The 115,343-nt window shown below is 49.5% G+C and carries 104 protein-coding genes, 2 tRNA genes, 3 rRNA genes and 1 pseudogene (1 of these 110 running past the window's edge); 43 read left to right on the top strand and 67 right to left on the bottom strand.

Annotated elements, in window-relative coordinates; all coding sequences use genetic code 11:
- On the bottom strand, positions 1-449 hold the 5' end (the start) of the coding sequence (locus tag K0H59_RS00550; RefSeq protein ID WP_011715390.1) for a mechanosensitive ion channel family protein. The gene continues 820 nt to the left of window position 1, outside the view; the window shows 449 of its 1,269 coding nt (coding positions 1-449); it begins with the start codon at positions 447-449; its stop codon lies off the left edge, out of view.
- A 233-nt stretch (positions 450-682) separates the two neighbouring features.
- Positions 683-1,066 (bottom strand): DUF1090 domain-containing protein, encoded by a 384-nt coding sequence (locus K0H59_RS00545; RefSeq protein ID WP_220054355.1) that lies wholly within the window; start codon positions 1,064-1,066, stop codon positions 683-685.
- 197 nt (positions 1,067-1,263) lie between these two features.
- Between K0H59_RS00545 and K0H59_RS00540 the strand changes: the two genes are divergently transcribed.
- Together K0H59_RS00540 and K0H59_RS00535 are read left to right on the top strand one after the other, a co-directional pair.
- Positions 1,264-1,905: a DUF3157 family protein gene (locus tag K0H59_RS00540; protein ID WP_220054354.1), complete on the top strand. Its 642-nt coding sequence runs from the start codon at positions 1,264-1,266 to the stop codon at positions 1,903-1,905.
- A 124-nt stretch (positions 1,906-2,029) separates the two neighbouring features.
- A complete protein-coding gene (locus K0H59_RS00535; RefSeq protein ID WP_220054353.1) occupies positions 2,030-3,019 on the top strand; it encodes a DUF481 domain-containing protein in 990 nt (329 codons plus the stop codon).
- A 2-nt stretch (positions 3,020-3,021) separates the two neighbouring features.
- Here K0H59_RS00535 and K0H59_RS00530 read toward each other — a convergent pair whose 3' ends face one another.
- On the bottom strand, positions 3,022-3,618 hold the full coding sequence (locus tag K0H59_RS00530) for an MliC family protein (RefSeq protein ID WP_374926078.1): 597 nt from the start codon (positions 3,616-3,618) through the stop codon (positions 3,022-3,024).
- A gap of 409 nt (positions 3,619-4,027) precedes the next feature.
- On the opposite strand from K0H59_RS00530, the gene K0H59_RS00525 reads away from it, so the two are divergent.
- Both K0H59_RS00525 and K0H59_RS00520 read left to right on the top strand, forming a co-directional pair.
- Entirely contained in the window at positions 4,028-4,642 is a 615-nt protein-coding gene (locus K0H59_RS00525) for a hypothetical protein (protein ID WP_220054351.1), read from the top strand.
- A 116-nt stretch (positions 4,643-4,758) separates the two neighbouring features.
- Complete coding sequence (locus tag K0H59_RS00520; RefSeq protein ID WP_088212706.1) at positions 4,759-6,102, top strand: M48 family metallopeptidase; 1,344 nt, start codon at positions 4,759-4,761, stop codon at positions 6,100-6,102.
- Between the two features lie 45 nt (positions 6,103-6,147).
- Here K0H59_RS00520 and K0H59_RS00515 read toward each other — a convergent pair whose 3' ends face one another.
- The 5 genes from K0H59_RS00515 to fdhD all read right to left on the bottom strand — a co-directional run bounded on the left by K0H59_RS00515 (position 6,148) and on the right by fdhD (position 9,849).
- Positions 6,148-6,372, bottom strand: coding sequence for a sulfurtransferase TusA family protein (locus K0H59_RS00515; protein ID WP_086902895.1), 225 nt, complete (start codon positions 6,370-6,372; stop codon positions 6,148-6,150).
- Between the two features lie 20 nt (positions 6,373-6,392).
- Entirely contained in the window at positions 6,393-7,430 is a 1,038-nt protein-coding gene (locus K0H59_RS00510) for a YeeE/YedE family protein (RefSeq protein WP_217895751.1), read from the bottom strand.
- A gap of 10 nt (positions 7,431-7,440) precedes the next feature.
- Positions 7,441-7,674 carry a sulfurtransferase-like selenium metabolism protein YedF gene (yedF, locus tag K0H59_RS00505; protein ID WP_011070517.1) on the bottom strand — a complete coding sequence of 78 codons (234 nt, stop codon included), beginning with the start codon at positions 7,672-7,674 and terminating at the stop codon, positions 7,441-7,443.
- The gene (gene yedE / locus K0H59_RS00500; protein ID WP_011715383.1) at positions 7,674-8,888 is read right to left on the bottom strand and encodes a selenium metabolism membrane protein YedE/FdhT; all 1,215 of its coding nucleotides are present in this window, start codon (positions 8,886-8,888) and stop codon (positions 7,674-7,676) included. Before yedE ends, yedF begins: the two co-directional genes overlap by 1 nt.
- 124 nt (positions 8,889-9,012) lie before the next feature.
- On the bottom strand, positions 9,013-9,849 hold the full coding sequence (gene fdhD / locus K0H59_RS00495; protein WP_220054350.1) for a formate dehydrogenase accessory sulfurtransferase FdhD: 837 nt from the start codon (positions 9,847-9,849) through the stop codon (positions 9,013-9,015).
- A 141-nt stretch (positions 9,850-9,990) separates the two neighbouring features.
- Between fdhD and K0H59_RS00490 the strand changes: the two genes are divergently transcribed.
- A tRNA-Sec gene (locus K0H59_RS00490) sits at positions 9,991-10,085 on the top strand.
- 93 nt (positions 10,086-10,178) lie between these two features.
- Here the strand turns inward: K0H59_RS00490 and selB are convergent.
- The 9 genes and pseudogenes from selB to hutC form a co-directional block, all read right to left on the bottom strand.
- Positions 10,179-11,972: pseudogene (gene selB, locus K0H59_RS21355) on the bottom strand (selenocysteine-specific translation elongation factor); the annotation flags it as partial.
- Positions 11,973-11,974: 2 nt separating this feature from the next.
- Positions 11,975-13,396 carry an L-seryl-tRNA(Sec) selenium transferase gene (gene selA, locus K0H59_RS00480; protein ID WP_220054349.1) on the bottom strand — a complete coding sequence of 474 codons (1,422 nt, stop codon included), beginning with the start codon at positions 13,394-13,396 and terminating at the stop codon, positions 11,975-11,977.
- A 57-nt stretch (positions 13,397-13,453) separates the two neighbouring features.
- Entirely contained in the window at positions 13,454-14,362 is a 909-nt protein-coding gene (fdhE, locus tag K0H59_RS00475) for a formate dehydrogenase accessory protein FdhE (RefSeq protein ID WP_011620939.1), read from the bottom strand.
- Positions 14,362-15,003 carry a formate dehydrogenase subunit gamma gene (locus K0H59_RS00470; protein WP_220054348.1) on the bottom strand — a complete coding sequence of 214 codons (642 nt, stop codon included), beginning with the start codon at positions 15,001-15,003 and terminating at the stop codon, positions 14,362-14,364. The genes fdhE and K0H59_RS00470 overlap by 1 nt, the downstream gene beginning before the upstream one ends.
- The gene (fdxH, locus tag K0H59_RS00465) at positions 15,000-15,914 is read right to left on the bottom strand and encodes a formate dehydrogenase subunit beta (RefSeq protein WP_309304155.1); all 915 of its coding nucleotides are present in this window, start codon (positions 15,912-15,914) and stop codon (positions 15,000-15,002) included. Before fdxH ends, K0H59_RS00470 begins: the two co-directional genes overlap by 4 nt.
- Before the next feature lie 2 nt (positions 15,915-15,916).
- Positions 15,917-18,931: a formate dehydrogenase-N subunit alpha gene (gene fdnG / locus K0H59_RS00460; protein WP_220054347.1), complete on the bottom strand. Its 3,015-nt coding sequence runs from the start codon at positions 18,929-18,931 to the stop codon at positions 15,917-15,919.
- 607 nt (positions 18,932-19,538) lie between these two features.
- Positions 19,539-21,080: a histidine ammonia-lyase gene (gene hutH / locus K0H59_RS00455; protein ID WP_220054346.1), complete on the bottom strand. Its 1,542-nt coding sequence runs from the start codon at positions 21,078-21,080 to the stop codon at positions 19,539-19,541.
- A 47-nt stretch (positions 21,081-21,127) separates the two neighbouring features.
- A complete protein-coding gene (hutU, locus tag K0H59_RS00450) occupies positions 21,128-22,798 on the bottom strand; it encodes a urocanate hydratase (RefSeq protein ID WP_220054345.1) in 1,671 nt (556 codons plus the stop codon).
- 122 nt (positions 22,799-22,920) lie between these two features.
- Complete coding sequence (gene hutC / locus K0H59_RS00445; protein ID WP_220054344.1) at positions 22,921-23,628, bottom strand: histidine utilization repressor; 708 nt, start codon at positions 23,626-23,628, stop codon at positions 22,921-22,923.
- A gap of 197 nt (positions 23,629-23,825) precedes the next feature.
- On the opposite strand from hutC, the gene hutI reads away from it, so the two are divergent.
- Positions 23,826-25,052: an imidazolonepropionase gene (gene hutI / locus K0H59_RS00440; protein ID WP_220054343.1), complete on the top strand. Its 1,227-nt coding sequence runs from the start codon at positions 23,826-23,828 to the stop codon at positions 25,050-25,052.
- Between the two features lie 66 nt (positions 25,053-25,118).
- On the opposite strand, the gene K0H59_RS00435 is transcribed toward hutI, so the two are convergent.
- Both K0H59_RS00435 and K0H59_RS00430 read right to left on the bottom strand, forming a co-directional pair.
- The gene (locus K0H59_RS00435; protein ID WP_220054342.1) at positions 25,119-25,871 is read right to left on the bottom strand and encodes a siderophore-interacting protein; all 753 of its coding nucleotides are present in this window, start codon (positions 25,869-25,871) and stop codon (positions 25,119-25,121) included.
- A gap of 35 nt (positions 25,872-25,906) precedes the next feature.
- Entirely contained in the window at positions 25,907-26,335 is a 429-nt protein-coding gene (locus K0H59_RS00430; protein WP_088212717.1) for a MarR family winged helix-turn-helix transcriptional regulator, read from the bottom strand.
- A 286-nt stretch (positions 26,336-26,621) separates the two neighbouring features.
- Between K0H59_RS00430 and K0H59_RS00425 the strand changes: the two genes are divergently transcribed.
- Positions 26,622-28,517 carry a DUF885 family protein gene (locus K0H59_RS00425; protein WP_258405870.1) on the top strand — a complete coding sequence of 632 codons (1,896 nt, stop codon included), beginning with the start codon at positions 26,622-26,624 and terminating at the stop codon, positions 28,515-28,517.
- Positions 28,518-28,625: 108 nt separating this feature from the next.
- Here K0H59_RS00425 and K0H59_RS00420 read toward each other — a convergent pair whose 3' ends face one another.
- The 3 genes from K0H59_RS00420 to K0H59_RS00410 form a co-directional block, all read right to left on the bottom strand.
- Positions 28,626-29,357 (bottom strand): hypothetical protein, encoded by a 732-nt coding sequence (locus K0H59_RS00420; protein ID WP_220054340.1) that lies wholly within the window; start codon positions 29,355-29,357, stop codon positions 28,626-28,628.
- A 128-nt stretch (positions 29,358-29,485) separates the two neighbouring features.
- Positions 29,486-30,499, bottom strand: coding sequence for a DUF3137 domain-containing protein (locus tag K0H59_RS00415; protein WP_220054339.1), 1,014 nt, complete (start codon positions 30,497-30,499; stop codon positions 29,486-29,488).
- Positions 30,500-30,591: 92 nt separating this feature from the next.
- Positions 30,592-31,026, bottom strand: a complete 435-nt coding sequence (locus K0H59_RS00410) for a hypothetical protein (protein ID WP_086902907.1) — start codon at positions 31,024-31,026, stop codon at positions 30,592-30,594.
- A 363-nt stretch (positions 31,027-31,389) separates the two neighbouring features.
- Here K0H59_RS00410 and mtnC point away from each other — a divergent pair, with 363 nt between their 5' ends.
- Positions 31,390-32,070, top strand: a complete 681-nt coding sequence (gene mtnC, locus K0H59_RS00405) for an acireductone synthase (RefSeq protein ID WP_220054338.1) — start codon at positions 31,390-31,392, stop codon at positions 32,068-32,070.
- 61 nt (positions 32,071-32,131) lie between these two features.
- On the opposite strand, the gene K0H59_RS00400 is transcribed toward mtnC, so the two are convergent.
- The 3 genes from K0H59_RS00400 to K0H59_RS00390 all read right to left on the bottom strand — a co-directional run bounded on the left by K0H59_RS00400 (position 32,132) and on the right by K0H59_RS00390 (position 33,547).
- Positions 32,132-32,524, bottom strand: coding sequence for a GFA family protein (locus K0H59_RS00400; protein ID WP_220055536.1), 393 nt, complete (start codon positions 32,522-32,524; stop codon positions 32,132-32,134).
- A gap of 19 nt (positions 32,525-32,543) precedes the next feature.
- On the bottom strand, positions 32,544-33,122 hold the full coding sequence (locus tag K0H59_RS00395) for an NAD(P)H-dependent oxidoreductase (protein WP_220054337.1): 579 nt from the start codon (positions 33,120-33,122) through the stop codon (positions 32,544-32,546).
- 71 nt (positions 33,123-33,193) lie between these two features.
- Entirely contained in the window at positions 33,194-33,547 is a 354-nt protein-coding gene (locus K0H59_RS00390; RefSeq protein ID WP_220054336.1) for a MerR family transcriptional regulator, read from the bottom strand.
- A gap of 182 nt (positions 33,548-33,729) precedes the next feature.
- Here K0H59_RS00390 and K0H59_RS00385 point away from each other — a divergent pair, with 182 nt between their 5' ends.
- Both K0H59_RS00385 and K0H59_RS00380 read left to right on the top strand, forming a co-directional pair.
- Entirely contained in the window at positions 33,730-34,158 is a 429-nt protein-coding gene (locus K0H59_RS00385; RefSeq protein WP_220055535.1) for a thioesterase family protein, read from the top strand.
- 59 nt (positions 34,159-34,217) lie between these two features.
- Positions 34,218-34,481: a GNAT family N-acetyltransferase gene (locus K0H59_RS00380; protein WP_220054335.1), complete on the top strand. Its 264-nt coding sequence runs from the start codon at positions 34,218-34,220 to the stop codon at positions 34,479-34,481.
- Between the two features lie 20 nt (positions 34,482-34,501).
- On the opposite strand, the gene K0H59_RS00375 is transcribed toward K0H59_RS00380, so the two are convergent.
- The 7 genes from K0H59_RS00375 to K0H59_RS00345 form a co-directional block, all read right to left on the bottom strand.
- The gene (locus K0H59_RS00375) at positions 34,502-35,050 is read right to left on the bottom strand and encodes an HPP family protein (RefSeq protein ID WP_037416221.1); all 549 of its coding nucleotides are present in this window, start codon (positions 35,048-35,050) and stop codon (positions 34,502-34,504) included.
- A gap of 118 nt (positions 35,051-35,168) precedes the next feature.
- Positions 35,169-35,579, bottom strand: a complete 411-nt coding sequence (locus K0H59_RS00370) for a thioesterase family protein (protein ID WP_220054334.1) — start codon at positions 35,577-35,579, stop codon at positions 35,169-35,171.
- Between the two features lie 107 nt (positions 35,580-35,686).
- Positions 35,687-38,176, bottom strand: coding sequence for a toxin-antitoxin system YwqK family antitoxin (locus tag K0H59_RS00365; protein ID WP_220054333.1), 2,490 nt, complete (start codon positions 38,174-38,176; stop codon positions 35,687-35,689).
- 140 nt (positions 38,177-38,316) lie between these two features.
- Positions 38,317-40,110, bottom strand: a complete 1,794-nt coding sequence (locus K0H59_RS00360; RefSeq protein ID WP_220054332.1) for a long-chain fatty acid--CoA ligase — start codon at positions 40,108-40,110, stop codon at positions 38,317-38,319.
- A 128-nt stretch (positions 40,111-40,238) separates the two neighbouring features.
- Positions 40,239-41,549 (bottom strand): ABC transporter permease, encoded by a 1,311-nt coding sequence (locus K0H59_RS00355; RefSeq protein WP_220054331.1) that lies wholly within the window; start codon positions 41,547-41,549, stop codon positions 40,239-40,241.
- Complete coding sequence (locus tag K0H59_RS00350; protein WP_220054330.1) at positions 41,546-42,409, bottom strand: ABC transporter ATP-binding protein; 864 nt, start codon at positions 42,407-42,409, stop codon at positions 41,546-41,548. The genes K0H59_RS00355 and K0H59_RS00350 overlap by 4 nt, the downstream gene beginning before the upstream one ends.
- A gap of 46 nt (positions 42,410-42,455) precedes the next feature.
- Complete coding sequence (locus K0H59_RS00345; protein ID WP_088212733.1) at positions 42,456-42,821, bottom strand: GntR family transcriptional regulator; 366 nt, start codon at positions 42,819-42,821, stop codon at positions 42,456-42,458.
- A 146-nt stretch (positions 42,822-42,967) separates the two neighbouring features.
- Between K0H59_RS00345 and K0H59_RS00340 the strand changes: the two genes are divergently transcribed.
- The 4 genes from K0H59_RS00340 to K0H59_RS00325 all read left to right on the top strand — a co-directional run bounded on the left by K0H59_RS00340 (position 42,968) and on the right by K0H59_RS00325 (position 46,817).
- Positions 42,968-44,533: an alpha/beta hydrolase gene (locus K0H59_RS00340; RefSeq protein ID WP_408733574.1), complete on the top strand. Its 1,566-nt coding sequence runs from the start codon at positions 42,968-42,970 to the stop codon at positions 44,531-44,533.
- Positions 44,534-44,536: 3 nt separating this feature from the next.
- Positions 44,537-45,271 (top strand): ATP-binding cassette domain-containing protein, encoded by a 735-nt coding sequence (locus K0H59_RS00335; protein ID WP_023265913.1) that lies wholly within the window; start codon positions 44,537-44,539, stop codon positions 45,269-45,271.
- An 88-nt stretch (positions 45,272-45,359) separates the two neighbouring features.
- Complete coding sequence (locus tag K0H59_RS00330; protein WP_133181907.1) at positions 45,360-46,499, top strand: ABC transporter permease; 1,140 nt, start codon at positions 45,360-45,362, stop codon at positions 46,497-46,499.
- Positions 46,500-46,556: 57 nt separating this feature from the next.
- A complete protein-coding gene (locus K0H59_RS00325) occupies positions 46,557-46,817 on the top strand; it encodes a hypothetical protein (protein WP_220054328.1) in 261 nt (86 codons plus the stop codon).
- A 3-nt stretch (positions 46,818-46,820) separates the two neighbouring features.
- Here K0H59_RS00325 and K0H59_RS00320 read toward each other — a convergent pair whose 3' ends face one another.
- On the bottom strand, positions 46,821-47,864 hold the full coding sequence (locus K0H59_RS00320; protein ID WP_220054327.1) for a GlxA family transcriptional regulator: 1,044 nt from the start codon (positions 47,862-47,864) through the stop codon (positions 46,821-46,823).
- Between the two features lie 151 nt (positions 47,865-48,015).
- On the opposite strand from K0H59_RS00320, the gene K0H59_RS00315 reads away from it, so the two are divergent.
- A complete protein-coding gene (locus K0H59_RS00315) occupies positions 48,016-48,237 on the top strand; it encodes a hypothetical protein (RefSeq protein ID WP_220054326.1) in 222 nt (73 codons plus the stop codon).
- A 33-nt stretch (positions 48,238-48,270) separates the two neighbouring features.
- Here the strand turns inward: K0H59_RS00315 and mog are convergent, their stop codons facing one another.
- The 4 genes from mog to K0H59_RS00295 form a co-directional block, all read right to left on the bottom strand.
- Positions 48,271-48,804 carry a molybdopterin adenylyltransferase gene (mog, locus tag K0H59_RS00310; protein ID WP_006083754.1) on the bottom strand — a complete coding sequence of 178 codons (534 nt, stop codon included), beginning with the start codon at positions 48,802-48,804 and terminating at the stop codon, positions 48,271-48,273.
- Positions 48,805-48,937: 133 nt separating this feature from the next.
- Positions 48,938-50,422, bottom strand: a complete 1,485-nt coding sequence (locus K0H59_RS00305; protein WP_220054325.1) for an MFS transporter — start codon at positions 50,420-50,422, stop codon at positions 48,938-48,940.
- Positions 50,423-50,446: 24 nt separating this feature from the next.
- Positions 50,447-50,911, bottom strand: a complete 465-nt coding sequence (locus tag K0H59_RS00300; RefSeq protein ID WP_220054324.1) for an NlpC/P60 family protein — start codon at positions 50,909-50,911, stop codon at positions 50,447-50,449.
- A 114-nt stretch (positions 50,912-51,025) separates the two neighbouring features.
- Positions 51,026-51,763, bottom strand: coding sequence for a sulfite exporter TauE/SafE family protein (locus K0H59_RS00295; RefSeq protein ID WP_220054323.1), 738 nt, complete (start codon positions 51,761-51,763; stop codon positions 51,026-51,028).
- A 134-nt stretch (positions 51,764-51,897) separates the two neighbouring features.
- On the opposite strand from K0H59_RS00295, the gene K0H59_RS00290 reads away from it, so the two are divergent.
- The 7 genes from K0H59_RS00290 (at position 51,898) to K0H59_RS00260 (ending at position 58,976) form a co-directional block, all read left to right on the top strand.
- Positions 51,898-52,824 carry a pirin family protein gene (locus K0H59_RS00290; protein WP_220054322.1) on the top strand — a complete coding sequence of 309 codons (927 nt, stop codon included), beginning with the start codon at positions 51,898-51,900 and terminating at the stop codon, positions 52,822-52,824.
- A 241-nt stretch (positions 52,825-53,065) separates the two neighbouring features.
- Positions 53,066-54,112 carry a DUF4118 domain-containing protein gene (locus K0H59_RS00285; protein WP_220054321.1) on the top strand — a complete coding sequence of 349 codons (1,047 nt, stop codon included), beginning with the start codon at positions 53,066-53,068 and terminating at the stop codon, positions 54,110-54,112.
- Entirely contained in the window at positions 54,113-54,802 is a 690-nt protein-coding gene (locus K0H59_RS00280; RefSeq protein ID WP_220054320.1) for a response regulator transcription factor, read from the top strand.
- A 44-nt stretch (positions 54,803-54,846) separates the two neighbouring features.
- Entirely contained in the window at positions 54,847-55,545 is a 699-nt protein-coding gene (locus K0H59_RS00275) for a TrkA family potassium uptake protein (RefSeq protein WP_011624699.1), read from the top strand.
- Position 55,546: 1 nt separating this feature from the next.
- Positions 55,547-56,908 (top strand): TrkH family potassium uptake protein, encoded by a 1,362-nt coding sequence (locus K0H59_RS00270; protein WP_220054319.1) that lies wholly within the window; start codon positions 55,547-55,549, stop codon positions 56,906-56,908.
- Positions 56,909-57,289: 381 nt separating this feature from the next.
- Positions 57,290-58,477 carry a MerR family transcriptional regulator gene (locus K0H59_RS00265; protein ID WP_220054318.1) on the top strand — a complete coding sequence of 396 codons (1,188 nt, stop codon included), beginning with the start codon at positions 57,290-57,292 and terminating at the stop codon, positions 58,475-58,477.
- A complete protein-coding gene (locus K0H59_RS00260) occupies positions 58,467-58,976 on the top strand; it encodes a GNAT family N-acetyltransferase (RefSeq protein ID WP_220054317.1) in 510 nt (169 codons plus the stop codon). The genes K0H59_RS00265 and K0H59_RS00260 overlap by 11 nt, the downstream gene beginning before the upstream one ends.
- A gap of 362 nt (positions 58,977-59,338) precedes the next feature.
- Here K0H59_RS00260 and K0H59_RS00255 read toward each other — a convergent pair whose 3' ends face one another.
- The 4 genes from K0H59_RS00255 to K0H59_RS00240 all read right to left on the bottom strand — a co-directional run bounded on the left by K0H59_RS00255 (position 59,339) and on the right by K0H59_RS00240 (position 62,963).
- Positions 59,339-60,523, bottom strand: coding sequence for an NAD(P)/FAD-dependent oxidoreductase (locus K0H59_RS00255; RefSeq protein WP_220054316.1), 1,185 nt, complete (start codon positions 60,521-60,523; stop codon positions 59,339-59,341).
- A 238-nt stretch (positions 60,524-60,761) separates the two neighbouring features.
- Positions 60,762-61,778 (bottom strand): NAD(P)H-dependent glycerol-3-phosphate dehydrogenase, encoded by a 1,017-nt coding sequence (gene gpsA / locus K0H59_RS00250; RefSeq protein WP_220054315.1) that lies wholly within the window; start codon positions 61,776-61,778, stop codon positions 60,762-60,764.
- A gap of 4 nt (positions 61,779-61,782) precedes the next feature.
- Complete coding sequence (gene secB, locus K0H59_RS00245; protein ID WP_011620882.1) at positions 61,783-62,268, bottom strand: protein-export chaperone SecB; 486 nt, start codon at positions 62,266-62,268, stop codon at positions 61,783-61,785.
- A 260-nt stretch (positions 62,269-62,528) separates the two neighbouring features.
- Positions 62,529-62,963: a rhodanese-like domain-containing protein gene (locus K0H59_RS00240; protein ID WP_011620881.1), complete on the bottom strand. Its 435-nt coding sequence runs from the start codon at positions 62,961-62,963 to the stop codon at positions 62,529-62,531.
- 265 nt (positions 62,964-63,228) lie between these two features.
- On the opposite strand from K0H59_RS00240, the gene gpmM reads away from it, so the two are divergent.
- Genes gpmM through K0H59_RS00220 form a run of 4 tightly spaced genes read left to right on the top strand, consistent with a single transcriptional unit; the run spans position 63,229 to position 67,939 of the window.
- Positions 63,229-64,773, top strand: coding sequence for a 2,3-bisphosphoglycerate-independent phosphoglycerate mutase (gene gpmM / locus K0H59_RS00235; protein WP_220054314.1), 1,545 nt, complete (start codon positions 63,229-63,231; stop codon positions 64,771-64,773).
- A gap of 10 nt (positions 64,774-64,783) precedes the next feature.
- Positions 64,784-65,917: a murein hydrolase activator EnvC gene (locus K0H59_RS00230; protein WP_220054313.1), complete on the top strand. Its 1,134-nt coding sequence runs from the start codon at positions 64,784-64,786 to the stop codon at positions 65,915-65,917.
- A 48-nt stretch (positions 65,918-65,965) separates the two neighbouring features.
- Complete coding sequence (locus K0H59_RS00225; protein WP_220054312.1) at positions 65,966-67,171, top strand: S41 family peptidase; 1,206 nt, start codon at positions 65,966-65,968, stop codon at positions 67,169-67,171.
- Positions 67,172-67,183: 12 nt separating this feature from the next.
- Positions 67,184-67,939, top strand: coding sequence for a divergent polysaccharide deacetylase family protein (locus tag K0H59_RS00220; RefSeq protein WP_220054311.1), 756 nt, complete (start codon positions 67,184-67,186; stop codon positions 67,937-67,939).
- Here the strand turns inward: K0H59_RS00220 and K0H59_RS00215 are convergent.
- The 6 genes from K0H59_RS00215 to K0H59_RS00190 all read right to left on the bottom strand — a co-directional run bounded on the left by K0H59_RS00215 (position 67,914) and on the right by K0H59_RS00190 (position 74,064).
- Positions 67,914-68,369 carry an Rrf2 family transcriptional regulator gene (locus tag K0H59_RS00215; protein ID WP_011620877.1) on the bottom strand — a complete coding sequence of 152 codons (456 nt, stop codon included), beginning with the start codon at positions 68,367-68,369 and terminating at the stop codon, positions 67,914-67,916. The genes K0H59_RS00220 and K0H59_RS00215 overlap by 26 nt on opposite strands.
- A gap of 21 nt (positions 68,370-68,390) precedes the next feature.
- Complete coding sequence (locus K0H59_RS00210; protein ID WP_220054310.1) at positions 68,391-68,645, bottom strand: YkgJ family cysteine cluster protein; 255 nt, start codon at positions 68,643-68,645, stop codon at positions 68,391-68,393.
- 306 nt (positions 68,646-68,951) lie between these two features.
- Positions 68,952-69,028, bottom strand: a tRNA-Asp gene (locus K0H59_RS00205).
- Between the two features lie 45 nt (positions 69,029-69,073).
- Positions 69,074-69,189, bottom strand: a 5S ribosomal RNA gene (gene rrf / locus K0H59_RS00200).
- A gap of 130 nt (positions 69,190-69,319) precedes the next feature.
- Positions 69,320-72,212: ribosomal RNA gene (locus K0H59_RS00195) — 23S ribosomal RNA — on the bottom strand.
- A gap of 309 nt (positions 72,213-72,521) precedes the next feature.
- Positions 72,522-74,064: ribosomal RNA gene (locus K0H59_RS00190) — 16S ribosomal RNA — on the bottom strand.
- The 16S, 23S and 5S rRNA genes sit together here with 1 tRNA gene alongside, the layout of an rRNA operon.
- A 523-nt stretch (positions 74,065-74,587) precedes the next feature.
- On the opposite strand from K0H59_RS00190, the gene K0H59_RS00185 reads away from it, so the two are divergent.
- Entirely contained in the window at positions 74,588-75,136 is a 549-nt protein-coding gene (locus K0H59_RS00185; protein ID WP_088212875.1) for a gamma carbonic anhydrase family protein, read from the top strand.
- Between the two features lie 56 nt (positions 75,137-75,192).
- Here the strand turns inward: K0H59_RS00185 and K0H59_RS00180 are convergent, their stop codons facing one another.
- Together K0H59_RS00180 and aroE are read right to left on the bottom strand one after the other, a co-directional pair.
- Positions 75,193-75,468 carry a DUF1488 domain-containing protein gene (locus K0H59_RS00180; protein WP_220054309.1) on the bottom strand — a complete coding sequence of 92 codons (276 nt, stop codon included), beginning with the start codon at positions 75,466-75,468 and terminating at the stop codon, positions 75,193-75,195.
- Positions 75,469-75,488: 20 nt separating this feature from the next.
- Entirely contained in the window at positions 75,489-76,361 is an 873-nt protein-coding gene (gene aroE / locus K0H59_RS00175; RefSeq protein WP_220054308.1) for a shikimate dehydrogenase, read from the bottom strand.
- Between the two features lie 170 nt (positions 76,362-76,531).
- On the opposite strand from aroE, the gene K0H59_RS00170 reads away from it, so the two are divergent.
- On the top strand, positions 76,532-76,969 hold the full coding sequence (locus tag K0H59_RS00170) for a group II truncated hemoglobin (protein WP_023266018.1): 438 nt from the start codon (positions 76,532-76,534) through the stop codon (positions 76,967-76,969).
- A 30-nt stretch (positions 76,970-76,999) separates the two neighbouring features.
- Here the strand turns inward: K0H59_RS00170 and hemF are convergent, their stop codons facing one another.
- The 6 genes from hemF to K0H59_RS00140 form a co-directional block, all read right to left on the bottom strand.
- Positions 77,000-77,908 (bottom strand): oxygen-dependent coproporphyrinogen oxidase, encoded by a 909-nt coding sequence (gene hemF / locus K0H59_RS00165; RefSeq protein WP_220054307.1) that lies wholly within the window; start codon positions 77,906-77,908, stop codon positions 77,000-77,002.
- 29 nt (positions 77,909-77,937) lie between these two features.
- The gene (locus K0H59_RS00160; protein ID WP_220054306.1) at positions 77,938-78,504 is read right to left on the bottom strand and encodes an L-threonylcarbamoyladenylate synthase; all 567 of its coding nucleotides are present in this window, start codon (positions 78,502-78,504) and stop codon (positions 77,938-77,940) included.
- A 129-nt stretch (positions 78,505-78,633) separates the two neighbouring features.
- The gene (locus tag K0H59_RS00155; protein WP_011620869.1) at positions 78,634-79,197 is read right to left on the bottom strand and encodes a type I DNA topoisomerase; all 564 of its coding nucleotides are present in this window, start codon (positions 79,195-79,197) and stop codon (positions 78,634-78,636) included.
- 122 nt (positions 79,198-79,319) lie between these two features.
- Positions 79,320-79,796 carry a DUF494 family protein gene (locus K0H59_RS00150; protein ID WP_011715328.1) on the bottom strand — a complete coding sequence of 159 codons (477 nt, stop codon included), beginning with the start codon at positions 79,794-79,796 and terminating at the stop codon, positions 79,320-79,322.
- Between the two features lie 2 nt (positions 79,797-79,798).
- Positions 79,799-80,815: a DNA-processing protein DprA gene (gene dprA, locus K0H59_RS00145; protein ID WP_220055534.1), complete on the bottom strand. Its 1,017-nt coding sequence runs from the start codon at positions 80,813-80,815 to the stop codon at positions 79,799-79,801.
- An 83-nt stretch (positions 80,816-80,898) separates the two neighbouring features.
- Entirely contained in the window at positions 80,899-82,023 is a 1,125-nt protein-coding gene (locus K0H59_RS00140; protein WP_220054305.1) for a LysM peptidoglycan-binding domain-containing protein, read from the bottom strand.
- A gap of 125 nt (positions 82,024-82,148) precedes the next feature.
- Here K0H59_RS00140 and def point away from each other — a divergent pair, with 125 nt between their 5' ends.
- Genes def through K0H59_RS00115 form a run of 5 tightly spaced genes read left to right on the top strand, consistent with a single transcriptional unit; the run spans position 82,149 to position 87,795 of the window.
- The gene (gene def / locus K0H59_RS00135; protein WP_011620865.1) at positions 82,149-82,655 is read left to right on the top strand and encodes a peptide deformylase; all 507 of its coding nucleotides are present in this window, start codon (positions 82,149-82,151) and stop codon (positions 82,653-82,655) included.
- Positions 82,656-82,670: 15 nt separating this feature from the next.
- Positions 82,671-83,627 (top strand): methionyl-tRNA formyltransferase, encoded by a 957-nt coding sequence (gene fmt / locus K0H59_RS00130; RefSeq protein ID WP_220054304.1) that lies wholly within the window; start codon positions 82,671-82,673, stop codon positions 83,625-83,627.
- A 2-nt stretch (positions 83,628-83,629) separates the two neighbouring features.
- Positions 83,630-84,916, top strand: coding sequence for a 16S rRNA (cytosine(967)-C(5))-methyltransferase RsmB (rsmB, locus tag K0H59_RS00125; RefSeq protein WP_220055533.1), 1,287 nt, complete (start codon positions 83,630-83,632; stop codon positions 84,914-84,916).
- Between the two features lie 15 nt (positions 84,917-84,931).
- A complete protein-coding gene (gene trkA, locus K0H59_RS00120; protein WP_011620862.1) occupies positions 84,932-86,341 on the top strand; it encodes a Trk system potassium transporter TrkA in 1,410 nt (469 codons plus the stop codon).
- A gap of 11 nt (positions 86,342-86,352) precedes the next feature.
- Entirely contained in the window at positions 86,353-87,795 is a 1,443-nt protein-coding gene (locus K0H59_RS00115) for a TrkH family potassium uptake protein (protein WP_220054303.1), read from the top strand.
- A gap of 45 nt (positions 87,796-87,840) precedes the next feature.
- On the opposite strand, the gene hemG (K0H59_RS00110) is transcribed toward K0H59_RS00115, so the two are convergent.
- Complete coding sequence (hemG, locus tag K0H59_RS00110; protein WP_220054302.1) at positions 87,841-88,395, bottom strand: menaquinone-dependent protoporphyrinogen IX dehydrogenase; 555 nt, start codon at positions 88,393-88,395, stop codon at positions 87,841-87,843.
- A gap of 198 nt (positions 88,396-88,593) precedes the next feature.
- Here hemG (K0H59_RS00110) and K0H59_RS00105 point away from each other — a divergent pair, with 198 nt between their 5' ends.
- A complete protein-coding gene (locus tag K0H59_RS00105) occupies positions 88,594-88,902 on the top strand; it encodes a metalloregulator ArsR/SmtB family transcription factor (protein WP_023266030.1) in 309 nt (102 codons plus the stop codon).
- 54 nt (positions 88,903-88,956) lie between these two features.
- Here the strand turns inward: K0H59_RS00105 and hemG (K0H59_RS00100) are convergent, their stop codons facing one another.
- The 4 genes from hemG (K0H59_RS00100) to pepQ all read right to left on the bottom strand — a co-directional run bounded on the left by hemG (K0H59_RS00100) (position 88,957) and on the right by pepQ (position 92,967).
- Complete coding sequence (hemG, locus tag K0H59_RS00100) at positions 88,957-89,481, bottom strand: menaquinone-dependent protoporphyrinogen IX dehydrogenase (protein WP_088212864.1); 525 nt, start codon at positions 89,479-89,481, stop codon at positions 88,957-88,959.
- 1 nt (position 89,482) lies between these two features.
- On the bottom strand, positions 89,483-90,940 hold the full coding sequence (locus K0H59_RS00095; protein WP_011620857.1) for a TrkH family potassium uptake protein: 1,458 nt from the start codon (positions 90,938-90,940) through the stop codon (positions 89,483-89,485).
- Between the two features lie 77 nt (positions 90,941-91,017).
- Positions 91,018-91,632: a YigZ family protein gene (locus tag K0H59_RS00090; RefSeq protein WP_088212862.1), complete on the bottom strand. Its 615-nt coding sequence runs from the start codon at positions 91,630-91,632 to the stop codon at positions 91,018-91,020.
- A gap of 15 nt (positions 91,633-91,647) precedes the next feature.
- Entirely contained in the window at positions 91,648-92,967 is a 1,320-nt protein-coding gene (gene pepQ, locus K0H59_RS00085) for a Xaa-Pro dipeptidase (protein WP_088212861.1), read from the bottom strand.
- A gap of 443 nt (positions 92,968-93,410) precedes the next feature.
- Here pepQ and fadB point away from each other — a divergent pair, with 443 nt between their 5' ends.
- From fadB to K0H59_RS00055, 6 genes are all read left to right on the top strand, one after another.
- Positions 93,411-95,561, top strand: a complete 2,151-nt coding sequence (fadB, locus tag K0H59_RS00080; RefSeq protein ID WP_088212860.1) for a fatty acid oxidation complex subunit alpha FadB — start codon at positions 93,411-93,413, stop codon at positions 95,559-95,561.
- Positions 95,562-95,583: 22 nt separating this feature from the next.
- Positions 95,584-96,747, top strand: coding sequence for an acetyl-CoA C-acyltransferase FadA (gene fadA, locus K0H59_RS00075; RefSeq protein ID WP_011715316.1), 1,164 nt, complete (start codon positions 95,584-95,586; stop codon positions 96,745-96,747).
- Between the two features lie 224 nt (positions 96,748-96,971).
- The gene (locus K0H59_RS00070; RefSeq protein ID WP_220054301.1) at positions 96,972-98,183 is read left to right on the top strand and encodes a diguanylate cyclase domain-containing protein; all 1,212 of its coding nucleotides are present in this window, start codon (positions 96,972-96,974) and stop codon (positions 98,181-98,183) included.
- A 151-nt stretch (positions 98,184-98,334) separates the two neighbouring features.
- Positions 98,335-98,580, top strand: a complete 246-nt coding sequence (gene tusA, locus K0H59_RS00065) for a sulfurtransferase TusA (RefSeq protein ID WP_011715314.1) — start codon at positions 98,335-98,337, stop codon at positions 98,578-98,580.
- A gap of 35 nt (positions 98,581-98,615) precedes the next feature.
- Complete coding sequence (locus K0H59_RS00060) at positions 98,616-99,053, top strand: MOSC domain-containing protein (protein WP_220054300.1); 438 nt, start codon at positions 98,616-98,618, stop codon at positions 99,051-99,053.
- A gap of 194 nt (positions 99,054-99,247) precedes the next feature.
- Entirely contained in the window at positions 99,248-102,436 is a 3,189-nt protein-coding gene (locus tag K0H59_RS00055; RefSeq protein ID WP_220054299.1) for an amidohydrolase family protein, read from the top strand.
- Positions 102,437-102,521: 85 nt separating this feature from the next.
- Here the strand turns inward: K0H59_RS00055 and K0H59_RS00050 are convergent, their stop codons facing one another.
- Positions 102,522-103,097 carry a DNA-3-methyladenine glycosylase I gene (locus K0H59_RS00050; protein WP_220054298.1) on the bottom strand — a complete coding sequence of 192 codons (576 nt, stop codon included), beginning with the start codon at positions 103,095-103,097 and terminating at the stop codon, positions 102,522-102,524.
- Positions 103,098-103,215: 118 nt separating this feature from the next.
- On the opposite strand from K0H59_RS00050, the gene glyQ reads away from it, so the two are divergent.
- Both glyQ and glyS read left to right on the top strand, forming a co-directional pair.
- The gene (glyQ, locus tag K0H59_RS00045; RefSeq protein ID WP_011070431.1) at positions 103,216-104,121 is read left to right on the top strand and encodes a glycine--tRNA ligase subunit alpha; all 906 of its coding nucleotides are present in this window, start codon (positions 103,216-103,218) and stop codon (positions 104,119-104,121) included.
- A gap of 9 nt (positions 104,122-104,130) precedes the next feature.
- Positions 104,131-106,197: a glycine--tRNA ligase subunit beta gene (glyS, locus tag K0H59_RS00040; protein ID WP_220054297.1), complete on the top strand. Its 2,067-nt coding sequence runs from the start codon at positions 104,131-104,133 to the stop codon at positions 106,195-106,197.
- Between the two features lie 63 nt (positions 106,198-106,260).
- Here glyS and K0H59_RS00035 read toward each other — a convergent pair whose 3' ends face one another.
- Together K0H59_RS00035 and K0H59_RS00030 are read right to left on the bottom strand one after the other, a co-directional pair.
- On the bottom strand, positions 106,261-107,304 hold the full coding sequence (locus tag K0H59_RS00035) for an HDOD domain-containing protein (RefSeq protein WP_011715309.1): 1,044 nt from the start codon (positions 107,302-107,304) through the stop codon (positions 106,261-106,263).
- 158 nt (positions 107,305-107,462) lie between these two features.
- Positions 107,463-108,311, bottom strand: a complete 849-nt coding sequence (locus tag K0H59_RS00030) for a LysR family transcriptional regulator (protein WP_011715308.1) — start codon at positions 108,309-108,311, stop codon at positions 107,463-107,465.
- 126 nt (positions 108,312-108,437) lie between these two features.
- Between K0H59_RS00030 and K0H59_RS00025 the strand changes: the two genes are divergently transcribed.
- Positions 108,438-109,094, top strand: a complete 657-nt coding sequence (locus tag K0H59_RS00025; RefSeq protein ID WP_220054296.1) for a glutathione S-transferase family protein — start codon at positions 108,438-108,440, stop codon at positions 109,092-109,094.
- 67 nt (positions 109,095-109,161) lie between these two features.
- Here K0H59_RS00025 and gyrB read toward each other — a convergent pair whose 3' ends face one another.
- From gyrB to dnaA, 4 genes are all read right to left on the bottom strand, one after another.
- Positions 109,162-111,579 carry a DNA topoisomerase (ATP-hydrolyzing) subunit B gene (gene gyrB, locus K0H59_RS00020; RefSeq protein WP_086903527.1) on the bottom strand — a complete coding sequence of 806 codons (2,418 nt, stop codon included), beginning with the start codon at positions 111,577-111,579 and terminating at the stop codon, positions 109,162-109,164.
- A 16-nt stretch (positions 111,580-111,595) separates the two neighbouring features.
- Positions 111,596-112,678, bottom strand: a complete 1,083-nt coding sequence (gene recF / locus K0H59_RS00015) for a DNA replication/repair protein RecF (protein ID WP_220054295.1) — start codon at positions 112,676-112,678, stop codon at positions 111,596-111,598.
- A gap of 161 nt (positions 112,679-112,839) precedes the next feature.
- Entirely contained in the window at positions 112,840-113,940 is a 1,101-nt protein-coding gene (dnaN, locus tag K0H59_RS00010) for a DNA polymerase III subunit beta (RefSeq protein WP_023266046.1), read from the bottom strand.
- Positions 113,941-113,960: 20 nt separating this feature from the next.
- Positions 113,961-115,343, bottom strand: a complete 1,383-nt coding sequence (dnaA, locus tag K0H59_RS00005) for a chromosomal replication initiator protein DnaA (RefSeq protein ID WP_011715304.1) — start codon at positions 115,341-115,343, stop codon at positions 113,961-113,963.

Genomic DNA, 115,343 nt, shown 5'->3' with positions numbered 1-115,343 from the left:
ATCAGCTGCACAAAGCTTTTTACCGGCAAGCGGCGACTGACCAGATTGACATCGGAAATCTCATTAACCGCATCTAGCCCAGCGTAAATGGCGCGGATCATCAGGATAACCAACCAAATACTCAATAGACGGTCGACTAAACTGCTAAGCACGGGGTGCTCGGTTAAGGTAATGGGCACTAGCAGGTTAAGCACTATCGCGGGGACTAACATCGCCAGCTTTTCGAGCACTTTATAGCGCATAAACACATCGTCCCACGTCGCCTTGGAGCGCAGGATCACCATGTTAACCGCGCGGATCACCCCACGGCGCATAATAAAATAGGCAATGGCCGCCACCAGCACACAGGCAAGCAGCATAATGCTCGTTGAAATGCTGTCGGACGGTTGGCTGTCGATCCCGACACTCGATAACCAGCCCGAGATTTCAAGGCGAATTTCTTGATCCACAATCTACTCCTAGAGAAACGGCTGGGTTATCTGCCCAATTAAGCCATCCCAAGATAAAGCCATAAGGTTGCGAGAGCATGACGCGCTCACGATTGAACCTAGCAACAAATATTTCACAACCATTTATTTTTCAAACGATTTTAGCATTCGAGGCCAAGAGCTTAAAGCGCATCACGGTTGAAAATGCCAGATTGAGTCCAGCATCCATAGCGCAGCAGCTAATGGCCTAGCAGCTATTGCTCAAGTTTGGCCTGCGCCTGATCCAGTTCAGCTTGAGCCTCTGCCACCTTTTGGCGTTTTTTATTGATTTTATCCATAGACTTACCCGCAGCAATCGCGTCAGTCAGCTCATTTTGACGTTCGACGAGTTTAGCTTCTAAGGCCTCAACCTTAGCTAAGCGCTCTTGGTATAGCTTGTCATCATCACAATGGGTTAGCACAGCTTGGCGCGCCTGCTCTAAACCCTCTGCTTTTGCTTGATTACCCGCGGCTTTAGCCTCAACAAGCTGCGCCTCAATTGCTGCTAGCTTTGCAGCACAGCCTTTAGGGGGCTCATCCTGCGCCAATGCCACGCCACTGCACAACAAGGCTAGCAAGCATCCGAATCGACAAAACATAGGCTCCTCCTTTAGGTGGCAATATTTAATCCTGTTATAGACTTGATAGTGCCATAGCTTATAACCACAAGCTGTATTTGTGCTTAAGTAAAATCGACTTTCTTGGTACAAATGCGACTTAGGCAGTGACTTAATAGCAATAAATTGTTTATGTTAGGGAAAAATATTGACTCAGACGGATATCGGAGCCAGAAACCATGCCCAGTTCATTTCGCCTCAGCGCGCTCAGCTCGTTATTGCTGCTCTCTTCATCTGTGATGGCCGCCGATGTGGCAACTATCACCCTAGAGAATGGCGCTCAGGTCAGACTCAAAGATGACTTCACTTGGGAATATATCATCACAGAAACCAAAGTCGCGGCAGCGCCAGCGGTTGCCACAGTTGCAACCCCAACTACCGCGGTGACATCAACCGCAGCGGCCACAGCAGTAGCCAGCAGCACACCCGCCATTGAAGCTGCTCAACCTGTCACCACGCTAACTGCAAATGCGATAGCACGACCCGAGCTCTTAGGCTCTACCGCCAAAGATGGCATTAAAGTCACCTTCAACGAGAGCCAATGGAAGGGCGATAAACTCGGCCTGACCTTCGAGCTTGCCAGCACTAGCGGTGAGCACGTGACCTTAGTTGAAGTCGAAGCTAGCTTCTTTGCCGACGATGGCACCTTGCTCAAAACCGAAAAACTGGAAGTCTGGGAAGCCATTTTCCGCATGCCAGAAACCTACCTGCGTAAAGGCGAGCAACGTAAGAGCCCAGTGATTTGGGTCGAAGGCGTCGATAAAAACCGCTGGCAGAAACAACTGATTAATCTCAAGATCACTGAGATTAACTCGCGCTAATCCGACGAATGAGGTAAGGAATTGGAGTTAACTTTCAATTCCTTACAAACTCAAACGGGTGTTATCAGGCGAATAAGCTACAATTGCCAGCATGCCCTTATTCCCCATATGAGCCAGATGCAAGATGCCCAATAGATATTCATCTCTCGCTCTTACACTCTGGCTCTGTGGTGTTAGTCACCATGCCATTGCCGATACGGTATTTCTGAACAATGGCGATAAAATTACCGGTGAGATAAAAGCCCTAGATGAGCAAAATCTGGTAATCAAACCTAGCTACGCCCCCAAAATCACTATCGAACGCAGCGCGGTTCGCAGCTTTGAAACCCGTGAGTCACAGCACTGGAGTATCAATCGCTCAATCAAAGAGGTAACGGTTCAAGCTTCTGAATTAGATAGCTTTGTGCTGATAGACGATAAGCAGACCCCAATCAGCGAGTTAATCTATTCGGAACTCCTGAGTGACTCGGACTGGCACTACAGCGGCAGTGTAGAGGCCGCCATTGATGTCACCCATAACAGTAAAAACACTCAAAAGCTGCATGCTAAGGGAGATGTGACCGCCGAAACCTTAAACTGGCGTCATAACCTCAAGAGTGAAGTCCGCTACGAGACCGAAGACAAAACCACTAAGCGTAATACCCTCGAAGCCCATTACAGCCTCGACTATTTGATCAGTGATCATTGGTTCCTGCGGCAAGAGGATTATTATCAGGAGGATAAGCTCAACCTCGATATCCGCAGCTACTACGCCGCATTGGGTCCGGGTTATCGTTTTTGGGGTGTCAACCGCGACAAACTCGACTTTGTACTCACCTACAATCACTTCTGGCTAGATTATCAAGTGTTTACTTATGAGCTAAATGCTTGGGCGGCAACCATTAACTACAAGCAATATTGGTTCGACGGTGTGTTAGAGACCTATGCGGATTTGCAAATTGCCTTCCCCGATATTCCCACCATCGAATATATTTCTGACTCGACGTTTGGACTTAAATACCTGCTAACACAACAGATTTACCTCTCATTTAAATACGATATCAATGAGACTAAATCCGCTGTGCAGCATTCTCGGGATATTTCCTACAGCCTAGGTTTAGGGGTTAACTTCTAAATTTACTGAGGTTTTACCACGCAGGTCATTTCTGGCGCTTCGTATCCCCAGACAATTTTGGCTTCGCCATGGTGTTCCCAAAGGCTTTCGTTGCGCCCTTGATACTTAGCGCCGCTGCCACTGGGCTGCACAAACATCAAGGACGTTTGATCGCCACGCTCGGCTATCAGAGTGGCAGGCTCAGTCTTAAAGTAACTGACCACGACTTCATTCGCCGGATTACCGTCGCAGGCGTAAAATATCGGCCCGGTCATTTCCACGAGGCGATACTGCGCCTGTAGCTCTGCAATCCGCGTCTGGTAACTCGACTCAACACAGGCGCGTTTATCTTCACTCTTCCAACATTCATTACGGCCTTTGACCCAGCCCCGCTGCATGGCTTTCAGCATAGGAGGTTGTTCATTCTTTGCCTTATCAGCAGCTTGAGCGTAAACCTCTGCAAGCTGTTGGTCGAGCTTAGTCAAGCCCGCATCCTGGCACACCAGCTCTTCGATACTGCCTGCCTGAACCTTGCCACAGTCAAAGGAAGGCTTTTCCGCGGCCATAGCTGGGACACTTAAGGCCACGGCTAAAAGCCCCGCCGCTCCTGCGGTTTGCATATTGATTCTCTTGGTAAATGTCATACCCGTGATTCCCTTTATTTATTGCTTATGGCTACCTGTTACCCATAGCTAACGCCACCTTGGCTTAACCTAAGCTGACTTAAGCTCAATCCCCCTCTTGGAGCGAGCAAAAATCAGCACTTAGCCACAAATACCTGCCAATGTTAGCGCTACAAGCTAACGGCTTTGCACAAACTCGAGTAAGTGTAGTGCAGCCACAGACGTTATCCCAAGAGTGTCCACTGAACGGACAATCGCGCGGACACATTTAAAGTCATAATGCGGACACTTTAGACTCCTCACGCGGACACAATTTTTATCATGCTGATAAATAAAGAATATTTAGTTGGCACATATTCTGCCTAGTTAGTGGGTCACCACACTTATCCCTATACAAGGAAGCATTATGAACACTCACACAAAAGTATTCGGCGGTTTATTGATCCTCGCACTTATCCCCTGTGGGATTTGGGCAGCCCAACAGGTAAGCACTCGGTCATCTAGCGACACCAACATCTCGATCAATAGCCGTAACTATCCTAACTTTTCGTGGATTTATGTACGCCAAGATGGCGAGCTCACGATAGGCGCGGGTGAGAGCCAAGATTGGAATAAACTCAAACGCCAAGGCAATGCTTATCAAACCGACTATCTGTGGGTCAAAACCGCTGGAAATAGCTATGTGATTACCGATCCGGCCTTAGTCAATCAAGTAAAAGAGGCGGTGCGCCCAATGCAGATCCAAGGCGAGAAGATGCAGCGTCTGGGTGAACAAATGCAAGTTAAGGGCGATGCCATCAGCGCCGAAACCAGCAAACTCTTAATCAATCTCGCCTCAAGTGAAAAAGATGCTGAGGTTAACGCGCAAATTGAAAGCCTAGGCGCATCGATGGAAGTGATGGGTAAAGAGATGGAACAACTCGGCGAAGAGCACCAAGCATTAGTCGATGTGGCCGAGAAGCAGGTTTACGAACTGGCGCAAAACGCGATAAAAAATGGCTCCGCAGTATTAGCACCTTAAGCCATTTTTAGCACTTAAGGGTAAATTATCGGTTATTCCAGTTATAGAGATTGAATTTCCTAGTGAAATTGACTATTTTCACGCCGCTTTGTTATTTCACTAGGAAAAGGATCAACATGGAACAAGCGATTAGCACAGGGAACGACAACCCCATTCAAATGGCCGATACCGTCTATTCGAAAGAAAAGTCACTGTTTGCAATTTTAGCGATTATTTCAGGGCTAATTTGGGCCGTGCTGATCTTAGCCACCAAAGGTCTCGCCCTGATTTATGTGCTGATGTTTTTCATCATTTACCTCTTTACCCACTCGGCGTTTATCAGCTACTTAAAGGGCACGGCGGTTGAAATCAGCCCTGAGCAGTTCCCCGATTTACACAAACAATACCTCGCCTGCTGCGAGCGTTTAGAGATTAAAGAACCGCCCCGCGCCTACCTGTTAGCCGCCGATGGCATGCTAAATGCCCTTGCCACCCGCTTTCTGCGCCGTAACTACATAGTGCTGTTCTCATCGATTGTGGATGCACTCGAGTCCGATAAAGATGCCCTTAACTTCTATATCGGCCATGAGCTGGGCCATATTCGCCGTAACCATATTGGTAAAGAGCCGCTGTTAGTGTTCGCCACTTGGCTGCCGTTAGTGGGCGCAGCCTATGCCCGCGCCTGCGAGTACACCTGCGACCTGCACGGTCTGCGTTGCTGCAATAGCCTACGTTCGGCCACCAATGCGGTTGCCGTATTAGCCGCTGGGGTTGAGCAGTGGAAGCGGATGAATGTCGATCAATATATTCGCCAAACCCAAGAGTCGAGCGGATTTTGGATGTCCTTCCATGAGCTTAATAGCAGCTATCCATGGCTGACTAAACGTATGGCAAGAGTACAAGCGACCGCACAAGGCAAAATGTATGCAGCGCCTTCTCGCAGTGTATTCGCCTACCTCTTTAGCCTGTTTATGCCACGTATGGGCACCGCGGGCGGCGGGATTATCATCCTTGCGGCCATTATCGGTGTGGCCGCTGCGGTCGCGATTCCCGCATATAAGGAATACCAAGAGAAAGCGGGCGCAGCCAGCATTAACTATGATGATGCCAACTACGCCACCAGCACCCCGCAAATGGACTCTGAGCCCGCTAACGTGCCCGATGCCGCACTGGCAATCGAGCATATCGATCAGTTACATCAATCATTAGCCCCGATTACCGGGGTGCTGACTCAGTACTACCAAAACCATAAAGCTTGGCCGACCGAGTTAGAGCCGCTAGGTTTTAGCGATGAGCAGCTAACCACCTTTAACCTTTATTCCGAGGGGATTGTTGGTTTTGTTGCCGGCGAAGCCTTAGGAGATTATCAAGATTATGAGGTGTATCTGTCGCCCCAAGTTGACGAGCAAGATAATGTCACTTGGGTATGTAGCAGTAACGGTATTCCCGACGAATATCTACCAGCCGATTGCCAAGGCTAAGATCAAAAAGCGCTGCCAATGCAGCGCTTTTTATTTTAGGACAAATTAACCTTTTTGAATCGTCATTGTCCAAGCAGCATCACCCTTCTGCGCAAAGTGAATAACTTCATGCCCAGCCTCTGCGGCCCAGCGCGGAATATTTTCAGTTGCTTGGCCACAATCGTAATCCAATACCACTTTATCACCGGTCTCAAGATTGGTGATTAAACGTTGCAACTCAATTAAAGGAAAAGGGCATAACTTACCCGTTGTGTCGAGATAGTGTTCCATATACAGCTCCTTTATCGAAATTAAATCTGCGCAAGGCGCATCGGCCTCAGTAGTGCAAAATAGTTAAAGCACCAACTACCCAATAAAATAGCAGGAATAAATAGCCAGCCTTGCCACGACAAATAGGCTGTACCAACCAGCGCGTTACCCAGCATACAGCCACCAGCAAGCCCACTGCCTACTCCCATAAACAAACCACCTACAAACCCAAACAATACGACTTTATGTCCAGGATAGCGCCAGCGCTGCTCAGCACTACCTCGGGCGGCAATGAAGGCACCGGCAAATAGCCCTAAGAGGAAATATCCAGGCCAACTAAAAAACTTAGTGTTGCCTGTGGTGATAAGATCCCATAATTGCGCACTTGGACCACTGATCCCCACGCTACCAACCCGACCGCTCTCAAGGCTGGCTGGCCAAGCCAGCAGCGCTAGCAAACCAATCATTAGAGCTGTTACAAAAGGATGCCAACGCGCCTCAAACAACCAATGAGCTATCCCCGTTTTACGAGGCGCCATTAGCGCTACCGGACGTTTGCGGCGTTTGAGATAACTCAATGCCAACCATAATGTGAGTGAGACGAGAGCAAGCACGATCACCCAAGGGGAAACACCTAAAGTTTGATAGAGGGTTTGATCCTCAAGTTGATGCTGTTTCAAAGGCTTAAGAAGCCCCTTCATCTCATCAAGGCGCACAAATTTACTGGCAACAATAAAACCAAGCACCGCCATCACACTGGCTGCCAATCCTTCGGCTGCACGGTAATAGGCACCAGTAGAGCAACTTCCCGCTGCAGCCATCCCTACACCAAACAATATTCCACCCACTAAGGTGGCCAACCAGGGAAAATGCCCTTCGGGCAATTTAACCCAGCCCCACTCATAGAACAGAAACAGCCCTAAACTTTGGATGCTGATGGCAATCAAAATCGCGATCACCATGGTAAAGTCACGTTGTAGATAGGTATCGCGGATCCCTCCCGCCATACAGAATCTGCCCCTTTGCATCACAAAGCCCATAGCCAAACCAATCCCTAAGCCACTGATGATAGTTAGCATAGCCCTATCCTCAGCGCTGGATCAGATAACGGATCGTTGGCCCATTTTGCTCAATCTCTAGCACTTTATAGCCATGATTCTTGGCATCGAGTGGAATATTATTGATTGACTGCGGGCAGTCACTGATCACTTCTAATATCTCCCCCGGCTTCAGTGTCGGCATGGCCTCAAGGGTTGCCACTGCGGGATAAGGACAAGGCTCGCCCACCATATCGAGTTGATAATCTGGAATATATTGACTCATTATGCCGCCTCCGCGATCAATTGTTCATCCCGCTTCGCCTTACGGGCAAAGAAACGTTTCTCCCACAGCAACATGGCCGCAAACGACAGCGCCAGCAGCAGATAGGTCAGCAATAAACCGCCCTTATCGCCAAAGCTAGAGAGCAAGTTAACCTTGTCCCAACTTGTGGCTAATGGCTGGGCTAAATCATCCCAGTAGTAGGCCAGCAGGGTTGAACCCAGTACGTTACCTAAACCAACCCACCAGAAATGCACTTGACCTTCGACGGCGCGATACATCCAACCCGTCTCACAACCACCCGCCAGTACAATGCCAAATCCAAACAGCAGGCCGCCAATCACCGCATTCGGGCCAGCCCACATGATTTTGGGCGGCACACCTAATTGCACATAGCTATAAATCCCGATGGCACTCACCGCCATACCGAGAATAATCGCCTTAGCCATATGGGTGCGTCCGGTGATCCACATATCGCGAAATGCCGAGGTAAAGCAGATTTGTGCCCGCTCAATCAGCAGACCAAAACCCACGCCGCAGAGCATGGCGATACCCAGCTTAGGCGCATTGAACATTGTCAGTAATCCCCAGCCGATAATGGCCGCAAACACTAACATGCCGATACGAAAACGCCGTCTGGCTTGATTTTCATCCTGCTTAACCGAAGTCGCCTTATCGACTTTCTTCAATTTCACCGGAATGCGAAACATAGGCAGTAGCGTAAAACGCGCACCAAAGTAAGAACCCGCCGCCGTCGCCAGAGCAAAAAACCACGCATGTAAGGAAAACTGCGGAATCCCAGTGAAGAAGGCTGCTAAGTTACAGCCCATAGCCAAGCGCGCCCCAAAGCCAGCAATAATGCCGCCGATTAACGCCTGAGCGATGCGGATACGGCTCTGTGGCATACGCAGTTTGACGTTATTCGCCCACAGCGCCGCCGCAATACAACCACCAAACATGCCGATGATCATCATGCCGTCGATACGGTCTAAGGGAGAACCCTGTAAACCAATCACCTTGAAATAACCCCAAGTTTCAGGATTTGCACCAACCAGTTGCAGTAAGTGCCCGCCCCAACGCGTAAACTCGCCCGTAACAGCCCAAAAAGTGCCAGTTAACCCAAAATAGTAAGTAGAAAGGATACCGGCGGCGATAACCGCAGGCATAGGTGCCCAAAAACGGACTAAATATTGTTGTTTAAATTCTTGCCATGTCATGTCATTACCCTAATGAACGAGACTATAAAAAATAAGCACGAGGCTTATACCCGTTGCCACACAAGCAAGGCACAATCCCTTAAAAATAAGGTGCTAAAGAATCTTAATTGTGTGGCGACACGCTTTAGATGGCTTTCGCTAAACAACCACGATTCACTCCCGATAACCGATAGCTATGGGTGTAGAGCGTGGCTCTGCCATTACGGCAAAAACCGATAAGCGTGATGTTGCTTTTCTCTGCTAATTCCAACGCCAGTGAAGTCACGGCGGACATAGCAAACAGAATTTGGATATTGGCACTGGCTGCCTTTTGCACCATTTCGAAACTGGCGCGGCTAGTGAGCAACACGGCGACAGGTCGCTCAGCCTTACGCATTGAAAATCCACCGATTAATTTATCCAGTGCAATGTGCCGACCTATGTCCTCAAAGGCGGCGATGATTTGTCCTTCCGCATCTAAGCCCATGGCGGCGTGGGTCGCCCCCGTGAGCTTAAAGTGATGTTGATTCTCTTTGATCTGCTCTAAGGCGTGCTGCAGATGATCGATATTAAATCTGGCGTCCGAGTCCACACGGATAACGGGTTTAACCGCTTCCTCCAACTGCGCTACACCACAGAGTCCGCAGCCAGTACGGCCAGCCATATTGCGCCGTTGCTGCTTGAGTTCCATAAAGCATCTTTGGGTGATTTCCACCTGAATGAGCACGCCTTCGGGGGTGAACTCGAGATCCACACCTTTGATTTCATTCACATGGGAAACAATTCGCTCCGACAAGGTAAAGCCAATGGCGAACTCTTCGAGATTTTCTGGGCTAGCGAGCATTACAGTGTGGGCGATGCCGTTATACACCAGCGCCACTCGCACCTCGTTTGCCACATAATCGGTTAACTCGGAGGCCTGTCCCTGCTCTAAAAGGGTCACCTTTCTCTCAGTAACCACGGCGTGTGAATGATATTCCATAGCGACCCTCTAAACTCATTAATTCAAATAAAAACAATTGGTTTGCTAACAAAGTTCGACTCAAGTCACAAAGCGACTAACGAAATACGAATGCGCTTGATTCAGGTTTAAGCATTTTCTACTATCGGTTTGTCTTCTATTGGAAGAACGTCGTCTCCGGTGAGGCGTCCGGACTTCAAATCCGGGTAGGGCTGCCAGCAGTCCTGGGTAGGTTCGACTCCTATGTTCTTCCGCCAATTCTCATGGGAGTAAAACAGTTCCCCATCCCGAATCTCCCGACTGTTACTGCGATACTTCCTACGGGTAAAACCACTGCGGTCAAAAAACTCCAACAGCTGAATACTGACCTTACGGCCTAGGCCAATCAGATCCTTAAACTCTGCGGTTTCGAGCTTGCCGTGGGTTTCCACATGCGCACGCACCAGATTGGCGTAATGACACAACTGCTCGCTCAGCAGATATCTGTCCTTCACCACGGCGGTAATAAAGCCCTGTTGCACCAGTTGAAAACACAGCAATCTGAGTTTGGCGGGCTCGAGTTCGAGGTATTCCCCCATTTCAGTCACCCACACGGGCGAGGTTTGCAGTGCCAACCAAGGGGCCAAGCGTTGCCAGCACTGCTGCGCCTCGCTATCGAGGACAATTCTGTGATCTGCCAGCTGCAGCAAGGCGCCGCGCAGCACCATCAGCCCTTCTTGGCAGAGACTATCGAGCACCTTATTGGCAAGCTCGCTAGGCAATACGTTGTGGCTCATGCGTTGCAGGCGATTACGCCCCAGCCCCAATTGGTCGGGGTGCTGTTGGTGGTATTCACGTAACAGATCGATAAACTGCCGTTTTTCTTGCTCAAGTAACTGAGTCGATAGCCCATAGGCTCCGAGGCGACTCAGCCCCGCCTGCGCCAGCATGGCGGCCAGCCCTTCATCGGTTAGCTGCCAGCGCCAACGGATTTCATCGATACTGAGCGCCTCAGTCTGACCGAGTAGCGCCAGCACATTCACTGGGTTGGAGAGCTGGGCCAACTGTTGCAACTTGCTGACACGCTCCGGCGTGCGCTTCTTACGATTGGGGACTTTTAATGCCAGCACCCGCCCAGCGCCCAGCGTTTGCTTGCCACCAATATGCCTGAGCACTATCGGGTCGTCCTGACATAGCAGCAATGGCTTATCGAGCACAATTTCGGCCAGATAACGCCCCTGCTCATCGGCTTCATCCAGAAGCGATACTCGCCCTAGGGTATGGTCGGCGCCGTGGTGACAATGCACATTTTGCCAATGGGTTAAGGGTTCGAAACTGCGAATTTGCACTACGGGTCTAGCGCACAGCTCAGCCTGAGGCAAACTGCTTAACCAGTCACCGCGGGCGGGCGCCCTGTGGTTATCGACGCCAGTAAGATTCAACGCGACCCGAGTGCCACTTAAGGCTCTGTGGACTTCCATCCCTTGGCAATGAATGCCGCGCACCCGTAATTTTGCTTTTTGCCCAGAGCTGTAGAGGCTATCGCCGATACACACACTGCCGCTAATCACAGTGCCAGTGACCACACAGCCGGCACCTTTAACGCTAAAGGCGCGATCGAGCGTCATCCTAAAGCTACTGGCATCTTCCGCTTGGGGCGATTGCTGCTCGGCGATCTCTAAAATATGTTGTTTAAGAGTGTCTACCCCCGCATCGCCTGCATCATTCGCGCAGACTTCAAACACGCCACTGGCTTCGATACCGTATTCGGCAAGCAACGCCATCCCCTCTTGAGTCAACTTGGCGGCGGTTTGGTCATCGACCAAATCCCGTTTGGTCAGCACTAAGGTCAAACTGTTTAGCGGTAAAAGCGCGAGGATTTGCAGATGTTCGCGGGTTTGTGGCATCACGCCATCGTCACAGGCCAACACCAGCAGCGCGTGGCGCACGTGGCTCACGCCTACCAGCATATTATTGATAAATTTTTCATGGCCGGGCACATCGATAAAGGCTAAGCGAGTGCCATCCCGCAGTGGCATAAAGGCGTAACCGAGATCGATGGTCATGCCACGGCGTTTTTCTTCGGGGAGCCTGTCGGTGTTCATCCCCGTTAAGGCACGGATCAACGTGCTCTTGCCGTGGTCGACATGGCCAGCGGTGACCATAATCATAGCTGCACACCTAAGGTGCTGAGTTCGGCTAACAATTCGGCCTCATCATCGATACCGCGCAGATCGAGGCGAAGTTGATCTTGGGTCATTCGGCCAATCACAGGGCGCTGCGCCTGCTTAAAATGCTGCTCGAGCAACGTTAAACTGCCGCCCTCTTGCGCGTTAAAGCACAGGGCGATTGAGGGTAAAAAGGTATCGGGCTGTGAGCCACTACCGACTTGGGTTTGGCACTCCACTAATTCAATGCCATAGCTCGGGGCAAACAGCGGCGCTAAGGCGCGCTGTAACCGCTCACCGATTTGGCGCAACTCAGCTTGGCTGCGGGCAAATTTAGCCATAATCGGCAGTTCCCGATCCAAGGTTTCGGGGTTGAGATAGTGGATCAGCGTCGCCTCAAGCGCCGCGAGAATCAGCTTGTCGCAACGCAATGCACGCTTTAGTGGATGACTTTGAAGCTTATTAATTAGCGCCTGTTTGCCGACAATCAATCCTGATTGCGGGCCGCCGAGGAGTTTATCGCCGGAGAAACTGACCAGATCGACGCCATCCGCCAACATAGCTTGGGGAGTCGGCTCTTGTTTAAGGCCAAAACGGCGTAAGTCGGTGAGTGAACCACTGCCAAGATCCGAAATCAGCGCGACCCCACGCTCGCGGCAGAGTTGGCCTAATCTGGCCTCATCCACCGAAGCGGTAAAGCCACTGATATGGTAGTTGCTGGTATGCACCTTCATAATAGCGGCGGTATTTTCGGTTATCGCCTGCTCATAGTCCTTGAGGTGAGTACGGTTAGTGCTGCCGACCTCCACTAAGGTGCAGCCCGCTTGGCGCATAATGTCTGGAATGCGAAAGGCGCCGCCGATTTCCACCAGCTCGCCGCGGGAGACGATCACTTCTTTGCCCGCCGCGACCGCAGATAACATCAGCAGCACAGCGGCGGCGTTGTTATTCACCACGCAGCAGGCCTCAGCCCCTGTTAGGCGCTGGATTAACCCACTAATGGCATTATCCCTATGGCCGCGCTCACCGGCGGCTAATTCAAATTCCAGCGGCGTCGGATATCGCATCACAGACGTCACCGCCCGAATGGCCGCCTCAGACTGCTGGGCACGGCCAAGATTGGTATGCAGTATGGTTCCGGTGAGGTTCCACACGGGTTTTAGACTATGGCTATAGTCCTTAGACAATTGATCAACCAAATATCCGTTCAATAATGACGGGTTAGCACACCAAGCGGGTAAACGTCGCTCCTGAGCAATCAGCTCACGCGCCGTGCGTAACTGACTATCCAGCGCCGCTTTTACTGCTGCTTTACCATAGCGTTGCAGCAGGGGCGCCAATATCGCATCGGCGAGCAGACTGTCCATCGACGGCAGTGCGCGGTACAGGGCTTGGGGTGTATCGGGTACTTGGGTCATCATTTGTATCATCTTGATAAATATAAGGGGAAGGACTCGGTGAGCCCTTCCCAACTTTGGTTATTGCTCAGTTTCGTGGGCCAGCAGCAATGGATTGACCGTGGTCGCCCCAAAGCCCTTGGCATTTAGCTCACTGTCGAGCATCAGGGTCGCTAAGTCGTCGGCCGCCACATCCATCAGCGGTGACTTTTCAACGAACAGCATCTTGGTGTAACCATGGCATTCGTCGCAGCTCTCGATGCGCACCTGCGCCTTGGCATCATCGAATGACCAGAGCGTCGTCCCTTTATCCTGACCGCAACTAGTGCAATGGGCGCGAATGTAGTGCCATTCGCTCTCGCACAAACTGCAATGCAGATAACGCAGACCCGCTCGCGGCTGGTCGACGATCACGCTCGCCACGGGATGACACCCGCAAATCGGGCATAGGTTCTGCTGCACGACTTTGCGTTGATCGATCCGTTTAATCACCATAGGTGCCCAATGGGACCAGTAGACCCCCATCGCCGCCCAGATAAACAAACTGAAGCGCGCGGGCACTTCGCTCATATGTCCCTGACGCAATGCACTCCCCCAGGAGGTGAGTTGTTCTGGAGATTGCTGCATCAACAAACGCAGCACTCGCGCCATATCCTCATCCACCTGCGGCAGCAGATCGCTTAACAGTTGTTGTAGCAGTCCTTGCCAGTAGCTATCTGCCTCTGAACCCAAGTGGGAAAGCGGAATCGCTTCATCTTTCCCCCAAGCGAGAAGCTGACCGAAGTCAGCCTCCGCCGCCAATCTGGCCTGAATCGCAACCACACGGCGGCATAGCTCAAAGTAGTCGGCCAGCGGCGAGTCCTTGGCCAACGACAACAAACGCTGCGCCCGTCTGTGATACACAGTTTTAGGGTCCACCGCCTTTAAGGGTTTAAGCTCCAGCGGCGATTCGCTGCCGGGGACCATAGGTATCTCGGCTGTATGACTCATTAATGTTTCTCCACGTCCGAATGTTCATCCAACATCAGCGGATGATGTTTACGGCACCAAGCCTTAGAGACCTTGCCGTAAAGCATGCCTGTGATAGAACCTTCCACCCAGGTCGCCATCCAAAAGTGCACCATCACAAACATCAGCATGATCAAGGCACTAATGGCATGCAGCACGATCGCCCAGCCTACGACAGTGGCCGAGAAGTAAGGTGCAAAGTAGGGTTGCCACATGATGAATCCCGTCACGGTTAAGGTGATAGACGTCAGCACAAAGGCACGGAACAGCACTTTTTGGCCAGGGTTGTAATGGCCGATAGGCGGGATTTTGTCCTCGTTCTCGAACATCACGTCCTTGATGGCGAGCATCCAAGCCAGATCGTGTTTTTCCCATTTGTTGTGGTGGTAATAACGCACCAACATCAACATCAGCGGTAAACACATCATCAGGCCGGCAATTGGGTGAATAAACTTCGCCAATTGCGGTGTGCCCGCTATCGCACCCAACCATTGGAAGGAGGGATAGAAGAAGGAAAAGCCCGTCAGAAACGTGACTAGCCCCACGGCCACAATGAACCAATGACAGATGCGGTCGAACAGTTTGTGACGCACTACCATTTCTTGCTTGTTATGCTTGCTCATTTCTTGGCCTCCTCTTCCGCTTGCGCCTTGTCCTCTGGCGGCTGATAGCCGGGTTGGTCCTCTTCCACTATGTTGCGACCGACGGTGATCTTATGCAGGCAGGCAACAGCCGCCGTTGCAAGAAGTCCGACAGTACCTAGTGGTTTCACCCAGTCCTGCCACAGGGTGACAGACAATGGGATTTGCGGATCCTTTGGCATTTCGTAGGTTTCAGGCTGAGTGACATCGTGCAATATCATCAGCATGCCTGTGCCACCTACGCCCTCAGGGTTGTAGAGTCCCGCCTTAGCAAAACCACGTTCTTTCAGCTCGTTAACACGCTTTTCGGAGTAGAACAGCATGTCTTCGCGCGTGCCAAAACGCAGCGCACCCGTGGTACAGGACTTCACGCAGGAAGGCTCCAGCCCAACAGCCAAGCGGTCAGAACACATAGTGCACTTGTAGGCTTTGTTATCGACGGCGCTGATCTTCGGGATATCGAATGGACAAGCACTGGCACAATAACCACAGCCAATACATTTGTCCGAATCGAAATCCACAGTGCCATTGGCATGCTGAACAATCGCGCCAGAGGTAGAACAGGCCTTTAAGCAGGCGGGATCCACACAGTGCATACAAGCACTGTGGGTAAACTGCCAGCGTAATTTGCCTTGGTCTTCGATCTCGTTGTACTTCATCAGGGTCCAGCACTCTGGCGACAGAGATGCTGGGTTTTGATAAGTCCCTTGGAACGAACCCACCTCTTCACGCAGGTCATTCCATTCAGAACAAGCGACCTGACAGGCTTTACAACCATTACACTTAGTCGCGTCAAACAGCTTCGCAATTTGCTTCACGCCACCGACTCTCGCCTGTGCAGGTGGAGTCGCTTGCGAAGTGCCGGAACGTTGAATGATATCTTGAGTCGCCATTATCAGACCTCCGCCTTTTCAACATTCACGAGGAACGCTTTGTACTCAGGCACACCCGTGTTGGCATCACCCATCTCAGTGGTAAGGACGTTACAGCTATAGGCCTTACGTGTGAGCGCGTTATGGCTACCGTGACGTGGAATACCGAGTGTGTGTACCGTTTGACCATTAACCTGCAATGGGCGCATACGCTTAGTCACTAAGGCTTTGGTGAGAATGTGGCCACGTTTCGAACTCACTTTCACCCAATCGCCATTCTTAATGCCTTTTTCTGCCGCCAATTGCTCATTCATTTCCACAAAGGTCTCTGGCATGGCAATCGCCGCTAAACGGCAGTGTGTCGTCCAGAAGTTAAAGTGTTCTGTAAGTGAGTAAGTGGTACAGGCGTAGGGATATTCCTCTTTAGTACCTATGGTGTCTTTCACCCCTTCGAACCAACGCAGCACAGGGCTGTGCACCACATTGGGATGCAGAGGGTTGGTGCCGATGGGCGATTCGACAGGCTCGTAATGCTCAGGGAACGGTCCTTCTTTCAGCAGTTTGAGCGCGAAGAAACGACCCACGCCGTCAGCCTGCATAATGAAAGGATGCGCACTTTCCTGTGGATTCAACTTGGCATTGAAGTCGGGCACGTCTATCCCTTCCCACTTGCCGTCTTTCCACTCGACAATCTTACGGTGCTCATCCCAAGGTTTACCGTTCACATCGCAAGAGGCACGGTTGTAGAGGACGCGGCGGTTGAGCGGCCATGCGAAGGCCCAGCCCGGCGTGATGCCTTTACCCGATGGATCATGGTTATCGCGGCGAGCCATTTGGTTACCGGCTTCGGTCCAAGACCCCGCGTAAATCCAACAGGCACTCGCGGTACTACCATCGGCCTTCAGTTCAGCAAAGCTGCTGATCTGACGCTTAGTCGCGACATCATAACCATTCAACTCTTTCGTCAATTCGATAGAGCTTGGGTTGTGCGGATCGATATAGTTCCAGTTAATCGCTTCAATCGGCTCAGGCAGTTTGCCACCCTCTTCACGATAGAGCTGTTTCAACTCCTGCAGCAGACCAGAGACAATCTCAGAGTCCGACATCGCTTCGCCTGGAGGATTAGCCCCTTTATAGTGCCATTGCATCCAGCGGCCAGAGTTAACGATCGAACCTTCTTCCTCTGCGAACACGGTCGCAGGTAGGCGGAAGACCTCGGTTTGAATACTGGCGGTATCGACTTCGTTAAAACCGGGTTCGTTTTGCCAGAAGGTGGCGGTTTCCGATGACAAGTTATCAAGCACCACTAAGTACTTAAGGTTACTCAGCGCCTTGATGTTCTTGTTACGGTTAGGCATGGAGTTAATGGCGTTAACCCCTTGCACGATGCAACCGTTCACTTTGCCACGGTACATCATGTCCAGATGCTTACCGAAGTCATACATCTGATCCCACTTAGGTAACCACTGATAACCGAACTCGTTTTCAGGCGTCGCGTTCTCACCCCAGAAGGCTTTGAGCAGGGACACATAAAACTTCGGATAGTTTTGCCAGTAGTTGGTTTGACCAGGGCGCAATGGCTTAGGCGTATTCGCCGCCAAGTGAGCCGCTAAGGTTGGTTCTTTATCGTTTGGCAGTTTAAGGTAACCGGGTAAACTTTGGGCCAGCAGCCCCATGTCGGTTGAACCTTGCACGTTGGCGTGACCGCGCAATGCGTTAACACCACCGCCTAACTGACCAATGTTGCCCAGTAATAACTGGATCATCGCCATAGAACGGATGTTCTGCGCACCTTTACTATGGTGGGTCCAGCCCAGCGCATACATAAAGGTTGCCACACGATCTTTAGTATGAGTGCTCGCAATGGCGTCACATACCACTTGGTAGTCCGCTGTTGGCGTACCTGTGATATTACTTACCGTTGCAAAATCATAACGTTCTACGTGTTGTTTGAGTAAGTTCCACACACAACGCGGGTGCTCAAGTGTTTCATCCACTTTGGCATAGCCGTCTTCGTCGAGTTGGTAGAACCAGGATTCTTTGTTGTACTCGCCTTTTGCTTCATCAAAGCCTGAGAATAGGCCGTCATGGAAGTCAAAATCATCCCGCACCAGATAACTGGCGTTGGTATAGGCTTTCACATAATCGAAGTTAACTTGATTGGTCGAAATCAAATAGCGAATCACACCCAGAAGGAATGCTATGTCAGTTCCTGAGCGGATTGGGGCATAGTGATCTGCCAATGACGCACTGCGGTTGAAACGTGGGTCAACCACAATCAACTTAGCATTGTTATGCTGCATAGCTTCTGTAACCCAGCCGAATCCGACAGGGTGAGCTTCTGCGGCATTACCGCCCATAATAATCACTACGTTAGAATTTTTAATATCGATCCAGTGGTTGGTCATGGCACCGCGCCCAAATGTTGGAGCAAGACTTGCTACCGTTGGGGAGTGTCAGTTACGTGCAATAGTATCGATAGCCACTAGGCCTAAAGCGCGCGCAAATTTTTGGGTCGCTAAGCCACTTTCATTGGCCATACCGGATGAGGTCATCATCCCTGTGGTTAACCAACGGTTAACCGTTACGCCATCGGCGTTTTTCTCAATCAGGTTCGCATCACGGTCATCTTTCATTAAACGAGCAATACGTTTAAAGGCATCATGCCAGCTGATCCGTTCCCATCTGTTGCTGCCGGGGGCGCGATATTCTGGATACTGTAAACGGTGTGGACTGTTAACATAATCCACAAGGCCAGCACCCTTAGAGCACAATGCTCCGCGGTTTACTGGATGATCGGCATCACCCTCGATATGGAAAATAGCATGCTCAGAGTTTTTTCCCCCGCTGCCTTGGCTGTACATCAGCAGGCCACAACCGACCGAGCAATACGGACAGTTGTTACGGGTTTCTTTGGCTCCGATCAGCTTAAACTCTCGCACTGCTGCATAGGCCTTTTCGGACATCAATCCCAGCGCTGAAATCGCTGAGGTTGCCGCTCCGGCCGCACACAGTTTAAAAAACTGGCGTCTGTTCATAGCGTTCTCTCACACTTTTGTCGTTATGAGTTGGGTAATTGCAGTGGTAACGCTGCAATCGTTTGAGTGAGTCAATAAAGCCCCCACTTAATTTAAGATTATCCTTAAAGTGAAAATAGATAACAAATAATGACATGAGATCGAGATCGCAATTTACCAGCAACAGAATAAATAACTATAAATCCAGATTTAATTGAATATTTTTAGATTTTAACTTCAATAACCATGATAAAATAAAGATATAAACCCAAAAAACACTAAAAGACATTTTGTCCAACCGATAAGGCCCATTTTGTCTCACAATGGCATATTGCGGTTATATAAAGTATGAGTTTAAAGCCAAAACGAAATAAGAGATGGTTAAAAACACCTCAGATTTACTGGTTTTGGATGGATAGACAGCGCTCAAAGCTGACAATGTAAAGATTGAATAAAAAAGCACTCATCCTGCGGTGTTAAACACACCTAAAGTACAAAGTGCAAAAACAGCGAAATCGCCGCATAGATAGACAAAAGGCATAGCAAATCGCTATGCCTTTCACTTTATTGAGCGCTTACTTCGGCACTTTTCACCCGCGGATGGGATATCGGTGCCAAAGACTGCGTATTACAGACTCGGCAATACGCCTTGGGGCAAGTAAGCATTGAAGCTGGCGGTATAAAGCAGATCCGTTGCCGCATCGATATCCGGCGCAAAGTATCTGTCTTTATCATAGTAGGCAACTACTTCGCGTAGCTCGGCCTTCGCCTGCGCCACTGCTTTGCTTGGCATTAATGGCGCACGGAAATCCAACCCTTGGGCGGCAGCCAATAACTCAACCGCTAACACGCCACGGGTGTTTTCGCTCATATCCCGTAAACGGCGCGCCGCAAAGGTCGCCATAGACACATGGTCTTCTTGGTTGGCCGAGGTTGGTAAACTGTCGACCGATGCTGGATGGGCGTAGGTTTTGTTTTCAGAGGCCAATGCCGCCGCCGTCACTTGGGCAATCATAAAGCCCGAATTCACCCCGCCGTTTTTCACCAGGAAAGGAGGCAGTTTAGACAGGCTAGAATCGATGAGCAGCGCGATACGACGCTCGGCAATCGCGCCTAATTCGGCAATCGCAATCGCCAAATTATCGGCTGCCATAGCAACGGGCTCGGCGTGGAAGTTACCGCCGGAGATAATGTCGCCAGTATCTTGGAATACCAGCGGGTTATCGGTCACGCCGTTGGCTTCTGTGCCTAACACCTCAGCCGCTTGGCGGATTTGAGTTAAGCACGCACCTAATACCTGTGGTTGGCAGCGCAGTGAGTAAGGGTCTTGCACCTTCTCGCAGTTGAGGTGGCTTAAGCTGATTTCAGACTCTTCGCCCAGCAGATGACGGAATACCATGGCCGCATCGATTTGTCCTTTCTGACCACGGGCTGCATGAATGCGTGGGTCAAACGGGCTGCGGCTCCCCATGGCCGCCTCGACGCTCATGGCGCCAATCACTGAGCTTGCAGCAAACAAGTCTTCAGCGTGGAACAAGCCTTCCAGCGCCAATGCGGTAGAAGCCTGAGTACCGTTGAGCAGGGCTAAGCCTTCCTTCGCCGCTAAATCAAGTGGCTTGAGGCCGGCGATTTCTAAGCCTTCGGCGGCCGAAATAATCTGACCTTGATAGCTCATCTCGCCTTCACCCAACAGCGGCAAACACATATGGGCTAACGGCGCTAAGTCGCCAGAGGCACCCACAGAACCTTTTTCAGGCACGCAAGGATAAACCTCGGCGTTCACTAGGCTGATAAGGAAATTGATCACTTCTAAACGGATACCCGAGAAGCCACGGCTTAAAGAGTTGATCTTTAACACCATCATCAGGCGCACTGTGGCGTCCTGCATGTATTGGCCCGTGCCCGCCGCGTGGGATAACACGATAGAGCGTTGCAGTAATTGCAAATCTTCCGGGGCAATCTTAGTGTTGGCCAGCAGACCAAAACCCGTGTTAATGCCGTAAACGGTGCGACCTTCATCCAGCACCTTTTGTACGATTTGCGCGCTGGTGTTGATCTCGGTAATCGCCTCTGGCGCCAGTTCGAGTGTCAGCTTATGGCGGCTGATTTCACGCAGTTGCGCCAGACTTAAACTGCCAGGCGTTAATACTAAATGATTGACTGATTTCATTTTTACATCCGTATTCTTGTCGTTGTTTTTCACGGTTTGTTGAATAGTTAGTCTTTAAGCATGGGCAGATCTAAGCCCTGCTCTTTTGCACAGTTTTTCGCGATCTCATAACCCGCATCCGCATGGCGCATCACGCCTGTCGCAGGGTCGTTCCACAGCACGCGGCCAACACGTTTAGCGGCGGCCTCAGTACCGTCACACACGATCACCACACCCGAGTGTTGGCTAAAGCCCATGCCGACACCACCACCGTGGTGCAGCGACACCCAAGTGGCGCCGCTGGCAGTGTTCAAAAGTGCGTTCAGTAATGGCCAGTCAGAGACTGCATCTGAACCGTCCATCATAGATTCGGTTTCACGGTTAGGGCTGGCGACTGAGCCTGAGTCTAAGTGGTCACGACCAATGACGATCGGCGCCGACAGCTCGCCGCTTTTCACCATCTCGTTAAAGGCTTGAGCTAAACGTGCACGCTCCTTTAAGCCAACCCAGCAGATACGCGCTGGCAGCCCCTGGAAGGCGATACGCTCACGGGCCATATCTAACCAGTTGTGCAGGTGTGGATTGTCGGGGATCAGTTCCTTCACTTTGGCGTCGGTCTTGTAGATATCCTCAGGATCGCCAGACAGGGCCACCCAACGGAACGGGCCGATGCCTTCGCAGAAGAGTGGACGAATATATGCAGGCACAAAACCGGGGAAATCGAACGCGTTTTTAACGCCAGTTTCGAAGGCCATTTGGCGAATGTTGTTACCATAGTCTAAGGTCGCCGCGCCTGCCGCTTGCAGATCCAGCATGGCTTGCACTTGTACCGCCATCGAGGCTTTAGCCGCTTTAACAACGGCGGCTTCATCGGTTTTACGCATGTCAGCCGCTTGCGCCATGGTCCAGCCCTGTGGCAAATAGCCGTTCAGCGGATCGTGGGCAGAGGTTTGGTCGGTGACGACATCAGGAGTAATGCCACGCTTCACTAATTCGGCAAAGATATCGGCGGCGTTAGCCAGCAGGCCCACAGATACGGGTTTGCCCGAGGCATTAGCATCGTTGATCATAGCCAAGGCTTCGTCTAATGAAGTCGCCTTTTTATCTACATAACGGGTACGCAGACGAAAATCGATACGGGTTTCATCCACTTCACAGGCAAGCACAGAGAAACCAGCCATAGTACCGGCCAGCGTTTGCGCGCCGCCCATACCACCTAAACCACCGGTGAGGATCCACTTACCGGCAGCCACGCCGCCAAAGTGTTGTTTTGCCACGGCAACGAAGGTTTCGTAGGTGCCTTGGACAATGCCCTGAGTACCGATATAAATCCACGAACCCGCAGTCATCTGGCCATACATGGCCAAACCTTGCTTATCTAACTCGTTGAAGTGTTCCCAGTTTGCCCAATGTGGCACAAGGTTAGAGTTAGCAATCAGCACGCGCGGTGCATCAGCGTGGGTGCGGAATACGCCCACAGGTTTGCCCGATTGCACCATTAAGGTTTCGTCGTCTTCGAGGCGTTTTAGCACTTCGATAATCTTGTCGTAGCAGTCCCAGTCGCGGGCCGCGCGGCCGATACCGCCGTAAACCACTAAATCCTCTGGGCGCTCGGCCACATCTGGATGTAAGTTGTTCATTAACATGCGCATTGGCGCTTCGGTTAACCAGCTTTTACAGCTTAATTGGCTACCATGGGGTGCAATAATGCGGCGGCTTGGGTCGTGTCGCTTGTCCATTGAGATGTCCTCTTTCAACCTGTTGAACTCACTCGCCATTCGGCTGAGTGCTATTGTTTTTATTGTGTTTTGTCACTAAACATCGGATGAATGCCATAAGCCTTCACCTCTGTTTGCGTACGTTATTTATTGAATGTCAGGTGTCCGCCGAGCTTAAAGCGGCTACCCGGGTGTACTAATTTGGCAAAACTCACCACCCCTTGGCGTGACCAAGTGCGGCGTGAAATCTGTAAACAGGGTTCAGTCGCCGGAATGGCTAACCTCTGCTGCAATTCGCTACTGGCAATAATGGCTTCGATGGTGTGGTGCGCCTCAGTCAGCGGCGCCACCTGTGACAGGTATTCATGGGGTGTCTGCTCGCTAAAGTCCTGCGCCAGATAGTCGGGCGCAAAGGCAGGATTCACATAACGCTCCTCGACTTGGAGCGGCACGCCCTGCTCGCAATGCACTAACACCGAATGAAACACCGGACTTCCGAGCTCCAGCGCCAGTGCGATGGCGATAGGCGCGGTGGCATTCACTTGTCTCAGTGCTAACTGCTGCACACTGTAACCATGACCACGGTCTTTGATTTCGTCGGCAATGTTGCGGATCGCCAACATGGAGGATTGCGACTTTCGCCCCGCCACAAAGGTGCCCAGCCCCTGCGAACGCTCAAGCACGCCGTTGTCTGTCAGCTCAGTCAAGGCGCGACGCGCCGTCATCCGGCTACAGACAAACAGTTCGGCCAGCTGATTTTCCGAGGGGACACGGGCATTTTCTTCCCACTCACCAGACTCGATACAGCCAATGATATATTGCTTAATTTCTGCAAACTTAGGCGTCGCCAAAACACTTCCTCAAGATAAAATCTACCTAGGTTTGGGGTGGTAGGTACTCACACACCAAAACACTGAGCCACTTTCAAACGTTCAAAATTGCGGCTACAATCCTAGCTTGTATATACAAGTAAATACAAGCTAGCTCACATAACTTTCGATAATAAAGAGTTTGCGGGGCAAAAAAGCCAACGCAGCGAGGGATTACAATGTCTTGGGATCAGGTTTGGATAGACGTTAACGTAGCAACAATGGACCCTTCCATATCAGCACCTTACGGCGCAATTACCAATGCGGCTATCGCAGTTAAAGACGGTAAAATTGCCTGGTTAGGCCCACGCAGCGAGCTGCCTGCCTTCGATGTGTTGTCCATTCCTGTTTACAGGGGCAAGGGCGGTTGGATCACTCCAGGGCTGATTGATGCCCACACCCATTTAGTGTTTGCAGGTAATCGTGCCAACGAATTCGAGCTACGCCTAAAGGGCGCCACCTACGAGGAAATCGCCCGTGCTGGCGGCGGCATTATTTCCACAGTTAACGCCTGCCGTGAGGCCGACGAAGCCGAACTATTCGACCTCGGTCGCCAGCGTTTAAATGCCTTGGCGAAGGAAGGCGTTACCACGGTTGAGATTAAATCAGGCTATGGCTTAGATACCGAAACCGAACTCAAAATCCTACGCGTGGCCCGCGAACTCGGCCAACATCACCATGTGGATGTGAAGACCACTTTCCTCGGTGCCCATGCGGTGCCGCCCGAATTTAAAGACAATAGCGACGGTTATGTCGACTTAATTATCAATAAGATGCTGCCTGCGGTGATCGCAGAAAACCTCGCGGATGCGGTGGATGTATTCTGTGAAAACATCGCCTTTAACCTAGAGCAAACCGAGCGCGTATTGAGCGCCGCCAAGGCGGCTGGCCTGCAAGTTAAACTGCACGCCGAGCAATTATCCAATATGGGCGGCTCTGCATTAGCCGCACGTTTAGGGGCTAAGTCGGTTGATCATATTGAGTATTTGGATGAGGCTGGCGTTAAGGCCCTAAGTGAAAGTGGCACCTGCGCCGTGCTGTTACCGGGCGCGTTTTACTTTTTGCGAGAAACCCAAAAACCACCTATCGACTTATTGCGTCAATACGGTGTGCCTATGGTGCTCGCCAGCGACTTTAACCCCGGCTCATCGCCCATCTGCTCGACCCTGTTGATGCTAAACATGGGTTGCACCCTGTTCCGCTTAACCCCAGAGGAAGCGCTCACAGGTTTAACATTGAATGCCGCCAAGGCACTAGGGATTGAAGAGAGTGTCGGCAGCTTAGTAGTCGGCAAACAGGCGGATTTCTGTCTGTGGGATATCGCCACCCCAGCACAACTTGCCTATAGCTACGGTGTGAATCCCTGCAAGGATGTAGTTAAAAACGGTAAGTTAATTCATCAATAACTATCGGTTCAGCTAAACAAGGTCGCCATGGATACTGGCGGCCTTGTTTAGTCATCATATCTGCGGCTATTGAGCGCCATTCTCTAACTGCTCATCTTGTTGTTTTACCAGCTTATGCTCGCCTTCATTACAGCCAATTTTCCAGTAACTTGATGTATAAAAATGGCTTTTCGGTAGGTCGTATGTCTGCTTAAGTAGCTTTCTTAGGGCGCGCATACTGCTAAATTCGCAGGCGAGCCATACGGCGCCTTGCCCTTCCAGTTTTGGCAACTGGGCAATGCATTCGGCTAAGGGCTTACCTTCTGGGTCGGCTTGTGGATTAATTACCCAATGCAATTGCACATGGCTAGGATGCACTAAGGGCTGAATATCGGCTTCACTTAACACCTCAATCACAGCGTAACCCACGGCATTGCTTGGCAATTGCGCCAAGTTCACGCTGATGGCGGGCAAAGCCGTCATATCCCCTGCCAGTAAAAACCACTCGGCATCCACATTGATCAGTTTTTTCAGTCCGGGGCCACCGATTTGGATGGTATCCCCAATCTCGGTCGACTTTGCCCAACGGGATGCGGGACCATCGGTGTCGTGCAACACAAAGTCCACATCGATTTCATTCGTCCGCTGCTGACGAATGGTATAAGTGCGCATTAATGGCCGCTCATCCCCCGGCTGCGGAAACAGTAATTTGATATAGGCGCTTTCTTGATCAGCGGGAAAACCTGCAAAGCCAGCGCCGCCTATGGTGATACGTAGCATATGTGGCGTGACTTGGGTTTTACCTATCACGGTCAATTCGCGCGGAGCGGGTCTGTTCATACTAAAACTCCAAAAAGATAAATGGCACTCAATTGTTAGCTTTCCGCCACGCTATCGCTGATCTGGTTGGCAATACGGATAAACACCGCAATTTCATCCTGATCGAGTGCTTGGGTCATATGGGCAACGGTGGCTTTTTCGGCGGCAATAATTTGCGTCATCAACTGCTCGCCCTGCGCCGTCGGCCTCAACAACTGACTTCGACCATCCTTAGGATTATCGACTTTTAGGATATAACCACCCTGCTGTAGCTCATTGAGCACCCGCGTAATTTGGGCTTTATCCCGCTGCATACGCAGGGCAATAGACTGCGCCGTGGCCTCGGGATGACGGCAAATCCCCTTGAGCGCCCGAATATGGGTGACAGGTAATTCAATCTGCTGCGCGGCAATATCCGCACGCAGCTGTTTTTTGTAGGCATGCACTAATCTGTGCAAGGTTTCACCGAGGGAAGTGGCTGACATAATGGCATCTCGATATAGTTGACAGTATCAATAATATCGGCATTAGTTGATTATGTCAACTAAATGACTATTGGGTGAATGACTGATCAAGACCAACAAAAACTTACGACCATGAGTCAATCCAATTCATCCACTCAAAACGAGTAACAAAATTCTTGCGGCTTGGATGCAATAAACTGCTAGGATAACCGTTCAAATTTGAGCTTGATCACACAAAACACGGTTTAACACTTGGGGGATAGGTTCGATAACGGATTTGCCTCAATGTCTTTGTATGAGTAACCCGATGAAAAGAATAATAAATGCTTTAATGCTGGCCATGTTAGCAACGGGCTGTAGCGATCCAAACCCAACACAGACCAATCAAACTGCTGAGCAGGCCAAGGCCGAAAAGGCCATCCCAGTATTAAGCCTTAAGCAGCAACTTGCGCCAATCACCCAGCGTTATTTTGCCCTTAGACCCGAAATCGCCACCTATTATGGCGTGGCCGAGGATGAGGCGGGCAAGGATGTACTCTCTAAACTGACCGATTACAGCCCGTCGGGGGAAAATCATCGCCGTAAAGCGCTTAAGGCCATATTAACCGAACTCAATGCTATCGATGCCAGTCAGCTTAGCGCCTCGGAGCAAGTGAGTTTAGGATCAATAAAATCTGAAATCGCTGGCGCCCTGCTGCCAGCCGAAACCGTGGCCTATGGCACTATGCTCGGTGAATACGGCGTTTGGTTTTTACCTTATGTCGTCAACCACTTATCGGGACTGCATGTTGAATTTCCGGGGTATATGGAAGATAAGTTTGCGGTCACCACTCCGGAGCAAGCCAAGGCCTATCTTAACCGCTTAACCATGTACCCTGCCGCCATGGGCACAGTTATCGATAAGCTGGATCAAGATGTGCAAATGGGCGTCATCCCACCCGATTTTATTATTGATAAGACCATAGCGGGTTTGCAGCAACAGTTAGTCCACCATGCAAACGAGCATCCCTTGGTCAGCAGTTTTAAAGCCAAATTAACCGCCGCCCAAGTACCAGAGAGTGAGGCGTTGGTGAACTCTGCCGCTGACCTTGTGGAGACTAAATATTACCCTGCAACGCGTCAGTTGATTTCCGCACTGCAAGCCGTGCGCCTTAAGGCCACTCATGTGGCGGGACTCGGCCACCAACCTCAAGGCGCGAAACTTTACAAGGCGATGATTAAGCACCTCGCCAATTCGGAGATGACCCCAGATGAGATCCACCAACTGGGATTAGACGAAGTCGCCCGCATTACCGCCGAGATGGATGTGTTACTCAAACAAGTGGGTTACCGCAAAGGCACAGTTGGCGAGCGTATGCAGCGATTGCTTAAGGATCCTAAATACATCTACCCCAATACCGCCGAGGGCAAACAGCAATTAATGACGGACATTCACGGCTATCTGGCGAAAATGAATGCCAAATTACCGCTGTGGTTTGGGCTGTTACCGAATCAAGAGGTTGCGGTCGAAGCCGTGCCCGATAGTCGCGCCGCCGCAACCAGCGGTGCATTTTACGATGCGCCTTCACAAGATGGTTCACGTAAGGGCACCTTCTGGATAAGCCTGTACGATATGGCGGCGCTGCCCTCCTATTCGCTGCAAACCTTAACCTATCACGAGACCAATCCCGGCCATCATCTACAGACTCTCATCGGTCTGTCGGATACCTTGCCGCTGCTGAGTACCATTTTTTACTCTAATGCCGCGGGAGAAGGTTGGGCGCTGTACGCCGAGCGTTTAGCCGCCGAGATGGGCATGTATCAGGATAATCCAATTAACGACCTTGGCCGCTTGCAGTCTGAGTTACACCGCGCGGTGCGCTTAGTGGTCGACACGGGTATGCATGCCAAGGATTGGAGCCGTGAGCAAGCCATTGATTATGCTGTGGCGACTGAGGGAATACACCTCTCTGAAGCAACGGGCGAAATCGAGCGCTATGTGGTTTGGCCGGGGCAAGCCTTAGGTTACAAGCTGGGCGAGCTGAAAATTATCGAACTACGCACTAAGGCCAAAAAAGCCTTGGGCGATAAGTTTGATATTAAAGTCTTCCACGACAGGCTGCTCGAAAATGGTGCCTTGCCCTTAGATTTATTGGAGCAAAAGATGGATCAGTGGCTCGAATCCGCTAAGGCGGCCAATGCCGCCGCCGAGACCAAGGTGTAACTCGGGTAAAACCACTCAAATCATCTCAATATAGGGGCAGCTTAGGCGGCCCCTATGCTTTTAGGGCTCCCTTGGTTTTTACGGCTCCCTTTGTTTTCAGGATTCAGGTTAATCCGCAAAGCGACCTTGATACTTGCCGCTTAAATAGCGGATCACCACAAAACCGACAACACCTGGCAGTGTCCACGACAACAAACGCAAATTGCCATGGTCGATAAACAAACGGCTGCCGCCAAAGGCAAAAAAGGCGGTATAACAGGCGATACCCGAGCCAATCATGGCGCCTAAATGCTCAATCCACCATTCTAATTTGGTCAGAGTCGCCTTAAAGCTATAACGCAGGAATCCCGCCCCAACCGTTGTGCCTAACAGGCCAAAAATCACCGCGAGGATCAGCTTTTCTTGGTATCCCCATAGCGCCATCACAGGGCCAAGTAGCGTTAAGCTCAGCATTAATGACAAATGCAGCGGCGATTTTAATAACTGACGCTGTGCCTTATAACGCAGAACTAACACGCCATGCCTCACGGTCACTAGGGTTAATAAGCTGATATAGATGAGAAATATCCAAGCATTTTGACGATTCGCAATCTGCGCCGCTAAGGCGTCGGCACTGGCCGCAGGCTGTTTAATCACCGCGAGCGGGTCAATGAGGCCCGTCGTTGCCATCGCCACGCCCGTCGCCGCCACTGTGTACATGGCATAGACATAGTAACGGCCAAAACGACTGTGATTCGCGCTGCCCTTTTTCAGCATGGCAGGCATCCAAAATAACACTAATGCCAGTGCGCCCGCGGTGATATGCACAAATTGCGACAGGGTGAAAATCGTGTTCATCATCTTGCTCCATCAAAGTTTGAAGCTTGATAGTAACGAGCACGGGGAGACACCCATAAGTGCCAAAAGTCATGTTTTAAGCTGCCGCATAAAGCAGCCACAGTATGTGGCTGCTATTGAGGTGACTGTTGCTATAACCCGGTATGCTTATCAAGTTTTAAAGTATCGATGATCGAGAAGGTATAACCTAACTCGGTGAACATCTGCTCGATATTGAGCTTAAAATCGATGGGGCGATCTAAATCGAGTTGATTGATAAAGAAATGGTGTTTTGTCGGGATCTTAATCAGCAATTGTTTTTGATAGAAACAGGCTTCAACCTCGGCATTTAGCTCGCGACCTAAGGCCAAGAGATTCTCCATCATCAAGGGATTGAGTAAGTAGCGCGCCTCGACTTGGTCGCTGCTATACACCTCAAAACAACGCTCAAAACGCACATCCTCAAGCTTGACCCGCGACAGCTTTGTCTTAAACCCCTCAATACGATTTTTTAAACTGCCCTTATCCGTGACTAACAAGGTCGTGCCGTTGAATCGCTTAGGAATATTGCACACCAGTAGCACACCATTGAAGATGGTCTCTCGCTCAACCGAGCCATTATTGTTCGATTTAGTGTTGTAAGCATCGACCTCATAAAACTGGAACGGCACCTTGTTATAGGTTCCCTTAAGGCAATTTTGCGCATACTGTTTATCGGTTTTAGGCAGCAGCCCCAACTCCAGAAAGGTTGAGAAATCCACCTTAGGCTCCCTCGTTAACGCATAATCATTGCCGAAGTACTTGAGACTAATAGGATAGAGTTTTTCAAAGGCGGCATTATAGAGTTCATTGCTTTCCTTTCCCGAGACAATCGCCACTAACGCTATCACGGGAGTCGGCAGAAACGCGCCAATCATCAAAGGCACAAAATAATCCATAGGCACCAGCATAAACTGGACCCCGAGCAACCCGGCGAAGGCGCCCAAAATCACCGTGATGCATAGGTAGTAGATTGGGGTAGTGAACTTGGCATTTTCACGCCGCCTCTGGTTCACGCCTTCACGTTTTGCTTCAAACGGTGCGCATTTAGGGGCGATTTTTTGTTTGTAATACTTCTGAAAGGGAATACGGTGATCTTCGGGAATATCAAATTCAATCGAACTCATTGGCTCCTACTCTTACGACTCAAATCCATTTAGGCCAATGATTTTACGGATTTTATTCCAGCAAGGCCAGTTTAAGGCCAACCAATGACCGATTAAGCCCGAGCCAGCCTACGACCACGGCGCTGCAATAAGCCAAAAATAATCAGCACTCCAAAGGTGGCACTAAAGAGGGTTAAGGCTCTGGCTACGCCGTAAAAATCCGTGAGATTAAAGGAAACCCCATCCGCCCACAGCACTAAGGAACCTAAGGGTAATTGCATCGCCACCGCTGCGTACCAATCGAATGGCAATCGAGGGAAAAGCCGCTGATAGCTAAATAGCATCAGCCCAGAGAGCAGCAATAATAAGCCCGCATCATGGGCACCTAACCCCAGATAAACCGCGCTAGTGTGGCTAAGGTTATCAACGCTTCCGAGCAAGGCGTACATATAGCCCGCTGTGGCAACCAGTGCAAAACTCACAAAGCTCAATACCGCCAACAGAATACCTAAGCCAAATGCGGGTAAATATTTCATAAACAGTCTCATCAGTGCGGGGCGCGCTCGACCTCATCCCTAAAACCCTAAAGGTGAACAAATTCAGTCGAAAGATAGTAAAGCTACAATAACAGCCAAAATTTCCCTTAGCTATTAAGACCATAGTCTTATGCCGACAACAAACTGTGGGATCATAAACAGCCTAATTCTCCCTACTAAATCCAGTATTTCATCCATATCCACTAGATAAGCCTCTAAAATTCCTCATTTAATTAAGTTTCAGTCGAATAGCTGAGTGATATGGTGCACAATCTCCCACGGTCTAAGGGCGAAATCCACTAGCCAATTACCCCAATAACGCTTAGGATCGGGGTTGCATTTTTTAGCCAACATATTGTGGAGTATCAAAACATTATGGGTATCAGAGCCATAGTCGTAGACACAGCAGGCACCACGACAGACCTAACCTTTATCCAAGATGTACTATTCCCCTATTCTGTCAAAGCCTTACCAGACTTTTTAGCGCAGAACCAACACAATGTCTTGGTGGAAAACTGTATCTGCGACACCCGAGATATCGCCCTCGAACCCGATGCCGATTTAGCCCGAGTGACTGAAATTTTGCAGCAATGGGTGCATGAAGACCGCAAAGTGACCCCACTCAAAACCCTACAGGGTTTGATTTGGAAGCAAGGTTACGCCCATGGCGAATTTACAGGCCATATCTTCCCCGACTTTATCGAAGCGGTTAGCCGTTTTAGCGCGCAAAAACTGCGTATTTACAGCTTCTCTTCGGGTTCGGTTGAAGCCCAAAAACTGCTGTTCAGCCACAGTGATGGCGGCGATTTAACCGAGATGTTTAGCGGCCATTTTGATACCCGTACCGGTAACAAATTAGATAAACAAGCCTACGCTAACATACTCAACACCATCAGCCTAAGTCCTAAGCAAGTGCTGTTTGTGTCTGACGTGGTTGAAGAGCTTAAAGCCGCCGAAGCCGCAGGCATGATGACCTGCCAAATGGTGCGCGACAGCAAACAACGCACGGGTGATTTTCGCACTATCAAGAGTTTCGATGAGCTAGTGATCGAATAACACCGACACTGCACACAAAAAGCGACCCTTGGGTCGCTTTTTGTTTATCTGGCAACCAAACCTACCTGTCCGCAGGGTGATTCACCCCATCGCAAACGGGCACATCGCCTAATTCGTAAGGGTTAACGCCTTCGAGGCAACCAAGGTTATAGCCATATTCATTGGGGTTGGAGCGCCGTTGATGATGGGTATAGATACCGCACACAGAGCAGAAGTAATGTTTGGCGGTTTTGGTATAAAATTCGTAGCACTTTAATACGTTCTCGCCTTTGATAATCTTCAATCCCGCCAGCGGCACTGAGCCGACGATAGCGCCCTTGCGCCGACAGATTGAGCAATCACACCGCCTCGGCTTTTCAATGCCATTGGGCAGCGATAACTCCAACACCACGGCGCCACAATGGCAACTGGCGAGATGCTTGGCTTGGATCTGAGTATTGCCAACGTGTTTAATCGCTTAAGCTCCTTATTGATTAACGCCCCAACCTGCCATGCCGTTCAACTTGCGCTTGCCAGTTTTGCACTTGCAGCGCCTTGGCATTGATCACAGGCCCCAGCATTTGACTCTTAGCGCGCTTGAAGCCACTAAAGACTAAGGTCGTGATATCTAATTGCTTTAGGGCGGGTGCGCCTTGGAACCACTTGTAATACCAAGGCGGCGTATCCATGGTCATGATAATGCGTGAGGTTTTCCCCTTGAGCAGTCGATTGGGAAAGGTTTTCCCCTGCTGATACTGAAAGGCAAAACCGGGTAAAAATGTTCGATCAATTAATCCTTTAAACTTAGCAGGTACGCTGCCCCACCAAATTGGCACCACAATCACTACATGTTCGGCCCAGAGAATGGCCTGCTGAAAGCGTTGTAAATCCGCCTCTAATGGCTGTTGTTGATGGTACCCCTGCGCCAAATTAGGCTCAAATTCCAACTCGCTAAGTTTTAATAGGCGCACCGAATGCGACTCGCCAGCGGCCTTGGCGTAAGTGTCGGCTAAATGTTCACACAGGCTATCGGGTTTGGGATGGCCAGAAACCACCAGAATCTTTTTTGTCATAGTAAAAACCTTAAGTATTCAATATGACAACAGCTTAAGCTCTGCCCCTAGGGGTAGAGTCAAGCCCGCAATTACGCGCGGGATTCGCAGGTATCCAAACCATCAATACAGGCGTCGAGCCTGACTAATTTATCTTCTAATTCGCTAATCTGCCGTAGGAAATCGGCTTTGATATGCAATAAAAACTGCTGCACAGACTCAAGCTGCGCCGCCTGTTCCCCCTCGGTAAACAAGTCTTTAAGTTGCGAGAGTTTGATACCTAAGGTTTTAGCCTCTTTGATCAGCAATAACTGCTTTATATCGGTTGCGCTATAAGTGCGATAACGCCCCTTACGGATCGGCGCACTGATCAGTCCCCACTCCTCGTAGAGGCGAATCGCCTTGATAGACAGGCCAGTTTGCTTCGCCACAGCACCAATATACATAGTATTTAATCCATTAAAATAATTGAAAAAATCATCATAAATCTGCCGCCCTTTGCCAGCATATCACCACGCTTTAGGCTTGTCGCTCGCACTTTATACTGCTAGTCTGGCTTCTTAAACGAGCGTTTTAACTAGAGCTTTTGACTATGAGTAATGCAATGGAAAGTCCAACACTAAGTCCAATGGAAAAGTTTCTCGCACAGCACCCACTAGTGACCGAAATCCCGGTGGCGTGGGGCGAAATGGATGCGCTGCAACACGTCAACAACGTCGTCTATTTCCGTTATTTTGAAACCGCACGTATCGACTTTTTCAACCGCCTCTTTCCACTCGATGCCCTGTATAAGTCCGGTGTTGGCCCAGTGATTAGCGAAAATCAGGCCCGCTATAAACGCCCTGTAACCTTCCCCGATACCCTATTGGTCAGTGTGAGTATCAGCGATATTCAAAGTGACAGATTTACCATGCATTATCAGGCGTTTAGTAAACAGCAACAGGCAATTACGACCTTAGGTACTTCGGTCGCTGTAATGTTTAACTTTAAAACGGGTCAAAAAGCCGAGCTTCCCACGGAATTACTCACCATTCTTAAACAACACGAGCAAGCTTAAGCTACCGAGTCTATGGCGACATTGCCATAACACTTTAGGCCAAATCAGAGGGAGGCTGTATGTCAGAAAAAGCGCCAATAGAAGCCGCCGTTGAGCATCAACAGGATAAACAACGCTTTGTGATCCCAGTGGACGGGCATGAGGCCGTGCTGGAATACCGACCCAATGGCCAGCACATCGATTTTAATCGAACCTTTGTACCCGACGAGCTACGCGGCAAAGGCCTTGCCGAACGTTTAGTTCGCCATGGCCTGAAATGGGCCAAAGCCCAAGATTTTGAGATAGAAGCCAGCTGTTGGTATGTGCAGAAGTTTTTGAAATAACTGGTTTCGCAACAGGTAAGCTAAATCCAATACACTGGATAGTGGCGTTTGGGATCGGTGGAAAGGTTATTCACGACCAGCGCCACCAGCAATAGCAGTAGTGAACCGAGAAAGACTGGCATCAAGGCATAGAGAAACCCGAGTTGATGCACGTTCTCACCGCCTATCACGGCAATTAATGCCGTTGCGCCACCCGGAGGGTGCAGTGTGCGAGTTAAATACATCAATGCGATGGCAAGTGATACCGCTAACGCGCTCGCGAGCACCATATAATCGGCAAATACCTGATAAACAGCCACACCAATCAGTGCCGATAGCACACTGCCACCAATCAAGTTACGTGGCTGAGAAAACTCTGCCAGCGGCGCGCCGTAGACTAATACCGCCGACGCCCCAAATGAGCCAATCACAAACATAGTGCCGAGCAGATTATCGCCCATATAAGTGGCAAGACTGGCGACTAGATAAATGCCACAAAAGGCCCCTACCCATGACCAAACGATCTTTTTCAGGGGTTGTCGTGGCGGACAGATGTCCTTAGAACGCATTCGGGTGAAGTAAAATCTCATGCTAAATCCGGCCGGGAGGTATAAAGGCGCGGATAAGTGATCCGCATCACATTTGCGGCCGCCACGTTAACGTTTTCACCGCGCAATTGCAATTGTGCGGTGAAAGCGAAGATCAGACTTAAGCAGCTTCGCCGTTCAGGCTAGCTAAGATTTCACGGATATCTTCGGGGATGGGACGACTCTTTTCGCAGCTGTAGTCGTAGTGCACTAAGGTGGTTTTCACTTCGGCGGTTTTATTGCCAGCTTGCCAACAGCTTTGAGTCAGCTCGAAACTGCTATTGCCGATACGGCTAACATAGGTTTTCACCGTCACGCTCTTGCCGTAGTAAGTCGGCGCGATAAAGGCCACAGTAAAGCCTGCCACTATGAGATTCCACTGATGCAAATCCAACTCGGGATTAAAAATCTCGAAGATTGGCGTGCGCGCCGCCTCGCACCACACGGGGATCACGGTGTTGTTGATATGGCCTAGGCCATCGGTTTCGGTAAATCTTGGGTGAATTTCGAGGCAGTATTCGGTGACTGACATGCAAACTTCCCTTTTGTTGTTCTTATACTTTTATGCTGTAAATGGGATAAACGAGGCGCTTGCCCCGTTTATCCCCACCAAGCCTAACAGAAATAAGAAGCGCGATGCTAGAACTGGCAGCTCGCGGTCTCAGGGGTTTGCTTGCCATTGGCATCGTACTTTTTCATACAGCCAGCCTTACCCATATCATAGATTTTTTCGTATTTGAGCTTGCCACTGCTGTCGTAGGACTTAAACACGCCATGGCTTTTTGGGTTTTCTAAGTGATAGATTTTGCGTCCCTTAGTCACATGAGAAAAATCAGAGAACCCCGGTTCCTCTTGATAAATAACCCCGTTCATATAACGCTTATGCACCACATGCTGCTCATCGATACGCAGCATTTCGCTGGCTAACTTACCATTGCGGTCATAACAGACTTTATCCACGGCATAATTGCCGTCGAGATCCTCGATACAGCTCACGGCACCGTTATCAAAATATTCCCGCTGGATACCGCAGCGCGCAATGGCGTTATCCCAGAAATAGGGTTCACCATTCCAGGTTTCGCCTTCTTGCTGGCAATAGTTCCACAAGCTCTTTAACTGGCCGTTCGGGTAGAAAGTATAATGGGGGCCAGAAAGACGGTTATTGATCAGATGGCCATATTGAACGAGCGAATAGCCGCCGTCGGTGGAATAGCGGATGCTTGGGCCGTATTCCTGACCCGCTTTATAGGTCTGCAGAGACGTTAAGCGACCGTTGGAATCGAATCGATATTCTTTATCAACCGACCCATTGGTGTAATAGCTTAATTCGGATAGTTGGCCGCCGCGATACACTCGCTGCTCACCGTCTTTAATCGAGCTAGTTTCAGCATTTTTTGCGCTTAATACGCCCTCACAATCACCTGCGTAGGGCTCTTTTCGCATCATGCATTCATCCTGCGAGGGTTTCAGTGTTACGGCGTCATTAAACTTATATTGGCTCAACTCATTGAGATCGCCGTTAGGCTCGAGCCACATTTGTGCGCCATCCAACTCACCTTGACGATAGTTGGCAACATTGCTGACGATATTTGGCGCTGAATACCATAGACTTTCTCCGTGGAGACGGCCCTTATCGTAATGCTTAAGGGCGAACATAAAATTATCTTTATTGAATAATTTAGCCTCACCTTGGCGTAGACCATTCTCATAGTTGACTTCGGTCTTATAGAGATAAGTCACTGATTGCTTCGTGGTAAAAGCATCGTTCTCATCGGGCGTTCGAATATAGACCCAAGTGCCTGAACGTTTACCATCGAGGTAGCTGCCTTCACCGGTTTGAAAGCGATAATCCCCTTGGGTGACCTTTTCCACCCAAGCGCCTTGTTTCACACCCTTTTGGTATTGGCCTTTGCTGCCATCGGACTCAAGCCACTCACCATCTTTTACGCCATTGAGATAAATGCCCTTTTCGGACAACTTTTTCGCGCCTTCGGTGCTGGAATCGTAATCTGGGGTATAGATTTCACTCGGGCCATCGGGCACGCCCTTGTTGTAGTGGATAAAGCCGTAGTTATCGGCGTCATCCATAATGGACTGCAACACCCATTTGCCCTGTTTCTTACCGTCGAGGTACTCGCCTTCCCAGTAGGTTTCACGGCTGTCGGCTTCAATCCACTTACCCACTTGCTTACCCAGCTTATAGTCACCGGCATACATCACACTGCCATTGCGGGCATCGTAGGCGGCAAAGTGACCATCCAGCTCACCCTGCACATAATGGGCTTCACTGGCAACACCAGCCCAAGTACTGCCCATGCTCATATATTCATAGAAAGCGCCAGTACGAGGGATTTTTTCGCTGCCATTTTTAAGCCAATCGATGTCGTCGGCCTCGTAGCCAATGGCCACCAGCATAAAGCTACTATCTTCTTCGACATAGGCGCTGCGATCAAAGGTTGCCACCAGACTGTATTTTCGTTCACGCCCCTCGGCATCCTTATCGGTGCGAGTCACGGGATAGCGCAGCTTGTATTCCACTGCGGTTTTTACATCCGTCGCCGTGCCTTCAGAATTGCGATAGCCGATTAAGGTCGGTTTGAGTTTAGAGGTACCATCAAGAATCGCCTTAATGTCAGGATCTTGGACGCCCTCAGCCTCATAGGTCATGCGGTACTGCTGCGGCGGCAACTGGCTTAATACTTTGCGAACACCGCCGACGGTAAAGGTGCTAATGGTGGGTGCGACTTCATCGAGCACGGCTTGCAGGCGCGGCAGTTTAGTCAACTCCTCGCCCTCAAAACCATAACCCCGCAGATGCTGGCCATCGGCATCCTTGAGCATGACGATCACTTCTTTAGTGCCGCCTTTGTCGAAGTCATAGTAAAACACCGCCACGATTTCGGCGCGGCCGTAATCGTCAATGCGCACACCTGGCGCATCGCCGTAGAGCATTTCGCCCCACACCTGTTGATCTTTTTGATAAAAATTGAGCCATTGGCCATTGGGAAGATCCACGGGACCGTGAACCATTTTGTCATATTCCGCCGCAAGTGCAGCAGGAATAACCGCAAACGAAGAGAGCAACACCGCACCAACTGCGGCGCATAAACGACGAATCGAAAGTTCCATTTAACTATCCTTAACACCGACACCTTGCGCCTCGTGCGCACCAGTAAGCGGGGCGAATTTTAAGCGAAGTCCGATGCTTCAGGAAGTGGCTGACACAAAAAAGGCCGCAAAGCGGCCTTTTAGGATCAAAGCTTTAACAATCAATTATTGTACATAGCATTAATTTCATGGGCGTACTTGTGATAAATCATTTTGCGGCGCAATTTCAGCGTCGGGGTGATTAATCCCGCCTCCATCGAAAAGGCTTCTGGCAGCAAAGTAAACTTTTTGATTTGCTCAAAACCCGCCAATTCTTGCTGCAAATGCTTTAAGCGCTGCTCAAAATGCTCAACCACATGGCTGTGACGCAGCAGCTCGATAGGCGACTCGTATTTCAAGCCCTTATCCTTGGCCCAGGCTTCGAGGGATTCAAAGGCTGGCACAATTAGCGCCGTCACATAGTTACGGGCATCGGCAATCACAGCCACTTGTTCGATAAAGGGGCAACGGCCCACAGTGCCTTCAACCCGCTGCGGCGCAATGTATTTACCGTTAGAGGTTTTCATTAACTCTTTGATGCGGTCGGTAATAAATAAATTGCCATTGGCATCGAGTCGTCCCGCATCGCCGGTCTTCAACCAGCCATCTTCGAAGGCAGCTGCGGTATCTTCAGGGCGATTGTAATAACCGCGCATCACGGTATCACCACGGACTAAAATCTCATCGTCCTTACCTAGCTTCACCTCGATTTCGGGCAACACTTTACCGTTTGAACCCGCAACCCGGTTATCTAAAGTATTACAGGTCACAGTCGCGTTCGTTTCCGTCATGCCGTAACCACAAAGTACGGGAATACCAATGGCATGGAAGAAAGACGCTACGTTTAAATCGAGGGCGGCGCCACCGCAGGGCATAAACTTTAAGCGGCCACCGAGCACGGCTTGCAACTTGCTGTAAACCAGCTTGTGCGCTAAGCGCCATTGCAAGGATAACCACAAACCACCCTTAGCGCGGCCTTGGCTCACCTCAAACTGACGCTCGCCGACGCCCATGGCCCAGGCAAACAGTTTTTTACGGCCTTCGGCGGATTTAGCGACCTTATCCTGCACTGCGCTATAAACCTTTTCGAGGAAACGCGGCACCACACACAGGGTATGCGGACGCACGGCGCTGATGGCCTCTTTCACTCTTTGAGTGTTTTGCAGGTAAACGTTGTGGCCACCACGGCACAGCACGTAGAAGCTCCAACCACGCTCAAACACATGGCTTAGCGGTAGGAAAGCTAACGACACATCGCCAGTGGTAAACGGCAGGATCTGATCGTGCTGACGCACAGTCGAAGCCATATTGCGGTAATCCAACATCACGCCCTTAGGGTCGCCCGTGGTACCAGAGGTATAAATCAGGGTTAACAGATCGTCGAGATTGGCATCCTTTAAGCGCTGCTCAAGCTCAGCACTCTGGCCGTATTCTTTGGCTAATAAGCTGTCTAAATGTTGATGTTGGGCGTTGTCCTGCGCCAGCTCAACACTCGCGTCGAACACAATCACATGCTTTAGGGTCGGGCACTGTTTTTGCAACTCACAGGCCAGCGCATATTGCTTAGCGTCGTCGACAAAAATCACCTTGGCCGCCGCATCATTAATGATAAAGCTAGCTTGCTCTAGGGTGCTGGTTGGATAGATAGGTACCACAACGGCACGACTTTTCAGGGTACCTATGTCGGCACAGGTCCATTGAGGGCAATTTTGCGACAGGATCACGCAACGGTCTTGCACTTGTACGCCAAGTTCAATCAACACCTGTGCAATTTTATGGCTGATTTGATCGAATGCCTGCCAACTGACTTGATGCCAAGGCGCAGCCATTTCAAAACCTTCCAGCGCGATAGCCTCTTTTAATGACTGGCTTTGCTGCTGTAATAGTCGAATTACGTGATATTGTTCGAGAGACATGAGTGACTCACCTTTTAGCTTACAAGTGTACCGCTTTTGCGGCATTCTACCTGAAGGCAAGCCAAAAACTAAGAGTTTTTGCTCTAATCTTGTGCAAATGTCGCCCCAATCACGCCATTTCAGGGCAATTAGAGTCCGGAAATGTCGCCCTGCCAGAGCTTTTTACTGCCCCAATACAGTGCGATTTGCCCAAGGATCACCAGTAAAATATTGCCCAGCGACCAATAAAACAGGCTGCCCTCATGTTGCAGCGCTGCAAGGCTAATAGACACCCAGATTGAATGCCCCACGACCACCAGCATGGTCAGGCTCACCTGTAATACTCGGCGGCACAGGCAGCCTAGCCCTAACACTAGAGCGCAGGCCCAATAAGTGCTCATGACTAAGTGCGCTAACAAGGCCAATGTCATGTTGCCATTGAGCCAAGTGATAAACAGACTCGAGAGCAAAATGCCTATGCCGATGAAAAACAGTAATCGTTGCTGCCCACGGGCAAAGGCTTTGACTAAACCAGCACGGCCATCGAAACCCGGCAGTAATAAGAGCAATTCTGTCGCACGAGAGCGCTGTACCCGACTCCAGTGCACTAGCGAGCAGCCGATCACACTAAACTGCGCCAACAGCAGTAACACAGGGAAATTCCAATGCAGTTCATGGGATAACACCCCAATCACTATCGTCAGCACAGGGAGTAACAGCAACAACACGGTCAGCATAGGACCAATAAAAAAGTTCACCGGATGCAGGTAGCGCTCTAATCGGCTCAAGATCCGCATCGATTGGAGGCTCGGCAACCAAAACCAGCCCATCTCGAGTCCATTGAGGTACACGCTGCGCGCCTCTACTCGCCAAGGTAACACTAGGCATCGGCGCCAAATCAAGGCGGCTAATACAAACAACACGGCTAAACTCAGCCACAGCGGCACTTGCTCGGCCAAATCGCTGGAAAATGGCACTAAAATAAACAGTAAAAATGAGCTGTAAAACCACTGGGTTTGCAACAAACACAACAGAATGAAGCCTAGGCTTATCCCTTGCGCAAAGACCAGTAATGACAGGCTCGAGGTGAAGTCATACAACACACAAAGCAGCACGGCTAAGCTAAATACACCGATAAGCATCACTTCGCATTGGATAAACACATTCTGTCGATAACGGGGAATTAATATCGAACACTCATTGGCCATCAAACGAATAAGCTGCCAAGCCACGGCCGCCGAAGTCGAAACGACAGCCATGGCAACGAAGATATCGAAACTCTCTTTCTGCCCCGCCCATCCGGCCAAAATACTCAGCACTAAGCCAAATATGCCTGTACCGAGAAAACTCACACTGCCGACATCAAACAACCACAGACGCAGCATGCCGTTAAAGGGATTAATCGAATGGTGCGTCCCCAGTTTTTCAGGTACCTGCACTAAGGGTTTAGCGGCACTCATTTGTGCAGCTCCACAAAGAGTTGCTCCAAATTCAGCGCCTCGCTGCGCAGCACACCGGGGAAATTAAGCTCCATATCGCCCCTGTCCACCAGCACAGAATCACCATCGCGGCTGAGGATACGCACCTGCTCCGGCAACTCGGCGCCGTCCGCGAGCTTAACGAGTCGCACCTCTTCCCGCAAGGCATCTATCTCCTTAAACAACACTAGTTCGCCCTGTTTAATCAGGGCGACATGGCTCGCCACCCGTTCTAAATCTGAGGTGATATGGGATGAGAACAACACGGCCGAGCCGGATTCGAGGGCCAAGTCGAACAAATCGACCATAAACTTGCGCCTGACTATCGGGTCGAGGCTGGCCACGGGTTCATCGAGGATCAGCAACTCGGGACGATAGGCCATGGCCATGATCAAGGCTAAGGATTGGCGCTGACCAACGGACAGGCGTTGCACCTGTTGAGTCACATCTAATTCGAAGCGGGTGAGCCAATCCTGCTCTAACTGCATGTCCCAGTGGGGATAAAAACTGCGGTGCAAATCGAGGGCGCGCTCAACGGTAAAACCTTCATAACCAAAGGGTTGCTGCGGCACATAGCCGAGGCGTTCCTTAGCCGCCGAGGAGAGCTGCTCCGGCGTTTCGCCTAAGGTGCGGATTTCACCCGAATCCGGCGAGAGGATCCCCAGAGCGCAGCGCATTAGGGTCGATTTACCCGCACCGTTTTGTCCCAATAGACCCACCACCATACCGGCCGATAAACGTAAGGTCAGATCCTTGAGCGCACGTTTTTCGCTGGCACCTTTGCCGCGAAACACTTTGTTTACGTTAGAAAACGTTAGTATTGGGGTACAGTCTTGGTCCATCGAATTGCGTCCTTTTTATTCTCGTTTTCGCTTAGCTCGACTCAGGCTACCAGCGCTCATTAATCAATTGCAGTAACTCGGGCAGACTCACGCCCAGCTGCTTTGCCTGTGCCAGCAGCGCATCTAATTGCGGCTCGAGCAGACTCACGCCCGACTCCATCGCCTCACTGCGCGCGGCGACCCTAGTCGCCTGACCACGGCGGCGCTCAAGCCAACCTTGATCGACCAATTGCTGAATCGCACGGGACACCGTCATCGGATTGACCGCAAGATATTCAGCAATTTGGCGTACTGAGGGTAATACGTCTTCCTCTTGCAGTTGGCCGCCCACAATCAAGCGCACGATTTGCTCGTGTAATTGCTTGTAAATTGGCTCACCACTGCTGGGGTTGACATTTAAAAGTTCTAACATTAGTCTTTACACACTGTATTAATACATTGATACACCGATACACTGTATTTAAAGTAACACACTCATCCTGAAATGCAAAAAGGAAAGCGCTCATGATAGATAGCATGATCCACAGGAAGTCCCATAATGCCAGCGCTGACGTGGCAATGAAGCGCGTTGATACGCGCCAACACTCGGGCAAATTCAGCAAAAGCATCATCAGTTTGAGTGCGCTGATGCTCGCCATGGGTAGCGCCGCGACTTGGGCCAGCGACAACTCAGTTGAGCCAATTGAATCCGCCAACACCTGCTATGTTGAAGGTGTATCAGACCGCTTAAACTGCGGCTTTGTCACTGTGCCCGAAAACCCTAACAAGCCCGATGGCAAGCAGATCCAAGTGCATTATGTGGTCTTACCCGCGGTGAAAAACGTCAACCACGAAGAAGCCTTACTGGCGATCGCCGGCGGCCCGGGGCAATCGGCCATAGATAATGCAGCAGGCTTCGATAGCATGCTCAACAAAGTGCGCCAACAGCGCGACATTTTGCTTATCGATCAACGCGGAACGGGGCGCTCCAATGTGCTCAATTGTGACGCGGGCCCACAATCGCCACTGTCCTTCGACGATGATAATGTCGATACCTTGGCCGAAGCGCAAAAATGCCGCGATCAATTCCCCGATACTGATGTCACCCAATACGGCAGCCTCAATGCGGTGCAAGATTTCGAAGCAGTACGCGCCCATTTAGGCTACAAGAAGCTACACCTCTACGGCATCTCATACGGCACGCGTATGGCGCAGCTCTATATGCGCTTATATCCCGAGCACTTAGCCACAGTCACCTTAGACGGCATAGTACCCATGCAGCAGAGCGTATTGGAGATTGGCTCGGCAATTGAGCGCGGCTTTGACTTGCTGTTTAAAGACTGCCAAGAAACAGCCGCCTGCCATGCCGAGTTTCCTGAGCTCAAAGCCGAGTTTGACCAAGTGGTTGCTAAACTCAGCCAAGGACCTGTGATGGAGCCAGTGCACGACCCTGTGACGGGAGAAAAGACCCTACTCACTATGACCCGCGCGAAGTTTTACGGTGCGATCCGCATGGCACTGTATCAAACCAATGTGCGCGCCTTAGTGCCCCATGCGATTCATCAGGCCGCCAAGGGTAACTACCAACCGCTACTCGGGTTATTTGCCTTAACCACGGATGGCGCAGGCATGGCGATGGGCATGCACGCCTCAGTCGTCTGCGGTGAAGACATACATCGCATCACCCCTGCGATGCGTGAACAGGCCAAAACATCCTATGTTGGCAAAACCATGCTAGAAAGCTTAGAAGCATCGTGCTCTGTGTGGAAGGTGCCGCCAGTCGATGCCAGCTTTAGCGAGCCTATCAAGAGTGATATTCCCACGCTGTTGCTATCGGGTGAAATTGACCCAGCAACCCCACCGAGCTGGGGAGAACTGGCGATGGAAAAACTCACCAACGCCAAACACTTTGTCGCACCTTATGCGACCCATGGTGTGGCCTATCAGTCCTGCGCCAATAACTTAGTCGCCGAGTTAGTGCGAACAGGTTCGGTCAAAGATCTCGATGGTGAATGTTTGAAGAAGGATGTACGCCGTAGCTTCTATTTAAATGCCAGCTCGGTTGAGCCACTCGCGACCGAAGATGCAACCCACTCTTCCCAAGATAAGCCCAAGGATAAGCCCAGCACTGGAGCCAAGGAGTAAGTCATGATCAAAGTATCCCATCTTTCTAAGCGCATCGGCGAAGTGCAGGCCTTAAACGATTTGAGCTTCGTGGCCGAAAACGGCCAGATCACCGGCCTACTCGGCCCCAATGGTGCGGGTAAAACCACCTGTTTGCGCACGATTTTCGGTCTGTTAAAACCCGATACTGGCACGGCTGAAATTGAAGGTATCGACGTTGCCATCGACCCGATTGGCGCTAAGCAGCAATTAGGATTATTCCCCGACCCGTTCGGTCTGTATGAGCGCTTAACACCAAGGGAATATATCCGTTACTTTGCCGAACTCAGCGGTTTATCCGCGAGCGATGCCAAGGCGGCAACAGATAATGTCATCGCCAAATTACGCCTCGAAGATATCAGCGATCGCCGCTGTAAAGGCTTCTCCCAAGGGCAAAGAATGAAGACCGCCCTCGCCCAGGCCATAGTCCACAGCCCGAGCAATATTATCCTAGACGAGCCGACCCGCGGACTCGATGTGATGAGCACTCGCTTGCTGCGCGACATTCTTATCGACCTTAAGAATCAAGGGCATTGCGTGCTGTTTTCCAGCCATGTGATGCAGGAAGTCGCGGCCTTGTGCGATCAAGTGATCGTGATGGCGCAAGGCCGAGTAGTCGCTATCGGCAGCCCAGAGCAACTCTGCGCGCAAACGGGTAAGGCCTCACTCGAAGATGCCTTTATCCAGCTGATCGGTACCGATGAGGGCATTGCCGCATGATGACTCACAGCATTCACGCTCACACAAATTGCGATAACGCCTGCTTCGACCTAATGGCGAACAGACAAACTTGGGATAAGGAATAATCATGAACAAAATCATCGCAATGGTTCGCAAGGAACTGATAGACGCCGCCCGCGATAAACGCTCTGTGATGGCGGGACTCTACTACGCCATCGGCACGCCGCTGATCATGTGCGGCCTATTTATGGTGCTTATCGGCCAGCTGACCAGCCCAGACGATCTCAAAATCAGCATCACTAACCCCGACAAGGCGCCGGACTTAGTGAGATTTTTATCCAACAAAGGCATTACCCAAGGCGAAGCAGGCGCTAAGGATCTGAAAGCCATAGAGCTGATTATCAGCCCCGACTATGCCAAGCAGATGAACCAAGGCAAAGGCGCCGAGATCACTATCGTGGCCGATAACTCAGAGGAAAAACTGCAAAACTCGATTCGCCGCTTAGAGAAACAGTTGCAGGCCTATAGCGCCGAAATGGGCAGCCTGCGCTTAATCGCCCGTGGCATCGACCCTCGAGTGGTGCAGCCACTGAAAGTGAATGTGCATGACCAAGCCACAACCGACTCTAAGGGCGGGATGATCTTAGGCATCGCCATTTTCACTATGATTTACTCAGTGTTTATCTCGGGGATGAATCTGGCCATCGACACCAGCGCCGGTGAGCGTGAGCGTAACTCCTTGGCATTGTTACTCAGCCATCCGCTGACCACACGCCAATTAGTGCTCTCGAAAATCATCGCCGTCGGCCTATTTGCCCTACTTGGTTTAGTGTTGATTCTACTGGTGTCTAAGGTCGCCTATACCTTCGTACCTTGGCAGGAGCTCGGTTTTAGCGTCAGCATCACCAATGAATTTATGGCGTTAATGCTGCTGGTCGGTATTCCCGTTGCCCTGATGGCCGCCTGTCTGCAATTGTTTGTGTCCTTTATGGCGAAAACCTTTAAGGAAGCCCAGTCCTATCTAACTATGGTGCTGTTTGTGCCCTTAGCGCTATCGATGGCGGCCAGCTACAACATAGCGCCGGACATACTGCAATGGTTGCCTGTTTCGGGTCAGCAACAGGCGCTGATGGACTTTATCAAAGGTAAGGACATGAATATGCTGCAATTGCTGGTATCGACGCTGGGCACCCTAGCCATCGCCCTCGTATTAGCATTCGGCATGGAAAAATCCTTGAAGAGTGAAAAGGTAGTCTTCGGTTTATAACACTATCGACCCGCAGAGGGCGCGCCGCGCCCTCGAATAGGGTTAAAGGAGCCTGTTATGGAAAACGAATATGTGCTGATGGTGATCATGGTGACTTTTGTGGTGGGCATAAGTGCCACCGAAATGTTTAAGCATTATCTAAAAATCCGCCAATTGGGTGGCGGAAATGATCGACAGCTTGAGGATAAACTCACCCAGTTGAGCTTACAGAATCAGGTGCTTATCGAACGTGTGCAAGTGCTGGAACGCATAGTTACAGACACTGAACACAAGGCCCAGCAAAGCACTTTGGCGCAGCAGATCGACGCGCTAAAATAGCCGTTAATGCAGTTCGGCCTCGCAGCAGTTGTCGCTATCAAACTCATATTGCTGGGTATTAAAGCGTTGTCTGTAGGCCCTCGGGGTTAAGCTCGTTAGCTGAATGAATAATTTGCGAAACGAGCTGACATCCTCATACCCCACACGGGTGACCACTTCCTCTAAACCTAAACTGGTCGTTTCCAATAAGCGTTTTGCCTCATCCACCCGCAGGCGCTGCACATAACTGGCCGGGGTCTCGTTTAATGCCTTTTTAAAGCGGCGGATAAGGGTGCGCTTGCCTAGGGCAAATTTATCAGCAATATCATCCAGTAACAGCGGTTCGGTTAAATGATGCTGCATCCATTGCTGCACATTCCAAATCACCTCATCCTTATGGCTCGAGCTCATCAGCTCCATAGTCATAAAGGGTTGTTGAGATTGGCGATTAGGATCAATCAGCAGGATTTTTGCCATCTGGCTTGCTAACTGTTCACCCACCAGAATGTGCACTAAATGCAGGGCGAGGCTCATATTCGATGTCGTCGCCCCCGCGGTGTGTAGATGGCCGTCGGACACCACCAGCTTGTCCATCCGCAGGTTCACCCTGGCAAAGTGTCGCTGAAACATCTCATTCAGCCACCAAACAGTGGTCGCCTCGCGCCCGTCCAGTAGGCCGGAGGCCGCTAAAATCAAGGTGCCGGAGCAATAGGCCGCCAATGGTTTGCCGGATGCGGCAAACAGCCTTAATGGTTCGAACAAGGGCTCAAAATCATGGAGATAGGTTTGAAACTCGCTCTTATTGGTCACCATGGCCGAGGCCAAGATCACCGCATCGGAGTGCAGAATATCACTCGGGGTATTAAGCCCCACCGCAGGCACTTTAATACCTTGATTCGTTAAGATATCACCGCCGTGACTCGACACCACTTGGCACTCAAACAGGTCTTGCCCGGCCTGAGGATTGACTCGCCGCCAATAGGTATTGCAGAAACTAAATACATCGAGAAAGCCAATAATCCCGCTGGCAACCGTATTGTCCGTCGCCAAAATAGTGATCCTTTTCATCCCAATGCCCTCACCAGTCTCATCATGCATTGAGTCTAGCGCACTGGCACAAAATGTCACTACTCACCTTTAAATTGTCAATAACGACACTTCAAGCCCAGTGTGAGAGTTTCTAGACTGTGCTTAAACCTCCAGCACACAGGACGACACTATGACACAGCGCACCCTCAGCCAGCTTAAACGTCTACTGGCCTTTGGCTTACTCAGCCTCACTTGGGCACTCTTGCTCTGGTTAAACTTCAGCATTGCGCCCAATGCCTTCGCGCATTTTGTCGCTATCCCTGTGCTGTTTATCGCAACGGGCGTGTCAGCGCTGCTGATCACCAGCAAGCCGCCAAGTCCTATTAATAAGCCAATAAAAAACCCAAGCTAGGCTTGGGTTTATGTCATCTTGCTGTGCGGCGCGTTATTTTGCCTTAGGTCTAAAAGGCTTAATCACGGCCTCGTTACACTCGAGGTACGGCCCTTCCATCAGGTCGATGCAGTAAGGAATGGCGGGGAACACCGCATCTAAACATTCGCGGATAGATTTTGGCTTGCCAGGCAGGTTCACAATTAATGAATCACCGCGTAAGCCCGCAGTTTGGCGCGAGAGAATCGCCGTCGGTACAAACTTTAACGACTCGGCGCGCATCAGCTCACCAAAGCCAGGCATCATGCGATCGCACACGGCCTCGGTTGCCTCAGGCGTGACATCGCGCTTGGCTGGGCCTGTGCCGCCCGTGGTCACAATCAAGCAGCAATCCTGTTCATCGGCCATCTTGATCAGGGTCGCTTCAATAACATCCTGCTCGTCGGGGATCACTTGATAAATCGGCTCCCACTCGCTGGTGAGGTAATCATTGAGGGTGTCGATAATGGCCTTGCCCGAGATATCCTCATAAATCCCCGCACTGGCACGATCGCTTACCGTAACAATCCCGATTTTTGCTTTGCTCATATCCCACTCCAAACATCAATCTGTGACTCGACCCCTAAGCACTTTGGGATCCACTAATTTCTCTGCGGCTAAAATAGCATAAAAACAAGGCAAAATGCGCGCCGACAACTCGACTTAGCTCACGTATTAGCAGCTAGTCTGCCGAGCTGAGGGCTTTAGGGGGCGGCTCAGTATCGTGATCCTTAAGCGGCGTTGCGGGCGAGAGATAACCCACAATCGCGCAGCTAAGCGCCACCAGAGCCGCCGCGATAAAACCCCACTGGAAGGCGTGATGCACAACCTCTATGGGTAATTGCTTTATTGCCGCAATCCCCACCTGCGCCCCGTCGAGCGGTAATAAGCCATATAGCAACAGACTGAATAAAGCCGTACCAATTGCCGCGCCCATGGAACGACTCAAGGACACCATAGCAGTGATTTGGCTTAAACGCGCCTTGCCCGACACGCTCTGCACCACTAGCTGCACGCTAGGCATCACAGTCCCTAAGCCAATGCCCACCAGCACACCTAAAGCGCCGATCAAATTCGCATTCGGCGGCACTAAACCGATTAAGAGCAAGCCGATAAAGGCCAAGCCCATGCCGAAGGTCGGCAACCATTTAGGCGCCACATCCCGACTCAACAGCCTGCCAGCGATGGTGGAACCTGTGACAATGCCAAAGGTCATTGGCATCAGCAGCAAGCCCGTTTTGGCCGGATTGGTGTGCAGACCGACCTGCAAGTAAATGGGTAAAAAGAAGATCATCGCAAACAGGCAGGCGGCAAACAGCGCGGCCGTGAAGAGCGGCATAAAAATGGCTTTATTGGCGAGTAAATCCAGCGGTAAGAAAGGACTCTCACGCCGACGCTCCCACCACAAGAGCACAAGGGCACCCACACAGATAAATCCCATAAAGCCTAAGCTTGTGGCCGATAGCCAAGCAAAGTCTTGCCCCGCCACGGACAACCAATACAGCAGCGCTGTGATGATCGTGGGAAATAACAGCACGCCGAGCAAGTCAAACCGACCTTGCCGAACAGGCTTAACACTCTGTTTATGCAAGCGATTAAGTCGCCAAACCGCCAGCATGACCAAAGGAATATTCGCCCAAAATAACCAATGCCAAGAATAGGCATGCACCACAAAGCCGCCAATCACTGGGCCGCCAACACTGGCGAGGGTAAACATAGCGGCAAAATAGCCCTGAAACCGTGCACGTTGCCGTATCGGTACCAGTTCACCCACAAGGGATTGGGACAGACTCATCAGCCCGCCACCACCGAGGCCCTGGAGGATCCGCCCAGCAATCATATGATCCATAGTCCAAGCACTGGCGGAAACAACTGAACCTAACGCAAACACCACTAAGGCGATCATCAGGATTTTAGCGCGGCCAAAGTTATCTCCTAGCCAGCCGTAAATAGGCACACTCGCCGCCATCGCCAGCATATAACCGATAGTGATCCACGAGGCTTGCCTGAGGCCGCCAAGATCTTCCACTATGGCAGGGGTTGCGGTGGCGAGTAGGGTTTGATCGACCGCCGCCAGAAACATGGGTAAGAATACGGCGGAGAAAATCGCCAGAAAAACCGAGGTGGGCAGAGGCTCATGCTGGGACGAAACAGACGCTGGGCTCATAGAGTCTCCACCTGTGATTAAGGCTTAAATTCGCCTTGCATTCCAATACTTTGATGCCCAATAACTGTTTAGCAAGCTCGAAATTTTCACCCCTTGGCTCGTCGAGACATGGAGAAAATTATTCCCGCCCACATAAATGCCGACATGGTGCGTGCTCCAACCCGTTTTGAAAAATACTAAGTCGCCTTTACGCAGTTGATCCCGCGCCACGGGTTTGCCGAGGGCTTGCTGTTCTTCCACTGTGCGCGGCAGAGTCATACCCAACATCTTTTGATAAGCGACCGACACAAAAGCCGAGCAATCGATGCCTTTCTTAGTACCGCCACCTAGACGATAGGGCACGCCGCGCCATTCGGAATGGAAATCGGCAATATTGCTATCGTTCCAAACAGATACGGGTTCAACTTGCTTCACCGCAGGCTTAGGTTCTGGCGCGCTCGCACAGGCGCCAAGGCCTAAGGCTAAGATAACTATCAGTAATCGTTTCATTAGCGTAAAACTCATCGCAGGCAATTCTTGCGTAATATCGGGTGCTATCAAAGCGATAACGACAATACAGTGAAAAATCGATGGTATCAGCCGAAGCTAATCTCAAGCTTAAAACTATAACGCCGTCCACAGTAAACGAATACCCACCAGCACCATTAAAATCAAGATGATGCGTTTAAACAGCCTATCGCTGATCTTATCCTGGATCGACAACCCCAGTTTTACGCCTAACCACGCCAAAGGCGCAAGTAATAGCGAAATCAGAATGTTACCTTGGTTAATTTGCCCGAGCAGACTGTAGGGCACCAACTTAACCAGATTCACCACCGCAAAAAATACCACTGCCGTGGCTAAAAACTCTGGCTTGGCCAAGCGTAGCGGCAGCAAATAGGCATTGAGTGGCGGCCCGCCCGCATGGGCCACAAAACTGGTAAAGCCTGCGGTTAAGCCGCAGAGCCGCCCCACGAGTGGCGAAGGCGTTGCTTGGGTTTTATCCCCTAATATCAAGCCATAAAGGCCAAAACCTAAGGACACACAGCCTAAAATCGCCCGTAAGTAATCTTCGTTTAAGCGGTCGAACAGCCAATAGGCTATGCCTATGCCCACAATCGCCGCGGGTAAAAGGATCCATAATTGGCGTGAATTATGTTGGCCCCACCAGGAGCGAACACTTAAAAAATCCATATAAATCAGCAAAGGTAACATGATTGCCGCCGCGGTTGCCGGGCTTATGGCCAGCGCTAACAGGGGCACAGTCAGGCCACCGACACCGCCAGCAAAACCCGATTTAGAGATCCCAGTGATCAACACCGCAGGAATCGCCACCAGCCAAAAAAGAGGGTCTGTTAACATCCCTTATTCCCAATATTGCGTTAAAGTCATTAAGGTCGAGCACCGAGTAACAGACCTTGAGGGCGAAACATAGCCTCGCTGCACCAGCATAAATGTTAAGTCTATCCGTGTCTAAATGAAGATAAGGAGTCGATATGAGTCAAATGCAAACATCGCCATTTTACGGCGGCCCAAGGGAATGTCCCGTCGAAGATGGGCGGATCCAAATCCAGCAGATTGCCCCCAAAATCAGTGATGTGGGCGGGATACCCGTAGCGCGGGCAATTCCGCAAAAACCGCGTCGACTCATAGGACCTTGGTGCTTTCTGGATCATATAGGCCCAGTCACCGACGGCCCCTTAATGAATGTGGGCGAGCATCCCCATATCGGCCTTCAAACCTTCACTTGGATGCTGGAGGGGGAAATCATGCACAGGGATAGCCTAGGTAGCGCCCAAGTGATCCGCCCGAGGCAAGTAAACCTGATGACCGCGGGCCATGGCATCGCCCACACCGAAGAGTCCGTCGAAGGTCATCGTACTATGCATGCGGTGCAGCTATGGATTGCGTTGCCGCTGGAGCACAAAGACACAGTCCCGAGGTTCGACCATTATCCCCAGCTGCCCACTTGGCAGGAGGCGGGCGCCGAATTCACCCTATTGATTGGCTCATGGAAGGATAAACAAGCGCCCACACTACACTTTTCGCCAATCGTCGCGCTCGATATCTTCGCCGCAGAGGCCACACAACTGACGCTCAGGCTGGATCCACGATTTGAATATGGCCTAATGCCGCTCGAAGGCCGATTCGATATCGACGACGAGGCCTTTGATAACAATAACCTCGCTTACCTTGGCATGCTGCGCGAGAGCGTGACGCTCGATCTTCACCCTGGCGCACGTTTACTGCTGATAGGTGGCGCGCCCCTCACCGACACAGTCAGTATTTGGTGGAATTTTGTCGGCCACAGTAAGGAAGATATCGCCAGCGCCCAAGCCGATTGGGAGGCCAAGTCCCCACGCTTTGCCACAGTGCCGGGTTATAACGGCAAACGCTTAATGCCGCCGCCCATCCCTTGGTAATCTCGGTCATTAATCCCTGCCGTTAACGCGTTAGCGCGAGGTAATCTAGCTAGATTGCCTCGCGTAATGGCGGCATTTGCAGCCCTTATCTGATGCAAGGCGGTGAGCAAAACCGCCAGCCTGACGCTAAAGCCAAACCACACCAACACGCCAAGCTCCAGAAAATTTTACGGATTTTTTACGCGCTATCCCCACAGGCCTTTGCTAGAGTAGCCTTAACTTCAGCAACGTCTTAGCCGTTATGACTTTTGCAAACACAGCCTCAATCAACCAATACTGGCGCACGCATCCCGCGTTATTTACCGCCATGCTGTTAGTGATTGCTTTGCTCACTAGCTATTTGATTGATCACTTTTCAGGCTCGGCCATTGCCGTACTGCTTATCCTGCAATTAGCCGTGGTTGCCGTGGCCCTGCAATGCAGCGCCAACTACGCCTATTTTGTGGCCGTGTTTGGCGCCGTCAGTTTCAATTTTTTATTTACCACGCCGCGCTATTCGTTGCAGATGTTCAACGTTGAAGACATAGTCAATTTAAGCGTGTTTTTGTTGGTCGCGCTCACTAGCAGCAAGTTAGCCGAACATTACCGCCGCCAGCAGCAGGCGCTCGAACAGGCGCAGCTCAGAAACAGCATTTTGCTCTCTGTCTCCCACGATTTACGCACGCCGCTTGCGACCATTATCGGCACCCTAACCACGCTGAAGGAATACCAAGCCAAACTTAACCCGACGCAAACCGAGGAGCTTATCGACTCGGCCGCCGCCGAGAGCCATAGGCTGCACCAATATATCGAAAACCTTTTGCAGGCGACTAAGTTACAACATGGCGCGCTCAAATTTAGCCTAGATGAAGCCAATCTACGCGAAGTGTTACAGCGCACCATTGCCCGCTTTCAAACCGCGCAACCTAGGATCCAAATTCACAGTGAGCCAGAACTTCCGCCATTAATGATTTGCAGCTCACTGATTGAACAGGCGATTTTTAATGTGCTCGACAATGCCCTGCGCTACTCACCCGCAGAACAGCCTGTTACGGTAAACCTGTATCGCCACCAACAGATGCTGCACATCGATATTCAAGACTTAGGGCAAGGCATAGCACCAGCCGACGCCGAGGCCATTTTCGAGCTGTTCTATCGCCAACATCCCTCGACCGATGGCGGTGCGGGATTAGGCCTAGCGGTCGCCAAAGGCATCATTACCGCCCACAGGGGCAGCATCTGCGCCGAAAGTGTCGCCCAAGGCAGCCTGATCCGCATCGCCTTACCCATAACCACGGAGGCGGCATAAATGGCTTATAAGGTATTAGTGATGGATGATGAGCCGCAAATCCATACCTTTATGCGGATCTCACTCGAGGCGGAAGGCTTTGAATACTTAAGCGCCACCAGCATAGCCACGGCGCTCAAACAGTACCACAGCCATCATCCACACCTTATCGTGCTCGACCTCGGCCTGCCCGATGGCGATGGTATTGAGCTACTTCATGCGCTGCGCCAGCAGGATAAGACCCCTGTGCTAGTACTCACCGCCCGCGATCAGGAGGAGGAAAAAATCCGTCTTCTTGAGGCGGGTGCTAACGACTATCTGAGTAAGCCCTTTGGCATCAGGGAATTAATTGTGCGCATCAAAGTATTAGTCCGTGACCTTGTGGATACCTCAAACACCATCGATATGCTGCAATTTGGCCCGCTCACCCTGCAAAAGAGCAGCCATCAATGCTGGCTCAATCAACAGGAAGTGGCGCTTACCAAAAAGGAATTTGCCCTGCTCGCCCAACTCATGTCCCACCCTGGGCAATTACTGAAACAGAACGAACTGCTGCGCAATATCTGGGGCGAGACTCATGAGGAAGATAGCCATTATTTGCGGATTTTAGTCCGCCAACTGCGTAAAAAGCTCAACGACAGCGACGAACAACAGCTGATCAAAACCGAGCCCGGTTTAGGGTATCGACTCACCGACCTCGGCCCGCCCTAGGCCAGCTCGCCTCACTCTTTAGCTCAATCACAAAAGGATATGGAATGGCACATTTTACTGTCATCGGATTAGGCCGCTTCGGCGTTGCCGCGAGCCTCGAACTCATCCACTTAGGTCACACGGTTACTGGTGTCGATAGCGACCCAAAAATCGTTGAAAAATATGTAGAAAGTCTTACTGAGGCGGTGATTTGCGACTGCGCCGATGAGGCGTCGCTGCGGGAACTCGATCTGACCAACTGCGAGGCCGTACTGGTCGCTATCGGTGAGGATATGCAGTCCAGCCTGCTGTGCACGCTGGCACTGAAAAACCTCGGCGTGCAGACGATTTGGGTCAAGGCCAGCACCAAAGCGCACCATACCATAGTGTCGAAACTCGGCGTTGCCCGCATTATTCATCCCGAGGAAGAAATGGGGATCCGTGTCGCCCAGTCGCTTAACTACCCTATGGTGAATAACTTTCTCGCCATAGGCGACGGGCTCTATATTGTTGAAATCCATATTAAAGCTCAGTTGCATCACACCACTGTTGGCCAACTGCTCGGGAGCTTGCAGGAACACAGCGCCGATGAGCAAACCAATGTCCCACGCAATCCTAAGGGCAAGGTGGCGGCGCTAATGGTTAAGCGTGAGCACAACGTATTTAGCAAGATTGATAGCGACTTTAGCCTGCACACAGAGGATGCCCTATTCCTCTGCGGTAGCCGTGCCGAGTTAAAACAACTCGCACCAAGGTTGGTGTAACGTGGTTCAATGGCATCCTTCGCTCACCCTAGAGCACACTCCTAAAAGCGGTAAAAAACTCTTTGGCGCGCCGCCTTTTATCCTCAGTGTCAGTTTTGCCCTGTTGATCCTCGTCGGCACTTGCTTGCTTAAACTGCCTATCGCCACCGAGTCGCCTATCACTTGGCTGCAAAGCCTCTTTACCGTGACCTCGGCGGTGACGGTCACTGGGCTTGTGGTCGTCGATACTGGTAGTGTGTTCACGCCCTTTGGCCAAGTGATTATCGCGCTGCTAATTCAATGCGGTGGCCTAGGCTTGATGACCTTTGCCATAGTCACGCTGATAGCGCTGGGCGGTAAGATAGGTTTCTTGCAGCAAACGGTGGCGAAAGAAGCATTTAATCAAACCGATACCTCCACCTTAGTCTCGACCGCTAAGGCCGTGCTGGTGTTTTCGCTATTGGTTGAGGCCGTGGGAATGCTGATTTTATCCTTCTACTGGAGCGGTGAGTTGGGCTGGCAAACCAGCCTGTTTCATGGCTTCTTTTATACCATTAGCGCCTTTAATAACGCGGGTTTTGCCCTAAGCCCTGATAGCCTGATGCCCTATGTGGCAGACCCTGTCGTTAACCTCACCATCACCGGCTTATTTATTGTGGGTGGCCTTGGGTTTTCGGTGTGGATTGACCTTAAGCGCAATAAACGTTGGTCGAAACTCACCGTTTACAGCCGTATGATGATCACTGGCACCGTACTGATCAATGCCGTGGCCGTGATTGCCATTTACCTCATTGAGTACAACAACCCCAACACCCTCGCGCCCTTAAGCGAACTCGGCAAATGGTTGGCCTCTTGGTTTCAAGCCGTGACCCCGCGCACCGCAGGCTTTAACACCTTGCCCATAGACCAGCTCGAAGATGGTTCCACCTTGTTGATTTTGGTACTGATGTTTATCGGCGGCGGCTCCCTCAGTACCGCCAGCGGCATTAAGGTCGTGACCTTTATGGTGCTTATTCTCGCCACCTACGGCTATTTACGCCGCGATGAAGCTGTGTATGTGTTTAAGCGCGAAATCCCCAAAGACACCATTAGCAAGGCGCTCGCCCTGACGATGATCTCCATCGGCGTCACTTGGCTGGCAATATTCGCCCTCGTGCTCACCGAAAAAGCCCCAATTATGGATATCGCCTTCGAAGCCGTATCCGCCCTCGGCACCGTCGGACTATCCCGCGGATTAACAGGTAATTTATCCAGTGCAGGCCAAGGGATTATCATCTTTATGATGTTTATGGGACGCCTCGGCCCATTGATGTTGGCCTACTTCCTTGCCAACCCAAGGGTAAAAAAACTGCGCTATGCAGAAACCAAATTGGCGATTGGGTAAGGATTGATTGATGTGTGATACACCAAATTGACTGGCCATCAGAGATTAGTACTCTTGAGTCAGCGAAATAATCGAGTTGGCTATGAAAGCGCTGACTTATAGGCGAATCATGGCATTTGCTCGACGACGCGATGAATAGACCGCAAGTGCCGACGGTCGTCTTGCACTAATATGAACAATGCCAGCCAAAGTACAACAAGAATCCAGCTCAGAGTGGGGGCAAATAAAGGCCTATGTCATACAGATTTAGGCTGATATGGAGCCCCAACTCGCCATTCCCCCTTCTAACGCTCAAGATTATTTTCAAGTTTCTGCCAAAATGAATGTTGACCTGTCTAAAACTTCACAGTTTATAGTTCGCTCATAAATGAGAGGAACCCCATGTACCGTATTTCTGAACTAGCGCAAAAAGTTGGATTGAGCCGTTCCACTCTGCTCTATTACGAAAAACTCAGACTAATTTCTGCCAAACGGCAAAGCAATGGGTATCGCCGCTACTCAGATAAAGATGTCCAACAAGTCAAACTGTTACAACAACTACAGGCAGGAGGATTAACCTTAAAAGAATGCCAAGCATGTTTGGAGGCTCAAATTGACAGAGAATTGCTACTTCATAGGCTGAATGTATTGGATGAAGAAATCGCCCAAAAACAAAAGGCAAGAGAGCTGCTTTCCTCAATGCTTGGCATGAACTCGATGAAGGAGTGGCACCAGTCAATGGAAAAAGAAGCTCCGTCAGCACACCTAGAATGGTTGTTAAAACAGGGTTTTAGTGAAAAGCAGGCACTGAGACTCAAATGGTTGTCCAAAGATATGAATGAACATGATCAATATATGGCTGACTTTGAAGCGATTTTTCAAGGTTTAGATCGGCTGGGGCCTAGTGATGAAAGTGACTCCCTCAAAGCATTACACTCTTTACCTATTAAGTCAGGGGATGCGCTAGAAATTGGCTGTGGAAAAGGAGTCACAACCCTCTTTCTAGCAAAAAATTCTGCCTTCAATTTAACGGCACTCGATAACGATGAGTACAGCTTAAGCTGCCTTAAAGAGAAGACTAAAGAAAATGCGCTTGAACATCGAATAACATCGATTTGTGCCAGCATGACGGCGCTACCTTTTGAACAGGGGCAATTTGACCTGATCTGGTCAGAAGGCAGTGCCTATATTATGGGCATCAAGCAGGCGCTCAAAAGTTGGAAACCATTTCTTAAGCATGATGGTTATTTAGTGATTAGTGACTTGATTTGGTTGACCAATAACCCAGATGTCGAAGCCATAGAGTTTTGGCAACAAAACTATCCCGACATGGCAACTAGCGAATATCGAATCAAAGAGATGATAAAAGCGGGCTATGAGGTTATCGAAAACTTTACACAGAGTGAACAGTCGTGGCGTAACTATCTGGAACCATTGAAGCAAAAGATCACTCAGCTCGATGACAAGGATTTTACTTCGAATTCACTCAATGACTTACGCAAAGAACTCAGGATACACGAGCAATACTTAGGTCAATATGGTTACCAAGTATTTATATTAAAGAAACAAAGGTTAAAACATGAAAATTAGAGCTGAAAATCATTCCGACCTTTCAGAAATTGAACATCTTATCTATCGAGCGTTTGAGAACCATCCGCACCACGAACCGGGAGCTAAACCAACAGAACACTTGATCGTCAATAGACTACGTGATGCAAAAGTATTGTCGTTATCTCTAGTTTGTGAAGATCAAACAGGCATCGTTGGTCATATTGCCTTTTCTCCGATTCTGATAAATGGCGAAGAGTCTGCTTGGTGTGGCTTAGGCCCTGTTTCAGTAGTGCCAGAACGTCAAGGTGAAGGTATCGGTGGGGCACTTATTCGTGAAGGGTTATCACAACTTAAAGCACAAGGGATTGAAGGGGTCGTATTACTTGGCGAACCAAAATACTATGGCCGATTTGGCTTTGAGTCACAGCCAAAACTGACACTTCCAAATATTCCTTCAGAATATTTCCTAGCTTTATCACTTGCCGACGATACTCCGACGGGAGAAGTTAGCTATCACTCTGCATTTTTTGACAACTAAAAAGTAAAGAGAAATTATGAAACCAATGAGTTAGCGTCAATTCTCTAACTCATTTTTTATCTATTGCTGAAATGTGACTTTAAATAGCTATGCATAACAGCACATCTTATAAGTGTGGATATGAAGATGCCCTTTTCTGCATAGTTCCGGGAGCCTTCAAGCATCACTGAACTTCTATTTTAGTAGGGCCCTCTGGGGCAGTTCTTATTAAAATATAGGGTGGTATGTGACTGAGGTAACAATGACACATCACCCTGCACGCCTAACGACAACGTTATCAAGCTTTGGAGTTAACCAGAAGATTGGCTTTGATGAGTTCAAACCGTCAGGGCTTTAAACTCATCAGTCTTGCAAGCTAGGGATTAAACCACTCGACCTGCGGCCACGCCAGATGCCCAAGCCCATTGGAAGTTAAACCCACCTAGCCAACCGCTAACATCCATCACTTCGCCGATAAAAAACAGGCCGGGGACTTTAATGGCTTCCATGGTTTTGGAGGACAGTTCATGGGTATCCACGCCACCAAGCGTCACTTCGGCGGTGCGATAGCCTTCGGTGCCATTCATTAAGACTGTCCAGCGGTGCAGATCGTCGACTAATTTGGCGCGCTCTGCATGAACAAGCTGATTTAAGGCTTTGTTGAGTAAAGCCTCATCAAATAACACTTCCACCAGCCGCTTAGGTAACCACTGGCTTAAGGTATTACGCAGACTCTGTTTAGGATGTGCGGTCAGTTGTTGATCTAAGGCCTGTGCGGCATCCATATTGGGTAATAGATTGATTTCTATGGTTTCGCCCGCTTTCCAATAGTTGGAAATCTGCAAAATGGCGGGGCCAGATAAGCCTCTGTGGGTAAAGAGTAAGGCTTCGCTAAAGGCGGTGCCATCTTTGGCGGTAATGCGGCTCGGTACGGCAATGCCCGATAGCGGTTCGAAGCGAATTTTATCTTCGCTGTGCCAAGTAAAAGGCACCAGACCCGCGTGGGTTGGCAACACCTTAAGGCCAAACTGCTCGGCCAATTGATAGCCGTAGGGCGTGGCGCCGAGTTTTGGCATTGATAAACCACCAGTGGCGATCACTAAGGAGTCACAACTTAACTCGCCATTTGAGGTGTTTAGCTCAAAGCGGCCAGCCTCGGTTTTGCTCACCGCCAGAATATCGGTGCGAAGTTTAATGCTCACACCCGCCCACTCACATTCGGTCAGCAGCATAGTGACTATCTCTTTGGCCGAGTCATTACAGAACAGCTGGCCATGATCGCGCTCGTGGTATTCAATGCCGTGGCGCTCAACCAGTTCGATAAACTGCTGCGACGGATAACGCGCCAATGCGGATTTGACAAAGTGTGGGTTAGCACAGATAAAGTTGGCGGGTTCGACTTTCAGGTTGGTAAAATTACAACGGCCGCCACCGCTGATAAGGATTTTACGCCCAGCCTGCTTAGCATTATCGAGTACTAGTACATCACGACCTCGGTAACCCGCTGTTGCAGCACACATTAATCCTGCGGCGCCGGCTCCGATAATAATTACATCATGATGTTTCACACTTATACTCCAGTCGATAAATTAATTTGGCTATTGCCCATCATCCCAAATAGTTCAAAGACTTGGTTACGGTATTGGTCTTTGATATTGGGGTAGATATTCCGCGTTCAGCATCCAGCCTTAATGGATACAGCCAATACAGACTGCTGCCAGTACATTAAGGCGATAGCGATCGGACATAAAAAAGGGCGCTATTTTAGCACCCTTTATTTTATTCAGCATCATCACGGCTCGTGCTTTATTGCGCTGGCGTTTCTGATTTCTTTTCTCTGCTGAGCAGGTCTTTGGCGGCATCCAAGGGCGCTTTGCCTTGGTATAACACTTGGTAGATTTGCTCGGTGATCGGCATTTCGACGCCCATGCGCTTCGCTAGGGTAAACACTTCTTTAGTATTGCGATAACCTTCAACCACTTGGCCGATTTCGGCCTGGGCGGTATCCACATCGCAGCCTTTACCTAAGGCTAAACCAAAGCGGCGATTACGGGATTGGTTGTCGGTACAAGTTAACACTAGGTCGCCTAATCCAGCCATACCCATAAAGGTGGCAGTACTGGCGCCTAAGGCTTCGCCTAAGCGGGTTAACTCGACTAAACCGCGGGTAATTAACGCCGTTCTGGCATTGGCACCAAAGCCAATACCGTCGGACATCCCCGCGCCAATCGCGATAACGTTCTTCACCGCGCCGCCTAATTGCAGGCCGATAAAGTCGTCATTAGCATAAACACGTAAGCGTTTAGGGCTGTGCAGCAATTCCACTAGCTCAGCGGTAAATTTCGGACAGGTACCCGCAACCGAAATCGCCGTAGGTAACCCCATAGCTAATTCCTTCGCGAACGTCGGTCCTGACAATACCGCCAGCGGATATTGCTCGCCTAACACATCACGGGCCACATCTTGTAGCAAACGTCCGGTTTCAGGCTCGAGTCCTTTGGTCGCCCATACGATGCGAGCATCTTGGCGTAACAAAGGTTTTGCTTGGGCCAGTACCGAGCCAAACACATGGCTAGGTACCACAACCAGCACATTATTGCTGGCCGCTAAGGCTTTGGCTAAGTCGGCTTCGATATGTAAACACTCGGGGAAGGCAATACCAGGCAAGAAAGCTTGGTTGCATTTGTCCTGAGCGAGCGTTTGCATATGGGCAGGATCGTGCCCCCACAACAAGGTCTTATGACCATTGCTGGCTAAAGAGATGGCAAGGGCGGTGCCATAAGAGCCCGCCCCTAACACCGTGATATCGGCAGAGTTTTTCATGTAATTAAGCGTTAGCTTCTTCGGCTGCTGGTGCAGCTGCTGCGGCTTGACGTTGTTGCACGTATTGTGCAAACAGAGCGTCGAAGTTTACTGGTGCTAAGTTCAGTTGTGGGAAAGTACCACGACCCACTAAGCTACCTACAGCTTCACGCGCATATGGGAATAGGATGTTAGGGCAGTATGCACCTAATGAGTGAGCCAGTTGTGGCTCAGTCAGACCTGCGATTGAGAAGATACCCGCTTGTTGTACTTCACACAGGAATGCAGTTTCGCCAGCGTTTTGTGCAGTCACAGTCAAAGACAGAACCACTTCGTATACGTCGTCGGCTAATTTAGCGCTGCGAGTGTCTAAATCTAACTTAACTTCTGGATTCCATTCTTTTTGGAATACAGCTGGGCTGTTAGGTGTTTCGAAAGAAACATCTTTAGTGTAAACACGTTGGATGTTGAATTGTGGGGCTTGTTGTTCGTTGTTTGCTACTTCAGCCATAATTTCCTACCTATCCTATCAATGTTATGCCAACACTTATCTGGTTGGCTTTTTTGTCTATTTAGCTGGGCTTATGCTTTGATGCCTGAATGAGATCTCAGTACCGTCCCAACGTTCCCTTAACGGGGTACTTTTGAAGTCAATCTAAATACTTAATTTAAGCCCTTAGTGACCACAGGATTAGTATGCCAAACAATGATGACGCAACTGCTGCACAATCAATTAACTATGCAGCACAGCGCATAACTGCCGCCGACAACTTATCTTTTGCTTTTTGAAACAGGCATATTCGCTGCCTGCCATTCACCCATACCACCTTTCAAGTTATACAGGTTTTCAAAACCTTGTTTACTTAAAAGCTGAGCCGCTTGAGACGAGGTCATGCCAGCATTGCATACCAGTATAATGGGACTGCCTTTGAACTTTTCAAGGGCTGAAACCTGATTATTTTTGATATCCGCAAGCGTAACGTTAACTGCATCAACAATATGGCCCTTACGGAACTCGTCATTTGAACGCACATCCACGACTTTAGCGTCTTGTCTGTTCACCATAGTGGTGAGTTCTTGATGAGTGACATTTTTGATTTTAGAGAAGCTCGATTTGATCACACTGACCACAAGCATTACAAACAAACCCACCCAAGCCAGACTTAGCATAGTGTGAGCCTTAAAAAATTCGATATATTCTTGCATGGTTACAGCCCGTATAAATGGCGAAAAATTCGATAAGGGCACAGAGTATACCCATTGCCTTGGCAGATTGCAGCAGTTTAGTCACAGTTCTAGAACACAGCTCAGCCCTTGCGCCATCTCGCTTCTCTTGGCGCTCACAGAATCGGCTCAAATAGCGATTCGATGACCTTAATCTAGGTAAAGCGCTTTTTCGTACCCCGCTTACGTAGTAATATTTAACCAATTTCAGATTTCTTTAGCTTCCTTAAACTTTAAAGGTATCACCATGACGACAACTAAACGTCCAATCGCGTTGTTGATCCTCGATGGCTGGGGTTACCGTGAAAATACGCATATGAATGCGATTTACCACGCCAACACTCCAGTACTCGACCGTCTCAACGCCCAATATGCCCACGGTTTAATTTCAGGTTCAGGCTTAGATGTAGGCTTGCCCGATGGGCAGATGGGGAACTCTGAAGTAGGCCATATCAACTTAGGTTCTGGCCGAATCGTTTACCAAGAGCTGACTCGTATCAGCAAAGCCATTGCAGATCATGAGTTTGAACAAAATCCAGCCCTTTGTGATGCCGTCGATGCGGCAGTCAAAGCCGGTGGTGCAGTGCACATTATGGGTCTGCTCTCTCCCGGTGGCGTACACAGCCATGAAGAGCATATCGAAGCCATGTGCCGTATGGCGGTAGCGCGCGGTGCCACTAAAGTGTACTTACATGCCTTCTTAGATGGTCGCGATACCCCACCTCGTAGCGCCAAAGGCAGCCTAAGCCACTTTGATGATCTGTTTACTACATTAGGTCATGGCCGTATCGCCTCGATTATTGGCCGTTACTTTGCCATGGACCGCGATAACCGTTGGGACCGCGTGTCACAGGCTTACGAGCTGATCACTCAAGGCAAGGCGAAGTTCCAATACGATAACGCCGTGACCGCGTTAGAAGCCGCTTACGAGCGTAACGAAAACGATGAGTTTGTGTCGTCTTCTGCCATTACCGATAGCGAAGGCAAGGTTGCCAGCTTGCACGATGGCGATGCGCTGATTTTCATGAACTTCCGCGCCGACCGTGCTCGTCAAATCACCCGCAGCTTTATCAATGCCGATTTCGACGGTTTTGAACGTGCAGTGACGCCAAAGGTTAACTTTGTAACGCTGACCGAATACGCAGCCGATATCAAAGCACCTATCGCTTATCCTTCTGAAAACCTTGTGAATACCTTAGGTGAAGTGCTGCAAAATCATGGCCGTACTCAGTTACGTATCTCCGAAACTGAAAAATACGCCCACGTGACCTTCTTCTTCAACGGCGGTAAGGAAGAGCCATTTAACGGTGAAGATCGTATCCTGATCAACTCACCTAAAGTGGCAACTTACGACTTACAACCCGAGATGAGCTCAACCGAGCTGACGGATAAGTTAGTCGCGGCGATTGAATCCGCCAAATACGATGTGATTATCTGTAACTACCCGAACGGTGATATGGTGGGTCATACTGGCAACTTCGATGCGGCGGTTAAAGCCTGCGAAGCTGTCGATGCCTGTATCGGCCGTGTAGTCGATGCGCTGGCGAAAGTGGGTGGCGAATGTATTATTACCGCCGACCACGGCAACGCCGAGCAGATGACCGACGAGACCACTGGCCAAGCCCATACGGCGCATACCAGTGAACTCGTCCCCTTTGTGTTTGTTGGCCGTGACGCCACCATAGATGAAGGTGGTAAACTGAGCGATGTCGCCCCAACGATTCTGCACCTGATGGGTGAAACCATTCCTGCAGAGATGACGGGTAAGCCCTTAATCCACGTAAAAGAGTAGTTGTTACCTAGTGAGCACTCGACTCCCCGTTAAAGCCAGCATTATTGCTGGCTTTATGATGTTATCTTTCTCGGTCTACGCTTCTGATTTGGAGAAGCGTCAGTCCGAGTTGAAATCCATCCAAGCGCAAATCAACCAACAACAAAGCGCGCTCAAAAACACCAGTAAACAGCGGGAAAAGTTACTCGCTCTGCTGCGTAGCGATGAAGAAGCGATTGCGGCGGCAGCCAAAAAGGTCAATAGCACCAAGAACAGTTTGGCGCAGATTGATACTAAGCTCGCCGAACTCAAACAACGCCAAGAAGAGTTAGAAACCCTTAAGGTCAGCCAGCAAAAAACGCTCTCAAAACAACTCTCGAGCGCCTATCTTGCCGGTAACCACGATTACACTAAGATGATGCTGAATCAGCAGAGTCCCGCCACGATTGAGCGGATGTTGGCCTATTACCAATACCTCAACAAGGCACGCATGAACTCGATTAACGAGTTAAAAAAAACCATCACCGAACTAGATGAAATTAAAGTCTCGCAAACCAGCAAGCAAAAACAATTAACTAAGCTGATGGCCGAGCAACAAGTGCAATCTAAGCGCTTGAACCAAGAACAAGATCAACGCCAGCTCACCCTAAAAGAATTACAGCGCACCCTGAATACCAAGGGTGCCGAACTCGAACAGCTGCAAATTGAAGAGGCCAGCTTAAAACGAGTGGTTGAGCAAGCGCTTAAGGCGATGCGTGATAACCCCTCAATGGAAGGCTTCGATAAACAAGGCGGCAAACTCAAGTGGCCGACCAAAGGCCGCGTCAGTGCCAGCTTTGGCAGCCCGAGATCCGGCCAAGTGGTGTGGAAAGGCACTATGCTCTCAGCACCCGAAGGGCAAAATATTCGCGCGGTTTCTGGCGGTAAGGTCATCTATGCAGACTGGCTAAAAGGCTTTGGTATGGTGATGGTGATAGACCACGGTAAAGGTTATATGAGCCTCTACGGCCATGCGCAGGCCCTGTTAAAAAGCCCTGGGGACATGGTCAAAAGCGGTGACGCTATTGCTTTAGTCGGACGTTCGGGTGGACAGACTGAGCCTGGCCTATACTTTGAAATAAGGTATAAGGGGCAAGCGGTCGATCCAGCCAAGTACTGTCGTTAATCAGTACTGTTGCTAAGGTGGCCGTCCCCATCATCACAGGGGACGGCTATGAAACAACTAATCCGCAATATCGTCTGCCTTGGACTCGGCCTAAGCCTAGGCCTGTCCATTAGCCTCTCCAGCCAAGAGAATGCCAAGTCATATCAGAGTGACTTCGACTACCCGCTATTGCAGGATGTACTAGAAACGGTCGAAACCTATTACGTTAAAACAGTTTCCAAAGATGAGCTGGTGCAAGCCGCCATTAAAGGGATTTTTGAGCATTTAGATCCCTATTCCAGCTTTTTAAATCACCAAGAGTTACTCGACTTAAAAGACTCCAATCGGGGCGAATACTTCGGCTTTGGCTTTGAGGTCGCCAGCGACAAAGACCATATCAGCATTATCGCGCCCTTTGCTAATTCCCCCGCCGAACAAGCCGGTATCCAAGCGGGCGATATCATTATCAAGCTGAATAACACACCAACGACCGAAACCAATCTCGCGGATATCCTCAATCAAATCAAACAACATAGTCTGAGTAATCAGAGTATTCACCTCACCCTGAAGCATCATAATGATGACGCTCAGTTCGAGGTATCACTCAAACCTAGCACTATCACCATTCAATCTGTCACTAGCAAATTGCTGGATGGCAATATCGGCTACATTAGGCTCAGTAGCTTTCAAGAGAACTCCACCGAGGATATGGTGCGCAGTTTAAGCCAGTGGCAAAACGCGCATCTTACGGGCTTGATATTAGATTTACGCAATAATCCCGGCGGCTTACTGGATCAGGCAATAAAAATTGCTGACCTCTTTTTAGCGAAGGGCCGAATCGTCTCGACCTCTGGCCGCTTCTTCGATGCCAATTCCGACTATTACGCCTCACCGCAAACCATGCTGACCAACGTGCCTATGTTAGTGCTGATCAATAAAGGCTCGGCCTCCGCCTCCGAAGTGCTCGCCGCAGCGCTACAGGAAAATGGCCGCGCCAAACTGCTCGGTGAAACCAGCTTCGGCAAAGGCACAGTGCAAAGCCTAATCCCCATACTGAACGACGGTAATGCCATCAAGCTCACCATCGCCCAGTACAACACGCCTAGAGGGGAAAACATTCACAATATCGGCATAGTACCCGACATTAAAGTTGCGAGCGAAACTGGCTCCAATCAAAAGAATATGGCTATAATCGACGCCATCTCAGCACGAACCGATGTCAGCCAAGACAGCCTAGTGACCTCTGCTATCGCTTGGATGCGACATCATGACTAATAAGAAGAAATAGTGCGTCTATTTTACATATTGACCCTTTGGGCCCTGTGCATTGCGCCAAGCAATGCGGCTCAAATCGCCCTGATCATCGATGATATTGGCTACCGCCACACCGACGAAGCCGTGCTTTCACTCCCCAGCACCGTCACCTTGTCGGTGCTGCCACACACGCCGCTCAGCAATAAATTAGCTAAAGCCGCGCATGCCAAAGGCCATGAGATTATGCTGCACTTACCCATGCAGGCTCTCAATGGTAAAGCCTTAGGTGTTGGTGGTTTAACGAATAATATGAGCGAAGCACAGATACGTAGCAGTGTACTTGCAGCCATCGCCAGTGTGCCCTTTGCTAAAGGCGCCAACAATCATATGGGAAGCCTGCTAACGCAGCTCGATGCTCCTATGATGTGGGTGATGGAAACGCTAAAGCAGAAGCAGCTCTACTTTGTCGATAGCATGACAACCAAGTTTACTAAGGCAGGAGATAAGGCAGATTCGCTCGGCGTGCCACTGCTACGACGCCAACTCTTTCTCGATAATGACGTCAGTGCCGCAGCGCTGGAAAAACAATTTAATCTGATGATAAGTCAGGCTCACACGCAAGGCAGTCTAGTGGCTATCGCCCATCCTTACCCCGAAACAATTCACTTCTTAAAAACGAACTTAGCGCGCCTAAAGGCGGAAGGGATTGAGCTAGTGCCGACATCAAACTTGTTGCCCATCGAACTAGCCCATGAGAAAGGCGCTAATCCAACTGTAAGACAGAAATAGTCATATCTGGCAGCAGTGCCAGCAGCTCATTTCGATTGCTAACAATGTCCTGCAGGCTGTATTGATCGAGCACGTTTAAATACGCCTCAACGGCTTGGGCTAACACGCCCTTCAACTGACAGGCTGGAGTGAAACGACAGTAAGGTTTGCTGCAATCAATCGGTGCCAGAGAGTTCTCTAACGCACGGATCAGTTGCCCAAGGTTAATTTCGCTCGCTGGTTTACCTAAACGAAATCCGCCCATTTTGCCACGTATGGTTTCCAGATAACCCAACTTGCCTAAGTGGTGCACAATCTTCGAGACATGATTTGGCGACAAATCAAAGACCTCGGTAATCTCCGCGATCCTAAAAAGGGTTGTTCTATCGGGCTGAACCGCCAGATACATCAGCGTGCGAACACCAAAGTCGGTATAGCGTGTTAACTGCATAATTCACCTGTCAGCAATAAACTATTGAGATGTTTGAGATTCAAGGTTTGTGATCAACCAGAGCGCCTCTTCGTTTGAATCCCCACAGACATCTAAAGACGCTTCAAAATCACTACAAACCGCAGGACGATCAGGCGAGCCGAAAATCAAACATAAATTGTCATCACTGAGCTGCACACAGCGCTCTCCAGTCGCCTTACCATTTGGCATACCAGGGATCCCACTGCTGATTGAAGGTGCAATACAGCAAGCACCGCAACCTAGACGACAATTCATTTTATTACTCGTAAAAATTGGTAAACATTATACCGTTTAATTTATCTGAGGGCAGAAACACAGTTCAATACTGCCAAGTGGCGCACAACCACCTCACCCACAAATGAAAAACTGACCTGTCCAGCCGTAAAAACTAGCAGTCTATCATAAAGAAAACAGCTAAACCCTTTTAATAAAAAGAGTGGTTTCAGAATAACTTACATAAATGAGGCAGAGTAAAACACCGCTGAAAATGAGTCTGAGTAAATTTATCCAGCGTATAAACGAAAAAAGCCTCATCTTTCGATGAGGCTTATCTCTTTGTGTTGGCGGAGCGGACGGGACTCGAACCCGCGACCCCCGGCGTGACAGGCCGGTATTCTAACCAACTGAACTACCGCTCCAACTCTGTCTGGCGCTACTTGTTTCAAGTAGAGACCAAATTAGGCGCTTGGCGATGACCTACTCTCACATGGGGAGACCCCACACTACCATCGGCGCGATTGCGTTTCACTTCTGAGTTCGGGATGGGATCAGGTGGGACCACAATGCTATTGTCACCAAGCAAATTTGTTATTTACTACCAGTCTTATCTCATGCAGGCAGTAAATTAAATTCGGAAAGCTGGTTTGAGTTGCACTTCTTAAGTGTTTGTATTCAAGCTAAGTACTCTTAGCAAAACCCATCTGGGTTGTATGGTTAAGCCTCTCGAGTCATTAGTATCAGTTAGCTCAACGCCTCACAACGCTTACACACCTGACCTATCAACGTCCTAGTCTCGAACGGCTCTTTAGTGGACTTATAGTCCAAGGGATGACTCATCTTGGGGCTCGCTTCCCGCTTAGATGCTTTCAGCGGTTATCGATTCCGAACATAGCTACCGGGCAATGCCATTGGCATGACAACCCGAACACCAGCGGTTCGTTCACTCCGGTCCTCTCGTACTAGGAGCAACTCCCCTCAATCATCCAACGCCCACGGCAGATAGGGACCGAACTGTCTCACGACGTTCTGAACCCAGCTCGCGTACCACTTTAAATGGCGAACAGCCATACCCTTGGGACCGACTTCAGCCCCAGGATGTGATGAGCCGACATCGAGGTGCCAAACACCGCCGTCGATATGAACTCTTGGGCGGTATCAGCCTGTTATCCCCGGAGTACCTTTTATCCGTTGAGCGATGGCCCTTCCATTCAGAACCACCGGATCACTATGACCTACTTTCGTACCTGCTCGACGTGTCTGTCTCGCAGTTAAGCTGGCTTATGCCATTGCACTAACCGTACGATGTCCGACCGTACTTAGCCAACCTTCGTGCTCCTCCGTTACTCTTTGGGAGGAGACCGCCCCAGTCAAACTACCCACCAGGCACTGTCCTTAACCCCGATTAGGGGCCCAAGTTAGAACATCAACACTACAAGGGTGGTATTTCAAGGACGACTCCATCAGAACTAGCGTTCCAACTTCAAAGTCTCCCACCTATCCTACACATGTAGGGTCAATGTTCAGTGCCAAGCTATAGTAAAGGTTCACGGGGTCTTTCCGTCTAGCCGCGGGTATACGGCATCTTCACCGCAATTTCAACTTCACTGAGTCTCGGCTGGAGACAGCGTGGCCATCATTACGCCATTCGTGCAGGTCGGAACTTACCCGACAAGGAATTTCGCTACCTTAGGACCGTTATAGTTACGGCCGCCGTTTACCGGGGCTTCGATCATGAGCTTCTCTTGCGATAACCCAATCAATTAACCTTCCGGCACCGGGCAGGCGTCACACCGTATACGTCATCTTGCGATTTTGCACAGTGCTGTGTTTTTGATAAACAGTTGCAGCCACCTGGTATCTGCGACTGCCGTCAGCTTAGGGAGCAAGTCCCATCACCAACAGCAGCGTACCTTCTCCCGAAGTTACGGTACCATTTTGCCTAGTTCCTTCAGCCGAGTTCTCTCAAGCGCCTTGGTATTCTCTACCCGACCACCTGTGTCGGTTTGGGGTACGATTCCCGCTAACCTGAAGCTTAGAAGATTTTCCTGGAAGCATGGCATCAACTACTTCATCCCCTTGGGGACTCGTCATCAGCTCTCAGTGTATAGTGACCCGGATTTGCCTAAGTCACCCACCTACCACCTTAAACGCGGACTACCAACGCCGCGCTAGCCTAGCCTTCTCCGTCTCTCCATCGCAGTTAGCGGAAGTACAGAAATATTAATCTGTTTCCCATCGACTACGCCTTTCGGCCTCGCCTTAGGGGTCGACTCACCCTGCCCCGATTAACGTTGGACAGGAACCCTTGGTCTTTCGGCGAGGGGGTTTTTCACCCCCTTTATCGTTACTCATGTCAGCATTCGCACTTCTGATACCTCCAGCGTGGGTTACCCCTTCACCTTCAACGGCTTACAGAACGCTCCTCTACCGCGCAACCCTAAAGGATTGCACCCGTAGCTTCGGTGGTATGTTTAGCCCCGTTACATCTTCCGCGCAGGCCGACTCGACTAGTGAGCTATTACGCTTTCTTTAAATGATGGCTGCTTCTAAGCCAACATCCTAGCTGTCTAAGCCTTCCCACATCGTTTCCCACTTAACATACACTTTGGGACCTTAGCTGACGGTCTGGGTTGTTTCCCTTTTGACGACGGACGTTAGCACCCGCCGTCTGTCTCCCGGATAGCACTCTTTGGTATTCGGAGTTTGCAAAGGGTTGGTAAGTCGGGATGACCCCCTAGCCTTAACAGTGCTCTACCCCCAAAGGTGTTCGTCCGAGGCGCTACCTAAATAGCTTTCGAGGAGAACCAGATATCTCCCGGTTTGATTGGCCTTTCACCCCCAGCCACAAGTCATCCGCTAATTTTTCAACATTAGTCGGTTCGGTCCTCCAGTTGATGTTACTCAACCTTCAACCTGCCCATGGCTAGATCACCGGGTTTCGGGTCTACGCCTTGCAACTAAACGCGCAGTTAACACTCGGTTTCCCTACGGCTCCGCTATTCGCTTAACCTCGCTACAAAACGTAAGTCGCTGACCCATTATACAAAAGGTACGCAGTCACGGTCTCAAGAACCGCTCCCACTGCTTGTACGTATACGGTTTCAGGTTCTATTTCACTCCCCTCACAGGGGTTCTTTTCGCCTTTCCCTCACGGTACTGGTTCACTATCGGTCAGTCAGGAGTATTTAGCCTTGGAGGATGGTCCCCCCATATTCAAACAGGATATCACGTGTCCCGCCTTACTCGTTTTCATCAAAGGTTAGTTTTCGTGTACGGGGCTATCACCCTGTGCCGCTGGACTTTCCAGACCATTCCACTAACACCCCTCTGACTTAAGGGCTAATCCCCGTTCGCTCGCCGCTACTAGGGGAATCTCGGTTGATTTCTTTTCCTAAGGGTACTTAGATGTTTCAGTTCCCCTCGTTTGCCTCGCAACGCTATGTATTCACGTTACGATAACAGCTTATGCTGCTGGGTTCCCCCATTCGGACATCGTTAGCTCAAATGCTTGTTACTAGCTCGCCAACGCTTTTCGCAAGTTACTACGTCCTTCATCGCCTCTGACTGCCAAGGCATCCACCGTATACGCTTAGTCGCTTAACCATACAACCCAAATGAGTTTCACTCACCTAGGTCGTTGCGACCAGCTGGTTTTACTTGTCTCATTTCCGACCAAGGAAATGGACTCGCCTTAGACTTGAATATTCAAGACACTTAAAAAGTGTTTTAAGAACTCAATTTTTTCGTATTAACACAACGACAGACATCATTGCATTAATTACTATCAGCTTTCCAAATTGTTAAAGAACAATGCTTACCGGCAAGCGGTGCATTTCGCTCTCCCTCCTCTTTCGAGAAGTTCAACAAGCCATCTGTGTGAACACTCAACAAACATCGAGTTAGTCGTATAGGTAAGGAGGTGATCCAGCCCCAGGTTCCCCTAGGGCTACCTTGTTACGACTTCACCCCAGTCATGAACCACAAAGTGGTGAGCGCCCTCCCGAAGGTTAAGCTACCCACTTCTTTTGCAGCCCACTCCCATGGTGTGACGGGCGGTGTGTACAAGGCCCGGGAACGTATTCACCGTGGCATTCTGATCCACGATTACTAGCGATTCCGACTTCATGGAGTCGAGTTGCAGACTCCAATCCGGACTACGACGAGCTTTGTGAGATTAGCTCCACCTCGCGGCTTTGCAACCCTCTGTACTCGCCATTGTAGCACGTGTGTAGCCCTACTCGTAAGGGCCATGATGACTTGACGTCGTCCCCACCTTCCTCCGGTTTATCACCGGCAGTCTCCCTAGAGTTCCCGCCATTACGCGCTGGCAAATAAGGATAGGGGTTGCGCTCGTTGCGGGACTTAACCCAACATTTCACAACACGAGCTGACGACAGCCATGCAGCACCTGTCTCAGAGTTCCCGAAGGCACTAAGCTATCTCTAGCGAATTCTCTGGATGTCAAGAGTAGGTAAGGTTCTTCGCGTTGCATCGAATTAAACCACATGCTCCACCGCTTGTGCGGGCCCCCGTCAATTCATTTGAGTTTTAACCTTGCGGCCGTACTCCCCAGGCGGTCTACTTAATGCGTTAGCTTGAGAGCCCAGTGTTCAAGACACCAAACTCCGAGTAGACATCGTTTACGGCGTGGACTACCAGGGTATCTAATCCTGTTTGCTCCCCACGCTTTCGTGCCTGAGCGTCAGTCTTTGTCCAGGGGGCCGCCTTCGCCACCGGTATTCCTCCAGATCTCTACGCATTTCACCGCTACACCTGGAATTCTACCCCCCTCTACAAGACTCTAGTTTGCCAGTTCGAAATGCAATTCCCAGGTTGAGCCCGGGGCTTTCACATCTCGCTTAACAAACCGCCTGCGCACGCTTTACGCCCAGTAATTCCGATTAACGCTTGGACCCTCCGTATTACCGCGGCTGCTGGCACGGAGTTAGCCGGTCCTTCTTCTGTAGGTAACGTCACAGCTGCAAGGTATTAACTTACAACCTTTCCTCCCTACTGAAAGTGCTTTACAACCCGAAGGCCTTCTTCACACACGCGGCATGGCTGCATCAGGGTTTCCCCCATTGTGCAATATTCCCCACTGCTGCCTCCCGTAGGAGTCTGGGCCGTGTCTCAGTCCCAGTGTGGCTGATCATCCTCTCAGAACAGCTAGGGATCGTCGCCTTGGTGAGCCATTACCTCACCAACTAGCTAATCCCACCTAGGTTCATCCAATCGCGGAAGGCCCGAAGGTCCCCTCCTTTCCCCCGTAGGGCGTATGCGGTATTAGCAGTCGTTTCCAACTGTTATCCCCCACGACTGGGCAGATCCCTAGGCATTACTCACCCGTCCGCCGCTCGCCACCTCAGGAGTAAACTCCCTTGTGCTGCCGCTCGACTTGCATGTGTTAGGCCTGCCGCCAGCGTTCAATCTGAGCCATGATCAAACTCTTCAATTAAAAGTTTTGTGAACCCGAAGGTTCGGCTCAATGAATTCTGATTTGTCGTTTCAACTCGAAAGTCAAAACAAACTGTACATATTGCTATGAACACTCATTCATTGATTTAAATTTTGATTACTCGCCAAACGGCAGAGTAATTTCGATTAACTCAACATCTGTGAGTGTCCACACAGATTTCTTGTTTAGATTGTTAAAGAGCATTTGACCTCAGCTTTCGCGTTACCGCTCAGCGGGTCAGGGCTGCGTATTCTACGCATTTCCCCAGTCGCGTCAAGGCGTTTTTGCAAACTTCTTGATGCTTTCGAATCAACTGCACATTTTGCATTCGATTCTCACTGATACCGCATTCGCTTTCGCTGTCTGCCGTATCAGTGGATGCGCATTATAGGCAGCAGAACTTTTTGTGCAACCCCTAATTTAAAGATAATTAGCTTTTTTACACTGTTCGTTGGATATTTGACCTGACCAGTCAGTTTTTAGCCTTTATAATGCGAAAAACCACTCAATTAGGGACTTTTTTATGTCAGGGCCACTCAGAACTTACCAAGGGATTCATCCACAACTAGGCGATAATGTGTATGTAGACCCAGCTTCGTTACTCGTTGGCGATATCGCTTTAGATACAGACGCCAGCATTTGGCCTATGGTGGCGGCGCGTGGTGATGTAAACCATATTCGTATTGGTAAGCGCTCCAATGTGCAGGATGGCAGCATATTGCACGTGACCCGAAAATCCCTCTCTCGTCCTGACGGTCATCCATTGATCATTGGTGATGATGTGACGATTGGGCATAAGGCGATGCTGCATGGCTGCAAGGTTGGCAATCGTGTATTAGTGGGGATGGGTGCGATTATCCTCGACGGTGCCATATTAGAAGACGATGTGATTTTAGGTGCGGGTTCGTTAGTACCGCCAGGTAAGGTGCTGCAGAGCGGCTACTTATATGTCGGCAGCCCTGCGAAACAGGCGCGACCTTTAACCGAAGCGGAATTGAAGTTTTTACCCGAATCCGCAGATAACTATGTGCGCTTGAAAAACGAATACTTGGCAGAACCTCAGCCAGTGTAATGTGTCTATTAAATCGAGATGGCAGTATTTAAGCTGCCATCTTGCTTATATTGTGTTTAGCCTAAGTGCACTGCGCCAAACTCATCAAACTCTTCTGCTTCAATTAAGGCTTCTGCCATTTCTTCCGCATCGAATCGCACCGCATCAAATAGCGCTAACATGGCAGCCGCTTCATCGCTATTAGGTTGAGGCGAAAAATCATTTAACTGCGCCAGCTTCTGCGCGCTGATATAGCACTTAATGTTCATTCCCTGCTGCTGGGCAATAAAGCAAATGTGCTTTTGGGTTTCATCCCAATGTTGCAGTTCGGGGAATAAAATACTCTGATTCATTTTAGCTTCCTCTTGAGCCACTATTGCGCGTCGACCTGTAGTTTGTCCCTGAGCAATTTAAGCACTCCTGAGGTATCTGGCTCGACGCCACGCCAGAGTGCAAAACTCTTCGCCGCTTGACCGACAAGCATACCCAGTCCATCAATAACCTGCGCTGCGCCCTGTTGCAAAGCCCATTGATTAAATACCGTTGGTTTAGCACCATACATCATATCGTAGCAAGCCGTTTTGTTGCCTATGGTGGACTGTGGTAGTGGCGGTAACTCTCCCGCTAGACTCGCTGAGGTCGAGTTAATCACTAAATCAAACTCACCCGACAACTCTGGCATCGATACAGCCTGGAGTTTATCGCTGTAGCGCCCCTCTTGTACTTGGCTAAAAATATCCACTAAGGCCTGTGCCTTACTTTGGGTTCGGTTGGTGATAACCAGTTGACCCACTTCAGCCTTAAGCAATGGCAAGATACAGCCGCGCGCCGCACCACCAGCCCCCACCAAGAGTACCCGCTTATGCTGCAAACTGCCGAGATGGCGAGCAAGATCGGCCACCAGCCCCAAACCATCGGTGTTATCACCGTAAATAGTGCCATCGGCCAACAAGCTTAGGGTATTGACCGCCCCCGCCAGCGTCGCTTCGGCACTTAAGCTATCGCAGAGGACAAAGGCTTGCTCTTTAAAAGGCACTGTCACATTCGCGCCCTTTCCTCCCGCCTGAAAAAATGCTCGTAAACTCGCCTCAAAACCATCGATGGGCGCCAGAATCGCTTCATAACTCAAAGTCTGCTGTGTAAGAGACGCAAACTGTCCATGGATAAAGGGCGATTTACTGTGACCTATCGGATTGCCAAACACGGCATATCGTTCTGGCATAGTTACTGAGGGCATATCTGTCATCTGCGGGATTCTATTGGCTGTGAGTGGCTTGCAGTCTAACGTGCTTTTGAGCGGTAGCACAGCTTGATGGTGAGTCTAAGTTGTTGTACCTGACTTTGACCTCCTGTTTCGCAGTGGCATTCAGGCTATAATGCGCGCATCAATATTGTAGATGCAGTGCAGTTAGACCTATGAACTGGCTTAAAAAGATTTTTAGTAAACACACAAGCGTGCCGGATGACAGGGATCCGAATCAGTCTAATGCCTATGATTTAATTGGTGGCGACAAAGTGATCCGCGCAATTGCCAATAGTTTCTATCAGAAAATGGCAAGCTCGGAAGAAACACAAGCTTTATTCGCAATTCACCGTGCACCGATTGCGGAGTCGGAGCAGAAGCTCTATGAGTTTTTAAGTGGCTGGCTCGGCGGTCCGCAGTTATATCAGCAAAAATATGGACATCCCGCATTACGCGCACGCCATATGCCCTTCGCTGTAGATGAGACAATGCGGGATCAATGGCTATTTTGCATGAAGTTTGCCATTGAAAAACATATAAAAAAGCCAGAGCATCGCGCCGCTATCTATGAGGCGATTTCCACTCTGGCCGATCATATGCGTAATCAATAAAGTACGATTACGCGACCCAGGTTAGCGTGCTTATACCCAATCTCGAGGTTTGAGGTAGTTATCGTAAAGATCTGCCTCAGGGCTACCCGCCTCTGGCGTATAAGCATATTGCCAGCGTACCAATGGCGGCATTGACATCAAAATAGACTCTGTGCGACCACCGGTTTGCAGGCCGAACAGGGTACCTCTGTCGTATACCAGATTGAACTCAACATAACGGCCGCGACGATACAATTGGAACTCACGCTCACGCTCACCATAGGGAGTTTCTTTACGGCGCTCAACAATCGGCGCATAAGCGGTTAAGAAGCCATTCCCCACCGCTTGCATAAAATCGAAACTCTTATCGAAGCCAGCTTGGTTCAAGTCATCGAAAAACAATCCGCCCACGCCGCGGGTTTCATTACGATGTGGCAGGAAGAAATACTCATCACACCACTTCTTATATTTAGAATATACGTCGTCGCCAAAGGGCAGACACAGATTTTTAGCGGTTTGATGCCATTCGCGTACGTCTTCCTCGAAAGGATAGTAAGGCGTTAAGTCGAAACCACCACCAAACCACCAAACGGGATCCGCGCCGTCTTTATGGGCAATAAAGAAACGCACGTTAGCATGGGTAGTTGGAATATAAGGATTTTTAGGGTGAATCACTAAAGACACGCCCATGGCCTCAAAACTACGACCCGCCAATTCTGGGCGATGAGCCGTTGCTGATGCGGGCATGGCCGCACCTGTTACATGGGAAAAGTTCACTCCGGCTTGCTCGAATACCGCACCTTGGGTTAAGACACGACTGGTGCCGCCACCGCCTTCGGTGCGCGTCCATGAATCGGCCGCAAAGCTTGCTTGCCCATCCAACTGCTCAAGACCCGCACAAATTCGATTCTGTAGATCGAGTAAAAATGCTTTTACCACTGTCGCATCTGGCACGCTCATCTGCTTTTATCCTTTGCGTTATAAATCAGTTATTGTCCGTTACGTAATATCTTACCGCTGCGGGCATCAATAATGGTGGAGGGTTGACGCTGCTCGCCTAATACCCCCAACACTAAGGCATCAATCTTACCCTCAAAGGCATTAAGAATTTCATCGCCGCTTAGCGCAGGATCTTCGCCAGCTAAATTGGCGCTAGTTGAGACCAGTGGTTTACCTAAGGCCTGGCATAAAGCGCGCACCCCATCATGGGCGGAGACGCGCACGGCGATAGAATCAAACTCACCACATAAATAGCGCGAAACATGCGGCTTAATCGGCATCACAAAGGTAAAGGGACCAGGCCATTTAGAAAAGGCAAACTCGAGTTGCTCGGCACTCAGCTGTGACTCATCGACATAATCCACTAACTGGGAAAACTCGCTCGCCACTAAGATAAGCCCCTTCTGCCAAGGACGTTGCTTTACCGCGAGTAATTTTTGGATGGCGGTGTCATTGTCTGGATCGCAGCCCAAACCATAAACGGCTTCAGTGGGATAGGCGATAACGCCACCGTTTAGCACTATGTCTTTAATTTCAGATGGGTGCAGCTGTAACATCTTAATATCACCTTATGAATTGAATCGATTTCTACAAACACGTTTTAGCCCTTGGCCACCCCATCCGTGGTCGATGGGGGATTATACCCAAGGGTGTTTATACGACCAAATCTTTAGAGCCAGATCACACTAAAGCGCGCGTTTGTATTTACAGCTTTTTTGCGGACATTCTAAACGCATCCCCGCGGCCCCTTTGCGCTCGACTAAAATACCAAAGCCACAACTCGGGCAAGTTTCGGCAACGGGAGGATAATTCACGATGAATTTGCATTTAGGATATGCACTACAGGCATAAAAACTCTTACCAAAACGGCTGGTACGATGCTCAAGCTTGCCAGTTTTGCATTCGGGACATGCCACCTCAGGTTTATCACTCTCCTGATCAGGCCTTTCTATGTGGGTACAACTGGGATATTGAGTACAACCGATAAAGATACCAAAACGCCCCGATTTGACCGCTAACTCATGGCCACACTCAGGACATTTGGAACCTTCAATCACTTGGGTTTCAATCGATTCATGCTGCACTAAAGGACGGGTATATTGGCAAGTGGGATAGTTGTTACAACCAATAAAACTCCCATGTTTGCTATGTTTTACCGACAACTCGCTGCCACACTCTGGGCATAGCTCGAATTCTTTTTCCAGCGCGTGCTCATGAGCACTAAATAGTTGTTCATCGATCTTAGACATAATCATTACCACCAGTCATTGCGTCTAATCCGCAGATAACTCACCACACAGGTATTAACAAGCTTATGGCATCAAAAAAGGAGGGCTAGCCTCCTTTCTCATTATTCATCACATCGCAACGCTTAAGAATGTAGCCGACCTTCTTCAGGCTGCTCAAAAATTAAATCTTCCATTTGCTCATAAGCGGACTCATGGCCGGGCGCATTAAAGAGCACCATCAGAATCACCCACTTAAGATCTTCGAGGATCAAGGCAGGCTCATCGAGCTCCATGACTCTGTCGATCACCATCTCACGGGTTTCGACATTCAGGACTTTCACTTGCTCTAAAAATAGCAGGAATCCACGGCATTCCACGTCCAGCTTTTCCATTTCTTCTTTGGTGTAAATCCGAAATGAATGCTGATCATGATTGCACAGGTAAGGCTTATCGCTTTCCTGCAACTCAGCCAGACGCTCCAACCAAGTTAATGCTTTCAAAATCTCTGACTGGTGAAAACCAGCACGAGTGAGTTCCTTGGTTAACTCGTCTTCATCCACTAACAGTTCAACTTCACTGTGAACATAGTTTTCAAATAGATACATGAGGATATCAAACATGGCTAGCTCCTCTTTACTCTGACGTAACCACCGGGTACTGCAACAACCCAACCTTGCAACTCAAGTTCAAGCATTTGTTCTAACACCAGATCTATCGTTTTCCCACTATGTTCGACTACAGCATCAATTGTTGTAGTTTCATAACCTACACTAGCTAACAGCGATGAAAATGGCAAATCACAAATCTCACCTTGCTGTATATGGTGGCGAGTGTTGACTTCTTCAAGGTGAAAAGCCGTCAAACTTACCAGCTCTTCCACTATATCGGCCGCACTCTCCACAAGTTTTGCCCCATCCCGCAATAAATCATGGCAGCCTTGATGAAAGCCGCCGAGAATCGAGCCCGGAACCGCAAAGACCTCACGCCCCTGCTCCATGGCTAACCTTGCGGTGATGAGAGAACCACTCTTGCGGCAAGCCTCAACCACCAGCGAACCTAAAGAAAGACCGCTAATAATGCGGTTTCGTTTCGGGAAATTGCCCGCAAAAGGCCCGATATCCGGCCAAAACTCGCTTATTATACAGCCTTGGTGCTGAATATCCTCATAAAGCTGCTTATGTCGACGCGGATAAATAATATCAATCCCCGTACCCAGCACGGCAAGCGTTCTTCCTTCATGGTCAACACAGGCTTTATGGGCCGCACCATCGATCCCCATCGCCATGCCGCTACAAATACTAAATCCTAGCGCAGACATCTCTCGAGCCAACTGATAGGCAATCTGTAATCCACCGGGAGATGCATTACGACTCCCTACTATCGCGAGCGATGGGAGCAACAGCGCCTCAACGCAGCCTTTGATAAATAAGACGCTTGGAGGATCGGATAACTGTTTAAGTAATGGAGGATAAAGGGGATCGGTAAAACAAACGAGGTGATGCAGTTCAGACTGCTGTTGCCATTCAAGGGCGGCATCGACCCTTTGATAATCAATGACTAAGCTATGGAGTAGATTCTCAGACAAAGGGAGCGAGTGTCTCTCATGCTCCAATCTTTGCCTGAGGTCGTCCACATCCATGTGTGTTAACAATTGTTGTGTCCGAGCGGGTCCTAGCCCAGATACCGCATTAACAATTAACCAATCGACCAAATGTTCGGGGATTATTCACCTCTAAAGGCTAAGGAGTCTGGCGCAATTAATTTATCGTCGACACGAACAGAACGTTCAGTCGAGACAATCAAACCTAAGCTCGCTTTATCAAACACTTTAAAGACTAAGAGTTTGCCATGGTAAATATCGGGCATCTTGATGGCGCGATCTGACGACAGAGATGCCACCACATTGTCATAGGCGGTGCGCTCGGCCGTAGGTACGGGTTGGCCATCGTTGTTGATCACTATTTCTTCTCCATCGCGGTAAATAGAGAACACTTCACCAGGCTCAACACCATCCTGCGTGCCTTTATCTAAGTACACCACATTGAGCTTACCCGCCTCACGCATTTTCGATTCAATCGCCAGTACGGTCGCAGGTGTCTTAAGCTCTGCAGGTTTTGGCGTAAAATAGGCAGACATTAAGGCTTCATCTTCCATCGGCAACGCCCTAAAACCCGCCTTGGTTTCACGGTAGTTGCTGAGGATTTTTACCTTAGACACTTTGCCAGATTCAATCACCTGGCCAGTCGATGCCAGAATCGCTTCTTGTCCTAAGGCTTCACCCGTTTGTTTATTGAAGAAGTCACGACCGCGTTCATACATACCCAGCTTTTGGTTTAAGGGCAGTTCGCTATCGATATAAATCACATCGCCAACCACATGGTGACGTGAAGGGCTCTCACCCGCGAGCACCATAGGTTGCTGTGCAAACCAGTCTGCATCCACCACACGGTTTTGCACGAGATAATTTTGGATTAACGCTAAGTCAACCGCAGGAACCGCATTGCTCTTGGCAATCACGCGCCCTTCAGGGGTTTTGCGAATATGGGGTTTTCCCTCGTTAGCACCATTACGCACTAATCTGGGTTGACCATCGATAAAGACTAAAGTGAGCTGATCGCCGGGGTAAATTAAATGAGGGTTAGCAATCTGGGGGTTAACATCCCATAAACGTGGCCACTTCCAAGGGTCATTTAAAAAGGTTGCCGAGATATCCCACAGGGTATCGCCCTTCTTTACCACATATGACTCAGGATGCCCTGCTTTCAGCGTGAGAGTATCAGCGGAAACCAACGTGCAATTAAATGTCATTAACGCAAGTAAAATTAGCCGTTTCATGGTGCGGTCCATGTTGTTTAGCTCTTAAATCGAGCTTTTACTGTTATTGATAGGCACTAAAGATTAAAATTAGCCCATTAGCCTCAGTCAGTATAACCAACTGATTGAGATTTGACAGACTTGTTAAGAGTTTAAGTATGGCACTATTAAAAGTTTTACGCTTTCCCGATGAAAGATTGCGAACTCAAGCGACCCCGGTCACAGAGTTTACTGCTGAGTTGCAAACGCAAATCGATGATATGTTCGAGACCATGTACCAAGAAAAAGGCATTGGTCTGGCCGCGACCCAGGTCGACTATCATAAACAACTGATCGTGATGGATTTACAAGACGAGGTCGATCGTCCTAAAGTCTTTATCAATCCCGAAATTATTGCCAGTAGCGGTGATTTCTGTAACGAAGAAGGTTGTCTGTCAGTCCCAGGTATCTATGCCAAGGTCGACCGCGCCGAGTTTGTTACCGTCAAGGCGCTGGATAGACACGGTAATGAGTTCACCGTTGAAGCCGATGAGCTTTTTGCTATTTGTATTCAGCATGAAATGGATCACCTGAAAGGTAAGTTATTTGTCGATTACCTGTCGCCATTGAAGCGCCAACGGATCAAACAGAAACTTGAAAAAGCGGCCAGACAGGACGCCAAATAAGCATTAGGATCAGATTTGAAACCACTCAATATCATCTTCGCCGGAACACCGGATTTTGCCGCTCGCCATTTACAGGCGCTGATCAACTCACATCACAATGTGATTGCCGTCTACACTCAGCCGGACAGACCCGCAGGGCGCGGTAAAAAACTCACCGCCAGCCCAGTTAAAGAACTCGCAGTCAGCCACGACATTCCGGTTTATCAGCCAGGTTCACTGCGTAAAGAACCCGCACAGCAAGAACTTGCCGCCCTCAATGCCGATATTATGGTGGTGGTCGCCTACGGCTTAATCTTGCCTAAAGTAGTGCTCGACACACCGCGTTTAGGCTGCATCAATGTTCACGGTTCTATTTTGCCACGCTGGCGCGGTGCGGCGCCGATTCAACGCGCGTTGTGGGCAGGCGATAAAGAAACCGGCGTGACTATCATGCAAATGGATGTCGGCCTAGATACCGGCGACATGCTACTGAAAACCTACTTGCCGATTGAAGATGATGATACTTCAGCCACCCTTTACGAGAAGTTAGCTCTGCAAGGTCCAGATGCGCTGCTGCAAGCACTCGAAGGTTTAGCCAACGGCACCCTAACGGCTGAAAAACAAGATGAAGCCTTAGCTAACTACGCCGAAAAGCTCAGTAAAGAAGAAGCGAGACTCGATTGGAGCAAATCCGCGACCCAACTATGGCAAGAAGTCCGCGCCTTCAATCCTTGGCCTGTGAGCTATTTTGAGCACCAAGGCAATACCATCAAGGTATGGCAGACCCAAGTCAGCACCACCAGCAGCAATGCCGCACCCGGCACTATTATCAGCGCCAGTAAAAAAGGCATTGAAGTCGCCACCGGCGATGGTGTGTTAACTCTGCTCAGCATGCAATTACCCGGTAAAAAACCACTCAGCGTGGCCGACATACTCAATGCCCGCGGCGATTGGTTTACCCCAAACACTCGTCTTAATAACGAGGCGCAATAATGATGAACTTGCGTGCACTGGCGGCCAAAGCCATCTTCGAAGTCTTAGAGAAAGGCGTGTCACTTTCAGTTGCCCTGCCAGAACAACAAAAGCATCTTGCCAGTGGTAAAGATAAAGCCCTGCTCGCAGAGCTCTGCTACGGCGTGATGCGCACCTTGCCGCAGATCGAAAAACGCGTGGCCGAGTGTTTAGCCAAGCCGCTTAAAGGTAAGCAGAGGATCATCCACCAGCTATTAATTGTTGGCTGTTATCAACTTTACTTCACCCGCATTCCAAGCCACGCCGCCATCTCCGAAACCGCCGAGGCCTGCCGTCAGTTAAAATTTGAAGGCATGGTAAAGGTCGTCAATGGCGTGCTGCGTAATATTCAGCGCCAATTAACGCCACTAAGCACAGAGTCAGAAACCTTAAGCTACAACACGCCTGGCTGGTTAATTAAGCGCTTAAAAGCCGCTTATCCCGATAATTGGCAAGAGATAATCCAGCAAAGCCATGAACGTCCACCTATGTGGTTACGTAACAATCGCCTCTCCCAGAGCCGCGATGCATATCTTGCCGCCCTGAGTGAGCTAGAGATAGAAGCGAGTGCGGGCCTCAGTGATGATGCCATACTGCTGGCCCATCCAAAGGATGTGGCGACATTGCCGCGCTTCCACGAAGGTGCGGCATCGGTGCAAGATGGCGCCGCCCAATGGGCCGCAACCCTGCTGGCTCCGCAAGCCAACGAACTGGTCCTCGATGCCTGTGCAGCACCGGGCGGTAAGAGTTGCCATTTACTCGAACTTGAGCCCAGCATCCAACTGGTCGCCGTCGATTTCGATGCAAAACGACTGGAACGCGTACAACAGAACCTTGACCGCTTGTCATTAAAAGCGGAAGTTATTCATGGCGATGCGGCCAACATCGACTCATGGTGGCAGGGTGAACTGTTTGATCGTATCTTACTCGACGCACCTTGCTCGGCGACGGGCGTTATCCGCCGTCATCCCGATATCAAGTGGTTACGTAAAAACCATGACATCGAAGAACTGGCTGAGCTGCAAAGACAAATTCTCGATCACTGCTGGAAGTGGCTCAAACCCGGTGGCACACTCCTGTATGCAACTTGCTCTATTTTGCCGCAGGAAAATCGAGACCAAATTAGTGCATTTTTAGCCAGAACCGCAGATGCTAAGCTAGACACACTTGCCCAGCAGGCTTCAAGCCAAGATATAGGTTGGCAAATCACGCCGGGACAACACAACATGGATGGGTTTTATTACGCCCGTTTATTGAAAGCGACCCATTAGGAAGTAAGCAAGGCCATGAAAATTATCATATTAGGTGCGGGTCAAGTCGGGGGAACCTTGGCCGAAAATTTGGTGGGTGAAAACAACGATATCACCATAGTCGATAGTGACAAATCCAGATTACGCGCCCTGCAGGATAAATATGACCTTCGCGTCGTGGCGGGCCATGGTGCCCACCCCGATGTACTCAAAGAAGCAGGCGCCGAAGATGCCGACATGCTGATTGCTGTGACCAACAGCGATGAATGCAACATGGTTGCCTGCCAGATGGCCTACAGCCTATTTGGTACACCAACTAAAATCGCCCGTATTCGCTCTGAGCCTTATCTGGCGATGCGCGATAAATTATTTATCGACAGTGAAACCAAAAATAGCGAGGGGCGTCCTCGCGGCGGTTTTGTGATCGATGAGCTTATCGCACCTGAACAGTTAGTGACCGCTTACATCCAACGTTTGGTTGAATATCCAGGGGCGCTGCAAGTGCTCGAATTTGCCGAAGGCCGCTTAAGTTTGGTTGCGGTTCGCGCCTATTACGGCGGCCCTTTGGTCGGCAACGCCTTGGCCGCGCTACGCGAGCATATGCCGAATATTGATACCCGGGTGGCGGCGATTTTCCGCCAAGGTCGCCCTATCATGCCCCGCGGTACAACGATTATCGAAGCCGATGACGAAGTGTTTTTCGTGGCCGACAGTCGCCATATCCGCGCGGTGATGAGCGAAATGCAAAAGCTAGATAACTCCTATCGCAATATCATGATTGCGGGAGGCGGTAACATCGGCTTAGGCCTGGCTAAACGCCTCGAACGCACCCACTCAGTCAAGCTGATTGAGCATAAGTTCGAACGCGCCGAAACGCTCTCTGAACAACTTGAAAACACTACAGTATTTTGTGGTGACGCCTCAGATCAAGAGTTGCTGCTCGAAGAACATATCGACCAAACCGACGTGTTTATTGCCGTCACCAACGACGATGAAGCCAACATCATGTCCGCCCTATTAGCTAAACGCATGGGGGCGAAAAAGGTGATGGTGCTGATCCAACGCGAAGCCTATGTGGATATTGTGCAGGAAGCCAATATCGATATCGCGATTTCACCCCAGCAGGCGACGATTTCAGCCTTACTAACCCACATCCGCCAAGGCGATATCTGTAACGTATATTCCTTACGCCGCGGCGCCGCCGAAGCGATTGAAGCCATTGCCCATGGCGACTCCAGCACCTCCAAGGTTGTTGGCAAGGCGATTGGCGATATCAAGCTACCGCCGGGAACCACCATTGGCGCCATAGTGCGTAATGAAGAAGTGCTGATGGCCCACGACAAGACAGTGATAGAACAAGGGGACCACGTAATTCTGTTCCTTGTGAACAAAAAGTTTGTCGGCGAAGTCGAGAAACTGTTCCAACCTAGCGCTTTCTTCTTCTAAGCCAACATCTTATGCTGAACTTTAGACCGCTATTGTTTATTTTGGGGCTGTTTCTGTCGATGTTAACAGCCTTTATGTTAGCGCCCCTGCTCCTTGCCGTGTTCAACGGTGAGGAAACCGTGGGCGCTTTCATGCTGTCGGCTTTAGTCACTGGGATTTGCGCCAGCCTCTGTTTGCATAACGGCCAGAGCAAAACCATTAACCTCAATATTCGCGATATGTTTCTGCTCACCAGCCTCACCTGGCTGATCGTGAGCCTGTTTGCCGCCATGCCGTTTACCTTGTACCACGGCATTGGCTATACGGACGCCTTCTTCGAGACCATGTCCGGCATTACCACCACAGGTTCAACCGTGCTCTCGGGCTTAGATACTATGGACCACAGTATCTTAATCTGGCGCTCGTTGTTGCAATGGCTAGGCGGTATCGGCTTTATCGTGATGGCGGTAGCGATTCTGCCCTTCTTAAACGTCGGTGGTATGCGGCTGTTCCGCACTGAGTCATCGGATTGGAGCGATAAGGCTGTGCCGCGCACCCAAAACATGGCTAAGCACCTCTTTTTTATCTATATCTTGCTGACCGTGATGTGCTGTGTTGCCTACCATCTTGCTGGCATGACTTGGTTTCAAGCCATTAACCATGCGATGACTACACTGTCGACGGGGGGCTATTCGACCTCAGATAACTCGATGGCGGCGTTTTCGAATTCGGCCCATTGGGTTGGCGTCGTGTTTATGGCGGCGGGTGGTTTACCTCTGCTGATGTTTGTGCAGATGATCCAGCAACGAGACTTCACCGTCTGGAACGATGCACAAGTTAAAGGCTTCTTATTTTTCCTTACTTTTGTGTCTTGTTTTATTGGCTTGTGGCTGTGGCAAACGAGGGATATCGCCCTTATCGACGCGCTGCGCTTATCCAGCTTTAACGTGGTTTCCGTAGTCACCACCACGGGTTATGGTCTAACCGACTACGGCGCCTGGGGCGCGTTTGCGAATATCGCGTTTTTATTCTTAATGTTTGTCGGTAGCTGCTCTGGCTCTACCTCAGGCGGGATTAAAATCTTCCGCTTCCAAATTGCCGGCGCCATTATGCGCGAGCAGTTAAAGCAGCAATGCCATCCCAATGGCATCTTCCGGGAGCGCTATAATAACCGCCTGATCAGTGAAGATATTGTGCGCTCACTGATCACCTTTGTGCTGCTGTTTATGTTTGTGATTGTTGGATTATCTGTGATTCTGGTGCTGACGGGACTCGACCCCATGACCAGCTTTACCGGTGCTATTACCGCAGTCACCAACGTCGGCCCAGGGCTTGGCCCCATCATTGGTCCTGCGGGTAACTTCTCGACGCTGCCCGATGTAGCTAAATGGGCGCTCTCTTTGGGTATGTTGCTCGGCCGCTTAGAGATTTTAACCGTAGCCGTGCTGTTCCATCCCAGCTTTTGGAAGTACTAGTCGTATCAGTCAAAACTAAAAATGCGCTCACAGAGCGCATTTTTATTAGGCGGGTTCAGCAACCTCGGCCAGAGCCAGCAAATGGTCGGCATAGACCTTCACATCTTCCCAGTCGGTATAATCGATCACCGCCTTAGGGTCCGTTGGTCCTTTGGTGATTTTCATAATCAACTGGATCATCAATCTGTCGTACCAAGGCCACGAGGGGTAATCTACCTTACCGGCGATAATCTTCAAATCGGCGGGAGTCCAAGGTGATAAGGCAATGAATTTTTGCAGGTATTTGTTGTTCTCGGGGATGCGTTTCTCAGGGTTACGCGCCACCACGTTGACGCAGAAGAAACTGTTTGGCAACGCACTAAAGGCTGGCGCATTCTGCTCAATAAATTGGAAGACGCTCTTATCGTAGGTGCCATAGAGTACACAAGCCCCTAGCGCCACCAGTTGATAATCGGGCCAGTTAATTCTGGTGGCCGCCGCACTATTAATATCCACCAAGTCAACCTTGGCGCCACGCAGGGTTAATTGCTGCGCAATCGCATTCGCTATCTTGGCCGTATGGCCACCACGGGTAAAATAAAGCACCAGAATGCGTGTCATGGGGTATTCCCGTTCAGTAAAAGTATGTCACCATTGTGGCAATCATTGGTTAAATAAACCCCTGATAGGATCACAAATCAGCGTTGTCTCATATTCTGAAATGCAAAAATTGAGATCTGAATTGCTGAGCAGTATGATTGCGTATAGAAACACCTTCAATTAGAATTATCTAATCAAAAGCGATAAAGTGAGTACCTTATGCAAAATGATATTGATGTAAATGCAATGGTAACGAATGCGGAAAGTGCGGCTAAATGGCTCAAAGCCATAGCGAATCCTTATCGCTTAATGATTTTGTGCCTATTGCTGGATAAAGAGCTGAGTGTAACCGAGCTGAATGAGACTGTGCCCTTAAGCCAATCGGCGCTATCACAGCATTTAGCGGTGTTGCGAGCCGAAGACTTAGTCGATACCCGTAAGAGCTCGCAGATTGTGTATTACAAGCTTAAGAATGAGCAAGTCACCCAAGTGATTTCGATTCTCCACAGTCGTTACTGCGCCGTATAAATCCTGTCATGCAATAACAATAAAGCCCTAGCTGAGACTAGGGCTTTATCATTTTTACAGCTTGCTAAAGTGTGCCCCAAAGGCTTCGACTTTACCCCAGTCGGTAAACTCGAAGGTGCCCTTCAGATCGGTTGGTCCCTTGGTCATCCACATGATGAAGCGGATCATAGTGCGGTCGAATAAACCGTATTTAGGGTAATCAATCTTGCCCGCAAACACCGCCAATTGCTGTGGCTGCCACAGGGATAATTTGAGGAACTTTTGCATATAAGGATTAGTTTCTGGCGTGTTCTTTAATGGCTTGCGCGCCACCACATTCACGGTAAAAAAACCGTTGATTTTACTGTCTAGTATCGCATGGTTACGATTAACAAACTGGTAGAGATCGGGCCTATGTTTGCCATAGCGAATGCTCGCGCCAATCAACACTTTATCGAAATCGGCAAGGCTTAAGGCTTCGGCTTGTTCTAAGCTCACTAAAGACACCTGCTCACCCGCTTGTTCGGCAAGCGTTTTGATTTTGCGGCAGATTTCCAGTGTTTGGCCATCGATTGTCGAATAGATGATTAATGTCTGCATGTTAATCCCTCCAGAAAGTTGGCGTGAACAAAATCAACAAGGTAAAGACTTCGAGGCGACCAAATAACATAGCCACCACCAGCACCCATTTAGCACCATCACCAATACTGGCGTAGTTACTTGCTACTTCCCCAAGACCCGGACCTAGGTTATTTAAGCAGGCCGCCGTGGCACTAAAGGCGGTAATATCATCTAGCCCCATGGCCATCAATGCCAACATACACAGCACGAAGACTAAGGCGTAGGCGGAGAAAAATCCCCACACGGCGTCGACAACCCGGTCTGGTAATGCTTTGGAGCCGATACGAATCGAGAACATCGCCTTAGGGTGAACGAGGCGCTTAAGTTCGCGTGAACCTTGCAACAGCAGCAGGATAACCCGGATCACCTTAATCCCGCCCGCAGTTGAGCCACCACAACCACCGATAAAGCTTGAGAAGATCAACAGAATCGGCAGGAACAGCGGCCACATATGGAAGCTTTCGGTACCAAAGCCGGCAGTCGTCGCTACCGAAACCGCTTGGAATAAGGCGTGATCTAAGGTTTCTTCTGGCGAGTCATAAATCCCTGAGTGATAAAGGGTTAAGAAACAAATTGCCGTTAGCACCAGCTGAATCGCCACCAGCATCTTGAACTCAGTATCTCGAAAATAGACTCTAAAATTGATCCCGCGGCGCGAAAATGCCGCAAAGTGCACGCTAAAGTTCACCGCTGAGACAATCAAAAAGAACACGCAAATCAGGTTGATCACTGAACTGTCGAAGTATCCCATGCTGGCATCGTGGGTCGAAAAGCCCCCGATGGCGATGGTCGAAAACGAGTGACACACTGCATCGAATACGCTCATCCCCGCCAGCCAATAAGCACCCGCACAGGCAATGGTTAGCAATAGATAGATGTACCATAACGCCTTGGCCGTTTCGGCAATCCTCGGCGTCATCTTACTGTCCTTCACAGGCCCCGGAATTTCGGCGCGATACAGCTGCATGCCCCCAACGCCTAGCACTGGCAGAATCGCCACGGCTAAAACGATGATCCCCATACCGCCGAGCCATTGCAGCATATGCCGATAAAACAGAATGGCCTTAGGCAAGGAGTCCAGTCCGACAATGACTGTGGCTCCCGTGGTGGTCAGTGCGGAGAAGGATTCGAAAAAACTGTCGGTCCAGCTGAGATCGGGTTGGCTAGAGAAGATAAAAGGTAAGGCACCGATGGAGCCAAGAACGGTCCAGAACAGGACCACAATCAGAAACCCCTCGCGTGTTCGCAATTCCTCTTTGCAGCGACGATTAGGATACCAAAGCCAAAAACCGATAAATAAGCTGACAAAAAATGCCTGAATAAACGCAGTACCACCGCCATCGTTATACCAAATGGCGATTAAGGCTGGCGGCAGCATAGTGATGGAGAACAGGCCGATAAGCAGACCTATGATTCTTATTATGGTTTTGTATTGCATTCCGCTTGTTCAATTATTCCATTGGCTGCAAAGGTATTTTCAGCATTTTGCATATTTTGGCATAATTTACGCAGGCATCACAGCTCAAACTCTGCGCGCAGGCTGCCCTGACTCAAAGTTGCCAACGATTCATTCAATATGCCCTGCTGTTGTTTGCCTATTTCAAAATGGATATCAACGGCTTCGGCAAATTGCTTATCGATGATCACCGCGTCTAACTGCTGCAGTAGATGCTCAACATCCCTTAATTGGGTGTAATCACAATGTAGTTTTGCCGGATAACGTAATTGCTTCACTCGCGTCGGCAATTGCCCTAAACCTTGGCGTAATCCCGAGGTATAGGCACGCACTAAACCACCCACGCCTAACTTAGTACCGCCATAGAAACGCACCACCACGGCACCGACTTCACCGAGATCTGCACCTTGCAATACCGCGAGCATTGGACGACCTGCACTGCCCGCAGGCTCACCATCGTCACTCGAACCGATAGCAATACTGTCGTTAGGCGCTCCAGCGATAAAGGCATAGCAGTAATGGCTGGCGCCGGGATAATCTCGCTTTATGTCAGTAAGTACTAACTTCAATTGTTCTAAACTCGTGCAATGAAATAGAAAAGAGATAAAGCGGCTATGCTTTATCTCTTCTTCTATCTGCACATTTTCACTCGGTATCTGATAACTTTCGAGCACTCGCTCTCCCTAAACTCACGCTAAGCCCAGTTCGCGGGTCATATTTTCGTTTCGATCTTGATGCACAATCACATTGTCCTCGATACGAATACCACCGAAAGGTCGCAGCTCGTCAACAGTGCGCCAATTGATCTGCTGGCCACGGCTATCTTGTTTTAGATCATTGAGTAACGTGTCGATAATGTACAAACCAGGCTCCATGGTTAGCACTTGGTTTGGCGCTAAAATGCGGGTGCAACGCAGGAACGGATGAGCCTCAGGCGCCGGAATATGGGTGCCACGTTCATCGAAGGCAAAACCTCCCACATCATGCACTTGCAAGCCTAGCATATGGCCGAGTCCGTGGGGGAAGAAGGCGCTGGTAATGCCTTGGTCGACTAAACCTTGGGCATCGCCCGTGGCTAATTCAAAATCCAACAGCATTTGCGCAACTTTGCCATGGGTCGCCAAGTGTAAATCGGGATAACGCACGCCCGGGCGCATCATATCGATCAGCTCGAGCTGTGCCTTGTTCATGGCAGTGATTAATTCATCGAAACGATTCTTCTCAAACGCGTAGGTACGAGTGATATCCGACGCATAGCCAAAATAACTGGCACCCGCATCGATTAAAAAAGATAAACGCCGCGCCGGATTTTGATGCTCGAGTGCAGTGTAATGCAAAATCGCCGCATTTTGGTTTAAGGCTATGATATTACCGTAGGGCACTTCGTTCTCGCCCTGTCCCACGGCAGATAAATACTGCTGCTGAATTTCAAACTCGCTCGCACCGTTATAGAAAGCATTTTTAGCCGCTAAATGCCCTTGCACCGCGATCTGGTTCGCACGGCGCATACATTCGAGTTCATATTCGGTTTTAGTAGTACGGTGGAAATGCAGATAACTCATCACAGAGTCAGGATTGCGACTAGTGAAACCCAGCACCTCAGCCACATCTAAATGCTCACCCAAATACGCCCAGTTGGCGATATCGCTAGGCAATAGCTCGGCAACCTTATCGGCCTTAGTGAGTAATTTGATCTCAAAATGCTCGGTCCAGAACATCTCCGGCACGTCAGACACTTTATGCCAAAAATCCACAGGGTGATAAAAAATCAGTTGTGGCTTATCGCGACCGTTCACCACTAACCAGCAGTTAGGGTTATCCAACACAGGTAACCAGGCCTTGAAGTGGGGATTGGCTTTAAAAGGATAATTAATGTCGTCCAAAAACATTCGATGTGGCTGACCCGAGTGGATCACTAAACCAGATAATGCCTCACGCGATACAATTTCAGCGACTCGACGATTAAGCTCGGCGATGTGGGCATGATAGTGATGAGCCAAGTGATCCATGTGTCATATCCTGTAATGAACGATAGTTAATAAAAAAACCGCAAATCTGACTAAGCCATACAGGCTCAGTGTTTTCCTTCGCTAATGCCCTATTACTTCGCAGGTTAGCAAATTCTCGATTTAAGCCTATGCTTTTAATTCTAAAAATAAAATTATCCATTTAGCCAGCGAGTAATACCGCTAAAGTACAAATTCCCACCACGTACTCTTTGGCGTAATCTGGCACTTCTACACTTTGTGCAGTGTATCACAAAGCTGAAAATTCACTCTAGCCGACAAGAAATTAAACAGTCGTTTAAATTGGGTGTTGTAATTTATCGAATTTCGAAGCACACTGGCACACAACTGGTCAAATGATGGCCGAAGCTGCTGTGAGATAGAGAGTTGTACTAACACCAACAGATAATGGTGGGTATCACTTTTAAGCCAAAAGGAAGCAAGCAATGATCTACCAAAGTCCTACAATTCAGGTTGAGTTACTCGAGGATAATATTGCCAAGCTGTGCTTTAACGCACCCGGTTCGGTGAACAAATTCGACAGAGAAACACTCGCCTCACTCGATGCCGCATTAGACAGCATTAAACAACAATCAAACATTCAGGCCTTAGTGCTGACCTCAGGTAAAGATACCTTTATCGTGGGTGCCGACATTACTGAATTTTTAGGCTTATTCGCACAGGATGATGCGGTACTGCTCTCTTGGGTTGAACAGGCCAACGCCGTATTCAACAAACTCGAAGATTTACCTTTCCCAACCGCTTCAGCGATTAAAGGTTTCGCCTTAGGCGGCGGTTGTGAAACTATTCTGGCAACGGATTTCCGTATCGCCGACACCACAGCCAAAATCGGTCTACCCGAAACCAAGCTAGGTATTATCCCAGGCTTTGGTGGCACAGTGCGTTTACCACGTGTGATTGGTGCAGATAACGCCCTTGAGTGGATCACCACGGGTAAAGATCAGCGCCCAGAAGATGCCTTAAAAGTAGGCGCGGTTGACGCCGTTGTTGCGCCAGAGGCTTTAGAAGCCGCCGCCATTCAAATGCTAAAAGATGCAGTTGCCGAAAAGCTTGATTGGCAAGCCCGTCGCCAACGTAAGATGTCACCACTGACCTTACCAAAACTCGAAGCCATGATGTCTTTCACGACCGCTAAAGGCATGGTGTTTGCGGTTGCGGGTAAACACTACCCAGCCCCAATGGCGGCGGTCAGCGTTGTTGAACAAGCTGCGACCAAAGGCCGCAGCGACGCACTGCAAATAGAGCATCAAGCATTTATCAAGCTAGCGAAAACCGATGTAGCCAAAGCGTTGATCGGTATCTTCTTGAATGACCAGTTAGTCAAAGGCAAGGCTAAGAAAGCGGGCAAGCTCGCTAAAGAAGTGAAAAGCGCCGCCGTATTAGGTGCTGGTATCATGGGTGGCGGTATCGCTTACCAAAGCGCCAGCAAAGGCACGCCAATCGTGATGAAGGATATCGCTCAACCAGCATTAGATTTAGGTTTAGGCGAAGCCGCAAAACTGTTATCTGCGCAAGTTGCTCGCGGCCGCTCTACCCCAGAAAAAATGGCTAAAGTGCTGAACAACATCACTCCAGCCCTAGACTATGCCCCAGTAAAACATGCTGACGTGGTTGTCGAAGCCGTCGTTGAGCATCCAAAAGTGAAGGCACAAGTTCTGGCGGAAGTTGAACAATACGTGAGTGAAGATGCGATTATCGCCTCTAACACGTCAACTATTTCAATCAACCTGCTCGCGAAGAGCATGAAGAAACCTGAGCGCTTCTGCGGTATGCACTTCTTCAATCCTGTGCACAAAATGCCATTAGTTGAAGTTATCCGTGGTGAGCACAGCTCTGAAGAAACCATCGCATCTGTTGTCGCCTACGCCAGCAAAATGGGTAAAACCCCAATCGTTGTAAATGATTGCCCAGGTTTCTTCGTTAACCGCGTACTCTTCCCTTACTTTGCTGGCTTTAACGGCCTGCTCGCCGAAGGTGGCGACTTTGCCGCTATCGATAAAGTGATGGAAAAACAATTCGGCTGGCCAATGGGCCCAGCTTACCTGCTAGACGTTGTCGGCTTAGATACAGGCCACCACGCTCAAGCAGTAATGGCCGAAGGCTTCCCCGACCGTATGGGCAAATCTGGCAATGACGCGATTGACGTGATGTTCGAAAACAAGCGTCTCGGTCAGAAGAATGGTAAAGGCTTCTACGCTTACTCTGTGGATAGCCGCGGTAAGCCAAAGAAAGATGTCGACCCAACCAGCTACGAGCTGCTGAAGGCCGCTTTTGGTGAGCGAAAAGCATTCGATGCGGATGAAATCATCGCCCGCACTATGATCCCAATGATTATTGAAACCGTTCGCTGTTTAGAAGAAGGCATTGTGGCATCACCTGCCGAAGCGGATATGGGCTTGGTCTATGGTTTAGGTTTCCCGCCATTCCGTGGTGGTGTATTCCGTTACTTAGATACTATGGGCGTAGCTAACTTTGTCGCCTTAGCTGATAAATACGCTCACTTAGGTGGTTTGTATCAAGTAACCGACGCCATGCGTGCCCTTGCAGCCAACAACGGTAGCTACTACCAAGCCTAATTAGCGGGAAAGGAATTTAATTATGAAACAAGCTGTTATCGTAGATTGCATTCGTACTCCTATGGGCCGTTCTAAGGCTGGGGTGTTCCGTAATGTACGTGCAGAAACACTCTCTGCCGAATTAATGAAAGGTCTATTACTGCGTAACCCGCAATTAGATCCCAATACAATTGAAGACGTCATTTGGGGCTGCGTGCAGCAAACCCTAGAACAAGGCTTCAACATTGCCCGTAACGCATCTTTACTTGCAGGCATCCCGAAAACGGCTGGCGCTGTGACCGTGAACCGCCTATGTGGTTCTTCCATGGAAGCCATCCACCAAGCCGCTCGCGCCATTATGACTGGCATGGGCGACACCTTTATCATCGGTGGTGTTGAACACATGGGTCACGTGCCCATGAACCATGGTGTGGACTTCCACCCAGGTTTAGCCAATAACGTCGCCAAAGCATCTGGCATGATGGGCTTAACCGCCGAGATGTTAGGTAAGCTTCACGGCATCACCCGTGAGCAGCAAGATGCCTTTGCTGTGCGTTCACACCAACGCGCTCACGCAGCCACTGTTGAAGGCCGCTTTGCCAAGGAAATCTATGGCATCGAAGGCCACGATGCTAACGGCGCGCTGATTAAAGTGCTGCACGACGAAGTGATTCGCCCAGAAACCTCAATGGAATCATTAGCGGCGCTGCGCCCAGTATTCGACCCCGCAAACGGTACTGTTACTGCGGGTACCTCTTCAGCATTATCTGACGGAGCTTCGGCAATGTTAGTGATGGAAGAATCTAAAGCGCGCGCGCTAGGTCTACCAATTCGTGCCCGTATCCGCTCAATGGCGGTTGCAGGTTGTGACGCGGCAATCATGGGTTACGGTCCAGTACCTGCTACTCAAAAAGCACTGGCCCGCGCAGGCATCACAGTCAATGATTTAGATGTTATCGAGCTGAACGAAGCGTTCGCTGCTCAGTCTCTACCATGCGTTAAAGACCTAGGTCTGCTGGATGTGGTAGAAGACAAGATCAACCTCAATGGTGGCGCGATTGCGCTTGGCCATCCACTGGGTTGCTCTGGTGCGCGTATTTCGACAACGCTGATCAACCTGATGGAACACAAAGATGCGACCTTAGGTTTAGCGACTATGTGTATCGGTTTAGGCCAAGGTATTGCGACCGTTTTCGAACGCGTTTAATCCTTAACGATTCTTCTTTCAAAGCCGGACTCAGTTCCGGCTTTTTTATTTGCGATAGCGCCTTAATTATCTTCCTTTCTACTCAGCTTCAATTTGAAAATCAGGCAGTTTTCGACTTAACTTGATAAATATCCTTAATGCACTTCTCCGCATTTGACCGTCATTACGACACTGCTAAGAAGCATGGATGCGTTTCATTCTTTAGGCTACGAGAGGGATGTTCAATGCTGCAAACGGAACAAACGCTTTTCGAACAAATGCGGATCACTGAGCTTGAGATTGATTTTCGCAAGTCCTTGTTCTCTTTTACCTTAGCCGATGTCAGAGCACTGCAATCCTTCAAACCTGTGATTGAAGAGAACATAGACAAAATCGTTGATGACTTTTACGGTCTACAAACCAGTGTGTCCGAGATTGCTCTGCTGATCGGTGACTCCGATACCCTAGCTCGTTTACGTACCGCACAGCGACGCTATGTGCTCGACCTGTTTAATGGTGTGTACGATTTAGAGTACGTTAACAACCGCCTGCGGATTGGATTGGTACACAAACGAATCGGCGTCGAACCTAAACTCTACCTCTCTGCCGTTCATACCCTAAAAGAGTTGATTTATGCGGAGATTAATAACTCGGTTGCTGATGACTTGCAAAATGAACGCATTCGAGTCGCCATAGATAAACTTGTTCTCTTCGACGTCACCCTCGTCTTCGATACCTATATTCGAAGCCTAGTATCCGAAATTGAGAACGCCAAAGACAAGGCTGAACGTTACGCGCAAAGCATGGAGAGCAAAGTCAAAGAACGTACACAACAGCTCGAAGAATTATCTCAAACCGACCCGTTAACGGGGCTATTAAATGTGCGACATCTACAAGAAATTGGCACTCGGATTTTAAGAGCAGCACAGAGACGAGCCGAGCCGGTAAGCGTAATCTATTTAGATGTTGATGATTTTAAATCCTTTAATGATACCCAAGGCCACCGCTCTGGAGACGAAGTGCTTTGTGCCGTGGCGCAGGCCATCAAAGAAAGCACCCGCGTAGAGGATCATAGTTTTCGCTATGGTGGCGATGAATTCTGCATCATCATGCCCAATTGTCGAGAAGACCAAGCTAGAGACAACTTTATCGAGCGCTTTAATCAAAACATTAAGCTGCACCTAAACAACATCTCCCTCAGTTACGGTATTGTTGATACAGGCCCCTATGATTACGATGATGCCAATACCTTGATCCATAAAGCGGATCAAAAAATGTATAGCTATAAACGTGCTGCCAAGTTGCAGCAGCAAGGCTCAGTGTCGATGGCGGCAAATGATATAAAATCCGATATGCCTCAGTCCGCTTCTCAAGTAGGAACACCCCAAGCAGCAATTACGCCAAACATAGTGCATAGCATTCAACAACCTCAGGGAATAAACAAAGTTGCCGAGTAATAGAAATGTTCCACGTGAAACATTCTGCTAGCGGTAAATAAATCGGCAAGAGCATGCCTAGCCCCATCACAAATTCAACCCATCAACTTGGTTTATCCACACCACTGGAGTAACATTAGCCAATTCTGTTTAACCGTTCAGTAGAGGTCATATGAACGACGTTTTCTCAACCGCACAACACAAACTGGATGCTCTTGGTTTACGCTGCCCAGAGCCGGTAATGATGGTGCGAAAGACGGTAAGACAAATGGCACAAGGTGAAACCTTGCTAATCATCGCAGATGATCCTGCGACTACACGTGATATTCCCAGCTTTTGTGAGTTTATGGACCACACACTGGTCGCCAGTGAAACCAGCCAAACTCCCTATCAATATTTGATTAAAAAGGGACTCTGAGTCTCTATATCGACATCAGGATAAGGACATCAAACATGCCGAAACTAGTTGCTATCGCCTACAAAACAGTTAAACGCGGGCCAATGAACGAAGTGCTATGCGCGAATGTCACCCAGCACAGCGGCGTCGAAAAAGATGTATTTGGTCGCCCAGGTAAACGGCAAGTCACAGTACTGTCGCTGCAACAGTGGCAAATAGCTTGTCAGAGCATAGATGCAAATTTACCTTGGACGACTCGTCGAGCAAACCTATTGGTCGATGGCTGTAGCTTTGGGGCTGCTGATGTGGGTAAGCAGCTGCGCATTGGTGATCTCTGCCTCGAAGTGACGGGTGAAACCGATCCCTGCAAGAAGATGGAACAGGCTCATGCAGGCTTGGAATCAGCGTTAACTCCCGATTGGCGAGGTGGCGTCACCTGCCGTGTCATCAATGACGCCATGATCCACATCGGCGATCCCGTTACATTAGACTAATCATACTTCGCGGAGAGTAAGCCACATTACTCTCCCACAGTTTACCCATCCTCACTTCTCCACTCGGTCATTAATTGAAACAGTATTTCCGTTTTCCTTACTGGGTATTTGTGCGATAACTTAGCGCAGCATTAACAAAAGTTTATCTAATCCGATAACAATAAAGCCCTAGAATAACGATAACAGGACATAACATGTTGAAACCTAAGCTGACACCGCTTTATATCGCCCTGATGCTTGGCCTTAGTTCCCATACCGTACAGGCAACAGATGCCCAAAAACCCAGTTGGGACGTCAATGCGCCAGCCAATGCCCCTCTAGAAAAAGTGACCATAGATGTAACCGAAGGCACTTGGATGAACATCAGTGTCAGCCCGGATGGTAAACATTTAGTGTTTGATTTACTGGGTGATATTTATCAAATCCCAGTCACGGGTGGTGAAGCAAAACCGTTAGCCCAAGGCATCGCCTGGCAAATGCAGCCCGTGTATAGCCCGGATGGTAAGCACATTGCCTTTACCTCAGATGCGGATGGTGGCGACAATATTTGGATTATGGATGCCGATGGCAGTAATCCACGCACAGTCACGACAGAGACCTTTCGTTTACTTAACAGTCCAGCGTGGAGCCCTGATTCCCAATATTTAGTCGGTCGTAAACATTTTACCGCCAGTCGGAGCTTAGGCGCTGGTGAAGTCTGGCTCTATCATGTCGCAGGGGGCGAAGGTGTTAAACTCACCGAACGCCCTAACGATGAAAAGGATTTAGGTGAGCCAGCCTATTCACCCGATGGCCGTTACATTTACTTCAGCCAAGATGACACACCGGGCAAAACCTTCCATTATTCCAAAGACTCAGTAAACGGCATCTATAAAATCAAGCGTTACGATACCCAAACGGGTGATATTGAAATACTGATCGAAGGAACCGGTGGCGCCATTCGGCCAACACCGAGCCCAGACGGCACCAAACTGGCGTACATCAAGCGAGATGATTTCCAATCCTCCTTGTATTTGTTCGATTTAAAATCCGGCGAAACGACCAAGCTGTATGGTGATTTAGATCGCGATATGCAAGAGACTTGGGCAATCCACGGTGTCTATCCCACCATGGCTTGGACTCAAGATAACAAAGACATCTTCTTCTGGGCTAAAGGCAAAATCAATCGCTTAAATGTTGCCAATAAAACGGTCACCAACATTCCCTTCAGCGTCAAAACCCAGTTAGACGTGCAGCCTTCAGTACGCTTTAAACAAGATATTGATAAGGATGTATTCGACGTAAAAATGCTGCGAATGGCACAAGTTTCACCGGATGGCAGCAAGGTCGCCTTCGAAGCATTGGGTAAAATCTGGTTGAAGACACTTCCCGACGGCAAGATGTCACGCTTAACCGAGTTAGGTAACGACATTGAAGAGCTCTATCCCCAGTGGTCGCGTGATGGCAAAAATATTGTCTTCACAACTTGGAATGACCAAGACCAAGGCTCTGTACAAGTGATCAGTGCAAAAGGTGGTAAAGCGAAACAACTTACCACTGAGCCAGGCAAATATGTTGAGCCTACCTTCTCACCAGATGGTGAGTTGGTTGTGTATCGCAAAACCCAAGGTGGACACCTTACACCTCGTACTTGGTCGCAGGAACCCGGCCTGTACAAGGTCGATTTAAAAACCAAACAAAATAAGAAAATTAGCGCTGAGGGTTATCAAGCACAATTCGGCGCTTCGGCCGTTCGCATTTTCTTTATGAACACTGGTGATAACGACACGCCACAGCTTGCCTCAATTAACCTAGATGGGTTTGATAAACGCGTTCACTACAGCAGTAAGCATGCAACCGAATTTAGAGTATCACCCGACGGCGAACAACTGGCTTTTGCCGAACGTTTTAAAGTTTGGGTCACCCCCTTCGCTAAACATGGTGAAACCGTTGAAATTGGTCCTAACGCCAGCAATCTTCCCGTCACTCAATTAAGTGTGCGAGCTGGCGAAAGCATCAGCTGGAATAGCAAGAGTAACCAACTCTATTGGACTCTTGGCCCAGAACTGTACCAAGCTGATGTTGATTCCCAGTATCTCAAAAAGGTCGAGCAAGCCAAGCCAAGCATTATCAACTTAGGCTTTACCGAAAAGGCCGATGTTCCACGTGGAACAGTCGCCTTTGTCGGCGGCAAAGTGATCACCATGGAAAATGACCAAGTCATCGATAAGGGTGTGGTGATCGTCAAAGACAATCATATTGTGGCCGTTGGCGATGCAAATACAGCGATTCCAAAGGATACACAAGTTATCGATATTAGCGGCAAATCCATTATGCCTGGCCTGTTCGACGCGCATGCCCATGGTGCCCAGGCCGATGATGAAATCGTGCCACAACAAAACTGGGCACTCTACTCGGGCTTATCCCTAGGCGTGACAACCATCCATGATCCGTCAAACGATACCACTGAGATTTTTGCTGCCTCGGAACAGCAAAAGGCTGGTCACATCGTTGGTCCACGGATTTTCTCCACTGGAACGATTCTTTATGGCGCCAATGCTCCCGGCTACACCTCACATATAGACTCACTCGATGATGCGAAATTCCATTTAGAACGACTCAAAAAAGTCGGAGCCTTTAGCGTTAAGAGCTACAACCAACCCCGTCGTAATCAAAGGCAACAGGTTATCGCCGCCGCTCGCGAACTCGAAATGATGGTTGTGCCTGAGGGTGGCAGCTTGCTGCAACACAACCTAACCATGGTTGCCGATGGCCATACAACCGTTGAGCACTCATTGCCCGTGGCGAGTATTTATAACGATATTAAACAGTTCTGGAGCCAAACTAAGGTCGGTTATACCCCAACCTTAGTCGTCGCCTACGGCGGTATTTCGGGTGAAAACTATTGGTACGATAAGACCGATGTGTGGGCACATCCACGTTTGTCTATGTATGTGCCAAGCGATATTTTGCAGGCTCGCTCAATGCGTCGCCCCCACGCCCCAGACAGCCACTACAACCATTTTAATGTTGCGAAAGTAGCAAATGAGTTCAATAAGTTAGGTGTGCATTCCAATATTGGCGCCCACGGTCAACGGGAGGGTTTAGCCGCACATTGGGAAATGTGGATGTTCGCCCAAGGTGGCATGAGCAATATGGATGTTCTCAAAACAGCTACCATCAACCCAGCCACCACCTTCGGTCTAGAGCATCAACTTGGTTCAATTAAAACAGGTAAGCTTGCGGACTTAATCGTAATCGATGGCGACCCATTAGCTGATATTCGAGTGACAGATAAAGTCACTTACACTATGGTCAATGGTAAGTTGTTCGATGCTGAGTCGATGAACCAGCTCAATGGTAACAAGCAACAGCGTAAGCCTTTCTTCTTCGAGAAAATCTAATCTCAACAAGGTGAAATAACAAAAGGCATGTTCCACGTGGAACATGCCTTTTTATTTTGGATGTTAGATCAATAAGATAAGTGACTTATTTGCCACCGCAGCAAGCATCATAGGCGATGCAATCAACTAGATGATCGTTCACCATTCCCACTGCCTGCATAAAAGCATAACAAATCGTTGGGCCAACAAAGTTAAAGCCGAGCTTTTTTAACGCCTTGGACATGGCCTCTGACTCCGGGGTCTGTGCAGGCACCTGCGACATAGAAGTAAACTGATTCACCAAAGGCTTACCACCAACAAAGCTCCACAGAAATTCAGCAAAATCTTTACCATCCGCAGTGTAAGCTAAGTAGCCCTTAGCATTTCGAATAATCGAATGGATCTTAAGGCGATTACGCACAATGCCTGGGTTAACCATCAACTCCTCGACTTTAGCGTCGTCGAAAGTTGCAATCACTGCCGGCTCAAAATCCGCAAAGGCTTGTTCGTAATTTTGTTGTTTCTTTAAGATAGTAATCCAAGACAACCCAGCTTGTTGGCCATCTAAACAAAGCTTGGCAAATAACTCCTTCGAATCATAAACAGGGCGTCCCCACACCTTATCGTGGTACTCACGATACAAGGGATCATTGCTGACCCAATTACAGCGGATTTCTTCCATGGCCTATCTACCTTAACGTTTTAACGAAGAAGGTAAAAAATAACCTACATAAGCAGAGATCTACAAGGTATAATCGAAACCATTTTCTATTAAAGCTGACGGCAGTAGACAAGTAGACATGACGACGAAACACGACGTAAAAACATTTCAGGGTTTCATTCTAACCCTACAGGAATATTGGGCGCAGCAAGGCTGTGCAATCGTTCAACCTTTAGATATGGAAGTCGGTGCGGGTACATTCCACCCACAAACTTTCCTACGCTCTTTAGGGCCTGAGCCAATGAGCAGTGCCTATGTGCAGCCATCGCGCCGCCCTACTGACGGCCGTTACGGTGAAAACCCAAACCGTCTGCAGCACTACTACCAATTCCAAGTCGTGTTAAAACCGTCACCGGATAATATCCAAGAACTCTATTTAGGTTCTCTGCAAGCTCTTGGTATTGATACACAAATCCATGATATCCGTTTTGTAGAAGACAACTGGGAATCACCAACACTCGGCGCTTGGGGTCTAGGTTGGGAAGTCTGGTTAAACGGCATGGAAGTGACTCAGTTTACTTACTTCCAACAGGTCGGCGGCTTAGAGTGTAGCCCTGTCACGGGTGAGATCACCTACGGTTTAGAGCGTCTCGCCATGTATATCCAAGGTGTGGATAGCGTGTATGACCTAGTGTGGACCGATGGCCCAATGGGTCGCATCACCTACGGTGATGTGTTCCACCAAAACGAAGTTGAGCAATCGACCTATAACTTTGAGCACGCAGACGTCGACTTTATGTTTGCCCTGTTCGATCAATGCGAAAAGATGTGTCAGCACTTATTGTCGCTTGAAAAACCATTACCTCTGCCCGCCTATGAGCAAGTGATGAAAGCCTCGCACGCCTTCAACCTGCTCGATGCACGCCACGCCATTTCAGTGACTGAACGTCAGCGTTATATCCTGCGCGTTCGTACCATGGCTAAAGCCGTTGCTGAATCCTATTATCAGGCACGCGAAGCGCTTGGCTTCCCAATGTGTAAGTAGAGGTAACACATGAATTTTGAAAACTTACTCATCGAGTTAGGCACAGAAGAGCTGCCGCCAAAGGCGCTGCGTAAACTGGCTGAGTCTTTCTTAGCGAACTTTACCGAAGAATTAACCAAAGCCGATTTAGCTTTTAAATCAGCTGTTTGGTATGCAGCACCCCGTCGTCTAGCCATTAATGTGACAGAACTAGCGCTTGCTCAAGCGGACAAAATCGTTGAAAAACGCGGCCCAGCTGTCAGCTCAGCCTTTGATGCAGAAGGTAAACCAACGAAAGCCGCAGAAGGCTGGGCACGTGGTAACGGTATTACCGTTGACCAAGCTGAACGTTTAGTGACCGACAAAGGCGAATGGCTGATTTATAACGCCAAAGTAGAAGGCGTTGAAACCAAAAGCTTAATCGCTGCGATGGCGCAACGTGCGCTGGATAAGTTACCCATTCCTAAGCCAATGCGCTGGGGAAGCAGCAAGACACAATTCATTCGCCCTGTTCACACCGCCACTATGCTGTTAGGCAGCGAGTTAATCGAAGGTGAATTACTCGGCATTAAATCGGCACGTAATGTTCGTGGCCATCGCTTTATGGGTACAGGCTTCGAGCTTGACCATGCAGACAACTACCTGACGCTACTGAAAGAAAAAGGTAAAGTCATCGCCGATTACGAAAGCCGTAAAGCCTTAATCAAAGCCGATGCAGAAAAAGCGGCCGCTAAGATTGGTGGCACCGCCGATATCGAAGATGACCTGCTGGAAGAAGTCACCTCTTTAGTTGAATGGCCAGTCGTATTAACCGCAAGCTTTGAAGAGAAGTTCTTGAACGTGCCTTCAGAAGCCTTGGTTTATACGATGAAGGGCGATCAGAAATACTTTCCAGTGTTCGATGATGCAGGTAAGTTACTGCCAAACTTCATCTTTGTCGCTAACATAGAATCAAAAGATCCGGCACAAATTATTGCGGGTAACGAGAAGGTGGTTCGTCCACGCTTGGCCGATGCCGAGTTCTTCTTCAATACCGACAAAAAGCACACGCTGGAATCACGCTTACCGAGTCTTGAGACCGTCTTGTTCCAACAACAACTAGGTACTTTAAAAGACAAAGTCACTCGTATCTCTGCCCTAGCCGCCTTTATTGCCGAGCAAACTGGCGCTAACGCCGTTGATGCAGCCCGTGCTGGTTTATTGTCTAAAACAGACTTAATGACCAATATGGTGATGGAGTTTACCGATACTCAAGGCACTATGGGCATGCATTACGCCCGCCTAGATGGTGAAACTGAAGCCGTCGCCTTAGCCATGGAAGAGCAATACAAGCCAAAATTCTCTGGCGATACAGTTCCTACTGCAGCGGTATCTTGCGCAGTAGCCTTAGCGGATAAACTCGATACCTTAGTCGGTATCTTCGGTATTGGTCAGGCACCTAAGGGCGCTGCCGACCCATTCGCACTGCGCCGCGCCGCTATCGGTGTGCTACGCATTATCGTTGAGAACAAGTTGCCACTAGACTTAGTGACCCTGATTGCCAAGGCTCAAGAACTCCATGGCACTAACTTAAGCAACGCGAATGCAAGCGATGAAGTGCTTGAGTTCCTAATGGCGCGTTTCCGCGCTTGGTACCAAGATAAAGGTATCGAGGTTGACGTGATCCTCGCCGTATTAGCACGTCGCCCAACTCGCCCAGCTGATTTTGATAGCCGTATCAATGCGGTATCACACTTCAGAAGCTTAGAAGCCTCTAGCGCTCTGGCAGCGGCGAATAAGCGTGTGTCTAACATTCTGGCGAAAGTGGAAGGCGAATTACCCACCACGATTAACTCAGCTCTGTTAGCCGAAGCCGCAGAACAAGCATTAGCCGCTAAGCTTGCCGAACTGCAGCCTCAACTCGCTCCGCTGTTCGCTAATGCTGATTACCAACAGGCATTAACACTGCTGGCGAGCTTACGTGAAAGCGTTGACCAGTTCTTCGAAGACGTGATGGTTATGGCGGACGACGAAGCATTGAAAAACAACCGCTTAGCTCTGCTAAATAACCTACGTGAACAGTTCTTACATGTAGCGGATATTTCTCTGCTTCAGTAAGTTGCACGTTAGAGTGCCAATAAAAAACGCGCTTATAGCGCGTTTTTTATTGGCTGCAATATATTAAAACTGCTGAAGTTTTTCGTGCAACGCTTCGAATTGAGCAGGCTCGAGTCCAACCAAGGCTAACAAGTTGCTCAGCATATCTGCAGGCAATTTTCCCGCTTGCTGCAACATCGAAATCTCACTGATGATATTGGCGCGCCAAACCACAGCGGCAATTCCCTCATTCGGCCGAGTATGGACATGGGCTAATTTATCAAGCTCGGTTTCAAAGGTACTTGGCAATTGCCAATGCTTTGCCAACAAAGCACTTAAGGTGAGTGATTTTGCTGTCATCACTTGTCGGAATAACCAAGAATTTGGCTGCTCCCCCGGTTCTGCCTGCACAAAGGCATCGAGCAACATTTTAAAGATGGCGAGCTTACCCACATCATGCAGTAGTCCTAATAGGAATGCCGTGTCTCTATCTTCTTCACTCAGTTCGCTGGTTAAAAAGGCAACCTGCATCGAATGACGCCAAATTTCGGCACCAAAGCGCCGAAAATAAATGGGTTTAATATCGAGCATCTCACGCACTAGGCAACTCGTCACAAAGCGGCGTAACTGTTCACGGCCGAGCTGCACTAAAGCCTGCTGCAGGCTTGTGACCTCTCTATCTCCACGCTTAAAGGCTGGTGAGTTGCACAGCTTAAGCACTTCGACGCTTAGTAAGGGATCTTTCTCGATTAACGCCAACAAGTCCTTAGTATCAAACTGTGGCTCAGCTAACTTACGGTCTAATTCCAACACCTTAGAGGGAAGCTTAAGCACCTTTTCTGCTATCACTTGTGGCGATGCTAAGGCGAGCTCTATTTCTGCCATGACTCGCCGCTCAAGGTTATTGGCAACGCCACCAGCATCTTTGGTTCTGGCAGGAAACAACAGACTATAAAATAACGCCTCTAAGTCGACACTCACCACGGTATCAACGGGTTCTTCTTGGCGTTTAGGGGCTGAAACTTTGTCCAACGATTTACTGAGATCGGTTTGACTAAAGCTTTTAGGTCGCTCCAGTATTGTCTCTTCGCGGATATTAAAAATTTTATTAAATATGGACTTAATCAAGACGTTCCAACCTATTAGAGCTGAGTTAACTGACCCTGCATAATTATCAGTCCATTGTAGTTCATATACTAGTGGTCACATTATGTATTACGCGCAGCTTTACTATATGTCCCTAGACTTAAGGCTGCATTATCAAATCGAATGTTTCACGTGAAACCTTATTCCAAGTAGCCTTGATAGGCCTGTGCAATTTGCTTTGCCAACTCCGCATTGATTGGTGAATAAGCTTTAGCGGAAATAACCAGTGCGACGGCGACCACAGGCAAGGGTGGAAGTGTTCCAGAATCAATAATATTCAGTGGTGCCGATACACTGCATTCGGCCATGGCACTAATAGCCAAATTCTTAGCCACTATCGCGTTAAGAGCCGCAGCACTGCTGCTACAGGCTAACAACTGATAATGCCTATCTTGCTTCATCAATCCATCTAACGCCGCAATATGGAATTTACAGTCCTTTTGGAATAGCGCTATGGGTAAGGGATCGGCATCACTCAAGTTCGAACCACTCGCGCTCACCCAAACGCCTTTCGAGGTTTGTAATAAGTAGCCTTCATCGGACTCGGGCAAACGAGTCACTATCGCCGCATCGAGCTGCCCAGAATCCAGCATGATCCGCAGCTTTTGGCTCGAGGCGCAGGTAATTTGAAGATCGAGTTGCTTAATGTGACCATGTAACAACGCCACTATCCGCGGCAACACGGATTCGGCATAGTCATCTGGACAGCCCAAATGCAATTGTGCGCCGACTTGGGTCTGCTTAATGGTAGTGACAGTCTCATCGTGCAATTGCAGTAATTGCTTAGCGTACAAGCCAAAACGTTGGCCTTCGGTAGATAAGACTAAGTTTCGCCCCTCTTTTACAAAGAGCGTTTTTCCCAACTCTTGCTCTAAGCGCTTCATTTGCATACTGACGGCAGATTGAGTCTTATAGGTTTGCATTGCCGCACGGGTAAAACTCCCGGTATCGACAAAAGCCACAAAGCTGCGCAACGCTTCTATTTCCATAATATTTCCTATCAGAGATCAGTCTATCTATTCGTTTTGCTGATAGATGACATCAAATCTATTCGTTAGTCATGCAAAGTACAAGCGCCTATATTGATAAGCACAACCCCAAACAGGAAGGTGAAAATGGAACTCTACATTGGTAATAAAAACTACTCTAGTTGGTCGCTCCGCGCTTGGTTAATGGCAGAAAAATCAGGTATTCAGTTCGATGAAATCCTACTACAGCTCGATACCGAGAGCTTTTATCAGCGGCTCAAATCCATTTCGCCTACCCTAAAAGTTCCGACACTCATCGATGGAAATATCACGGTTTGGGATTCATTGTCGATTTGCGAATATATCAACGATACTTATCTTTCAGGCTCAGCTTGGCCACAAGACCCGAAACAAAAAGCTAAGGCTCGCTCCTTCGCCTGTGAAATGCATTCAGGCTTTCATGCCCTGCGAAATGCCCTGCCGATGAATATCCGTGCCCATCGTTATGTCGAATTAAGCCCTGCCGTATTGCAGGATATTGCCCGCATCGACAGTATCTGGTCACAGCAAATGGCAGAGTTTGCCACCGCCCAAGGCACTTGGTTATTTGGCAAGTGGTCGATAGCCGATATGATGTTTGCGCCAGTTGTGATGCGCTTCTTCACCTATGAGATTGAAGTCTCCCAAGCGAGCCGAGCCTATATGGAATTTATTGTGAGCCAGCCGGAAATGCAGGCCTGGGTACAAGCCGCCAAAGCCGAGACTGAAATAGTGGACATCGACGAAGCTGGTGTTGATAGGTAGTTTTCAACCAAACAAAAAGGGAAAGCTAAGCTTTCCCTTTTTTATCAATCGCTAACGATATAGATCGTTAAACGTCTAAGTTAGCCACGTTCAGCGCGTTGGCTTCAATAAAGTCACGGCGTGGTTCAACTTGGTCGCCCATCAAACAAGTAAACAGCTGATCCGCACCAACGGCATCATCAATCGTCACTTGCAGCATGCGGCGAGATTCTGGATCCATCGTGGTTTCCCACAATTGCTCAGGGTTCATCTCACCCAATCCTTTATAGCGTTGGATGTAGAGGCCACGCTTGGCTTCGCCAATGGTCCAATCTAACGCTTCAATGAAGCTACCCACTTCCTTCACACGGTCGCCACGTTGTACATAACCACCGACTTCAATCAGACCTTCGAGCGCCGCACCTAACTTACCAATGCGTTGGTAGTCAGTTGATTGGAAGAAGTCGTAGCTGAACAGGTAGTGTGTATCGATACCATGTTTACGGATAGTGATCTTCGGCAGATACACTTTACGCTCAGGATCGAGTACAGGCTCACCAGAATACAACACACCGCTGTTTTCTAATTCCACCAGCTCATGGATAAAGGCGTCGATCCACTCCTTCATCTTACCTTCATCCGCCAACATCTCGTTGTTGATCATTGGATGATAAAGCATGCGGTTGGTGATCTGCGTTGGGTAACGTTGCTCTAAACGAGCAACAATCGCTTCCACTTCACGGTACTGAGTCACTAAACGCTCTAATGGCTCACCCGACATGCCAGGCGCACCTTGAGATGGATAAATGCTAGTACCATCTAACGCTTGAGTGGTCAGATACTGAGTCAGTGCCGCTTCGTCTTTCAGATATTGTTCTTGCTTACCTTTCTTCACTTTGAATAAAGGCGGCTGAGCAATATACACATAACCACGTTCAATCAGTTCAGGCATTTGGCGGAAGAAGAAGGTCAACAGCAAGGTACGAATGTGCGAGCCATCGACGTCAGCATCCGTCATGATGATGATGTTGTGGTAGCGAGTCTTATCCGGGTTGTATTCGTCGCGACCAATACCACAGCCAAGTGCAGTGATTAGAGTAGCAACCTCTTGAGAAGAAAGCATTTTATCGAAACGCGCTTTCTCAACGTTTAAGATTTTACCTTTCAGTGGCAGAATCGCTTGGTTCTTACGGTTACGTCCCTGCTTAGCGCTACCGCCAGCAGAGTCCCCTTCCACTATGTAGATTTCTGAAAGACCAGGGTCTTTCTCTTGGCAATCAGCCAGCTTACCTGGCAAACCACCTAAATCGAGTGCGCCTTTACGACGGGTCATTTCACGGGCTTTACGCGCCGCTTCGCGGGCACGGGCCGCATCGACAATCTTACCGACGATTAACTTAGCATCGGCAGGGTTTTCCAGCAGATAGTCGTTTAGCTTTTCACCCATGGTTTGTTCAACCGCGGCTTTCACTTCGCTAGACACTAACTTGTCTTTGGTTTGCGAGCTGAACTTAGGATCAGGCACTTTAACTGAAATCACGGCCGTTAAACCTTCGCGGGCGTCATCACCAGTCGCGTTAGTTTTGCCTTTCTTGTTATAGCCTTCGTTTTCCATGTAGTTGTTGAGGTTACGTGTCAACGCACTACGGAAACCCGCTAAGTGAGTACCACCATCACGCTGTGGAATGTTGTTGGTAAAACAGAAAATGCTTTCTTGATAACCATCGTTCCACTGCATCGCCACTTCAACGGTAATGCCGTCGTCACGCTCTTGCATAAAGTGGAATACGTCTTTGTTTACTGGCGTTTTATTACGGTTCAGGTAATCAACGAATGCGCTGATACCACCTTCGTATTTAAAGAATTCATTCTTATTGTCACGCTCGTCGACTAAGCGGATACCCACGCCTGAATTGAGGAACGACAGTTCGCGCACACGCTTTGCCAGAATCTCGAAGTGGAACTCAACATCGCTGAAGGTTTCTTCACTTGGCCAGAAACGGATTTCGGTACCAGTTTTAGTCGCATCGCCGATCACTTTGATTGGCTCGTCAGGAACACCGTGGGTATAAAACTGCTCGTGGACTTTACCTTCACGGCGAATGGTTAACTGCAGCTTTTTAGACAGCGCGTTAACTACCGACACACCCACGCCGTGCAGACCGCCTGACACTTTATAAGAGTTATCGTCGAACTTACCGCCCGCGTGCAGTACCGTCATGATCACCTCGGCGGCAGACACGCCTTCTTCCGGGTGAATCGCCACAGGAATACCACGGCCGTCGTCGCGAACGGAGACCGAACCATCCACATGGATAGTAATAGTGATATCAGTACAATGGCCGGCTAAGGCTTCATCGATAGAGTTATCGACTACTTCGAACACCATATGATGTAGACCCGTACCGTCGTCGGTGTCACCAATATACATCCCAGGTCTCTTACGTACTGCATCAAGGCCCTTAAGGACCTTAATACTCGAAGAATCGTAACTATTCTCTGACATATTATTCTCTCAATGGTTATTCAATTACCGTTACACGTCCCTGTTCCACATGGAACATCCTACTGGGAGGCGTGTGTAACGAATCGACTATTGCCGCAGGCTCAATGGCAGTGACAAACACTTGTGCACCTGTGTCCACTAGCTGCTTAAGCAATAGCTGCCTATGCTGTGCATCCAACTCGGATGGAAGATCATCCACAAGATAAATACTGTGTTTATCTATTTGTTGTTTGAGCAACTTTCCCTGTGCAATACGCAGTGCACAGACTAATAATTTCAATTGACCACGGGACAGGGCATCCTGCGCCGGTAAACTACCTACACGAAGTCTGAGGTCAGCTTTATGGGGACCGCTGACGGTATGACCCGTAGCCAAATCTCTGGGATATTGGGATTCGAGAAGTTGTGCAAAATCCGTTTTGCTATCCCAGCCGCGAGTAAATGAAACCTTAACATCTACCTGCGGTAAAAACTCCCCGATTATACCCTTAAGTAGCTCATTTAACGAGTCTACATAACGGTTTCGTATTTCTGTGACCTGCTCGGTATAACGGACAAACTCCCTATCCCAATATTGGATTTGATCATAGGAAGAGTTATTTCTAAGTAATTGATTTCGTTGCTTTAGAACCCGCCTTACGTTCACCCATGCCGCATAAAACTGCGGGTCAGAATGAAAGGCGCCCCAATCGATAAACTGCCGACGGGATTTAGGACCTTCAAACAGGAGCGAAAAGCTTTCCGGCGTGATCACTTGGATAGGTAAGGTTTCGGCTAATGTCGATAGCCTTTTCACCTTTTCCCCGTCAATTTTGACTTCAGTTTCGCCACTACGGAAACGTCGCAAGCCAATTTTACTGTCGCCACGGGGCAAATTTAAGGTCGCAAACAGGGTTAACTTATCCTGTTCGTTATTGATCACCCGGTGGGATAAATGACTGCGAAACGAACGCCCCATGCCGAGAAAGTAAATAGCCTCGAGTATGCTGGTTTTGCCACTGCCATTTTGACCGTAAATCAGATTGATCCCTTCAGTCGGGCTCAGCTGTGCCAATTGAATATTGCGAAAAGAATCAATATTAAGACGGATAAGACTCATGCGTTACTCATCAAACCGCATCGACGGCTTAGGCCAAGACTCAGAACAGTCATCATACCGCAATTCACATCCATCCGAGTAAATAAGGCAACAAGGGATAAGGCTTGAAGACATATACGCCGCTAAAAAGCGGCGTATGGCACAAAGTAGGCAATGGAATACTATAAGCGCATCGGCATAACCACATACATGGAATCTTCTTCCAAGTGGTTTTCCAATAAAGCACTCGAGTTACCATCGATTAGGGTGATACGCACATCATCGGACTTAAGGTTGTTTAGCACATCCAATAAGTAACTGACGTTGAAACCAATTTCGAGTGGCTGATTGTTGTAATCCACATCGATGATTTCTTCCGCTTCTTCCTGCTCTGGGTTATTGGCGGTGATTTTCAGTAGTCCCGCTTCTAACTGAATGCGTACACCGCGGAACTTCTCGTTCGATAGAATAGAAGCACGGTTTAAAGCTTGCTTGAAGTGGTTACGGCTGGCGATAACGATTTTATCACCGCCTTTCGGTAACACACGGCGATAATCGGGAAAACGACCATCGACTAATTTGCTGGTAAATACAGTAGTGCTGGTGGTCGCACGAATCGCATTATCGCCAATGGCAATCGCGATATCTAAATCATCGGCTTCCAATAAACGCGCCATTTCCATGACGCCTTTACGGGGTACGATCACTTGTTTTTCAGGCAATTGCGCATCTATGGTTCTGTGGCTTAAGGCTAAGCGGTGACCGTCGGTGGCAATGGCACGCAGCACATTACCTTCAGTCTCAAGTAATAAACCATTGAGGTAATAACGAACGTCTTGGTTCGCCATCGAAAACTGAGTCGCATCAATCAGTGACTTCAGCACACCTTGCTTAAGAGAGAACTCGATTTCCGCCTGAAAGGCTTCCACATTGGGGTATTCTTCTGCGGGCAGGGTTGCCAACGAGAAACGGCTACGGCCTGAGCGCAATAACCATTTGTTATCTTGCTGCTCGACCTTAAGCTCGCTTTGTTCGGGTAAGGATTTAACTATGTCTAACAGCTTCTTAGCAGGAACTGTAGTACGACCTTCTTCAATATCACCATGAACGACCGCCTGGCCCACTAACTCAACTTCGAGGTCGGTACCTGTCATTTTGAGTGAGTGCCCACTAACTTCTACAAGGAGATTTGCCAAAATAGGCAAGTTATGGCGTCTTTCTACCGCACCACAAACCAATTGAAGCGGCTTTAATAGGGCGTCCCTATCAATTGAAAATTTCATAGTGTCCAAATTCCTTGATTTTAAGAAGATAAGGTTCTAATCAAGTTAGCATAATCTTCTTTAATGTCGTGACTCTCTTCCCGTAGCTGAGCAATCTTACGACAGGCATGTAACACTGTGGTGTGATCTCGACCACCAAAGGCATCACCAATTTCCGGCAAGCTCTGGTTAGTTAATTCTTTGGATAACGCCATGGCCACTTGTCTAGGGCGCGCAACACTGCGCGAACGACGCTTAGACAACATATCAGCCATCTTGATTTTGTAGTATTCAGCTACGGTTTTCTGAATGTTGTCTATAGTGACTAATTTTTCCTGCAGTGCCAAGAGGTCACGCAGGGCTTCACGCACAAAATCAATGGTAATTGGGCGGCCAGTAAAGTTAGCGTTGGCGATAACCCGGTTTAACGCCCCTTCTAACTCGCGAACGTTTGAACGTAAGCGCTTAGCAATAAAGAAGGCGACTTCGTCGGGAAGATTGATGCCGCTCTCCTGAGCTTTACGCATCAAAATCGCCACACGGGTTTCAAGCTCTGGTGGTTCAATTGCAACCGTTAAGCCCCAACCAAAGCGAGATTTTAATCTGTCCTCTACTCCGTCGATCTCTTTAGGATAACGATCCGATGTCAGGATGATCTGATGATTACCTTCGAGCAGCGCGTTAAAGGTATGGAAAAATTCTTCCTGCGATCTGTCTTTATTGGCGAAGAATTGAATATCGTCGATAAACAGGGCATCGACACTGCGGTAGTAACGTTTGAATTCTTCGATCGCATTGTTTTGCAGCGCTTTCACCATGTCTTGCACAAAACGCTCGGAGTGCATGTACACGACTTTCGCATCGGGATTATTTTTGATGATGCCATTACCCACTGCATGTAATAAGTGGGTCTTACCTAAACCCGTACCACCATAAAGGAACAGTGGGTTATAGGCACCACCCGGATTTTCAGCAACCTGAAGTGCGGCCGCTTTACCGAGTTGGTTAGACTTACCCTCAACGAAGTTGTCGAATTGGTAAGTAGGATTGATATTGCTGCGATGATTAGCGTTAGCAACAGGCTCAGTGGTATTAAATGAAGTCCCTACAGAGGCTTTAGTTTGGGGATTGGGCACACGCACAGCCGCAACAGGGGCTGGCTCGGGCTTTTTCGCTGACGGACGGCTACCGATATCGAAGCGTAACTTAGGTGCATCATTACCCATTTGCTCAGTAAAAAACTGATTAATGATATTGATGTACTTATCCCTAACCCAATCGAGCACGAAGCGGTTAGGCGCATAAAGCACCAAAGTATCTCCATCCATTTCGGCTTGTAACGGTCTGATCCACATACTGAACTGCTGAGCAGAAAGCTCGTCTTGCAGTCTTCCGATACATTGTTGCCAAAGTGAAACCGCCAC

It is taken from the genome of Shewanella sp. FJAT-51649, from assembly GCF_019457435.1.
GTDB classification, from domain to species: domain Bacteria; phylum Pseudomonadota; class Gammaproteobacteria; order Enterobacterales; family Shewanellaceae; genus Shewanella; species Shewanella mangrovisoli.
Note: the sequence above shows the minus strand (reverse complement) of the source record. Positions and strands in the feature narration are given on the sequence as shown.

What these genes read in the sequence shown, in the direction of transcription:
- K0H59_RS00105 (WP_023266030.1), top strand. Translation starts at nt 88,594, where the DNA reads ATGCAAAATGATATTGATGTAAATGCAATGGTAACGAATGCGGAAAGT.
- K0H59_RS00530 (WP_374926078.1), bottom strand. Translation starts at nt 3,618, where the DNA reads ATGCAAACCGCAGGAGCGGCGGGGCTTTTAGCCGTGGCCTTAAGTGTC.
- hutI (WP_220054343.1), top strand. Translation starts at nt 23,826, where the DNA reads ATGTCTTGGGATCAGGTTTGGATAGACGTTAACGTAGCAACAATGGAC.
- K0H59_RS00425 (WP_258405870.1), top strand. Translation starts at nt 26,622, where the DNA reads ATGAAAAGAATAATAAATGCTTTAATGCTGGCCATGTTAGCAACGGGC.
- K0H59_RS00540 (WP_220054354.1), top strand. Translation starts at nt 1,264, where the DNA reads ATGCCCAGTTCATTTCGCCTCAGCGCGCTCAGCTCGTTATTGCTGCTC.
- K0H59_RS00180 (WP_220054309.1), bottom strand. Translation starts at nt 75,468, where the DNA reads ATGAATCAGAGTATTTTATTCCCCGAACTGCAACATTGGGATGAAACC.
- K0H59_RS00155 (WP_011620869.1), bottom strand. Translation starts at nt 79,197, where the DNA reads ATGTCTAAGATCGATGAACAACTATTTAGTGCTCATGAGCACGCGCTG.
- gpmM (WP_220054314.1), top strand. Translation starts at nt 63,229, where the DNA reads ATGACGACAACTAAACGTCCAATCGCGTTGTTGATCCTCGATGGCTGG.
- K0H59_RS00470 (WP_220054348.1), bottom strand. Translation starts at nt 15,003, where the DNA reads ATGAGCAAGCATAACAAGCAAGAAATGGTAGTGCGTCACAAACTGTTC.
- mog (WP_006083754.1), bottom strand. Translation starts at nt 48,804, where the DNA reads ATGAGCAAAGCAAAAATCGGGATTGTTACGGTAAGCGATCGTGCCAGT.
- K0H59_RS00060 (WP_220054300.1), top strand. Translation starts at nt 98,616, where the DNA reads ATGCCGAAACTAGTTGCTATCGCCTACAAAACAGTTAAACGCGGGCCA.
- K0H59_RS00380 (WP_220054335.1), top strand. Translation starts at nt 34,218, where the DNA reads ATGTCAGAAAAAGCGCCAATAGAAGCCGCCGTTGAGCATCAACAGGAT.
- hutH (WP_220054346.1), bottom strand. Translation starts at nt 21,080, where the DNA reads ATGAAATCAGTCAATCATTTAGTATTAACGCCTGGCAGTTTAAGTCTG.
- K0H59_RS00025 (WP_220054296.1), top strand. Translation starts at nt 108,438, where the DNA reads ATGGAACTCTACATTGGTAATAAAAACTACTCTAGTTGGTCGCTCCGC.
- K0H59_RS00345 (WP_088212733.1), bottom strand. Translation starts at nt 42,821, where the DNA reads ATGTTAGAACTTTTAAATGTCAACCCCAGCAGTGGTGAGCCAATTTAC.
- K0H59_RS00330 (WP_133181907.1), top strand. Translation starts at nt 45,360, where the DNA reads ATGAACAAAATCATCGCAATGGTTCGCAAGGAACTGATAGACGCCGCC.
- dprA (WP_220055534.1), bottom strand. Translation starts at nt 80,815, where the DNA reads ATGGATGTGGACGACCTCAGGCAAAGATTGGAGCATGAGAGACACTCG.
- K0H59_RS00415 (WP_220054339.1), bottom strand. Translation starts at nt 30,499, where the DNA reads ATGAGTTCGATTGAATTTGATATTCCCGAAGATCACCGTATTCCCTTT.
- hutU (WP_220054345.1), bottom strand. Translation starts at nt 22,798, where the DNA reads ATGGACAAGCGACACGACCCAAGCCGCCGCATTATTGCACCCCATGGT.
- K0H59_RS00355 (WP_220054331.1), bottom strand. Translation starts at nt 41,549, where the DNA reads ATGAGTGCCGCTAAACCCTTAGTGCAGGTACCTGAAAAACTGGGGACG.
- dnaN (WP_023266046.1), bottom strand. Translation starts at nt 113,940, where the DNA reads ATGAAATTTTCAATTGATAGGGACGCCCTATTAAAGCCGCTTCAATTG.
- hemG (WP_220054302.1), bottom strand. Translation starts at nt 88,395, where the DNA reads ATGACACGCATTCTGGTGCTTTATTTTACCCGTGGTGGCCATACGGCC.
- fdxH (WP_309304155.1), bottom strand. Translation starts at nt 15,914, where the DNA reads ATGGCGACTCAAGATATCATTCAACGTTCCGGCACTTCGCAAGCGACT.
- glyS (WP_220054297.1), top strand. Translation starts at nt 104,131, where the DNA reads ATGAATTTTGAAAACTTACTCATCGAGTTAGGCACAGAAGAGCTGCCG.
- K0H59_RS00430 (WP_088212717.1), bottom strand. Translation starts at nt 26,335, where the DNA reads ATGTCAGCCACTTCCCTCGGTGAAACCTTGCACAGATTAGTGCATGCC.
- mtnC (WP_220054338.1), top strand. Translation starts at nt 31,390, where the DNA reads ATGGGTATCAGAGCCATAGTCGTAGACACAGCAGGCACCACGACAGAC.
- K0H59_RS00410 (WP_086902907.1), bottom strand. Translation starts at nt 31,026, where the DNA reads ATGAGACTGTTTATGAAATATTTACCCGCATTTGGCTTAGGTATTCTG.
- K0H59_RS00055 (WP_220054299.1), top strand. Translation starts at nt 99,248, where the DNA reads ATGTTGAAACCTAAGCTGACACCGCTTTATATCGCCCTGATGCTTGGC.
- K0H59_RS00030 (WP_011715308.1), bottom strand. Translation starts at nt 108,311, where the DNA reads ATGGAAATAGAAGCGTTGCGCAGCTTTGTGGCTTTTGTCGATACCGGG.
- K0H59_RS00320 (WP_220054327.1), bottom strand. Translation starts at nt 47,864, where the DNA reads ATGAAAAGGATCACTATTTTGGCGACGGACAATACGGTTGCCAGCGGG.
- K0H59_RS00280 (WP_220054320.1), top strand. Translation starts at nt 54,113, where the DNA reads ATGGCTTATAAGGTATTAGTGATGGATGATGAGCCGCAAATCCATACC.
- K0H59_RS00520 (WP_088212706.1), top strand. Translation starts at nt 4,759, where the DNA reads ATGGAACAAGCGATTAGCACAGGGAACGACAACCCCATTCAAATGGCC.
- K0H59_RS00395 (WP_220054337.1), bottom strand. Translation starts at nt 33,122, where the DNA reads ATGACAAAAAAGATTCTGGTGGTTTCTGGCCATCCCAAACCCGATAGC.
- K0H59_RS00115 (WP_220054303.1), top strand. Translation starts at nt 86,353, where the DNA reads ATGCTGAACTTTAGACCGCTATTGTTTATTTTGGGGCTGTTTCTGTCG.
- K0H59_RS00370 (WP_220054334.1), bottom strand. Translation starts at nt 35,579, where the DNA reads ATGTCAGTCACCGAATACTGCCTCGAAATTCACCCAAGATTTACCGAA.
- fadA (WP_011715316.1), top strand. Translation starts at nt 95,584, where the DNA reads ATGAAACAAGCTGTTATCGTAGATTGCATTCGTACTCCTATGGGCCGT.
- K0H59_RS00335 (WP_023265913.1), top strand. Translation starts at nt 44,537, where the DNA reads ATGATCAAAGTATCCCATCTTTCTAAGCGCATCGGCGAAGTGCAGGCC.
- K0H59_RS00305 (WP_220054325.1), bottom strand. Translation starts at nt 50,422, where the DNA reads ATGAGCCCAGCGTCTGTTTCGTCCCAGCATGAGCCTCTGCCCACCTCG.
- K0H59_RS00185 (WP_088212875.1), top strand. Translation starts at nt 74,588, where the DNA reads ATGTCAGGGCCACTCAGAACTTACCAAGGGATTCATCCACAACTAGGC.
- K0H59_RS00215 (WP_011620877.1), bottom strand. Translation starts at nt 68,369, where the DNA reads ATGCAGTTAACACGCTATACCGACTTTGGTGTTCGCACGCTGATGTAT.
- K0H59_RS00365 (WP_220054333.1), bottom strand. Translation starts at nt 38,176, where the DNA reads ATGGAACTTTCGATTCGTCGTTTATGCGCCGCAGTTGGTGCGGTGTTG.
- tusA (WP_011715314.1), top strand. Translation starts at nt 98,335, where the DNA reads ATGAACGACGTTTTCTCAACCGCACAACACAAACTGGATGCTCTTGGT.
- gyrB (WP_086903527.1), bottom strand. Translation starts at nt 111,579, where the DNA reads ATGTCAGAGAATAGTTACGATTCTTCGAGTATTAAGGTCCTTAAGGGC.
- yedF (WP_011070517.1), bottom strand. Translation starts at nt 7,674, where the DNA reads ATGAGTCAATATATTCCAGATTATCAACTCGATATGGTGGGCGAGCCT.
- K0H59_RS00535 (WP_220054353.1), top strand. Translation starts at nt 2,030, where the DNA reads ATGCCCAATAGATATTCATCTCTCGCTCTTACACTCTGGCTCTGTGGT.
- K0H59_RS00225 (WP_220054312.1), top strand. Translation starts at nt 65,966, where the DNA reads ATGAAACAACTAATCCGCAATATCGTCTGCCTTGGACTCGGCCTAAGC.
- K0H59_RS00290 (WP_220054322.1), top strand. Translation starts at nt 51,898, where the DNA reads ATGAGTCAAATGCAAACATCGCCATTTTACGGCGGCCCAAGGGAATGT.
- fadB (WP_088212860.1), top strand. Translation starts at nt 93,411, where the DNA reads ATGATCTACCAAAGTCCTACAATTCAGGTTGAGTTACTCGAGGATAAT.
- fdhE (WP_011620939.1), bottom strand. Translation starts at nt 14,362, where the DNA reads ATGAGTCATACAGCCGAGATACCTATGGTCCCCGGCAGCGAATCGCCG.
- K0H59_RS00300 (WP_220054324.1), bottom strand. Translation starts at nt 50,911, where the DNA reads ATGAAACGATTACTGATAGTTATCTTAGCCTTAGGCCTTGGCGCCTGT.
- selA (WP_220054349.1), bottom strand. Translation starts at nt 13,396, where the DNA reads ATGATGACCCAAGTACCCGATACACCCCAAGCCCTGTACCGCGCACTG.
- K0H59_RS00050 (WP_220054298.1), bottom strand. Translation starts at nt 103,097, where the DNA reads ATGGAAGAAATCCGCTGTAATTGGGTCAGCAATGATCCCTTGTATCGT.
- K0H59_RS00160 (WP_220054306.1), bottom strand. Translation starts at nt 78,504, where the DNA reads ATGTTACAGCTGCACCCATCTGAAATTAAAGACATAGTGCTAAACGGT.
- K0H59_RS00070 (WP_220054301.1), top strand. Translation starts at nt 96,972, where the DNA reads ATGCTGCAAACGGAACAAACGCTTTTCGAACAAATGCGGATCACTGAG.
- K0H59_RS00515 (WP_086902895.1), bottom strand. Translation starts at nt 6,372, where the DNA reads ATGGAACACTATCTCGACACAACGGGTAAGTTATGCCCTTTTCCTTTA.
- K0H59_RS00510 (WP_217895751.1), bottom strand. Translation starts at nt 7,430, where the DNA reads ATGCTAACTATCATCAGTGGCTTAGGGATTGGTTTGGCTATGGGCTTT.
- K0H59_RS00315 (WP_220054326.1), top strand. Translation starts at nt 48,016, where the DNA reads ATGACACAGCGCACCCTCAGCCAGCTTAAACGTCTACTGGCCTTTGGC.
- K0H59_RS00170 (WP_023266018.1), top strand. Translation starts at nt 76,532, where the DNA reads ATGAACTGGCTTAAAAAGATTTTTAGTAAACACACAAGCGTGCCGGAT.
- aroE (WP_220054308.1), bottom strand. Translation starts at nt 76,361, where the DNA reads ATGACAGATATGCCCTCAGTAACTATGCCAGAACGATATGCCGTGTTT.
- glyQ (WP_011070431.1), top strand. Translation starts at nt 103,216, where the DNA reads ATGACGACGAAACACGACGTAAAAACATTTCAGGGTTTCATTCTAACC.
- K0H59_RS00385 (WP_220055535.1), top strand. Translation starts at nt 33,730, where the DNA reads ATGGAAAAGTTTCTCGCACAGCACCCACTAGTGACCGAAATCCCGGTG.
- trkA (WP_011620862.1), top strand. Translation starts at nt 84,932, where the DNA reads ATGAAAATTATCATATTAGGTGCGGGTCAAGTCGGGGGAACCTTGGCC.
- yedE (WP_011715383.1), bottom strand. Translation starts at nt 8,888, where the DNA reads ATGACATGGCAAGAATTTAAACAACAATATTTAGTCCGTTTTTGGGCA.
- K0H59_RS00325 (WP_220054328.1), top strand. Translation starts at nt 46,557, where the DNA reads ATGGAAAACGAATATGTGCTGATGGTGATCATGGTGACTTTTGTGGTG.
- K0H59_RS00340 (WP_408733574.1), top strand. Translation starts at nt 42,968, where the DNA reads ATGAAGCGCGTTGATACGCGCCAACACTCGGGCAAATTCAGCAAAAGC.
- K0H59_RS00435 (WP_220054342.1), bottom strand. Translation starts at nt 25,871, where the DNA reads ATGAACAGACCCGCTCCGCGCGAATTGACCGTGATAGGTAAAACCCAA.
- def (WP_011620865.1), top strand. Translation starts at nt 82,149, where the DNA reads ATGGCACTATTAAAAGTTTTACGCTTTCCCGATGAAAGATTGCGAACT.
- K0H59_RS00390 (WP_220054336.1), bottom strand. Translation starts at nt 33,547, where the DNA reads ATGTATATTGGTGCTGTGGCGAAGCAAACTGGCCTGTCTATCAAGGCG.
- K0H59_RS00295 (WP_220054323.1), bottom strand. Translation starts at nt 51,763, where the DNA reads ATGTTAACAGACCCTCTTTTTTGGCTGGTGGCGATTCCTGCGGTGTTG.
- K0H59_RS00210 (WP_220054310.1), bottom strand. Translation starts at nt 68,645, where the DNA reads ATGAATTGTCGTCTAGGTTGCGGTGCTTGCTGTATTGCACCTTCAATC.
- recF (WP_220054295.1), bottom strand. Translation starts at nt 112,678, where the DNA reads ATGAGTCTTATCCGTCTTAATATTGATTCTTTTCGCAATATTCAATTG.
- hemF (WP_220054307.1), bottom strand. Translation starts at nt 77,908, where the DNA reads ATGAGCGTGCCAGATGCGACAGTGGTAAAAGCATTTTTACTCGATCTA.
- gpsA (WP_220054315.1), bottom strand. Translation starts at nt 61,778, where the DNA reads ATGAAAAACTCTGCCGATATCACGGTGTTAGGGGCGGGCTCTTATGGC.
- K0H59_RS00545 (WP_220054355.1), bottom strand. Translation starts at nt 1,066, where the DNA reads ATGTTTTGTCGATTCGGATGCTTGCTAGCCTTGTTGTGCAGTGGCGTG.
- K0H59_RS00095 (WP_011620857.1), bottom strand. Translation starts at nt 90,940, where the DNA reads ATGCAATACAAAACCATAATAAGAATCATAGGTCTGCTTATCGGCCTG.
- rsmB (WP_220055533.1), top strand. Translation starts at nt 83,630, where the DNA reads ATGAACTTGCGTGCACTGGCGGCCAAAGCCATCTTCGAAGTCTTAGAG.
- K0H59_RS00140 (WP_220054305.1), bottom strand. Translation starts at nt 82,023, where the DNA reads ATGGACCGCACCATGAAACGGCTAATTTTACTTGCGTTAATGACATTT.
- pepQ (WP_088212861.1), bottom strand. Translation starts at nt 92,967, where the DNA reads ATGGATCACTTGGCTCATCACTATCATGCCCACATCGCCGAGCTTAAT.
- K0H59_RS00420 (WP_220054340.1), bottom strand. Translation starts at nt 29,357, where the DNA reads ATGATGAACACGATTTTCACCCTGTCGCAATTTGTGCATATCACCGCG.
- hemG (WP_088212864.1), bottom strand. Translation starts at nt 89,481, where the DNA reads ATGCAGACATTAATCATCTATTCGACAATCGATGGCCAAACACTGGAA.
- K0H59_RS00285 (WP_220054321.1), top strand. Translation starts at nt 53,066, where the DNA reads ATGACTTTTGCAAACACAGCCTCAATCAACCAATACTGGCGCACGCAT.
- K0H59_RS00260 (WP_220054317.1), top strand. Translation starts at nt 58,467, where the DNA reads ATGAAAATTAGAGCTGAAAATCATTCCGACCTTTCAGAAATTGAACAT.
- K0H59_RS00150 (WP_011715328.1), bottom strand. Translation starts at nt 79,796, where the DNA reads ATGTTTGATATCCTCATGTATCTATTTGAAAACTATGTTCACAGTGAA.
- K0H59_RS00240 (WP_011620881.1), bottom strand. Translation starts at nt 62,963, where the DNA reads ATGCAAGAATATATCGAATTTTTTAAGGCTCACACTATGCTAAGTCTG.
- K0H59_RS00375 (WP_037416221.1), bottom strand. Translation starts at nt 35,050, where the DNA reads ATGAGATTTTACTTCACCCGAATGCGTTCTAAGGACATCTGTCCGCCA.
- fdhD (WP_220054350.1), bottom strand. Translation starts at nt 9,849, where the DNA reads ATGGAATATCATTCACACGCCGTGGTTACTGAGAGAAAGGTGACCCTT.
- K0H59_RS00525 (WP_220054351.1), top strand. Translation starts at nt 4,028, where the DNA reads ATGAACACTCACACAAAAGTATTCGGCGGTTTATTGATCCTCGCACTT.
- K0H59_RS00265 (WP_220054318.1), top strand. Translation starts at nt 57,290, where the DNA reads ATGTACCGTATTTCTGAACTAGCGCAAAAAGTTGGATTGAGCCGTTCC.
- K0H59_RS00350 (WP_220054330.1), bottom strand. Translation starts at nt 42,409, where the DNA reads ATGGACCAAGACTGTACCCCAATACTAACGTTTTCTAACGTAAACAAA.
- K0H59_RS00360 (WP_220054332.1), bottom strand. Translation starts at nt 40,110, where the DNA reads ATGTCTCTCGAACAATATCACGTAATTCGACTATTACAGCAGCAAAGC.
- K0H59_RS00275 (WP_011624699.1), top strand. Translation starts at nt 54,847, where the DNA reads ATGGCACATTTTACTGTCATCGGATTAGGCCGCTTCGGCGTTGCCGCG.
- secB (WP_011620882.1), bottom strand. Translation starts at nt 62,268, where the DNA reads ATGGCTGAAGTAGCAAACAACGAACAACAAGCCCCACAATTCAACATC.